This is a genomic window from Tsukamurella strandjordii (assembly GCF_039525985.1).
In the GTDB taxonomy this organism is placed as follows: domain Bacteria; phylum Actinomycetota; class Actinomycetes; order Mycobacteriales; family Mycobacteriaceae; genus Tsukamurella; species Tsukamurella strandjordii.
The window spans coordinates 218,342-327,762 of sequence record NZ_BAAAII010000005.1 but is presented as its reverse complement, the minus strand read 5'-3'; the positions used below and the strand labels follow the sequence as shown (position 1 = coordinate 327,762).

The window sequence follows — 109,421 nt, the reverse complement described above, 5'->3', positions numbered from 1 at the left end:
GACTCGCGGTGGCCCAGGCCTACCCGGCCTTCCCGGTGATCGTGACCGGCGGGAACCCGAAGGCGGGCAAGACCGAGGCCGCCGCGATGAAGGAATGGCTGATCGGCCAGGGGCTCTCCGCCACGCGTATCTACACCGAGAACGGCGCGGGCTCCACGCAGGGGAACGCGATCAACTCGGCAGCGCTCATGCGCCAGAACGGCTTCGGCAACGGAGCGGTGCTGGTGACCTCCGCGGACCACACCCGCCGATCGGTGGCCGACTTCCTCGTCGCCGGAGTCACCCTGCAGGCCGTCGTGGCGTCCGACGCGAAGATCCAGTCCGCGCCGATGTCGCAGTCCGGCGTCCAGGCCGTGTACCGCGACGCCCGGGGTGTCGCGAAGATCTGACGACGCTTCCGTGTCGGTTCGAAAACAGCTCTCACCTCGTACAAGTACGCAAAGGTAAACCTCGCCTATTGTCCGTTTCGTCGGGTATGTTCCTGCCAACGCTCCAGAGCGCGGGCGCGACGAAGGGATTAGAGGCATGGGTGGTTTTCGACGGTGGGCGGCGCTCGGAGGAGCAGCGGTCCTGGCGGTGGGCACGCTCACCGCGTGCGGCAGCGGATCGAGTCCGGACCCCGGGGCGTCCACCGCTTCGGCGGCGGCCGGTCCCGCGATCACCCTCTACTCGGGTCGTTCCAAGGAGCTCGTGGGGCCACTGATCGAGCAGATCAAGGGCACCGTGGCCGTGAACGTCGCCTACGACAAGAAGGCGAACCAGATCCTGGAGGAGGGCGACCGCAGTCCGGCGGACGTCTACTTCGGTCAGGACGCCGGTGAACTCGGGGCACTCGCGAAGGCCGGTCTGCTGGAACCGCTTCCGAGCGACATCACCGACAAGATCCCGGCGCAGTACCGGTCCGGCGACGGCACCTGGGCCGCGACGTCGGCACGCTCGCGGGTGCTCGTCTACAACCCCGCGCAGGTGGCCGACGCCGATCTTCCCTCGGGGATCGACGGCCTGCTCGATCCGAAGTTCAAGGGCAAGGTGGGATACGCGCCCACCAACGCCTCCTTCAAGTCCTTCGTCACCGCACTGCGCGTGCTGCGCGGTGAAGACGGCGCAAAGGCCTGGCTGCAGGGATTCCTCGCCAATGAGCCCAAGAAATTCGAGGGCAACGGCAAGATCCTCGACGCCGTCAACTCCGGCACCGTGGCATCGGGCCTGATCAACCACTACTACTGGGCGCAGGCGGTCAAGGAGAAGGGCCAGGCGGCGGTGCCCTCCAAGCTCAAGTTCTTCGACAACGATCCCGGCGGACTGGTGAATCTCGCGGGTGCCGCGGTACTCAAGAGCTCCACGAACAAGCCGCAGGCGATCGAGTTCGTGCGGCAGCTGCTGACGAACTCCTCACAGGAGTACTTCGCCACCAAGACGGGCGAGTACCCGGTGGTCGCGGGCGTGCCCTTCTCCGTTCCCGGACTGCCGCCGCTGGCCGATCTGAAGCCGCCGAAGATCGACTACGCCCAGCTCTCCGACACCCAGGGCACCGAGAAGCTGCTCACCGAGGTGGGTGCGCTCTAGCCCCGGCCGGGTGGCGCTCGGGCTCGTCGCGGCGGCGGTCGCCGCGACGGTGCTCGTGCCCGTCGGCTACCTGGTGATGCGGGCCTCGGAGCTCGGTCTCGACGGTGCGCGGACCGTCCTGCTGCGCCCGCGCACCGCCGAGCTCGCCGGCAACACCGTGCGGCTCGCGGCGGTCGTCACCGTGGCCGCCGCGGCGCTCGGTGTGGGCCTCGCCCGGCTCGTGACCAGCGCGGTGGGTCGCGGGCGGTCCGTCCTGATCGGGCTGCTGGCGGCGCCCCTGGCGATCCCGTCGTACGTGGCGGGATTCGTGTGGACGCGGCTGTTCCCGGGCTTCGAGGGCTTCTGGGCGGCGGCGTTGATCCTGGTACTCGCGTGCTATCCGCTGGTGCTGTTGCCGGCGGCCGCCGCCTTCACCGGGATGGGTCGCGGGCAGGAGGACGCGGCGCGCACGCTCGGCCTCGGTCCGGTCGCGGTGTTCGCCCGAGTCACCCTTCCGCGCGTCTGGCCCGCCTGCGCCGGCGGCTCACTTCTGGTGGCGCTGTACGCGATCAGTGACTTCGGCGGCCCCGCGGTGGTGCGCTACGAGCCCTTCACGGTGGGCATCTACAACGCCTACAACGGCGCCTACGACCGCAGCACGCCGGCGATCTACGGATGCGTCCTCGCGGTGGTCGCGATCGCCCTGGCAGCCGCCGAGCGCGGGATGCGGCGCGACGCACCGTCGGCGGCGACCGCGGAACGCCCGACGGCCCGTTCCGGTGCCGTCGGGGCGTGGGTCGTCAGCGCGGTGGTGCTGCTGGCCGGGATCGCCGTGCCGGTTGCCGGGCTGCTGCGCGAGATCACCGAATCCACCCGGCTCGGCTTCACCACCGTGGGCGGCGCGCTCGCCTGGGCCTGGCCGGATCTGCGTGCCACCCTAATGCTTTCGGTGACCGCGGCCGCCGTGATCGCTCTCGCCGCGCTGCCGGTGGCGGTGTACACGGCCCGGCCGCCGGGCCCCGGGGCCGGACCGATCGAAGCGGTCTCGTACCTCGGATACGCGCTGCCCGGCGTCACCGTGGCGCTGGCCACCGTCTTCGTCGGGATCCGGCTGCTGCCGGACTGGTACCTCACCACCCCGCTGCTGATCGCCTGTTACGCGGTGCTCTTCCTCCCGGTGTGCCTCGGCCCCGCCCGGCAGGCGCTCGACGCCCTCCCGCCGCGGGTGCCGGATGCCGCCCGCACCCTCGGGGCCTCCGATGCGGCGACCTTCGCGCGGGTGCGCCTACCCCTGGCAGCACCCGGGATCGCCGCGGGCGCGGCGCTGGCGTGCCTGTCGGTGGCGAAGGAACTGCCCGCCACGCTGATGCTGGCGCCGGTGGGGACCTCCACACTCGCCACCCACATGTGGAGCCTGAACAACGACGTGGCCTACGGCCGCGCCGCCGTGCTGGGCCTGCTGCTCGTGCTGGTCGCATCGGTGCCCACCGTGGCGCTGTCGATGTTGCTCACCCGGGAGGGACAACGATGAACGACGCCGTCGTGGTGCGCGGACTGTCGGTGCGGTACGGCCGCACCGAGGTGCTCCGAGAGATCGATCTCACGGTGCGTCGCGGCGCCGTCACCGCGGTGGTCGGCCCATCGGGTTGCGGAAAGACCACCCTCCTGCGGGCGATCGCGGGCCTGGAACGCGCCGCCGCCGGGAGCATCGAGATCGACGGTGCGGTGGTCGCGGCACCGGGGATCGACGTTGCGCCCGAACGCAGGAGCGTGGGCCTCGTACCGCAGGAAGGGGCGCTGTTCGCCCACCTGACGGTGCGCGGCAACGTGGGCTTCGGTCTGGGACCGCGGTGGCGGCGGGTGCCCGGCCGTGACGATCGGGTCGCCGCACTGCTCGCCACGGTGGGCCTGGACGGTCTCGCCGACCGCCGCCCTGCGGAGCTGTCCGGCGGCCAGCAGCAACGAGTCGCGCTCGCCCGTGCGTTGGCGCCGCGGCCCGCGGTGATCGGCCTCGACGAGCCCTTCTCGGCGCTCGACGCCGCGCTGCGCACCCGGCTGCGCGAGCACGTGAGTCAGACCCTGCGCGTCGAGGACGCGACCGCGCTGTTGGTGACCCACGATGCGGAGGAGGCGCTGGCGATGGCCGACTCCGTGGTGGTGCTGGTCGACGGTGCCGTGCGCCAGGCCGGTCCGGCGCAGGAGGTCTACACCGCCCCCGTCGATACCGAGGTGGCGCGCCTGTTCGGCGAGGTCACGGCCCTGCCCGGGACCGCGAGCGGCGATCACGCCGTGTGCGCGCTGGGCCGGATCCCGCTGCGGCACAGTGCGACCGGACCCGTCGAGGTGCTCGCCCGCCCCGGTGAACTCACCCTCATCGCCGGCGGTGCGCATCGGGTCCGCAGCGTCGGATTCCGGGGTGAGCACTGCGCCGTCACCGCCACCGTCGGCGAGACGACGGTGCGGCTCGACGTGCCGGTGACCGAGGCACCCGAGGTCGGCGCCGCGGTCACGATCACGGCGGCGCGGCCTCTGCACGCCGTCGCCCCGCGCTGATCCCGCGGACTCCCGGCGCATGTCGGTGGGCTGTGCCACGGTAGTGGCATGACCGAGTACACAGCGCCCGTCGGGGCACCCGTCTGGATCGATCTGATGAGCCGCGATGTCGATGCGGCGGTGGAGTTCTACCGGGCGGTGTTCGGCTGGGAGGCCGATCCCGCCGATCCGGAGTTCGGGGGCTACCGGAACTTCCGCGTCAACGGCAATCTCGTGGCCGGGCTCATGGGAGCCACCGACGGCGGTGAGGGGCCGGGCGACATGTGGTCGGTGTACCTGCGCACCGATGACGCCGATGCGTCGATCGCCGCCGCCACCGAGGCGGGTGCCGCCGTGATCGTGCCGCCCTCGCCGGTGGGCGAGCTGGGGCGGTTCGGCTTCGTCGTCGATCCGGCCGGCGCCGCGATCGGCGTGTGGGAGCCGGGCACTCACCCGGGCTTCGTGCAGCGTGGCGTCCCGGGCACGCCGTACTGGTTCGACTGCCAGAGCCGCGAGTACGGCGCATCGAAGGAGTTCTACCGCACCGTTTTCGGGTGGGAGTTCGAGGAGATCGGTACCGGGGGAGACGCGGACGCCGTGGGCCCGGACAGTTACGCACAGGTGCTGGTGCCGGCGGCGGACGGCGCCAAGGAGGGCGTCGCGGGCATCATGGATTCGGCGCCGCTGTTCGCGTCCGGCGTGTATCCCGAGGGCACGCCCTCGTTCTGGCAGATCTACCTCGCGGTCGACGATGTGGCGGCCGCCGGAGCCAGGATCACCGCGGCGGGCGGCACCGTGGTGCAGCCGGGCGAGGTCACGCCGTGGGGCACGCTCGCCGCCGCCACCGATGTCAACGGCGCCTTCTTCTGTTACGCCACGCCGCCGGCCGGGATGTAGCGGGAGTTCAGTCCTCGCGGCGGCGCACGCTCTCCTCGACCAGGTCGAGCACCGCCTCCAAGCCGTCCGTCGGGCGGCCGGAGGCGAGGTGGGTGACCAGGCCGTCGAGGACCAGGTCGAGATAGCCGAGGATCACGTTCGTCGGCAGATCATCGCGCAGCCGGCCGCGCTGCTTCTGCTGTTCCAGGCGCCGCAAGGTGGCGGCGGTCAGCTCGGCGCTGCGCTCGGTCCACTGCGCGCGGAAGTCGTTGTCGTTCTTGAGCCGCCGGGCGATCTCCAGGCGAGTGCCCAGCCAGTCGAACCGCTCGGGATGGGCGAGCATATCGCGCATCACCTGCACCAGGCCCTGCGTGGCGGCGATATCGGCCATCCGCTCGGCGTCCTCGCGGGCCAGCGCAAGGAACAGCGCGTCCTTATCGCGGAAGTGATGGAAGATCGCCCCGCGCGAGAGCCCGGTGGCCGCTTCCAGGCGGCGCACCGTCGCCCCGTCGTAGCCGAACTCGGCGAAACAGGTCCGCGCGCCGTCGAGGATCTGACGCCTGCGCGCGGCGAGGTGGTCGTCGCTCACCTTGGGCACGGTTGTCTCCTGTCCTGCCTACGGGGACGGTAACTCTCCAGTACGAGGACGGCGGGCCCGGCCGCTGGGGCCGGACCCGCCGTCACGCGTCTACTTCAGACCTTCGGTCAGCTGTTGACCATGTTCCGCAGCACGTACTGCAGGATGCCGCCGTTGCGGTAGTAGTCCGCCTCACCGGGGGTATCGATGCGCACGTCCGCGTCGAACTCGACCTTGGTGCCGTCGGTCTTGGTCGCCGTGACGTGCACCGTCTTCGGGGTCACACCCTTGTTCAGCTCGGTGATGCCCGCGATGTCGAAGGTCTCGGTGCCGTCGAGGCCGAGGCTCTTCCAGGACTCGCCCTTCGGGAACTGCAGCGGGACCACGCCCATACCGATCAGGTTCGACCGGTGGATGCGCTCGAAGGACTCGACGATCACGGCCTTGACGCCCAGCAGGCTGGTGCCCTTGGCCGCCCAGTCGCGCGAGCTGCCCGAGCCGTACTCCTTGCCGCCCAGGACCACCAGCGGGACGCCCGCGGCCTGGTAGTTCTGGCACGCGTCGTAGATGAACGACTGCGGGCCGCCCTCCTGGGTGAAGTCGCGGGTGTAGCCACCCTGCGTGCCCTCGAGGCCGATGGTGTCCAGCACGCGGTTCTGCAGGCGGATGTTCGCGAACGTGCCGCGGATCATCACCTCGTGGTTACCGCGCCGGCTGCCCAGCGAGTTGTAGTCCTTGCGGGCCACACCGTGCGAGTCCAGGTACTGCGCGGCCGGGGTACCGGGCTTGATCGGGCCGGCGGGGCTGATGTGGTCGGTGGTGACCGAATCGCCCAGCAGCGCCATGACGCGGGCGCCCGAGATGTCGGAGACGGGCTCCGGCTCCATCGTCATGCCGTCGAAGTACGGCGCCTTGCGGACGTACGTCGAGTTCTCGTCCCACGCGAAGGTGTCGCCCTCGGGGGTGTCCAGGTTCTGCCAACGGTGATCGCCGGCGAAGACCGTCTCGTAGGACTTGCGGAACATGTCCTGGCTGATCGCGGCCTTGATGGTGTCGTCGATCTCCTGCGCCGAGGGCCAGATGTCCTTGAGGAAGACGTCGTTGCCGTCGTGATCCTTGCCCAGGGAGTCGGTCTCGAAGTCGAAGTCCATCGTGCCGGCGAGGCCGTACGCGATGACCAGCGGCGGCGAGGCCAGGTAGTTCATCTTGACGTCGGGGGAGATGCGGCCCTCGAAGTTGCGGTTACCCGACAGCACGGCGGTGACCGTGAGGTCGTTGTCGTTGATCGCCTTGCTGATCTCGTCGGGCAGCGGGCCGGTGTTGCCGATGCACGTGGTGCAGCCGTAGCCACCGAGGTAGTAGCCGAGCTTCTCGAGGTACGGCCACAGGCCGGCCTTCTCGTAGTAGTCGGTGACGACCTGCGAGCCGGGGGCCATGTTGGTCTTGACCCAGGGCTTGGTGGTCAGGCCCTTCTCGACCGCGTTCCGGGCGAGCAGCGCCGCGCCGAGCATGACCGACGGGTTCGAGGTGTTGGTGCAGGAGGTGATGCCCGCGACCGCGACCGCGCCGTGGTCGAGCACGAAGGTACCGCGCTCGCCGGTCACCGTGACCGGCTTGGAGGGACGGCCCTCGGCGCCGTTGGCGGCCGACTGCACGTTGACGGCACCGTCGTCCGCGAAGGACAGGGCGGCCGGATCCGACGCCGGGAAGGACTCCTCGACGGCCTCGTCGAGCTTGGTCTCGGGCGCCGGGTTGTTCTGCTCGACGTAGTTGTGGATGTCCTTGCGGAAGGCGACCTTCGACTCGCTGAGCAGGATGCGGTCCTGCGGACGCTTCGGGCCGGCGATCGACGGAACCACGGAACCGAGGTCCAGCTCGAGGTACTCCGAGTAGGCGGGCTCGTGCTCCGGGTCGTGCCACATGCCCTGCTCCTTGGCGTACGCCTCGACCAGCGCGAGCTGCTCGTCGGTGCGGCCGGTGAGGCGCAGGTAGTTGATGGTCTCGCCGTCGATCGGGAAGATCGCTGCGGTGGAACCGAACTCGGGGCTCATGTTGCCCAGGGTGGCGCGGTTGGCCAGCGGCACCTCGGCGACGCCCTTGCCGTAGAACTCGACGAACTTGCCGACGACGCCGTGCTGACGCAGCATGTCGGTCACGGTGAGCACCACGTCGGTGGCGGTGACGCCCGGCTTGATCTCACCGGTCAGCTTGAAGCCCACGACGCGCGGGATGAGCATCGAGACGGGCTGGCCCAGCATGGCCGCCTCGGCCTCGATACCGCCGACGCCCCAGCCCAGGACGCCCAGGCCGTTCTCCATGGTGGTGTGCGAGTCGGTGCCGACGCAGGTGTCGGGGTAGGCCTGACCGTTACGGGTCATCACGACGGGCGCCAGGTACTCGATGTTGACCTGGTGCACGATGCCCATGCCGGGCGGGACGACCTTGAAGTCGTCGAAGGCGCCCTGGCCCCAGCGCAGGAACTGGTAGCGCTCGCCGTTGCGCTCGTACTCGAGGTCGACGTTGCGCTCGAGGGCGTCGGCGCGGCCGAAGACGTCCAGGATCACCGAGTGGTCGATGACCATATCGGCGGGGGACAGCGGGTTGACCTTGTTCGGGTCGCCGCCGAGGGCGGTGACGGCCTCACGCATGGTGGCGAGGTCCACGATGCAGGGCACACCCGTGAAGTCCTGCATGATCACGCGCGCCGGCGTGAACTGGATCTCGACGCTCGGCTCGGCCGACGGGTCCCAGTTCGCCAGGGCGTTGATGTGATCGGTGGTGATGTTGGCGCCGTCTTCGGTCCGCAGCAGGTTCTCTGCAAGGACCTTGAGGGCATAAGGCAGCTTCTCGGTGCCGGGTACGGCGCTGAGGCGGAAGATCTCGTACGACTGATCGCCTACCTCGAGCGTGCCGCGCGACGAGAAGGAATCGATGCTCTTGCTCACGTCAGCTCCACTCAACGTTGTGTGGTGTGCACCGACGGGCTGTGCCGGTGCGTGTAATCGATAATACAGTACGCTTGTCCTGTGAGAGTGCGGGGGGGCCGACACTCGACGGACGGTGCTCATTCTGCCTTGTTCACGGAGCCCACGGGGCCGTGTCGTAGCCTGAGGTCATGGGCCCCCTGCCGATTCTCACCGAAGTGCCGACCGACGTGGATTTCACCGCGCTCAAGGCCGACCTCGCCGACGACGGGGTGGCCATCCTCAATCCCGCATACAAGGGCTCGGAGGCGCAGCTGGCCGCCGTGGTCAAAGACGCACAGGCCAAGGGGATCGAGAACTTCAAGGTGATCGTGCTGGCGCACGACTACAAGCCCGATACTTCACTGCGCGACCTGGGCACCGAGCTGGCACGCCAGGAGGGCGGGACGATGTCGGTCCTGGTGATGTCGCCCAGCCAGGTGGCCGGTTTCTCCACCGGCCAGCTCAGTCGCTATCAGATCGAGAAGGCGCAGGACGGGCACAAGCCCACTGGCCTGGTGCTCAGCAATCCGCCGGCCGCGGCCAAGGACTTCGTGGACATCGCCGACAACGCCACCTTCCCGTGGGCGGGCTTCACCGTGGCGCTCGTGCTCTTCGTGGCCGCGCTGGCCGGGGTCGCTCGGGTGAAGACCCGCAACCGCAGCCGGGCGATCGACGCCGAGCGGAAGGCGGCCGGTCTGCGGCCCGACGCGGCCGCCCCGGTCGATGATCTGTCCCATTCTTCGAACGCTTAATAGCGCATTCTTTCGATAATTCCACCGCTGTAACTCAGTCCGAGCAGCGATATCGATTCGCATTCACGTTTTCTTAGATCATCGCAGGTCACGCGCCACGTACTAGTGGTCACATGAATGTAATTCGCCGTTTCGTGTTTTCTCTTGTTGCCAAAGTGTCGTACGGTACTCATGGAACCAATGTTGTGCGTGTTGTAAACGCGTACTCATCGGGCGTGAACGCAGACTGAGGAGACACCTTGAGGCGTACGGCACACTCAGCCACCACCTTCGCCGTGCGGTCGCTCTTCGCGGCCGTCACCACGGGCTCTCTCGCCGTGGGTACCTTCGCTTCCGTCGCCGCCGAACCCGTCGGTGATTCCGGCGCACCGGGCAACGTGGTCGCCGCGCTGGTCGACAAGATCGCGCAGGCCGACCAGAAGATCGCCAACCTCCGCGACGACGTCGCGAGCAAGCGCCAGTCGGTCAACCAGTCGGTGGTCGACCTGCAGTCGGCGCAGAACGCCGCCTCCGCCGCCTCCGGCGCCGTCAAGGTCTCCGAGGCCGCGGTCGCCCAGTCCGACACCCGGATCAAGTCGGCCCAGGACAGCTTCGACCAGGTGGTCCGTGCCGCGTACCAGCAGGGCAACACCGCCGGCGCGCTCGTGAACACCCTCGGTGGCGAGGATCCCAACGCCACCCTGGAGCGGGCCACCACCCTGCGCATCGTGGCGGACAAGCAGCGCGCCGCTCTCGGTGACCTCAAGGCGGCCAAGGCCCGTGCCGAGGCATCCCGTACCGCCGCCCGCGCCGCCAAGGTGCAGGCCGATGCCGCCACCGCCGCGGCCTCCGATCGGAAGAAGCAGGCCGAGGACTCGATCACCCAGGCCGTGGCCACGCTCACCACGCAGGAGCAGGAGCAGGCCACGCTCACCACGCAGCGCGAGCTCGCGCAGCGGGCGCTCGACTCCGCCAAGCGTGCGGAGGACCGCGAGACGCAGCAGAAGGTCTACGCGCAGTACGTCGTGGACGAGCAGCGCAGCCAGACGGTGACCGCCCCCGGCGCCGCAGCTGTCCCCACCGTTCCCGGCGCTGCCGCCGCACCCGCGGCCGCAGCGCCCGCGGGTGGCACGGATGCCACGGTGAACACCGCCGATCCGCTCGCCGGAGCCCGCACCTTCGCGCAGAACCTGGTGAACCAGGCGGGATCGCTGTTCGGGATCACGCCCGCCGCGACCGCAGTCCAGCCGTCCGCCCCGTCGGCTTCCGCGCCGGCGGCACCGTCGGCTCCCGCGCCCTCCGCGGGTGCCCTCCAGAGCGCCGCGAACCTCTCGGGCGCGCAGGCCATCGACGCGGTCATCGCCCGCGGCATGTCGGTGATCGGCGTCCAGTACGCCTGGGGAGGCGGCAACGCCTGGGGCGCCACCCGCGGTGTCCGCGACGGCGGCGTGGCCGACAGCTTCGGCGATTACAACCGGATCGGCTTCGACTGCTCGGGCTTCACCGCCTACGCCTTCGCGGCGGTCGGCATCGCCCTGCCGAAGTACTCCGGCTACCAGTACACGACGGGCAAGCAGTACCCGGTCAGCCAGATCAAGCGCGGCGACATGGTCTTCCGTGGCCCCGGTGGCACCCAGCACGTCGCGATCTACCTCGGCAACAACCAGATCCTCGAATCGCCGCAGTCGGGTGGCGCGGTGCGCGTCGCCCCGTTCGACGCCTCGACCTTCCTGTCGACGGTGGTCCGCGTCATCAACAGCTGACGCGCGACGCGCCGGTCCCGCCGGATCCGTGCGGGCATTCAGTACCCTCGGGTGACGGGCCCGGCGGCGGGCTGTCGAGAAGGTCCGGAACCGGGCCGGGGGACGAGACGACGAAGGGGACTTGCGTGACTCACTCTCAGGGGCAGGGCACCGCGACGAGCGACGAGGTCAAGCTGCTGGAGCGGGCTGTCTACGAGGTCAAGCGTGTGATCGTGGGCCAGGACCAGCTCGTCGAGCGGATCCTGGTGGGGATGCTCGCCAAGGGACACGTGCTGCTCGAGGGCGTACCCGGTGTGGCCAAGACGCTGGCCGTGGAGACCTTCGCGACCGTCGTGGGCGGCTCCTTCTCCCGCATCCAGTTCACGCCGGACCTCGTGCCCTCCGACCTCGTCGGTACCCGCATCTACCGCCAGGGCAAGGAACAGTTCGACACCGAGATCGGACCGGTGAAGGCGAACTTCCTGCTGGCCGACGAGATCAACCGCGCACCGGCCAAGGTGCAGTCGGCCCTGCTCGAGGTGATGGCCGAGCGCAAGGTGTCCATCGGCGGCGAGACCTTCCCGATGCCCGACCCGTTCCTGGTGCTCGCGACCCAGAACCCGATCGAGAACGAGGGCGTGTACCCGCTGCCCGAGGCGCAGCGCGACCGCTTCCTGTTCAAGGTGGTCGTCGGCTACCCCTCGGTGGAGGAGGAGCGGGAGATCGTCTACCGCATGGGCACCACGCCGCCCACCGCCTCCCAGGTACTCGACCCCGCCACGATCATCCGCCTGCAGCGCGCCGCCAGCGAGGTCTTCGTGCACCACGCGCTGGTCGACTACGTGGTCCGGGTGATCGCCGCGACCCGCACCCCGCGCGAGTACGGCCTGGACGATGTGGCCTCGTGGATCACCTACGGCGCCTCGCCGCGCGCCACCCTCGGCATCGTCGCCGCGGCCCGCGCGCTCGCCCTGCTCCGCGGCCGCGACTACGTCGTCCCGCAGGACGTGGTCGAGATCATCCCCGACGTGCTGCGCCACCGCCTCGTGATGAGCTACGACGCCCTGGCCGACGAAGTGACCGCCGATCAGGCCATCACCCGGGTGCTGCAGACCATCGCGCTGCCGCAGGTCGTGGGCCAGTCGGTGCCCCAGCAGGCGCCGGCCTACCCGCAGCAGCCCCCGGTCCAGCAGACGGCGCACCAGCAGGCCGCGCCGCAGCAGGCGACGCAGTCGCAGGGCTGATCGGTGTCCGCCAGCCCGCTCCCGAGTTTCGCCGGAGGCGAGGTCGACGAGGCCCGCATGCAGGCGTCGCTCAAGACGCTCGAACTGCTGGTCCGTCGCCGTCTCGACGGTGTGCTCAAGGGCGACCACCAGGGCCTGCTGCCGGGTCCCGGTTCCGAGCCCGGTGAATCACGCCCGTACACCCCGGGCGATGACGTGCGGCTCATGGACTGGTCCGTGACCGCACGCACCACGCACCCGCACGTGCGGCAGATGATCGCGGACCGGGAACTGCAGACCTGGATCGTGGTCGACCTGTCGGCGTCGATGGATTTCGGCTCGGTCGGCGGCACGAAGCGCGATCTCGCCGTCGCCGCGTCGGCGGCCGTCACCCACCTCGTGGCCGGTGCCGCGAACCGCGTCGGCTGCATCGTCACCAACGGCACCACCATGCTGCGCGTGCAGCCGCGAGCGGGACGGGCGCACCGCCAGCTCGTGCTGCGCACCATCGCCGGTGCGCCGCGCGCCACCGAGGGCACGCGCGGCGATCTGCGCGGGGCGCTGGACTCGCTGCGGCGGCCCGAACAACCCCGCGGCCTGGTCGTGGTGATCAGCGACTTCCTCGGCGACATCGACTACGTCCGCGAGCTGCGGGGACTGGCCGCCAAGCACGAGGTGCTGGCCGTCGAGGTCCTCGATCCGCGCGACGTCGAGCTGCCCGCGGTCGGCGAGATCGCGCTCCGCGACGCCGAGACCGGCGCGGTCCGCGAACTCACCGTGACCCCCGAGCTGCAGTCCCGCTTCGCCGATGCGGCGCAGAAGCACCGGCAGCAGGTGGCCCGCACGCTCCGCGGCGTCGGGGCCCCCGTGCTCGAACTGCGCACCGACCGGGACTGGCTCGCCGACATCGTGCGGTTCGTCGCCGCGCGCCGACGTGGATTGGCTGGTGCTTCGTAGATGGGCGGTCTCACCTCGCTCGCCGACCCGATCTGGCTGCTCGGCATCGTCGTCGTCGCCGCACTGCTCGCCGGGTACGTCTACAACGAGAAGCGGCGGCAGAAGCGGACCCTGAAGTTCGCCAACACCTCGGTGCTCGATTCGGTGGCGCCGCCCACGAAGAACCGGTGGAAGCACCTGCCGATCGCGCTGCTGGCCATCGGCCTGGTGCTGCTCATGGTCGCGCTGTCCGGCCCGCAGGCGATGCGGAAGGTCCCGCGCAACCGCGCCACCGTGGTGCTCGCCATCGACGTCTCGCTGTCCATGGAGGCCAAGGACGTGGAGCCGGACCGGCTGACCGCGGCCAAGGAGGCGGCGAAGAAGTTCGTCACCGAACTGCCGAACGGTGTGAACCTGGGCATCGTCTCCTTCGCGGGCACGGCCTCGCTGCTGGTCTCGCCGACCCCCGACCGCAGCCTGGCGCTCAATGCCGTCGACAAGCTCGAACTGGCGCAGCGCACGGCCACCGGCGAGGGCATCTACACCTCGATCCAGTCGATCAAGAACATCCGGGACGTGCTGGGCGGCAAGGACAACTCGCCGCCCGCACGGATCATCCTGGAGTCCGACGGCAAGCAGACGGTGCCCACCGATCTCGACGATCCGCGCGGCGGATTCACCGCCGCCCGTAAGGCGAAGGAGGAGGGGATCCCCATCTCCACCATCTCCTTCGGCACCACCAGCGGCAGCGTGAACATCGGCGGACAGAACATCCCGGTGCCCGTGGACGATGCCTCGCTCAAGAAGATCGCGGAGCTCTCGGGTGGCCAGTTCTTCGCGGCGTCGTCGTTGAGCGATCTCAACGAGGCCTACGGGAGCCTGCGCGACGAGATCGGCTGGGAGATGCAGAAGGGCGACAACTCCCGCATCTGGATGCTGTGGGGCACCCTGATCATCCTGGCGGGCGCCGCGGCGGCCGTGGGCATGAACCGTCGCCTGCCCTGACGGCGGCGCGGACACGCGGGTGGATCGACCGAGATTTCCCGGCGGGTGAGCGTGATTGCTAAGTTGGCAGCCATGTCGAACTCTTCTGACTTCACGCCCCGTTCCGTGCTCGTGACGGGCGGCAACCGCGGCATCGGCCTCGCCATCGCGCAGCGCCTCGCCGCCGACGGCCACAAGGTGGCCGTGACCCACCGCGGTTCGGGTGCCCCCGAGGGCCTGTTCGGCGTGCAGTGCGATGTCACCGACAACGATTCGGTGGACGCCGCGTTCAAGACCGTCGCCGAGCACCAGGGCCCCGTCGAGGTGGTCGTCTCCAACGCCGGCATCACCGAGGACACGCTGGTCATGCGCATGAGCGTGGAGAGCTTCGAGAAGGTCATCAACGCCAACCTCACCGGTGCCTTCCGCGTCACCAAGGCCGCCACCCGCGACATGCTCAAGAACCGCTGGGGCCGCTTCATCTACCTCGGCTCGGTCGTCGGTCTCGCCGGTACCGGCGGTCAGGCCAACTACGCCTCGTCGAAGGCCGGCGTCGTCGGTCTCGCCCGCTCCGTCACCCGCGAGATGGCGTCGCGCAACATCACCGCCAACGTGATCGCGCCGGGGCTCATCGACACCGACATGACCCGCGATCTCCCCGCCGACATGACCGAACCGCTGATCAAGCAGGGCATCCCGGCGAAGCGCATCGGCCAGCCGGAGGAGGTCGCCGCCGTGGTCTCGTTCCTCGCCTCGGACGACTCCGCCTATGTCACCGGCAACGTCATCAACGTCGACGGCGGACTCGGGATGGGCCACTAGGCCCCGCTCCGGCCACAAGCCGACACCGCACCGTCGCACCAGCCAAACCCAGAAGGAGGCACGTCCGTGACCGGACTGCTCGCAGGCAAGACCATCCTCATCACCGGCATCATCACCGATGCCTCCATCGCCTTCTCGGCCGCCAAGGTGGCCCAGGAGCAGGGCGCCAAGGTGATCATCACCGGCATCCCGGACCGGCTCCGCCTGATCGACCGGATCGCCAAGCGCCTGCCGCAGGAGGTGCCCCCGGCCATCCCGCTCGACGTGACCGACGAGGAGTACCTCGGCGTCCTGGCCGACAAGATCCGCGAGCTCGCGCCCGAGGGTATCGACGGTGTGCTGCACTCGATCGCCTTCGCGCCCCGCACCCTCATGGGCCCGGACGCGCTGCCCTTCCTCGAGGGCCCCGGTCCCGACGTGGCGAAGTCCTTCGAGATCTCGGCCTGGAGCTACGCCTCGCTGGCCCGCGCCGTGCTCCCCGTGATGAACGAGGGCGGCTCCATCGTGGGCATGGACTTCGATCCGCGCACCGCGCTGCCCGACTACAACTGGATGGGCGTGCAGAAGGCGGCCCTGGAGTCGGTGAACCGCTACGTGGCCCGCGAGGTGGGCTACGCCAAGAAGATCCGCTCGAACCTGGTGGCCGCCGGCCCGATCAAGACCCTCGCGGCGAAGGCGATCTCGGGCACCGCGACCGACGACGCCAAGAAGCTCAACATGCTCAACACCTACTGGGACGGCGCCTCGCCCATCGGCTGGAACGTCGACGACCCGGAGGTCGTGGGCAAGAGCGTGTGTGCGCTGCTGTCCGACTGGCTGCCCGGCACCACCGGTTCGATCGTCTACGTCGACGGCGGCGCCAGCCACAACACCTGGTTCCCCGAGGACTTCATCAACCAGCAGTGAGTTACGACGCCCTGCTCGTGCTCTCCTTCGGGGGGCCCGAGCACCCCGACCACGTGCGACCGTTCCTCGAGAACGTCACGCGGGGTCGGGGCGTACCTCCTGAGCGCCTGGACGCCGTCGAGCAGCACTACCTGCGGTTCGGCGGCGTTTCGCCGATCAACGCCCAGAACCGGGAGCTGATCACCGCCGTCGAGGGGGTACTCGCCGACCGCGGCCTGGAGCTGCCGGTCTACTTCGGGAACCGGAACTGGCACCCGATGGTCGAGGACACCGTCGCGCAGATGAAGGCCGACGGGGTGCGGCGCGCATTGGTCTTCGCGACCTCCGCGTGGGGCGGTTTCTCGGGTTGCCGGCAGTACGACGAGGACATCGCCCGGGCGCGCGCCGCGGTCGAGGACGCTCCGCAGCTGACCAAGCTGCCGCAGTTCTCCGATCACGAACTGTTCCTGGACTGCTTCGCCGATGCCGCGAGCGCCGCGCTCGCGGAGGTGCCTTCCGGTTCGCGGCTGGTGTTCACGGCGCATTCGATCCCGGACGCCGCGGACGAGGCGGCCGGTCCGCCCGGCGTGACGAACCTGTACTCGCGGCAGGTGCGCGATGCCGCCGACAACGTCGCCGCCCGGATCGGCACCGGCGACTACGACGTGGTCTGGCAGTCCCGGTCGGGCCCGCCGCAGGTGCCGTGGCTCGAACCGGACATCTGCGATCACATCCAATCCCTGTGGGACGAGCGGGTTCCCGGTGTGGCCGTGGTGCCGATAGGTTTCGTCTCCGACCACCTCGAGGTGATCTGGGACCTGGACACCGAGGCCAAGGATCTGGCGGGGGAGTTGGGCATGCCCTTCGCCCGCGCCGCCACCTGCGGTCAGGATCCGCGGTTCGCGCAGATGGTGGTGGCGCTCGTCGAGGACGCGATCGCCGGCCGGTCGGCGGGGCTCGGTGTCAGTGTCGACGGTGCGCCGTGCGTGGTCGGCTGCTGTCCGGCGGTCCGGCGGCCCACCCGCGCCTGAAACCGGGCCGCATCCGGACCAGGGTGCGACATGTCGATCATGACCCGACGGGACGCCGGTTTCAGAACGAGGTCCGCAGTTCCTCGCGGCACACCGCATTGACGGCGGCGACGCGGGCGGCGCGGACGGTGCGCCACAGGTCCCGGTAGGCGGCGTCGCCGCCCTGCGCGGAGGCCAGGGTGAGTCCGGCGTAGGGGTTCTCCGCTCCCGCCACCAGCAGGATCGCCTCCACCATCCCCGCACTGTCGAGCACCCGGTGCGCCCGCTCCGAGGCGCCGCGCGGCAGACGATGTGCGCCGAGGTACCGGGTCAGATCCATCACCAGCCGTCGCGGATCGGACGAGGCGTCCGGCGCCGGGGGCAGGCTCGCCAGCGCCGACGGGGCCTCGCGCACCGCGTCACGCAGCGAGTGTTCGGCCGCACCGAGGGCGATCGGATCGGGGTCGACCAGCGGCGGTTCGTGCAGGAAGGCCTGCCAGCGCATCACGTCGCCGGCCTCGGGCGTGGGCACCAGCGCGATGGTCGCGGTGGCGCCGTCGAACAACACCACCTCGCCCCGGGCCATCGCCGCGTCCTCCAGGTCGGTGCCCGCGGGGAGACCGCGGGCGTCGCCGGGGGCCGGGAGCAGCAGCCGGACGGTGTGCGGATCGAGTGCGCGCAGTTCGGCCAGCAGATCCGGCAGGTCACCGTCGACCACGGACTGCACCGGTGCCCACTCGGCGAGCGCCGTGAGCACGTCGTCGGTGCCGGCGGACCCGGCCAGCCATGCCGCGGACCACACCGCGAAGCCCTGCGCGGGCCCCGCGGTGGCGCGTCGGGCGAGGGTTGCCACGGAGGTCATGAGGATCAAGGGTAGGCCCGTTCGCGCGGACGGTCGACACGGGCGACCCCCGGCGATTCGGTGAAACATGTTCTAGCAAAGTGCTCACGGGCCTACCCTGACCGGCATGACCGAGTCCGAGACCTTCGCCGAGCAGGCCCGCCCGGCTTCCTCCCAGCGGCGACCGGAGGAGGTCCAGCAGCAGCTCGCGGCCTGGTTCGACGCCCGGGAACCCGGCGCCCGCATCGTGGACCTGCAGCTCCCCGAGGGCAACGGCATGTCGAGTGAGACGCTGCTCGGCACCGTCCGCCTCGGCGGCGAGGAGCGTCGCCTGGTGATCCGGGTGGCGCCCCGCGCCGAATCCGACCCGGTCTTCCCCAGCTACGACCTGCCGGCGCAGTTCGCCGTGATGCGGCACGCCGCCGACCACGGCGTTCCCGTACCGTCGTGTCTGTGGGTCGAGGAGGACCCGGCTATCCTGGGCGCGCCGTTCCTGGTGATGGAACGGATCGACGGCGAGGTCCCGCCCGACGTGATGCCGTACACCTTCGGCGCCTGGCGGCCCGAGGCGACCACCGCCGACCGTGCGGCCTTGCGCGACGCCTCCGTGGACGTGATCGCCGCGATCCACGCGGTCCCGGTGCCCGCGGCGCCGCTTCCGATGCCCGGACCGCAGCCGGGGGAGAGCGCGCTGGCCGCACACCTGCGGCGCCTCGGCGAGTTCTACGACTGGGCCGCCGACGGCCACCGTCGGGCGCCGATCCTGGACCGGGCACTGCCGTGGGCCGCCGAGCACCTCCCGGCGCACGACGACGCGGTCCTCAACTGGGGCGACGCCCGCATCGGCAACCTGATCTACGCGGAGAACACGCCGATCGCCGTGCTCGATTGGGAGATGGCCACCATCGGCCCGCCGGAACTGGACCTGGGCTGGTTCGTGTACCTGCACCGGTTCTTCCAGGACCTCGCCGAGCTGGCCGGCCTCCCGGGCCTCCCGGACTTCTTGCGCCGCAGCGATGTCGAGCAACAGTACGCGCAGACCACCGGCCACACCCCGCGCGAGATGGACTTCTACACCGCTTACGCGGCCATCGTGCACGGCGTGATCATGTACCGGATCCAGACCCGCGCCATCGATTTCGGTGCGGCGGCGCCCGCCGAGAATCCCGACGACATGATCCTGCACCGCGCGAGCATCGAGAAGATGCTCGACGGCACGTACTGGGAGTCCGTCGGATGACGGCGGATCCGAAGAGCGGCTCGCCGCTGTCGCCCTTCGACGACTACCCGATCCACCAGGTCGCGGAGGTGGTCCGGCATCCCGCCACCTCCGACCGGAACTTCTACGACCGGTACTACTTCAACGCCCACAACGGAACCGCCGACGATCCCTTCCTGGTTCTCGGTCTCGGGGTCTATCCGAACCTGGGCGTGATCGACTGCTTCGCCGTCGCACGGCACGGCGACGATCAGATCGTCTTCCGCGCCTCGAAGGCGCTCGGTGCCGACCGCACCGACACCGTCGTCGGGCCGCTGCGGCTCACCGTGATCGACGGTCTGTCCCGGCTGCGGGTGGAGCTCGACCCCGGCGAGGATTACGACCTGTCCTTCGATCTGACCTTCACCGCGACCGGTCCCGCGCACCTCGAACCCCGGCACTTCCATCGCCAGCTGGAGCGGGTCACCTTCGACACCCAGCGATTCGTCCAGGTCGGCACGTGGGCGGGCGCACTCGCCGTGGACGGGCAGCGGTTCGACGCGAGCACCTGGCGCGGGAACCGCGACCGGTCGTGGGGCGTGCGTCCCGTCGGCGAGGCGGAGCCGCCCGGCAGACGCGTCACCGAGGCCGGCAACTTCTTCTGGATCTACTCGGTGCTCACCACCGCCGAGGCCACCGTCTGCGTCGTCCTGCAGGAGGACGTGCACGGGAGGCCGGTCGTCGAGGACGCCACGTGGATCCCGCACGACGGGAGCGAGCCGCGATGGCTCGGTCACGTGGCGCACGAGATCGACTTCGTCAGCGGCACCCGGCAGGCATCGACCGCCCGGCTCGTCTTCACCACCGCCGACGGTGCGCGCACCGAGGTGGACGTGCGCGTCCGCACCGCCAACCACTTCGGTTTCGGCACCGGCTACGGCCTCGACCAGGACTGGCGGCACGGGATGTGGCAGGGCGAGCAGAAGGTGGAGGGGCGCCGGTTCCGCGTCTCCGAGCTCGATCCGAACCTGACGATGCTGGTCCCGATCGAATACCTCGCGTCCTGCACCGTCCGGCATCCGGACGGGAGTACCGAGGAGGGGGAGGGCCTGTTCGAGTTCGGGGCCATCGGGCCGCACGAACGCTACGGCTTCACCCAGTACGTCGACCCGGCGCCGTAGATCCCCGATTCGGGCCACCTCCTGCACTACCGTTGTTCGGCGTGGCGAACAGCTATGGAGACATCTACGCCGGGCACGCGAGCAAGCGAGCGCGCACCGTCCCCGAGGTCGCGGCCGAGCGCGGTCTCGTCGCGGAGGACGCGGCCACCGGATTCTGCGGGGCCGTGGTCGGATTCGACAAGAGCTACGACGGTGACTTCGTCAAGCTCGAGGACGCGCGCGGTGCAGTGCGGCTGTTCGCGATGCGGAAGGCGGCCTTCCTCATCGACGGCGCGCCGGTGACGCTCGTCAAACCGCGCGTCACCACCGCGTCGGGCCCTCAGCGCAGCGCCTCGGGGTCGACGCGGGTCGAGGGAGTCAAGGCGAAGGTGGCCCTCCCGAGCCGGATCTGGGTGGAGGGCATCCACGACGCGGCGATCGTCGAGCGGGTGTGGGGTCACGATCTGCGGGTCGAGGGCGTCGTCGTGGAGCAGTTGGAGGGACTGGACCACCTGGGTGCCCGCCTGGCGGAGTTCCAGCCCGGACCCGGCCGCCGGGTGGGGGTCCTGGCCGATCACCTCGTGGACGGGTCGAAGGAATCCCGGATGACGCAGTCGCTGGGCAAGTACGTGATGGTGACCGGCCATCCGTTCATCGACATCTGGGCCGCGGTCAAGCCGTCCGCCGTGGGCATCACGGCCTGGCCCGACGTTCCGCGCGGGGAGGATTGGAAGACCGGTACCTGCGCCCGCCTCGGCTGGGGCACGCCCCAGGACGGGTGGCGCCGGGTGCAGGGCGCGGTCTCCTCGTTCCGCGACCTCGACTCCTCACTCATCGGTGCGGTCGAACGGCTCGTGGACTTCGTCACCGAACCGGAGGACTGAACCCCCGGAGGCTGTGCGATCGCTAGTATTCGCTGGTGGCCGCACCGCAGACCCGACCCGATACCCGCGCGCAGATTCTGCGTGCCGCACTCGACTGGGTGGACGAGGCGGGTCTGACCCGGATCTCGATGGGGGCGCTCGCCAAACGCGCCCGTCTCGCCCGGGCCACCCTGTACCAACACTTCACCGGCAAAGAAGCCCTGGTCGATGCCGTCGTATCGAGCGAGCTGGAGAAGTTCTACAGCCGAATCCACGACTACGCCGACGGGATCGAGGACAACCGCGAGCGGCTCGCGGCGGGCTTCGCCTACGCCTATGCGTACCTCCGGGAACACCGCGCACTGCAGCGCGTACTCGCCGTGAGCCCCGGCCTGCTGCTGCCCTACGTGCACGGCGACTCTCCGCAGATGCAGCAGGGGCGGCAGTTCTTCCTGCGGGAGATCCGCCGCGGCGAGTACCGCGACGACGCCGACGTGGAGGCCTTCGCGGATTTCTTCGTGCGGCAACTGCATTCACTATTGCTCACGCCGCTGTCGCCGGTCGACGGTGCCGCGGACGGCCCCGACCACGCGGGCCCGAGCACGGCGAACCTCGAAGCCGGTCGACGGTACGCCCGGATGTTCGTACTCCCGGCCAGGGCGCAGTTCGCCGAATAGACAGGCCTGCGACGTGCAGGGATAGACACAATGCTGGACTCTGTCTGGCACGGGTGTTACGTTCGCCACATGACCGACACGACTCTGCCGGAACGTACCCGTGAGAATGTCGCCGACCGACTGCTCGGCGGCTCCGTCAAGCGCTCCTACGCGCCCGTCGTCGACATCGACTGGGATGCCCCCATCGCCCCCGACCGGTACTTCCTGCCGCCGCACATGTGCACCCTTTACGGGACCGACCTGTGGGAGCAGATGACCGAGGAGCAGCGCATCGAGCTGTCCAAGCAGGAGGTCACCAACCTGCTGTCCATGGGCATCTGGTTCGAGAACCTGCTCAACCGGCTGCTGCTGCGCGAGCTGCTCTCCGCCGACCCCACCTCCCGGGACTCCTTCTACTCGCTCACCGAGATGGGCGACGAGTGCCGCCACATGGTGATGTTCGGCAAGGTGATCGATCGCATCGGCACCCGCCCGTTCCGGCTCCGCGGCTGGCAGCTCGGCGTGGTCAAGTACGTTCTCGCACCGGTGATCCGGGGACAGGCCGTGTGGATCGCCGCACTGGTCGGCGAGGAGATCTTCGACGCCCAGCAGCGCCAGATCAAGGACGATCCCGAGCTGCAGCCGATCGTGGCGCGGCTGATGCAGATCCACGTCACTGAGGAGGCCCGGCACATCGGTTACGCCCGTGACGGCGCCCGCCGCGGGATGTCCACCCGGAGCCGGGCACAGACGCTCCTGGTCGGAAACCTGCACGCGCTGGCGGCTTTCGGGTTCCGGATGCTCTTCGCCAACCCGCGGATGTACGCGCGGGTCGGCCTCGATCCGAAGGCGGCGTACCGCGCCGCTGTGACGAATCCGCACCACCTCAAGGCGAAGCAGGACGGCTTCCGCGACCTGGGACGGTTCCTCGAATCCGTCGGCCTCATGGGGCCCATCGCCCGCTGGTCCTGGAAGCGCGCGGGGTTCCTCGCGTGACGCAGGCGCGGATCGCCGTCATCGCCGACGCCGCGGTGCCCGGACTCGCCGGCACCGTCGTGGCACCGTCGGAGGTGACCGCTGCTCGGTTCCACCCCGACCGGGACGCGTGGTCGCTCACGACCGCGGCGGGGGAGACCGACTACGACCTGCTCGTGGTCTCCGGGGCGAGGCTGCCGATCACCGTTCCTGCGCTCGACCCGCGCGTCAGTCCGCCAGCGGCGGTCGGACCGGACGACGCCGACCGGGCGTACCTGGGCATGCTGATCGACGGTGTGCCGAACCTGGTGCTGATGGGCACCGCGGAGCGCGCGCTGCAACTGACCACGCTGCAGGCGTGGTTGCGGTGGGCCTACGCCGAGGGCGCCACCCGGATGCTGTCCCGGCCGCCGGTCACGGCACGCTGGATCGGTAAGGGGCGTCGCACGCCGTCGCGGCCGGACCGGGACGCGATCGACCTGTCGAACGAGCACGTCCGCGATGAGGGCGTGTACGCGGGCGTCGCGATCCTGCGGTCGGGCGACTACGAGGCGACGTCGCCGGTGCGATTGGCCGGACACCTCGAACCCCTGGACGGCAAGTACCACTGGTACGGCACCGTCGACGATCTGGAGATCGGTGCGGCGCTGAAGAAGATGCCACGCGGCAGCGTGACGGTGTCGCTCGGCGGTGGAACCGACGCGCCGGCGTTGGTGACCGACAAGACGGTGTGGGGCACCTACCGACTGGTCGGTGTGGGCGCCCCGCCGTTTCCGCTCTGATCAGTCTGCGAGGGCGCGGATCTCGTCGATGATGATCTGCGGGTCGGTCAGCGGCACGTAATGGCTCGAATTCGGTGCCAGGACGTGCTTGCCGGCCGGCGATGCCGCAGCCCGCGTGGCGTGCGAGGCATTCGCGGCGGCCCGCATGGATGCGGACATGCCGTCGCCTGGTTTCGCCCCGGAGATCACGGTGACCGGGATGGTGCCGAGCGCGGGCGCGTTCGTACGCCAAGTCTTCAGTTCGCGCAGGAAGGTCTTCGCCTGCCTCGCCTGGGTGTCGATCACCCCGGGCGTGAAGGCCTCGCGCTCCATATCGGCACGGACGTCTGTGGGCGCACCGTGGAGCTGCCCGGCGAAGAGTCTGCCGAGCAGACCCACACGGGCCAATATCCGGCTCGCCGCGATCATCGCGGACTCGACGACCTTGAATCCCGTGCCGAACAAGACGTCTGCGGCCTCGTCGGTGGGATCGACGAGCACCAGGCCGGCCACCCGGTCGGGACGGCGGGAGGCCGCGAGCCGCACGATCGGTCCTCCGGCGCTGTGGCCCACCAGGATGAAGCGCTGATCGGGCCTCCGGTCGGCTCCGATGTCGTCGAGCAGGTCGTTGAGGTCGTCGGCCATCCGGTCAAGGGTGCGGGCACCGGGATCGGGGGCGCTGCGCCCGAGGCCGGACCGATCGTAGGCGATCGCCGTCGTGAACTGCGCGACCGCGGGTTGAACGGCGGCCCAAGAGGATCGGCTCGCCGCGGCGCCCGCCTCGAAGACCGCGATCGGCGCCTCCGGACCGGACAGCACCGCCGCGTGCAACCGCCGTCCGTCGCGCGTGGTGAAGTACCGGCTCTCGCCCTGGGTGTGCATCGTCCCCTCCGATCAGCTACTCAGGTGACCCTAACTCATCCTGGTCGCCGTCACCGATGTCCGACTTCTGGCAGGATCGAGGTATGGCAGCGGCGCTGTGGCTGATCGGAGCGATTCTGCTGGCCGTCGCGGAAACGGCGGCCGGCGAGTTCACGCTGTTGATGCTCGGCGGCGGAGCGCTCGTCACCGCCGGGGCGACAGGCGTTTTCGATCTCCCGCCCTGGGCTCAGGGCATCGTCTTCGTGGTCTCTTCGGTGTTGCTGCTGGTACTCGCCAGGCCTCCGCTGCGGCGCTACGTCGAACGCAAGCGGGGCGACGCGCCGTCGTACCTGGAGTCGCTCCCCGGAATGAAGGCCGTGGTCTCCGCGGACGTCTCCGCCGACGGCGGCCGTGTTCTGGTGAGCGGCGAGGAGTGGTCGGCGCGCACACCGTACGACGGTGCGCCCATCCCGGCCGGAGTCGAGGTGACGATCGTCGAGATCGACGGCGCCGTCGCCATTGTCGTGGACAGCTGAGCCGGATCGCCGGCGAAGAAAGGGAAGAGCAATGGAAATCGGCATCGCCGTACTCGTGCTTCTGGTCATCGCAGCGGCGTTCATCTTGTTCAAATCGTTGGTGTTGGTGCCGCAGGCGCAGGCCGCAGTGATCGAACGGCTCGGTCGCTACACGCGCACGGTCTCGGGACAGCTCGCGCTGCTGATCCCGTTCATCGACACCGTCCGGGCCCGCGTGGACCTGCGCGAGCAGGTGGTCTCGTTCCCGCCCCAGCCGGTGATCACGCAGGACAATCTGACGGTCCAGATCGACACGGTCGTCTACTTCCAGGTGACGCGCCCCGAGGCCGCGGTCTACGAGATCAGCAACTACGTGGTGGGCGTCGAGCAGATCACCACCACCACCCTGCGCAACGTGGTCGGAGGTATGACTCTGGAAGAGACGCTTACCTCCCGCGAGAAGATCAACGGCCAGCTGCGCGGCGTGCTCGACGAGGCCACGTCGCGGTGGGGCCTGCGGGTCGCCCGGGTGGAACTGAAGTCGATCTTCCCGCCGCCCACCATCCAGGAGTCGATGGAGAAGCAGATGAAGGCGGACCGCGAGAAGCGGGCCACCATCCTTTCCGCCGAGGGGCATCGCGAGGCGGCCATCAAATCGGCCGAGGGCGATAAGGCCAGCCGGATCCTGCTTGCCGAGGGTGAGCGGCAAGCCGCGATCCTCGCCGCCGAGGCCGATCGGCAGGCCGAGATCCTGCGTGCCGAGGGCCGCCGCGCCGCCGCGTATCTGGAGGCGCAGGGCGAGGCCAAGGCGATCGAGACCACGTTCTCGGCCATCAAATCGGGCAAGCCGACACCGGAACTGCTGGCCTACCAGTACCTTCAGACGCTGCCCGAGATGGCACAGGGCGATGCGAACAAGGTGTGGGTGGTGCCGAGCGACTTCAACGCCGCGCTGCAGGGATTCATGCGCAACCTGGGAACCCAGGGCGCCGATGGGGTGTTCCGTTTCGAGCCGACGCAGGAGCAGCAGCCCGAGGAGCACCGGGAGATCGACACCGACGGCTGGTTCGACAATCCGGAACCCGTGGCCCCGGTCGTGGTGACCGAGGCACCGGCCGACCGCCTCGTGCCGCCCCACGCTCCGGCGGCACCGGAGCCGATGACGGCGCCACTGCCCGTGTCTCCGCCGCAGCGCTCGCCGTATCAGGTGCAGCAACCGGGGTTCCCCGTCACCGAGCCGCAGGAAGGGGCCTGAGCTACCTGCCGACGGCCACCGCGACCCCGGCACAGCCTGCAGCCCAGAGCACCGAGACGAAGGTGCCGATGATGAACTGCTCGGCGGCGCCGGGGTTGCGCAGTTCCGGATAACGGGCCAGTCCCTTCGCCGCCACGATCACGGCGAGGCCGGCGGCGAAATTGGCGAGGATGCACACGGCGATCGCCGCGCGCTCCAAGACGCCGATCGCGAGCCCGCCGCGCAGCGGCTCCTCGACCACCTCCGCATCGGTCTCTTCGACGGCCTCCTCCGGGGATGCTGCTGCCGGGCCGGCGACACTCGCGGGTGCCTCCGTGGGCTCCTCCTGCTCCCGACCGTTGGCACCGGCGAGCACGAACGTGGCGGTGACCAGGACGCTGCCTCCCGCCATGGCGGCGAGAACCGCCGCCACCCGTACGGTGGCCAGCCCGAATCCGCTCGCCGCGGGGGCGGCCAGCGCCACGACCGCAGCCGCCGCCAGGAAGACCAGTGGCGCCGCCGCGCGGATCAGTCCCGCTCGGCCGTCCGTTCCCGCCCTGCCGGCCAGGATTCCAGCCACGCCGGCGAGCACCAGCAGGACGACCACCGCGACGATCATCCGAGTGCCTCCGCCGCCGCATCGGCCTCCGTGAGCAGTTCGACGGCGAGCGACCGGCCCGCCGGCTCCACCGCCCAACCCGCCGCGGCCGCCCGCTGCGAGGCGGCCTGCCGCGAGACGCCCAGCCGTTCCGCTGCGGCCGTGATCGTGATGCCGGTGTTCAACAACGCCGCCACCTCCTGCCCTTCCCTCGATCTGCGGCCCACGATAAGGCCGAGCACCGACAGGATCGCTTCGGCGCGGGCCGCAGCGTGGGCGTCGTCGCCACGGACCTGCAGAGGAACCGCCGCGCCCTTGGCCGCCTCGACCGCCTCGCGTGCCGCCTCGAAGGCGCGGCCGCGGCCCGCCCGCGTCTGCGGGGGCAGCGGTGTCTCGACCGGTCCGGTCCCGATCCCGACGCTCCAGTGCCCGTCGGACAGGAGCGTCAGGGCCGCATCGACGGCGACGCCCGCATCGTCGGTGACGGCCTGCAGTTCGTCACCCGCAGTACGGTCGGGCGGGCGAAGCCAGCCGAGGGGCGCCAGGGCGGCCTGTGCCGCCTCGACTCGATCGGAGTCCGAGCGGCTGCCCCGTTGGTCCGCGGTGAGAACGATCATCGCGCAAGTCTACGAGCTTGCATCCGGCTAACGCAAGGGAAATGGCTTGCTGAAAGGCTGGGAATTCACTCCGCGAGATCGGGGTGCCGCAGCAGAGCGCCGCTGACGAGCACCCGGCTGACGGTACCGCGAGCGGCGGCGACCCAACCGACGACCAGGCCGATGAAGTAGGCGACGGCGAGGACGGCGTACCCGGCGGCGCCGGTGGCCGCCGACATCGCGCTGAATCCGGTGACACAGGTGCCGACGGGGAAGGTGAAGGACCACCACGTCGGGGCGAACGGGAGTCCCTCCGCGGTGCCCAGGGCGGTGCGTGCGGTCAGCAGGAGCGCCACGCCCGTCCACATCAGCACCGCCACGGTGACGGTCCAGCCGTAGTCCGTGCCGAAGCGCTGGAGGGCGGTGGCGAGATCCGCGCCGACGGCCAGGTGCGCGGTGGAACCGAGGCCGTTCGCGGCGGTGATCGACTGCCCCAGCGGGCCGAGCACGATCCAGGCGGTCGGCACAACGGGCGCGGCCCACGCGGGGCCGCGCACGAGGCGCACCACCACCGAGGGCAGCACCACGAGGGAGGCGAGGAGCGTGAACGCGAAGCAGCCGTAGCTGAACCAGAGCAGCGAGCTGCGCACGACTCCTTCGGCGGTGTACGGCATCAGCGCTGCGCCGCCGGCCGCGGTCACCATGGGGGAGACGACGGGCATCAGCCATCCGGCGAACGCCGCATCCGCACGGTAGTGGCCACCGCGGAGCATCAGCACCGGTATCAGGAGGGCGAAGAACAGGCCCAAGGCGCTGCCGATCACCCACAGTCCCACGCCCAGAACGAGCGCGGCGCTCACCCCGATCCAATCCCGGCCCACCAGAATTGCGCCGATGCCGACGGTGAGGAAGGCCATCGCCATCGCGCCGTAGAAGTTTCCGATCACCGGGTCACGGTGGTGCCTGCGGGCGAATCCTGGATACCGGACCCAGTGCGCGACGGTGCCTATCGTGAGCACCGCGAGCAGGACCGCCGCCAGCGCCCACACGGCGGCCGCGACCGCGCGCAGGCCCGGCACGTGCACGGGCAGTCCCACGGCCGCGTTGGCGATGATGCCGGTACCCATCACCGAGGCGAACCAGTTCGGCGTCAGGTTGGATACGGCGTGCCACGGACTCCGCAGATCGCGCAGCAGTCCGGACCGGGTGGGCTCGACGGCGCTGGGGGCGGTGGTCATCACGTGCATACCGACCACACTGGCCTCGGAACTTCCCTTCCGGTAGCCACAGCCCGTCTATTTACCCATAGAATGACACTATGGACATGCCAGCGGTGGAATCACTGCGCCTGCTGGTCGCGGTCGCCGATCTGGGGTCGATCTCGGCCGCTGCGCGCGAATGCGGGATATCCCAGCCCAGCGCCAGCTCGCGGTTGCGGCACCTGGAGCGGCAGCTCCGCCTCGATCTGCTCGACCGGCGCACCCGCGGCGCCGAGCTGACCCCGGAGGGAGCCGCAGTCACCGAGTGGGCCCGGTCGGTGGTGGCGGCGATGTCGGCGTTGCAGACCGGTGCGGAAGCGCTGCGCTCCGATCACACCGTGCGTATCGCATGCAGCCAGACCATCGCCGAGTACCTCATGCCGGCCTGGCTCGCGCGGCTCCGCGAGCACACCGACGAGCCGGTGCACCTGACGGTGGGCAACACGGCTGCGGTCCTCGCCGACGTGCGCGGGCACATCGCCGACCTCGGTTTCGTGGAGGGTCCGACGGTGCCCCGCGACCTGGCCTCTCGCACCGTCCGCACTGATCGATTGGTCCTCGTCGCGGCACCCGGACACCGTCTGACCCGGCGGCCCGCAGACCGCCCGGTGACGGCGGAGGAACTCACCGGGCTGTCCCTCGTGACCCGCGAACCCGGGGCCGGCACCCGCGACGCACTGGTGGCGGCACTCGCCCGGAAGAACCTCTCGCCCAATCCCGACGCGGTCGCGCTGGGCACCAACGCCGCGGTGAAGATCATGGTGGGCGTCGGCGACCACGCCGCGGTCCTCAGTGAGCTCGCGGTGGCGGCGGAGCTCAGCGACGGTCGGCTGGTCGAGATTCCCACCACCGGCATCGATCTGCGGCGTGAGCTGCGCGCGGTGCGGCGCAAGGACGCCCCACCGCGTGATGTGGTCTCGACCCTGCTGGCCGTCAGCTCCGGTCGCGCCGCCGGAGCGCCGAGAGCCCGCCCAGGATCACCACGGTGACCAGCACGAGCAGCGTGGTGTTGGCCGCGGCACCGAAGATGTCGCCCCGATCGGACTGGGTGAACACCGTGACCGGCAGGGTGCGCCAGGATGCGGGGTACACCATGATCGTCGCGCCGAGTTCACCCATGCACAGCGCCACGGACAGCCCCGACGCCGCCGCGATGGCGGGGAACAGCAGCGGGAGTCGTACCTGCACCAGGAGCCGCAGCGGCCCGGCGCCGAGCGATCCGCCCACCTTGTCCAGCATCGGATCCAGCCGGACCGCAGCGGCGGAGACCATCGAATAGGCGAAGGCGAACACCAGGATCGCCTGCACCAGGATCACGATCGCGGGTGTACCCCCGAGGATCACGGGCGGCGCCGAGAAGGCCACCAGCACACCGAGACCCACCACCACCGACGGCACCGCCACCGGAAGATGGAAGAAGGCGTCCGCCGCGCCGCGCAGGCGCGGTGGCAGGCCGGGCACCGCGAGCGCAGCCCAGGTGCCGGCGACGACGGCCAGGGCGGAGGCGATGATGGCCGACTGCACCGAGACCCCGATGCTGGCCGCGTTCTCCGGGGTGAAGGCGTCGCGCACGTGGTCTGTGGTCAGCGCCGACGGCAACACCGAGGTCCAGGAGGCGCTGAACGCGGTGACCAGCGTGACCACGACGGGCGTGATCACCAGGGCCAGCAGCACCACGCCGAAGACGAGCCACACCGCGACCCGGGCCGCTCCGTTCCGTACCAGCATCAGTGGACCTTCCGGGTGAGCGAGCGGTACAGCAGGTAGACCGCCACCGAGATCGCGAGCTGGACCGTGGCGAGCACGGCCGCGGTCGCGAAGTCCTGCCCCACGATCGAGCGGGTGTACACCAGCATCGGCAGCGTGATCACATCCTTGGCGCCGGTGAACAGCACGATCCCGAACTCGTTGAGTGTGAGCAGGAAGGTCAGCGAGGCGGCGGCCGCGAGGGCGGGGAACGCGGCGGGAAGGATCACCCGGGCGACGATCCGCAGCGGGCCCGCACCCAGCGACGAGGCCACATCGATCTGCGCCGTCGGCACTTGCCCGAAGGCGGCGAGCATCGGTCGCACCACGAACGGTGTGTAGAAGGCGATCTCCGCCAGCACGACGCCCCACAGCGAGGTGGTGAACGATCCCGTCGAGAGTCCGAGCGGTGCGACGGCCGCGTTCACCACGCCCACCGGGCCGAGCAGCACTCCCAGGGCGAGCGGGATCAGGAAGCTCGGGAAGGAGACCACCACCTCGATGAGCCGCACCACCGCCGGGGAACCCGGGAACGGGACGAAGGCGAGGACCAGCGCCAGGAAGGTCCCCGCGACCAGGCAGCCGATCGTGGACAGGGCCGCGACCTGCACGGTGGTGCCCAGCGCCCGGAGTACTGCGCCGTCGCTGAGGGTTTCGCGCCACGTGGCCAGGCCGGCCGGGCGCTCGGCCTTATCGGTGAAGGTCCGCGCGACGATCCCGGTCAGCGGGTACACCACGGCCACGAGGATGAGGGCGACCGGCGGAAGGGCCCACACCCAGCGCGGCACACCGACGCCCGCCGGGATGAGCGGCCGGACGACAGCGGTGCTCATGCGGATGCCCCCGCCGCGTCGAGCGGGATCACCATGACCTCGGCGGGGTCGACTGCGGCCCAGAGCGTCTCGGCCTTCATCGGCGCCTCGGTGAGCACCGGGACGTCCACGCCGATGCACTGGCCGGTGTCCGCGACCCGTGCGGTGAGATGTCGGACGGCGCCGCGCCACTGCTCCTGTTCGACGGTCACGCGCACGCCGTTGGCCGATGCGGTGCGGGTGAATCGCCACGCCCACGGGCGCACCGCGAAGCCGATCCGGTCCGCTCCGGCCGGCGCCGAGCGCGTGGTGGTGAGGACGGCGGATCCGTAAGCGGCGCGCAATCCGAGCCCGTCGTCGCGGACGTCGCTGACCGCGAGCACATCGGCGCCGCCGAGGAAGGTGGCGGTGAAGGCGGTCGGCGGAGTGTGGAAGAGCTCCACGGTGCTCCCGATGGCCTCCAGCCGCGCATCCCGCATCACGGCGATCCGGTCCGCGAGCGCCAGCGCCTCGCTCTGATCGTGGGTCACGTAGACCATGGCGACCTCGGGGAGTTCGGCACGCAGCCGCTGCAACTCGCCGAGCATGTCCTTGCGCATGCCCGCATCGAGTGCCGAGAGCGGCTCGTCGAGCAGGATCACGCCGGGACGGGTCGCGAGCGCGCGGGCGATCGCGACGCGCTGCTGCTGTCCGCCGGACAGTTGCGCGGGCAGCCGGTCGGCGTAGTCGCTCATCCCCACCATCGCGAGCACCTCGTTGACGCGAGGCGCGACGGAGGCGCGGTCGGCGCCGCGGGCCGTGAGGCCGAAGGCGACGTTCTTGCGGACCGTCATGTGCGGGAAGAGGGCGTAGCTCTGCACCACGATGCCGATTCCGCGCTTGGCGGGCGAGAGGCGCGTCACATCGCGCCCGTCGATCGTCACGGAGCCTGAGGCCACCTGCTCGAAGCCGGCGATCGCCTTGAGCGCCGTCGACTTTCCCGATCCGGACGGACCGAGCAGTGCCACGGTCTCACCGCGGGCAACCTCGAAGCTGCACTCGCGCAGCGCCGTCGTGTCGCCGTAGCGCACGCTCACCCGGTCCAGCCGCACCGCCGCTCGACGGCGGACGGTGCGGTCCACCTCGTCGTCGGCGAGTCCCCGCGGCGCGCGGATCACGCGTTCCGGGCGGGTCACTGGCCGGTGGCCTTCTCGTAGGCCTTGATATCGGCGTCGAGGCCGGTGAGTACCTGATCCCAGTTCGGGTACCAGATCTCGACGCCGTCGATCGCTGCGCGGAAAGCGTCCCACTGCGGGCCCGATGGGGTGACATCGGTGCGTACCGGGGCGCCCCAGGCGCGGGCGGGGACGTTCTGCTGGACGTCCTTGGACAGCAGGTGCTCCATGAGCTTGGTGCCGTTCGCGGCGTGCGGCGCCTTGTCCGCGAGCCCCATGTAGTAGGGCAGCGGGAGCGTGCTGCGCTTCCCGGCGAAGGACGGGTAGAAGACCTCGTAGGCCACCTTGTCAGCGGCGATCGCGGCGAGCGCCATCTGCACATCCGAATTTGCGACGCTCAGTTCGCCTTTCGAGACCTTCGGGCCGAGCTTGCCGGTGGACGTCGACGGACCGACGTTGTTGGGCTGCACATCGGTGAGGTAGGCGAGCGCGGCCTCTTCGCCCATGATCTGCTGGAGCAGTAGCAGGAGGGCGGTGCCGTCACCGGCCTTGCCGGGCGTGGAGTACTGGATCTTCTGCTTGTACGCGGGGCCGGTGAACTCGGCCCAGTCGGTGGGCTTGGGCTGCGCGGCGGTGTTGCGGATCATCGCGAAGTAGTTGTTGACCACGGCCACGTAGGTGCCGTCCTTCGCCTTGAGCTCGGCGGGCACCGAGCCGGTGTCGATTCCGGCGGGCGCGAGCGAACCCTGCTGTTGCGCCTGCTGGATGAACGGCGGCAGGGTGACGAGCACGTCGACCTGGGGGTTGGCCTTCTCCTTCTGGGCGCGCGAGACCACCTCGCCGGAGCCCGCCTCCACGAGCGAGACGCTGATCCCGGTCTGCTTGGTGAAATCGGCGAATTCGGCCTTGTACCAGTCGGCCAGGCCGTCGGCGCTGTAAACGGTCACGGTGTCGGCGGAGCCGGACCCGCCGCCGGTGCCGCCGCACGCGGAGACGGCGAGGACGGCGGCGACAGTGACCGCCGCGGTGAGGGATCGGGTGATGCGCATGGGATATCGCCCTTCGAGGGAGGTCGGAAGCGGTGGAAGAGGGAGTTGTGGTCGGGGAGGGATCAGGCGGGGAAGTGGCGGCGGGCGAGCCCGTGCGCGATGGTCATGCCGACACCCGAGGTCACCACGCGCACATGGAGTCCCGGCTGCGGCTCGGCGACGACGTAGGGGCAGAGCGGACTGGAGGCGTACACGCCCTGCCACCGTTCGACGATCCGCAGATCCGCGATCCCGAGCACCCGTGCCACCTCGGCGCGCAGGGTGTCCGCGATCGTCTCGTCGAGGAAGGGAGCGACGGTGGCCTCGGTGTGGTGCGAGTCGCCGATGAGCAGCGTGCCGTCGGGCCGCTGGGTGAACATGACGTTGGCGTCGATGTCGAGCAGGTCGGGTCGCTCGGCGCGCATCCGGTCGCGGAGCGCGCCTGCGGCGGCGGTACCGGCGAAGGCCGGATAGCGCAGCAGCGAGGTCGCGGTGAGTACCGCGGGGGTGATCGGCGCACCCGGGTCGGCGGCACGCGCCATCTGCAGGGCGCAGCGGTCGATCCGGTGTTCCTCCGCCGTCTCCGGGTAGAGGTGGTCGAGATCGTGGCCGACGCAGACGATGACACGGTCGGTAGCGATCCGGCCGCGGCTGGTGACGGCGTGGGTGCCGTCGAAGCCGAGGTAGGCAGTGCGGAAGAGGACCGCGGCGCGATCCTGGGCGTCGATCCATGCGGCGAGGCGCCCGACGGTGGTCCGCGGGTCGACGCGCAGGTCCGCAAGGAGCGCTGCGCCTCCCACGATGTCGTCGGCGCCGCCGGGGAGCTCGGAGCGGGTGGACGCGGCGGTGCGCAGCTCGACGTCGCCGGGCCGGGCGGCGGCGAGTTCTTCGAGGACGGCGAGCTCGGTGGCGTGACGTGCGACGGCGAGTCCGCCGGTCGCGCGGACACCGAGCCGGGCGCGGTCGTCGAGGTCGAGCCACCGCTCCCGCGCGAGGTGGGCGAGCTCGGCGAGGTCGCCGGACTGCCCGGTGACACAGGCGTGACCGAAGTTGCGTACGGAGGCGCCCACGGCGCGGGCATCGCGCTCCAGCACCGTCACGCGCAGGCCGCGGGCGAGGGCTTCGGCCGCGTGGGCGAGTCCCACGACGCCGGCTCCCACGATCACGATGTCCGCTGCGCTGTCCATGTCGTCGAGCTTGGCGTGCGCACCCCGTTTCGAACAAGCCCCTGCGGTAGATGTCTATACAAGTTGTCTCGGTGTACATCCGTGTAGATATTCGTTCATCGACCGTTCATGCATCGACCTCGTTGATGCCAGGCGCACTTGTATACTCAAGCTCATGACAGCAGGTCAGCCGCTCCACCAACGTCTCGCGGCCGAGTTCCGCACGCGGATCGGTTCGGGGGACTGGCCGGAGGGTGAGCAGGCGCCCAGCGAGGCGTCCCTGTGTGAGGAGTTCGGCACCTCGCGTGGTCCGGTGCGGCAAGCCCTGGCGACCCTGCGCGCCGAGGGTCTGATCGTCGGCGGACAGGGGCGCTCGCCGGTGGTGCGCCGGAACGTGCCGAGCCATTCCGCCAGTGCGCTGGGATCGTTCACCGCGTGGGCCACCGAGCAGGGCCGTGAGCCGGGACAGCGCACCACCCTCCAGGCCCGGATTCCCGCCACCGAGGAGATCGCGGAATGGCTGCAGGTGGCGGCGGGAGACCCGGTCCTGGAACTGCGCCGGGTCCGCACGCTCGACGGTGCGCCCGCCTTGCGCGAGGAGATGTACTTCACCTGGGAACTGGGCCGCCGCCTGATGGAGTTCGACCCGGATTCCGGATCCGTGAACCGATTCCTGCTCGACGCGGGCGCTGATCTCTTCGCCTCGACCCATCAGCTCGACGCAGTGGCCGCCACCGTCGAGGACGCCACGGATCTCGCAGTGCCGGAAGGATCTCCGCTGCTGCGGGTCCGCCGGATCACCACTGATTCCGCAGGCGACGTCGTCGAGTACTCCGAGGACCGGTATGTGCCCGGCGTGACCACCGTGACCGTCGAGAACCGCCTCTTCGCCGCACCCGCGGCGACGCTCCGATCCCTTCCCGTCAGGAGAAACGCATGACCGTTCCCGTCGACCTCGTCGCACTCGACATGGCCGGAACCACGATCGACGACGGCGGTGCGGTCTACGAGGCGCTGCGCGGCGCGGTCGAGGACGGCGGCGCCCCGGTGGCGCAGCCGGATCTGCAGGCCTGGATGGGGACCGACAAGGTCGAGGCCATCACCAACCTGCTGCGGATCGGAGGTGTCGAGCCCACCGCCGAGCGCGTCGCCGCCGGGTTCGAGCGCTTCCGGGAGCGCCTCGGGCAGGCCTACGCCGGCACCCCACCCACCGCGATCGACGGTGTGCCGCAAGCGCTCGCCGAGCTCCGCGGGCGCGGTATCGCGGTGTCCCTGACCACCGGATTCGACGACGCCGTGGCCTACCCACTGCTCGCCGCCCTGGGGTGGCGGATCGGCGACGATCCCGAAGCGACCGTCGACGCGGTGGTCACCACCTCCGATGTCGCGGCGGGCCGCCCTGCGCCCTACCTGATCCACCGCGCGATGGAGAAGACGGGCGCCCGCGACGTCCGCCGCGTGTTGGCGGCGGGGGACACTGCCGTCGACGTGCAGGCGGCGAACAACGCCGGTGCCATCTCAGTAGGCGTGCTCACCGGGAAGGCCGATCCCGAGGCACTCGCGACGGCCGGTGCCGACCACGTGCTCGGCGGCGTCGTCGACCTCCCGGCGCTCCTCGGACTCCGCTAGCAAGCTCAGACGCTTGCGCTGCCCCTGATCAAGGCTGACGACTTGCGGGCATCCGGGCGTCGGCGACCAGGCCGAGCAGTCCGATCGACATCAGGCCGATGCTGATCGCCACCAGCCAGGGTTCGGACCGGCCGGTGAGCGCATCGCCCAGCAGCACCACGGCGATGGTTCCGGGGGCGAGGCCGGCCACCGTCGCCACCGTGTACGGCCAGAACCGGACCGGCGAGAGCGCAGACGCGTAGTTGACCAGCGAGAACGGCGCCGGTGCGATGAGCCGCAGCGACCCCACCGCGAGCCATCCCCGGGTGCGCAGACGGGCGGCGATCGGCGCGTAGGCCGGGTGTTCGCGGACCCGCGCGATCACCTCCGACGGATAGCGCCGGTCGATCGCGCGCACCCCGAGGAAGGCGATCACCGCGGCGAGCGTCGACGCCGTCATGCACACGGTGATGCCCACGACGGGGCCGAACAGGAACCCGGCCGACACCGTGAACATCGTGCGCGGGATCGGGAACACCGTGACCACGACGTGCGTGAGGAAGAACAGCGCCAGGAACCACGGTCCCGTCGAATCGGCCCAGGCCCGGATCGTCGACGGGGCGGGATGGGGCAGCAACAGGCCCGCCGCCACCACGGCGAGCACGACCGCGCAGCCGATCACCGCCCGGATCACCAACGACCGGTCGCCGGGACGGAACCGAGTTTCGTTGGCACCCACGTCGAGCCAAGATACGCGCCTGACCGGCGCAGCGGCGCGACCCTACTGGGGCGTAGATAGTCGAATCAGTTAACGTGAGTTCTCGGACGCCGCTGTGATGGCACGGCGCCACAGGCCCGCAGGTGTGCTGGGCCATAGGTGAGGAGGGCGCGTGGCAGACAATCCCTACGATGCATGGCGCGAATCGGTCGGCGCGGTGCTCGCGAAGTCGCGCGGCGGAACGCCGCCGGAGGATCCGATCGCGGCCCTGACCACCCCCACCGAGGACGACGGCGTCCTCATCGCGCCGCTGTACTCGCAGCGCGACGAACTGCCCGAGGCCCCCTTGCCGGGGGCGTACCCGTACACCCGCGGCGGTTCGCCGACGCCCGATGTCCGCCTGGGATGGCGCGTGGCCGAGGTCTTCGGACCCGAGACCGACGCGGCCGACGTCCTGGGCGCCCTGGAATCCGGCGCGAGCGCGCTGTGGATCACCCGCAGGGACCCCGGCGTCCTGCTCGACGGCGTGTACCCGGACATGGCTCCGATCCTGCTCACCGCCGGTTCGCACGCCGTCGAGGCGGCCGACCAGGTGCTCGCCGCGCTCGACACTGCCGCCCGGAGCGATCAGTACCGTGCCGACCTGGTGCGCGTCAGCCTCGGCGCCGCGCCGCTCACCTCGGCCGTGGTCGGTCGCTCCGATGTCTCCGACGAGGAGGCCGTCGCGCTGGCCCGCATGGCCGACGCCCGGGCCGAGGACGTGCGCGCCCTCGTGGTCGACGGTGCCGACCTGCACAACGCCGGCGCCACCTGCGCCCAGGAACTCGGCCTCGCGGCCGCCGCCGGCCTCGACCACATCCGCGCTCTCACCGCCGCCGGACTGTCCGTGGCCGCCGCGCTGGGCCAGGTGACGGTCCGGCTGGCCGCCACCGACGACCAGTTCCTCACGCTGGCCAAGATCCGCGCCTGGCGCACCGTCTGGGCCCGCGTGGCGGAACAGCTCGGGCACCCCGAGGCGGGGAACGCCCCGGTGCACGCGGTGACCTCGCTCGCCGCGACCAGCCAGCGCGATCCGTGGGTAAACATGCTCCGCGGCACCGTTGCCGCGTTCGGCGCGGGCGTGGGTGGCGCCGATTACGTGACCACCCTCGGATACGACGCGGCCCTGCCCGGCGGCGTCGAGGGGTACTCGCCGGCGTTCTCCCGGCGCATCGCCCGCAACACCCAGCTCCTGCTCCTGGAGGAGTCGAACCTCGGCCGCGTCGCCGATCCCGGCGCCGGTTCCTGGCACGTCGAATCCCTCACCGACGATCTCGCCCGCGCGGCATGGGCCGAGCTGCAGGCCGTCGAGCGGGACGGCGGCTTCGCCCGCGGCGTCGAGGACGAGACCATCGCGAACCGGCTCGGCGAGGCCGCCGAGCGCCGCGACGCCGCGGTCTCGCGCCGCGCCCGCAAGCTCACCGGCGTCAACGAATTCCCGAACCTCGCCGAGGCGCCGATCGCACCGTCGGCCGCCACCAACGGGCCCGTGCTCCGCGCCTACGCCGCCCCGTTCGAGGCGCTCCGCACGCGCTCGGATTCGTTCCTGCGCGAGCACGGCGTGCGGCCGCGGATCCGGATGGTGACCATCGGTTCCGTCGCGGCGCACAACGGCCGCTCGACCTTCCTGACCAACCTGCTGGCCTCCGGCGGCATCGAGACCGTGCTGGACGCCGATGAGCAGGTGGCCGGGACCGCCACCGTGGACGGTTCGCCGGGCGCCAAGATCGTGGTCCTCGCGGGTTCCGACGGCGGCTACGCCGACGAGGGCGAGACGCTGGCCCGCTCGCTCCGCGACGAGGGCTACCTCGTGCTGCTGGCGGGCGCCCCGGGCACCGTGGGCGACGGGCTGATCGACTTCTACCTGCACGCGAAGATCGACGCGGCTGCCGTGCTCGACGACCTGCTCACCCGATTGGGGGCGTGATGACTGACACCACGATCGGCAGCTTCGCCGACGTCCCGTTCGAGTCCACGACGCCGGCTCCCGCCGCGCCGTCGGCCGCGGACGTCGACGCCTTCGTCGACGGCGCCGCGCAGGCGCACGCGTACACGCCGGACCAGCTGGTGTGGTCGACGCCCGAGGGCATCGACGTCAAGCCCGTGTACACCCGCGCGGACCGCGACGCCGTGGCCGAGGCCGGGTTCCCCGTCGATTCGTACCCGGGCGCGGTGCCCTTCATCCGCGGCCCGTACCCCACGATGTACGTCAACCAGCCGTGGACCATCCGGCAGTACGCGGGCTTCTCGACCGCCGCCGAATCGAACGCCTTCTACCGCCGCAACCTGGCTGCGGGCCAGAAGGGGCTCTCGGTGGCCTTCGACCTCGCGACCCACCGCGGATACGACTCCGATCACCCGCGCGTGACCGGCGACGTGGGCATGGCAGGTGTGGCGATCGACTCGATCCTGGACATGCGCCAGCTCTTCGACGGCATCGATCTGGGCGGCGTCTCCGTCTCGATGACGATGAACGGCGCCGTGCTGCCGATCCTGGCGCTGTACGTGGTGGCCGCCGAGGAGCAGGGGGTGGGGCCGGACAAGCTCGCCGGCACCATCCAGAACGACATCCTCAAAGAGTTCATGGTGCGCAACACCTACATCTATCCGCCGGCGCCGTCGATGCGGATCATCTCCGACATCTTCGCCTACACCTCCCAGCAGATGCCCAAGTTCAACTCGATCTCGATCTCGGGCTATCACATCCAGGAGGCCGGGGCCACAGCCGATCTCGAGCTGGCGTACACCCTCGCGGACGGTGTCGAATACATCAAGGCCGGCATCGAGGCGGGCCTCGACGTGGACAAGTTCGCACCCCGGCTGTCCTTCTTCTGGGGCATCGGCATGAACTTCTTCATGGAGGTGGCCAAGCTCCGCGCCGCCCGCCTGCTGTGGAGCGAGCTGGTCGCCGGTTTCGACGCGAAGAACAGCAAATCGCTGTCGCTGCGCACGCATTCGCAGACTTCCGGCTGGAGCCTCACCGCGCAGGACGTCTTCAACAATGTCGCCCGGACCTGTGTTGAGGCGATGGCCGCCACGCAGGGCCACACCCAGTCGCTGCACACCAATGCGCTCGATGAGGCCATCGCGCTGCCGACCGACTTCTCGGCGCGCATCGCCCGTAACACCCAGCTGGTGCTGCAGCAGGAATCGGGCACCACGCGTCCGATCGACCCGTGGGGCGGCTCCTACTATGTGGAGACGCTGACCCACGAGCTGGCCGAGCGCGCCCGCGCCCACATCCGGGAGGTGCAGGAGGCCGGCGGCATGACCAAGGCGATCGCCGAGGGCATCCCGAAGCTGCGCATCGAGGAGGCGGCCGCCCGCACTCAGGCCCGCATCGATTCCGGCCGCCAGCCCGTGATCGGGGTGAACAAGTACCAGGTGCCCGAGGACGCGGAGATCGAGATCCTCAAGGTCGAGAACTCGCGCGTGCGCGCCGAACAGCTGGCCAAGCTGGAGCAGTTGCGCGCGGAGCGGGACGACGCACAGGTGCAGGCCGCGTTGGATAACCTGTCCCGCGCCGCCGCCTCGTCCGAGGGCGGCATGGAGAACAACCTGCTCGCGCTGGCGATCGACGCGGCCCGCGCCAAGGCCACCGTCGGTGAGATCTCGGACGCGCTGGAGAAGGTCTACGGGCGGCACCAGGCCGAGATCCGTACCCTCAGTGGCGTGTACCGCGACGAGGCCGGAGCCGCCAGCAACATCGCCGCCGCGTCGGCGCTGGTGGAGAAGTTCGAGGAGGCCGACGGCCGCCGTCCGCGCGTCTTGATCGCCAAGATGGGGCAGGACGGCCACGATCGCGGCCAGAAGGTGATCGCCACCGCCTTCGCCGACCTCGGCTTCGATGTGGATGTGGGTCCGCTGTTCTCCACCCCGGAGGAAGTGGCCCAGCAGGCCGCCGATAACGACGTGCACGTGGTCGGGGTGTCGAGCCTCGCGGCCGGTCACCTCACCCTGGTGCCGGCGCTGCGCGATGCACTGGCGGCGGTGGGTCGGCCCGACATCATGATCGTGGTGGGCGGTGTGATCCCGCCCGGCGATTTCGACGACCTGTACGCCGCGGGCGCCTCGGCCATCTTCCCGCCCGGCACCGTGATCGCCGATGCCGCCGTCGATCTCCTGCAGAACCTCGGTAGCAACCTCGGGTACCAGCTGGCGTGATCACCGTCTCCGAGCTCGCCGAGGGCGTGCGGGCCGACACCCGGGCGGTGCTGGCGCGGGCGATCACGCTCGTGGAGTCGCGGCGGGCCGATCACCAGGCGCTGGCGCAGGAACTGCTGCTGGAGCTGACGCCGGCACCGGACGCTCCGATCTCCACCCGGGTGGGGATCACGGGCGTTCCCGGGGTGGGCAAGTCGACCACGATCGAGGCCCTGGGCAATCACCTGATCTCGTTGGGGCACAAAGTCGCCGTGCTCGCGGTGGACCCGTCGTCCACGCGCAGCGGCGGCTCGATCCTCGGCGATAAGACGCGGATGGGGACGCTCGCGGTGAACCCGCGTGCCTACATCCGGCCGTCTCCGACCTCCGGAACCCTCGGCGGCGTCGCCAAGGCCACGCGCGAGACGATCGTGCTGCTCGAGGCGGCGGGCTTCGACGTGATCCTGGTGGAGACCGTGGGCGTGGGCCAGTCCGAGGTGACGGTGGCGAACATGGTGGACACCTTCGCCTTCCTCACCCTGGCGCGGACCGGTGATCAACTGCAGGGGATCAAGAAGGGCGTGCTGGAGCTCGCCGATGTGGTCTCGGTGAACAAGGCCGACGGTGACCACATCGTGGAGGCCCGGGTGGCCGCGCGCGAACTGTCCGGCGCGCTGCGGTTGATCCATCCGAAGGGCTCGCTGTGGCGCCCACCCGTGCTCACCATGAGCGCCTTGGAGGGCACCGGCGTCCCCGAGTTCTGGGACGAGATCCTGCGGCACCAGCGGACGCTGCAAGACGCGGGGGAGTTCGACCGGCGCCGCCGCGACCAGCAGGTGGAGTGGACCTGGACCATGGTGCGCGACGCCGTGCTGGGCCGGGTCGAGCGGTCCGACGGTGTGCGTTCCGTGCGCGGCGAGGTGGAGGCCGGAGTTCAGGACGGGAGCCTGACCCCGGCGCTGGCCGCACAACGCCTCCTCGCCGCTTTCGACGGGGGTTCCGCGCCCGAATAGTCCGGAACGCGGATACATTCCGGTGCAATGCATCTGACATTCAATCCTTCGCCCTGCGGATCTTCCTTGTGGTGCGAGTCACACGGGCCTACTGTGGCTGATGTGACGCCGAACTGCGCAAGTGCACTAGCAGATGCGTTGTATGGGTATGGGATTCGTAACGCGTACGGTATCCACGGCGCCAACTCGGAGGATCTGTTCGCGGCACTGCTCCGCGCGCCCCGCGACCGGCGGGTCCGGCTGACCATCGCCAAACACGAGTTCGGCGCGGGCGCCATGGCCGACGGTGCGACCCGCATCACCGGTCGGCCCAGCTGCCTGATCGCGACATCGGGCGGGGCCGCGATGAATTGCGTTCCCGCACTCGCGGAGGCGTACCAGTCCCGGGTGCCGGTGCTCGCCCTCATCGGCTGCCCGCCCACCGGTTCGGAGGGGCACGGCGCGTTCCAGGACATGTGCAACGCGCCGCGCAGTGTCGACGCTCCGGCCCTGTTCCGCGCCGTCACCGGATACTCGGCGCGGGTGGGCGCACCGTCGGACCTCGGGCCCGCGCTCGCGGGCGCCTTCGACGCCCTCGACAGCGGGCTCCCCGCGGCCCTTCTCCTCCCCAAGGACGTCCAGGTCGCGGACGCGCAGGAGATGCCGGCCGAGCGTCATTGCGCGTCACCGCCCACCATCGCGCCGTCCGCCGAGGTGATCGACGCGCTCCGGGCGGCGCGGCGACCCCTGATCCTGCTCGGCGGTGCGGCGTCGCGGGCCCGCGTCGGCGGCGCGGTGGGTGACCTGGCCCGGGCGACGGGCGCGGTGATCGCGGTGGGACCCAACGGCAGAGACCTGGCGCTCGGGGACGGGCACACCGTGGGCGTGTCCGGCGTGATGGGCCACCCGTCGGTCGTCCGTGCGGCAGGGGAAGCCGATCTGATCCTCGCCCTCGGCACCGATCTCGATGTCATGGATCGCGGTGGGCTGGAGCCCGCCCTCCGAGCGACCTTCACCGTGCACGCCGATGCGCAGCCGCCGCTGTTCGAGGTGTCCGTACACGAACCGGCTCCCGACGTGCCGGGGTACATCCGCGGCCTCGTCACCGGGCTCGGTCCGGGGCCGGATCGGCCCCCGTGGACCACGGCCGGGCCCGAGCCGATCGTCGTGCCTCGCCCGGAGAGCGGCCGGATCACCTGCGCGGACGCCGTCGACACCCTGGCGGAGGCCATCCCGCCGGACGCCCTCGTCTTCGCCGATGCCGGCAACGCCGGCGCCGCCGCCGTGCATCGCCTCCCGCTGGGCACCGGCTCCCGGTTCGTGGTGGCCCTCGGCATGGGCGGGATGGGCTTCGGCATCGCCGCCGGCGTGGGCGCCGCGATCGCCACCGGGCGCCGCACGGTGATCCTCGCCGGTGACGGCGCCTTCTACATGCACGGTATGGAGATCCACACCGCGATCGAGGCGAACGCGCCGGTGCTGCTGGTGGTGTTCAACAACGACGCCCACGGCATGTGCGTGGCCCGGGAGGAGCGCTTCTTCTCCGATCTCCCCAGCCTGAACCTGTTCCGGCACACCCGCATCGGCGACGGGCTGGCCGCGATGTTCCCGACCATGCGGGTACGCACCGCCGGCACCGTCGACGAGATACGCACGGCCGCCCTCGATCTCGCCGAGACGCGCGGCGGACCGGAGTGCCTGGTGATCGACACCGATCCGCTCGAGATCCCACCGTTCGCCGCCATCCTGCCCGCCACCGCGAAGGAGCCCCGATGATCCCGCCCCTGGACGACATCGAAGGAACCATCCGGATCGAGAGCCATCCGCGCCCGGTCGCCACTCCACTGGTGCTGGACCGGCTCCGGTCGGTGTACCCGCACCAGCAGGTCTTCGGCGACTTCTGCACCGTTCAGGGCTATGTGAACGCGCCGCCGGACGAGTTGTACGCATGGCTCGCCGACACCCGTTCGCTGGAGGAGTGGACGTACAGCCTGCGCGGTTTCGAGCGCACCGACGAACCCGGACTGTGGGTGGCCCGCGACATGCTCGGCGACCAGACCGAGATCTACACCCGCACCGTCGCCGAGCCCACCGCTCGCACCGTGGACTACCACTGCGCCTGGGATCAGGGGAAACACCTGTGGATGATCTACCTGATGCGGGTGGTGGACGCGCAGGCCGTCTTCAACAAGCCGGGCTCCGTGGTGCTCTGGACCAATTGCCACCATCCGTTCTACGACGAGAACCCGTACCCCGAGACAGCGCCACCCGAACGCCCCGTCTGGGTCGGCGACTTCTGGGACATGTTCTCGGCCGGCCACCAGCTCGAACTCGACAACCTCACCGCCATCGCCGAGCATCGGCACGCGCGAGGACTGCCCATCCGTCCGGAGTGGATGGCGTGATGGACACCCGCATCATGGGCCTCGCGTCCTATCTACCCGCGAACCGCGTACCCGCCTCGTACTTCCGGGAATTCGCCGACGCCGACAGCCGGACGCTGTCCGAGAACCCGATGTTCGCGCCTCCCGCGTTCCGGCATCATGCGGGGCCCGAGGAGTCCAATGTCGACCTCATGTGCGCGGCGATCGAACGGCTGCCCGAGCCCGCTGCCGCCGCCGTGGCCGGGGTCGATGTGATCCTCACCCACTCCCAACTGCCCGACCTCCCGGTGGTGGGGTGCGGCGGCGACGTGGCAAGGCGGCTGAAGCTGTCGCCCTCGCTCGTGCTCGATCTGCACAACGGCGGCTGCGCCGCGTTCATCCTGATGCTGCACCTGGCCCGCACCCTGTTCGCCGCGGGCACCGCCCGCACGGCACTGCTGCTCACGGCGACGAACGCGGCCGGGAACGTCTTCACCCAGGACCGCGTGCGCACACTTCCGCAGGCCGCCATCCCGGGCGACGGTGCCGCCGCCGCGGTGGTCTCCGCCGCAGCGGACGGCGAAGGCATCACGGTGCGCGAGGTGGTGCTCGCGCAGCACAGCGAGTACGCCGGCGATATGACGGCCGCGATCGATCCGCCGCGCAAGTACTGGGAGGCGGGCAGCGGGCAGCTCCACGTGGGCTTCACCGAGTCGAAGATCGCCAAGGTCCTCGCGCGGGGCAACCGGCTCGTCCCCGAGGTGGCACTCGCCGCCGCCGCGGCGGGCGGACTGCGCGGACCCGAGGTGGGCCACCTCGTGACGAATCAGCCGAACCGGACCTTCCTACGGAATTGGCGTGAGGCGCTGGAACTCCCGCCGGAGCGCCATCCCGACACCTTCGACGAGTGCGGCAACCTGTTCGCGGTCGGGGTGCCCCACACGCTCGCCACATCGCTGGCTCAGGGCCGGATCGATCGAGGCGAACCGGTGGTGCTGGCGGCTTTCGCGCACGCCGGCGATTTCGCTGCGGCCGCGCTGTTGCAGACCTGATCAGTCGCCGAGGCCCATGCGCTGGCCCAGCCAGTCGAGCTCCGCCGCCAGGCCGGGCGTCCACACCGCGAAGCTGTGGCCGCCGGGGAGGCGACGCTCCCGCACACTCATGCCCGCGCGTGCCGCCGCGGCACGGATCTTCACCGAGGACGCCTGGACCGAGGGATCGTCGGTGCCCACCACCACCACACCGGCGGTGTCCGGATAGGTCCGTGCGGCCATCCGGACCAACGGACTGTTCCGCTCGAAGGCCGATCGATCACCGCCGAAGCCCTCGGAGATCGTGCGGGCCGGGCCACCGAGATCGGGCTCCGCATCGGCGGAGAGGGCGAGGAAGGTGCGGTACACGTCCGGGAATCCGGTGGCCAGTTGCAGGGCGCAGGTGCCGCCGTAGGAGAACCCGCCCACCGCCCACGCCGACGGATCCGGGTTCACCGGCAGGTTCTGCCGGATCCACGCGGGAACATCGACGCCGAGATAGCTGGCGGCCTTCGCCCGCTTGGTGTCGGCGCACAGGGGATTGGCCAGCGGGCCGCCGGTCGCATCCGGGACCACGACCACCGGGGCCACGCCGCCGTGGCGCTGCGCGTAGGCGTCCATGGTGCGCGCCAGCTTGCCGCCCACGAACCAGTCCCGTGGACCACCCGGCTGCCCGGCCAGCAGCACCAGCACCGGAAGCCGCTCCCTCGACGCGGAGAGGTACGCCGGCGGGAAGTACACCAGGCCCGGGCGCGCGGTGAACTTCGATGAGGTGGCCGGGATCGTGGCATTGACGACCTTGCCGCGGGCGGGGCTGGTTCCCGCAGCGGGCGTCGGCACCGTGTTCGGGTACTCGACGGGCATCAGGTCCTCGACCACGGGGTAGGCCGAGTAGACGATGTTGACCTCCGCCGCGGCCATCGCGAACACGGCCACCACCGCGGTGCCGCTGGCCGCGGCGGTGCGCCAGCTGCGGCGTTCGACGATGCGGACCGCCGCCAGCAGCAGCCCGGTGAGCGCCACCGCCACCCACAGCAGGACCGCCGGATCGAGCCGGTCGGGGAAGGGCCGCCACACGTACTCCACCAGGTAGTCGAGGACCGCGGTCAAGGTGATCGCGCCGACGATGCAGGCGGCGATGGTGCGCGCGGGCCTACCGCGCCGGACGCCGAGGAGCAGCACTGCCAGACCGGCGGCGCCCGCGACGGCGAGCGCGACCGGCAGCATGCCCGCGGTGAGCGGTACGTCCAGCAGTGGCGTCACTGGTATCAATCACCTTCGTGAAGGAGGCCTCGTGCTTCCATTCTGCCTTGCCTCCCGGCGAGTCCGATTTGGCCGACTTCGGACCTCCCGGCCGAGAGCGGCGAGGACGCGTTCTAGGGTGTGATCCATGACTCACTCGCAGGACCTCGATCAGCGCGACATCACCGTGGTGGAGGTACCCACTCACTGGTACAACCTGGCCGCTGAGCTTTCGACCCCGATCCCGCCGCACCTGCATCCGGGGACCAAGCAGCCGGTGCAGCCGGAGGATCTGGCGCCGCTGTTCGCGAGCGGCCTGATCGCGCAGGAGGGGTCCACCGAGGCGTACCACGAGATCCCCGAGCCGGTCCGCGAGATCCTGGCCCTGTGGCGACCGTCGCCGCTCATCCGTGCGCGGAAGTTCGAGAACGCACTCGGCACCAGCTGCCGGATCTACGTCAAGTATGAAGGTGTGAGCCCGGTGGGTTCGCACAAGACCAACTCCGCGGTGGCGCAGGCCTACTACAACTCGCTCGACGGTGTGAAGAAGCTGACCACCGAGACCGGTGCCGGACAGTGGGGGAGCGCGCTCTCCTTCGCCGGCGCCCAGTTCGGCATCGACGTGGAGATCTGGCAGGTGCGGGCCTCGTTCGATTCCAAGCCCTACCGCGGTCACCTCATGCGCACCTACGGCGGCACCGTGCATCCCAGTCCCTCGGATCTCACCGCGTCGGGCCGCGCGATGCTCGAGAAGGACCCGAACACCAGCGGCAGCCTGGGCATGGCCGTCTCGGAGGCCGTCGAGGTGGCCGCGCAGGACCCGGACGCCCGGTACGCGCTGGGCAGCGTGCTCAATCACGTGGTGCTGCACCAGTCCGTGATCGGCCTGGAGGCGGTGGACCAGCTGAATCTGCACGAGAAGGGCGCCGACGTGGTCTTCGGTTGCGCGGGCGGCGGTTCCAACCTCGCGGGTCTCGCATTCCCGTTCCTGCGGGAGAAGATCCACGGCCGGCAGAACCCGCGGATCGTGGCCGCCGAACCCGCGGCCTGCCCGTCGATCACGAAGGGGGAGTACCGCTACGACCACGGCGACGTGGCGGGCCTGACCCCGTTGCTGAAGATGCACACCCTGGGCATGGACTTCGTTCCCGACCCGATCCACGCGGGTGGGCTGCGCTACCACGGCATGTCGCCCGCGCTGAGCCACACCGTGGAGCTCGGACTGGTCGAGGGCGTGGCGATCGAGCAGAACGAGGCCTTCGCCGCCGGCGTGCAGTTCGCCCGCAGCCAGGGCATCGTGCCGGCCCCCGAATCGACCCACGCCATCGCGGCCGCCGCGAGCTACGCGCGGGAGCACTCCGACGAGGTCCTCGTGATCGGACTGTCCGGCCATGGTCAGCTCGACCTCCCGGCCTACGCGGAATACCTGGCCGGCAACCTGGCCTGAGCCCGGGTCAGTCCTTCTCGGGCGACGAGGCCCGCAGCGATGCGCGGATCTCGTCGAGCTTCGCCTTGGCCGCCTTCTCCCGCTCGGCGAAGGCCCGCTCGGCGTCCTGCCCGGCCGCCGTGCCGTGCGCGAGCTCCTCGCCGCCGATCGCGGTGGCGGTGCGTCGCTCGATCACCTCACGGACGTGGTCGAAGGTGGGAACCCCGCCCTCGGTGTACCCGGTCACATCGGCGCGGGTGGGGGCGACGGGCGCCGCCGGCAGGTCGACGATCTCGGCGTCGATGGGTGCGTCACCGCGTGCGTCGACAGGTGCATCGTTCGGCGCGGAGTCGCGGGCATCACCGGGGTTCGTCATGTCCTCAGCGTAGCGACGGACGCGGCGGCGCGTCGGCGGCCGCGAACGCCCGGATGGCGCCGGATCAGCCGAGCAGGCCCTCGTGGTCGCGCGAGGCGCGCCACCGGCGCAGCTCGTCGAAGTCGATGGCGCGGCTGAAGAGGTATCCCTGGCCGAACTGCGCCCCGGCGGCGACGAGCGCCGATGATTCCGCCTGCCGCTCGATGCCCTCGGCGATCACCTCCAGGTCGAGCGCCCGGGCCATCGCGATCGCGGCCGCCAGCATGGCCTCCAACTGCGGATTGTCGTGCACCGTCGACGCGGTGACCACCGACCGGTCGATCTTCACCAGAGCGAGCTCGAGGTCCTTGAGCTGCGCGAGGCTCGACCAACCGGTCCCGAAGTCGTCCAGTGCGATCCGCGGCCCGAGCTCGGCCAGTCGCCGGGTCGCGGCCAGGATGTGCGGCTCCGGAACCACCCGCTCGTTGATCTCCAGGATCAACCGCTCCGCGGCCAGACCGGTCGCCTCGATGGTCCGCGCGACGGTGGCGGGAAGGTGCGGCGCCGAGAGGTCCTCCGAGGCGAGGTTGACCGAAACCCACCCCAGGTCGGGCGCGGAGGCGAATTCGACGCAGGCCCGGCGCAGCACGAGGGAGGCGAGCGAGGGCATCAGGCCCAGTGCCTCCAGGTGCGGGAGGAACTGCGGCGGCGTGAGCTCGTCACCGCCCGGACCGATCAGTCGGGTGAGCGCCTCGGCACCCACCATCGCCCCGGTGGCGAGGTCGATCACCGGCTGATACCGCACGATGATGTCGCCGGTCTCGATGGTGGAACGCAGGTGTGCGGCGAGATCGGCGCGCTGGTGCTGGGTCGCACGCAGCCCGGTGGTGTGCCGGACGATGCGGTTACGGCCCGCCCGCTTCGCTTGCAACAGAGCGGTATCACCGTCGATCAGCAACTGCGTGACGTCGTCGTCCGAGCCGTTCGACTCGACGAGACCGATCGAGCACGTGACCGTGAGCAAGATCCCGTCCACATCCATGGGTTCCGCGAGGGCGAGCCGGACGTCTTCGGTCCACGCCGGCAGATCGTCGCCCTCGTCGACCCGCGGGCGCAGGACGACGAACTCGTCGCCACCCAGCCGGGCGACCAGATCGTCGGGCCGGCCGGACGCCGCCAGCCGCCGGGCCACCTCCGCGAGCACGTGGTCGCCGAGATCGTGCCCGAGGGAATCATTGATCCGGGTGAACGTGTCGAGGTCGATCCACAGCAGGGCGAGCGTGGCGCCGTCCGTCCGGCGCTCTTCGACGATCCGGGTCGCCCGCTCGATGAAGGCGGTGCGCCCCAACAGCTCGGTGAGATCGTCGTGATCCGCCCGCCACTGCAGCCGCTCGGTGAGTTCGCGGATCTCGTCCTCGTTCTCGTGCCGCTCGGTGATGTCGGTATGCGTCCCGATCAGGCGGCTCGGCAAGCCCTCGGCGTCGCGCTCCATCACCCGGCCCCGGCTCAGGATCCAACGCCACGCACCATCCTTGGTCCGCATGCGGTGCTCGAACTCGTACTCCGTCGCACGGCCCTGGACCACACCTCGCACGATGGCCCAGCAGCGATCGAAATCGTCCGTGTGCACCCGCTCGACCCACTCGGACACCGTGGCGCCGACCTCGTCGTCGGAGTAGCCGAGCATGGCCTTCCACTGATGGGAGAAGAAGACCGCTCCCGAGGGGACATCCCAGTCCCAGATGCCGTCGCCCGCCCCGTCGATGGCGAACTGCCACCGGGCCTCGCTGTGCCGCAACAGTTCCTGATCGATCCGGCTCGCGGTCATGTCACGCGAGATGCCGATCAGGCCGATCACGCGGCCCTCGGCGTCGCGGTGCGGGGACTTGTTCGACAGGTACGTGCGCTTGACCCCGTCGACGAACGGATACTCCTCGACCTCGCGGCCGATGCCGGTGTCCATGATGTCGCGATCGGTGGCCATCAGCTCCTTCGCGAGCGCACCGGGGAAGAGCACCGTGTCGTCGTATCCGATCGCGTCCTCGCGGGCGACGCCGGCCAGCTCCGCGACGGCGGCGTTGATGTACAGGTACCGACCCTGCCGGTCCTTGATGTACACCAGGTCCGGTGCGGCGTCGATCACGGCCTGCAGCAGATTCGCCACCTGCTGCGAGGAGGTCCGCGTCGCCTCCATGCGCGCCTCGAGCCGTCGCGTGGCCTCCAGCTTGGCGGCATCGGCCTCGACGCGGTCGGTGATGTCACGCGTGAGGCCCACGATGTACCGGCGACCGTCGATCACCTGGCTCGAGATGTGCGCCTCGATGGGGAACAGGGACCCGTCCTTGCGGCGGTGCATCGCGGGGATCAGGATCGTCTCGCCGGCGAAGGCGAGAGCCCAGCCGCTCCGGGCGAGGTCCGTGGTCACCTGCACGATGTCGAGGGCGTTCATCTGCAGGAGCTCGTCGCGGGTGTACCCGGTGCTGGTGCACGCCTGGTCGTTCACGGCGACGAGGCGTCCCTCCTCGTCGTGCACGAAGAAGCCGTCGACCGATCGGTCCACCACGGCTCGGTAGAAGCCGTCGTCGAACGGGGTCTCGGCCGGCGGCGGGCTCACCCGCCCGACGGACACTGCGCCTCCTGGATCTGCGTGATCACCCGTTGCAGCGCGAGCCCGCGGAGCACACCCAGCGGGTGGTCGACGCCGGTGGCGATCGAGTCCAGGAACTCGTCGAGCAGCACCCGGAAGCACTCCGCCGACGAGGTCTCACGGCTGTCCAGTACGGCGACTCCGGTGGTGGAGTGCGCGGACACGCGCATCACGGTGGGGATCGCGGGCGTCCGCAGCGACAGGGAGATCGACGATGCGGCACCGTCGGCGTGGTCGAGCTGCACCGTCCAGGTGTCGCTGGGCGCGTCGTATCGAGCGGCGGACACCGACGAGACCGGTCCGGCGGCGGCGTCGACGAGGTCGAGGATGTGCGGGCCCACATCGAACAGGGCGCCCTGTTCCTGGCGCCAAGCCGAGGCGGCGAACTTGCCGCTCAGTGCCGCACCGGACAGCCACTGCGCCTCCACGGCGACGGGCGTGATCGCGCAGGCCCGGTCGACGAACTCGCGCGTCTCCGGGGCGAAGCGCCGGGTGAAGGCGACGATCGACCGGACTCCCGCAGCGGAGACCGCGGCGGCCAGCTGCGTGGCCGCGTCCAGGTCCAGGGCGATCGGCTTGTCGAGGATCAGGTGCTTGCCCGCCTGCGCGGCGGCGATCGCGAGCGGGGCCTGCACGTTCGGCGGGACGGCGAAGGCCACGGCGTCCACGGCGCTGAACAGGGCTTCGGGTGAGTCGAAGGTGCGCGGGAACAGCGCATCCGCCGCGGCGGGGTTGCGGGCCCAGCCCCCGACGAAGTCGATCCCGGGATGCGCGGCGAGCGCGGGGGCATGTGTTTCCTGCGCCCACGGTCCGGCGCCGATCAGTCCCACACGCAGTGGTTCGGTCAACGTCTCACTCCCTCTCGGCGGCGGCCTCACGGCCCAGAACCGAATGTCGGCGCCCATAGAGAAGATAGATGGCGAGGCCGAGGGCGAACCACACCAGGAATCGCAACCAGGTCGCGATCGCGAGATTCGTCATCAACGCCACGCACGCCAGACCCGACAGGATCGGGACCAGCGGGGAGAGGGGCACCCTGAACGGGCGCTCCAGATCGGGCTTCGTGCGCCGCAGCACCGGCACGGCGAGGGAGACCAGGAGGAAGGCGAACAGGGCGCCGATACTGACCATCTCGGACAGCTCCTCGATCGGCACGAAGCCGCCGAGCAGCGCGCACACGACCACCACGATCACGGTGAACCGGACCGGAGTGCCGTACTTGGGTGAGACCTTCGCCACCGACTGCGGGAGCAGGCCGTCGCGGCCCATGGCGTAGCCGATGCGCCCCATCGTCACCAGCTCCACCAGGATCACGGAGGTCAGGCCCGCGACGGCCGCGACGGCGACCAGGTCACCCGCCCACCGGGCGCCCACGAACTCGAAGGCCTTGGACAGCGGCGCGCTCTCGTCGATGTCGGTGTACTTCACCATCCCGGTGAGCACGAGTGAGACGAGCACGTACAGCAGCGTGCACGCGAGCAACGTGCCGATCAGCGCCCGCGGCATATCGCGTTCGGGCCGCTTGGCCTCCTCGCCGAGGTTCGCCACCGCCTCGAACCCGGTGTACGCGAAGAAGACGATCGCCGCGGCGGTGAGGATGCCCGCCATCCCGTAGTGCGAGGGCGCGCCGCCGAGGAGGGTCTCGATCAGCGGGCGGTCGATGGCCCTGCCCTCGGAGGACGCGGGGACCGCGTCCGGGATGAACGGGACCAGGTTCGACCGGGTGACGAAGAAGGCGCCCACGGCCACCACGAACACCGAGATCGCCACCTTGATCAGGACCAGCCCGTTGGTGACGCGTGCCGACTCGCGGATCCCGAACGCCGCGACCAGGCCGAGCACCAGGATGATCAGGATGGCGCCCACGTTGACCGGGGCCTCTTCGGTGAACAGGCTCGGCGGGAGCCCGAGCAGATCCGCCAGGTAGCCGGACCAGCTGCGCGAGACCACAGCCGCGCCGAGCCCGAACTCCAGCAGCAGGTCCCAGCCGATGATCCACGCGAAGACCTCACCGATCGTGGCGTACGCGTAGGTGTAGGCGCTGCCCGCGGTAGGTACCGCGGCGGCGAGCTCGGCGTAACAGAGGGCCGCGAACAGGCTCACGACGCCGGCCACCACGAAGGACAGCGCGATGCCGGGACCGGCGTTCACCTTGGCCTGAATGCCGGTGAGGGTGAAGATGCCGGTCCCGATCACGATGCCGACGCCGAACCCCCCCAGGTCGACGAGCCCGAGGTTGCGCCGGAGGCCCCCCTCGGCGGCACCGTCGGCCTTGATCCGGGCGATGGGTTTGGTCCGCAACAGGTCCATTCCGCCGGACCCTACTCGCGGCCCGAGCGCCATGGAGAAATATCGGATTTCCGGTGTCGGATCGTGCGCTTTTCGGTCAGCTGCGGACCAGGGCGGCGGCCTTCGCCTCCTCGATGAACCGCTGCACATCCTCCTCGGTCTTGAGCTCCAGGATGGGGTCCGGCACCGAGAGCAGACCGAACAGGGCGGCGCCCACGGCGTCGTCGGCGGTGGCACCCGCGAACAGGGGCCCGGCGGCGAAGGCGTAGTCCGGATCGCCCAGGAACAGCCGGGTCACCTCGGCCGCGGCGTGGCCGCGCTCCTCCCAGTGCCGGTCGAACTGATCGCGGATCCAATCGGCGGTGAACGCGGTGAAGTTCGGGCCGCGATCCTCGATGGCCTTGACGAGCGCCGCGACCTGGATCAGGCCGGTCTGCGCGCCCTGTCCGGCGATCGGATCGAAGGCGATCGAGGTGTCGCCGAGCGAGGCGACGGGGTGGCCGCTGCGGGTGAACCCGACGCCCTGGCGCACCGTGGGTGTCACCGCGCCGCGCAGCCAGGGGTGGCGGTCCTGCTCGATCACGCGGAGCTTCTCGATGTCCGGCAGATCGTCCGGGAAGTAGTCGCGGTAGATCCCGACCACCACCTCGAGCGCGCTCTGCGGGTCGGTCACCTCGTTGAACCGCTCCACCCAGCCACCGTCCGGCTTGGCGAAGCCGAGAACGCTCCAGGTGGCGCCCGCGTCCTTGTGCCAGTACGGGCCGATCCAGATCTCGCCGTGGTCGGTGTGCAGGTTGAAGACGTTGTGGGCGCCCGCGCCGTGACCGCGTGCGGTGAAGACGTCGTCGCCGTGACCGAGCCCGGTGAAGGCGGCGGCGAGCAGGTGCCGCTGCGGGGAGCGGTAGACGGTGCGCGATTCGTCGACCGGGAACAGTCCGGACAGGCCGCCCTTGCCGGTGGAGACCAACGTCAGATCGTGCTGCCCGGCGATGGCGTCGAGACCGTCCGGGGTCACGGTGTCGACGATGAAGTTCCCACCCGCCTCCTCGAACAGCCGGATCCGGTCGTACGCCCGCAGGCGCACGTCGATACCCGCGGCGGTGTACCGGAAGTCGGGATCGAAGGCGAGGACCTGCTCCAGGCCGCCGGGCTCGCCCGTCTGCAGCCGGGTGTTCATGCCGGTGGACACGGGAGCGTCGGGATACAGCTCGGGGACCAGGGTGTGGTCGACGTCGCGGGAGTGCCCGAACAGCACGGCCGTTCCGGTGGCGGGGACGTCGTCGCGGAGCTGCTGCGCGGTGCGCTCGCTGTACAGGTCCACCTGGTGGCCGCGCTGGGCGAGGACGAGCGCGGCGGTGGCACCCACCACTCCTGCGCCGATGATGGCGATGCGGGTCTGCGTCATGGTCGTGCCTTTCGTTGCGGGGTCAGTTGGTGTGAGCGGTCTGCGTGCGGGCGCCGGCGTTCCAGGCGTACGGGAGCTCGGCGCCGTTGAGCAGGAGATCGCCGATCGCGCGGGCCTTCTGGATCGCGGGGTTGTGCACGGCGAGGGTGCGGGCGTTGCGCCAGTGCCGATCGAGCGCGAGATCGGCGTCCACGAGGGACGCTCCGCCCACCTCAAACAGGTCGGTGGTGGCCTTGAGCACGAGGTCGATCACGGCGATCTGTGCGTGCGCCGCGGCGAGTTCGGCCTCCGGCAGCAGGTCCTCATGCAGTTCTCGGCCCGCCAGCGCCTGGTCGAGCACGTCGGCCACGGCCAGAACGGCTTGTTTCGCGGTGAACGCGGCGCTGGAGAGGCGGCCGATCACCTGCTGCACCAGCGGATCGTCGCGCTGCAGGTCGGCGGCGGCGTGCGAGAAGGTGCGGGTGCGCGCCTGCACCCAGGCCACGGTGTCGTCGGTGGCGCGCTGGGCGATACCGGCGAGCCCGGCCAACTGCACGAGCTGCAGGTACGAGGTGGCGTAGGTGGCGCCGGGGGCGCCGTAGCCCTCGCCGAGGAACCGGTCCGCGGGGACGAAGACGTCGGTGAAGACGGTGGTTCCGCTCGCGGTGAGCTTCTGTCCGAAACCGTTCCAGTCGTCGACCTTCTCGACTCCGGGGGAGTCGGCGTCCACGAGTACCGCGACCCGCTCGCCGTCGAGATCCGCGGCCACCAGGATGTGGTCGGCGTACAGGGTGCCGGTGGAGTAGAACTTGGTGCCGTTGAGGCGATATCCGTCGCCGTCGCGGGTCAGCGCGGTCTGGTAGCCGCCGACCGATCCCGCGCCGGGTTCGGTGATGGCGTTGCCGACCACTGTGCCCTCGGCGGAGGCGCGCAACCAGGCATCGCCGGCGGCGGTCTTCGCCAGGCGCTGGTCCTCGACGAACAGCAGGTGCACCCGCAGGGCCTGCGGCAGGTTGGAGTCCGCGGCGGCGAGGTTGATCAGCTGGCGGAAGAACTGCCGGACCGTGACCTCGGAGCCGCCGAACTCTGCGGGGACCCGCAGTGCGGTGAAGCCGGCCTCCTTGAGCAGGGCGATGGGCGCGTGCGCCAGGACCCGGCCGCGCTCGCGCTCGACGGCACCCTCGGCGATCCGGGCGTAGACGGGGCCGAACGTCGCGTCGAGTTCGGCATCGGACGGGGTACGGGTGAGCGAGGTGGTCATGCCCGGGAACTGTCGTCGCACTCGATCGCTTTGACGAGGGTTCGCCGCGCCGTGAACGAATCTCCTTCGTCGCGCGTACCACCTGCCGTTCGCCGGGTGGCGCGGCGCGCGGGGCACTAGATTCGGGCGATGCGCCGCTCCCTGATTCCCGCCGTGATCCTCGCCCTGACCGCCGCTCTGATCAGCCCCGCAGTCGCCGCCGCCGACGGCCCCGCCACCGTGGTGACCGCCGAGGAGCGCCTGTACGACGCCGGCGATGTCCCCGCACGACTGGTGGCGGACGCGAGCTTCGACCGGTACGTGCGCGACCTCGACGATGCGCTCGGGCGTGCGTCCACGGCCGCCGAGGCCGAGCGCGCCGCCGCACGGGTCTCGTCCGAACTGTTCCGCGCCGCGGTCCGGCGGGCGCAGGGCGCAGGCGCGGGGTTCACCGCGGACGACCGTCCGCTGTACTGGGCGCGGCTCGCGCTCATCCGGGCGGTGCGCGCCTGGCGTCCCGCCGTGACGGATGCGGAGCGCACGCGCATCGTGACCACCATCGACGAGGTCTCCCGCGGGCAGCGCCGCGCACCGTCGGGCCGCACGGTCCTGGTCACGGGTTTCGACCCGTTCCGGCTCAACCGCGATATCCGGCAGGGCAATCCGTCGGGGGCGATCGCGCTCGCCCTGGACGGCACGGTGATCGACACGCCTGCGGGCAGGGTCACGGTGGTGGCGATGCTGTTCCCGGTGCGGTGGCGCGATTTCGGAGCCGGGATGGTGGAACGCGCCGTGACGCCGTTCCTGGCGCCCGGGCCGTCGCGGGCGGTGGGCTTCACCACGATCAGCCAGGGCAGGCCCGGCAAGTTCGATCTGGAGGCGATCAACGGGGTGTGGCGCGGCGGCGCCTCCGACAACGAGGCGGCCTGCTACCGCGGTCCGGCGCCCGTCGCCGCGCAGGCCCCGCAGTGGACCCGGAGCACCCTGCCGATGGCGGCGATCAGCGCGGCGGCGCAGGGCCGGTACCCGGTGGCCCGCAACTCCGAGATCAGTTACGCCGCGGGCCCGAATCCCGCGACCAGCACGGTGTGCGATCTGCCGAAGCTCCCGTCGACCACCACCACGGAGGCGCCGCCCGCGTCCGCGATGGCGCGGCAGGGTGCGGGTGGCGACTACCTCTCCAACGAGATCGGCTACCGCGTGACGCTGGTGCGCGATCGGCTCGGCGCGTCCGTTCCCGGCGGGCACGTGCACACCCCGGTGCTCGACGGCCTGCCTGCGGACCGGGCCGTGACCGCATCGCCGGAGTACCGGGCCAACCTGGCCGCGATCGTCGATCAGGCACGGTCGGTGGTGGCCGTCGTCGCACGCGGCGAAGGCGACTAGTACGTGTTCTAAAACGGCTGTCCGATTCCCTGCGGAACCGCAGACAGGGCGGGGGTGCACCTGATAGAACTAGAACACGTTCTGCCGGTGTGCCGACGCGGCAGGTCAGGGACAGGAGTGCTCATGAAGTTCAACCTCGCCGACATCTTCGAGGCGGTCGTCGACGCGGTGCCCGAACGGATCGTGCTCAGTTACAACGGCGAGCAGACCAGCTACGCCGATATGGACGCCCAGACCAATCGCGTGGCGCACCTGTTCGCGGCGCACGGCGTGGGCGCGTTCGATCACGTGGCCCTGTTCCTCAAGAACAGCGTCGAGCACGTGCAATCCCTGTTGGGTCTCATCAAGATCCGCGCGGTACCGGTGAACGTCAACTACCGGTACACCGCCCCCGAGCTGGAGTACATCTTCACCAACTCCGACGCGGTCGCGATCATCGTCGAACTGCCCGAGCATCAGCGGACCCTCGCCTCGCTGCTGCCCGCCCTCCCGGATCTGCGCACGGTCTTCGTGGTGGGGGAGACCACGCCCGAACTGGCAACCGCGGCCGCCGCCCTCGGCGACCGCACCGTCGAGGTGGTGCCCTTCTCCGAGTCCGAAAACCTCTCCGAGGAACGGAACTTCGAGCCCCGCACCGGCGAGGAGCACTACATCATCTACACCGGCGGGACCACCGGCTACCCGAAGGGCGTGGTGTGGCAGCACGACGACTTCTTCCGCAAGCCGCTCTCCGCGGGTGTCCCGTACGGTGGCGAACCGCGCACCTCGCTGGACGAGGTCGGCGAGGGCGCGAAATCCTTCCCGCCGCTGGCCTTCCTGATCGCGGCGCCGCTCATGCACGGCGCCGGGGCCTACTCCCTGTTCACCTTCTTCGTGCTCGGATCGCGGATCATCCTGGAACGCGATTTCAACGCCGAGCAGATCGTGCGGAACATCGCCCGTGATCAGACGCAGACCATTCTCATCGTGGGCGACGCCATGGGCATCCCGCTGGTGGAGGAGATGGAGAAGCAGAAGGACACCGCCGATTTCTCCTCGCTGTTCTCGATCACCTCGGGAGGCGCGATCTGGTCCAAGCACGTGCGCGACCGGATGGCCGCGATCAAGCCCGAGCTGATCCTGCGTGACAACTTCGGCGCCTCGGAGACGGGCAACGACGGCGTCATGCAGCTCGACGACGAGGGCAACCTGCACGCCCCGCCCACCGACAAGATGATGGTGGTTGACGAGCAGTTCGAGGAGATCACCACGCCCGGCGAGGTGGGCTACATCGCCCGCGTCGGCAACGTGCCGCTGGGCTACTACAACGATCCCGAGAAGTCGGCGCGCACCTTCCCCACGCTGAAGGACGGCCGCCGCATCTCGGTGCTCGGCGATATGGGGTACCCGGCGGAGGACGGCGGCATCGTCTTCCTCGGTCGCGGCAGCCAGTGCATCAACACCGGCGGCGAGAAGGTGTACGCCGAGGAGGTGGAGGCCACCCTGCACGGCCACCCCGCCATCGCGGACGCGCTCGTGGTCCCGGTCCCCGACGCCCGGTACGGGCAGCGGGTGGCCGCCGTCGTCGCCGTCGCCGAGGGCCAGGAGCGGCCCAGCATCGAGGACATCCAGACCTTCGCGCGCGGCGAGCTGGCCGGGTACAAGGTCCCGCGCACCGTGGTCTTCGTGGACCAGGTCAAGCGCACGCCGGCCGGTAAGGCCGACTACCGCTGGGCCAAGTCGACCGCCGAGGACGCGGCGGAACAGGCGGAGGAGGGCCAGCCCGCCTAACCGGCGTCCGGGCCGAGCCACGCCAGGTATGCGGCGCCGCGCGGGGAGAGCTCGTAGCCGACCTCGTGGCTGATCGTCAGGCCCATGCCCTTGAGCTTGCGGATGTCGGCCTTCATCGGCAGCAGTTCGACCCCGCGCTCGGCGGCGAGTTCCTTCGAGACGATGTGCGGGTGATCGCGGATCCACTCCAGGATGTCGCGGGTCCAGGGCCCGGTGGGGCGGGCGTCCAGCCGGGCGAGGCGGGCGGCGATCGCGGCCAGTTCGGCGTCGTCGGGCAGGGCCTCCCGCAGCGCGAGCCGCGGGTCCTCTCCGGCCCATTCGAGGTGGACGCGGTAGACGTGCTCGCCGCCCCGCGCCGAGCGCTCCCGGCGCGGGGCATCGGGATCGCGGGGCCGCAGGGCCCGTCGCAGCGCGGCGGCGTCCTTCATCCCGGCCGCCCGCGCGGCGCGATCGGTGATCTTCTCGACGTCGGGCACCTTGGTGACGCGCGTGAACCGCAGCAGGCCCGCCGGAGTGAGCTGGGTTCCGCCCACCTTCACGCGGGGCGCGTCCCAGCGGCGGTACTGAGTGGTCACGGTGCCGTCGCGGACGCCCTCCGCGATCGCCTTCGGTATGAGCACGGCTTCAGTGTGCGCCGTGCACGACCACGTCGCGACAGATCTCCATGTGCCCGGTGTGCTGGGTGAGCTCCCGCAGCATGTGGGTGAGCACCCTTTCGGGAGGGGCCGCGGCCGCATCGCGGCGGGTGGTGCCGCGCGCCTGCGGATTGCGGATCCCGATGGCGGCCACGGGCGCCCAGCGCGCGAGGTCGGTGCGGAGCCCGGCGACGATGCCGCGCGCCTGCTCGACGGTGCCGGTCGCGTGGAACTCCGCGGAGCGGTCGCGCGGGATGTCCTCGCCGGCCAGCAGCGAACCGCCCCAGTAACCGAGCGCGCCCCGCACGTGGGTCACGAGCGCGAAGACGGAGTTGCCGCCGGGGGTGGCCAGGTTCACCGTGGTGTCGTCGAGATCGCCGAGCACCGCGTCCACGGTGTCCAGCGTCTCCGCGGCCACCTGCAGGAAGGCCGCGATCTGTGCGTCAGACGCGGTCACGGGCGAGCCTCGCGATCGAATCGAGCAGATCGTCGAAGAAGGCCACCGGATCGGTGGCGACGGCGATCTGGGCGGTGTCCGGGCGATTCCAGGCGCCGTGCACGTCCGCGACGGTGGTGCCGCGGGTCAATGCCCCGCTCAGCTCCACGTCGACCGGGTACGCCCTGGTGCGCACGATCGACGGATCGAGCGCGACGGCGGCGGCGAACGGGTCGTGCATGTGCGCGATGTAGCCGAGGTCGTGGTCGCGGTGGAACTCGAAGTAGAACCGCACCGCATCCGAGGTGGCCCGCACCACGGGGTCACTCGCGGTGGAGCGGGTGCCATCGGGGTCCTGGGGATCGAGCACCTCGGCCGGGCTGCTCCCCGCGGCATCGGCGAGCCGCACGATGTGGTCGGGGGTGAGCTCGATCGTCTCGGTCAGGTCGAGCGGGCACAGGATCGGGAGCGGTACCCCGGTGCCGTCGAGCTCGCCGTAGGCGCGCAAGACCTCCCACAGCGACTCGGGATCGACGGCCACGTTCCACTCCGAGGTGGGAGTCGTGTTGCCGGGGTGCCAGAAGACGCCGCCCATGATCACGAGCCGACGCAGGCGGGCGAGGATGCCCGGATCGTCGCGCAGTGCCAGCGCGAGGTTCGTGCACGGGCCGGTGACGAGACCGACCACCTCGCCCGGATGCTCCCGGGTCAGATCGGACCAGGCCTGGGCCCCCGACCGGTCCGCCGGAGTGCGGGTGGGCGTGGGCAGTTCGGCGTAGCCGACGCCGAACGGACCGTGCGTCTCCTCAGTGGTGATGAGCGGCGCCGAGACGGGGGAGTCGGAACCGACGAAGACATCGATATCGGTGCGCCCCAGCAGCTCCAGCCAGGCGAGATTGTTCTCGACCACCTGGGGCCCGGGCACGTTGCCGGCCGTGGACACGATTCCCAGGATGTTCACCTCGGGCTTGGCCAGCAGGTAGAGCAGGGCCAGGGAGTCGTCGACACCGGTATCGCAGTCGAACAGGACCTTCGTTTCCGCCACGGAATCACCCTAGCGATCGGCCGCCCATCACCACGGTGAGGGCTTGTAGTCCTTGAGGAAGCAGCCGTAGAGGTCCACGCCGGCCTCGCCCTGCACGATCGGGTCGTAGACGCGGGCGGCACCGTCGACCAGGTCGAGCGGGGCGCGGAAGCCCTCCTCGGCGAGGCGCATCTTGGTGTGGTGCGGACGCTCGTCGGTGATCCAGCCGGTGTCGACGGCCGTCATCAGGATGCCGTCCTGCTCCAGCATCTCCGCGCTGGAGGTGCGGGTGAGCATGTTCAGCGCGGCCTTGGCCATGTTGGTGTGCGGGTGGCCGGGCCCCTTGTAGCCGCGGCCGAACTGGCCCTCCATCGCGGAGACGTTCACCACGTACTTGCGCCGCGCGGGCGACGCCGCGAGGGCGGGCCGAAGCTTCGAGATCAGGATGAACGGCGCCACCGAGTTGCACAGCTGCACCTCGAGCAGTTCGAGCGGCTGCACCTCCTCCACGGTCTGCACCCACGAGTTGGTGTGCACGAGGTCGGGCAGCAGGCCGCCGGCGTCGATGGCGCTGCCGTCCTCGATGCGCGCCGCCGACGACGATCCGCCGCGCAGCGCGAGCGCGGTCAGGGCCGCGGGGTCCACGGCGCTGACATCGCCCGACCGGTCGAGGGTGTGCCCGTCGAGGGCCTCGGTGAGAGCCGCCGGGTGGGCCGAGCTGGCGCGGCCGAAGCGGATGATCCGCTCGGCGAGCTGCGGCGGCACATCGCCAGCCTCGGCGTCGACCAGGGCGGAGTACGCGCCGGGCGAGCGGCGCACCGTCTGCGCGGCGTTGTTGATGATGATGTCCAGCGGCCCGCGGGCGGCGACCGCATCGGCGAGCGCGCTCACCTGCGACGGGTCGCGCAGGTCGATGCCCACGATGTGCAGCCGGTCGAGCCACTCGTCGCTGTCGGCCAGGGCAGCGAACCGGCGCGCGGCGTCGGTGGGGAAGCGGGTGGTGATAGTGAGATCGGCACCGTCGCGCAGCAGGCGCAGGGCGATGTACATGCCGATCTTGGCGCGGCCACCGGTGAGCAGGGCGCGGCGGCCCGTGAGATCGGTGGTGGCATCGCGCTTGGAGTGACTGAACGCGGCGCACTCCGGGCAGAGCTGGTGGTAGAAGGCATCGATCCGGGTGTACGGCTGCTTGCAGATGTAGCAGCTCTGCGGACGTAGCAGTTCTCCCGCGCTGTCGCCGGCGGTGGGCGTGGTCAGCAGGATGCCGGCGGTCTCGTCGTCGATGCGCTCGGCGTTGCCGGTAGCGGTGCGCTCGAGGACGTCGCGATCGGCCTCGCGGACCTTGGCCCGGGACTCCTTGCGGCGCATCCGCTTGAGCATCTTGAACATGTGCCCCACCGACCGCTGTACCTCGATCGATTGCGGATCGTCGGCGTCGAGGGTGGCCGCCGCCTCGAGGACGCGATGGAACGCGGCGAGGTCTTCGGCGGAGATCGGGTCGGACATGGGGCCTTTCCTGCCGGGTACTGCGGCGGGTCGTGATGTACTCGACAAGTGTCCACTATCCAGATCTGCGTGATGGGAGTGTCCGGCTCCGGGAAGTCGACCGTGGGGGCCGAGCTGGCCTCCCGCCTGGGCCGGAGCTTCGCCGACGGTGACGATTTCCACAGTGACGCCAACCGCGCCAAGATGGCCTCGGGCCGGCCCCTGACCGATGAGGACCGGTGGCCGTGGCTCGCCACGATCGGCGCCCATCTGCGCGACGAGATGGTGGCGGGGCGGCCCACGGTGGTGGCCTGCTCCGCACTCAAACGGGTCTACCGGGACCGGATCCGCGCCGCGGGCGCCAGCGTCTACTTCGTCTTCCTCACCGGCAACGAGGAGCTGTTGCTGGAGCGGATGCAGGGGCGTGCGGGGCACTTCATGAAGGCCGACATGTTGGCCTCGCAGCTGGCCATTCTCGAGCCGCTGGAGCCGGACGAGTTCGGTGTCACCGTCAACGTCTCGGGCGATATCCCGCAGATCGTGACCGAGGCACTGGCCGATTTCGCCGCCACCGAGGTGCCGGGAATCGCCTGATCACTCGGGGCGGGCCGCGAGGGCGACCGGACGCTACTGCACCCGCAAGGGGCCCTTGAACATCATCGATTTGTACGGATGGTTGTTCTGGGTGTTCCACTGCGAGACCACCAGTCGCGCCGAGCGCAGGGTGGAGCCCGGAACCAGGTAGCCGCCGTAGAGCTGCGCGACGCGGCCATCGGCGTGATCCTCGTCCTGCCACGACGACCCCTGCAGGAGGGTCACCGGCTCGGACCAGATGCCGTCGATCCGCTCGGCGAACCGCGCCGCGATCCGGTAGTGCGCCGCGTCGAAGTAGGTCATCACCCAGACTCCGTCGATCAGCGCCAGGCAGAGCTCGCCGTAGCCACTGCCGAGCGCCAGATCGGTGGGCGGGTTGCCCCACCGCCAGCCCGTGTCCGGGCGCCATCCCCACGGCTCCCAGGGCACGTCGACGCCGGGCGCAAGTGTGGCGAGCAGCTCGGTGCGGAGGCGGTGCAGCCGCAGGCCCTTGTCCCGGCTGAGGCCGCCGGTGGACAGGTTGTAGGTGTAGCCGTCCGGCGCGGGGCACAGGGCCCACATGTTCCGGCACCCGTCGGCCTGGCGGGCGTCGAACCGGGCCACCTCCCGCCAGGTGGCCGCGCGGTCGTCCGAGCGCCACAGGGCCGTCCGCACCACGGTGTCGAGGCTCTGCATCGTCATGGTGTGCAGGTAGAGCGCCCCGTCGACCTCGATGCAGGTGGTGGGAAGGATCGTGGAGAACTCGCCGGTGTCGTGGCTGTAGTCCAGCAGCTGCCGCGCGCGCTTGGAGTCCGGCCCCGCGGGCCGGGTGATGAGACCCGTAGCGGTCCCGAACAATCCGACGGGGGAGCGCCAGTCGCCCGCCCCGATGGTCAGCCCCTCGAAGGTGTCGCCGAAGACGTACAGGATCTCGCGACCCACCCGGCACGCGATTCCGAGGTCGGTACCGCCGACACCGAACCGGGTGACCGGCGTGATGTCGCGGACTTTGTGCATGCGGGGCAGCTCGAGCGAGATGGGCACACGGTCAGACTGCCAGATACCGGTCAGCCGGAGGCGACGGTCTCACGGTTCGGATCGGGCCTCACCGCGGATCGCGCCGTGCGCAGCAGCGCGAGCGATGCGCCCAGCAGCACGAGGTCCTTGAGCAGGAAGCCGCTCGGCGGCAGGAGGCCCCAGTCGTAGTCGATGGAGGTGAACAGGAAGGAGAAGGTCCCGAGGAAGGTGAGGGACGCGGCGGCCACGGCGATGTCATTGGCCGGTCGCGACCAGATACCCACGATCAGGGCGATCGTCGTCAGCAGCTCGATGACGCCGATACCCGACGACACCGCGCGCAGGTCGAACAGTCGCAGCGTCCACGACATGAGGGGGCTTCCGCTGATCAGTGGCTCGATCGCAGTGGCCTCGGCGGCGGTGAACTTGCCGAGGCCCTGCCAGCCGAGATTGAGGACGAGGCCCGCACGGATCACGTGAAGCCCCATGGTCTGCATGAAGTTCCGGTCGATGGTCACTGGTTCGACGGTAGCGACCGGATCCGGTGGAAACGGACATCGCACCGGGCTGTCAGGCATCCGTAAGAATTCGCGTGCGCCGCGTCCGGCGCGCACGCGATCGTCGGAACCGGCCCTACCGACGGCTCGTCGGGAGCACCATGGAGCCATGGACACGTTCAGCGGGACCGAGTTGTACGAGGCCTTCCACGCGGACTACGACGCGGTCGCCGACCGGGACGCGCGGATCTACGACGCCGACGGCCGGCTCCTGGCCGCGGGCAGGTTGTCGGGCCTGAAGCTGGACGAGTCCGGCGGTCGAGACAGCGTGGAGTACAGCTTCTCCTCGCTGCATCCCGACATCCCCTGGGCCGCGACGCACCGGGTGGAGCTGGCTCCGCAGCACGCGATCTGAGGATCACGGGGATTCGAGCCGGGAAAAGCGAAAGACCCCGGTGCGATACCGGGGTCTTTCGTCTGTGCGCGGAGGGGGACTTGAACCCCCACGTCCATTAGTAGGACACTAGCACCTCAAGCTAGCGCGTCTGCCATTCCGCCACCCGCGCGGGAAGCTTGTTCACAGTAATCCACGCCCGCCCGCTGCACCAAATCGGCACGTCGGGGTGCCTGCGGGCGCCGATCGGTGGCGGCGGCCGCGTGGTAGGTATAGAGCGTGGCTACCAGTGCAGTGAACGCGCTCGACGAGGTCGTCGACACCGTCAGCAATCTGATCCGCTTCGACACGTCCAACACCGGCGAGCTCGCCACCACCAAGGGCGAGGCCGAGTGCGCGCGCTGGGTCCAGGCCCAGCTCGACGAGGTGGGGTACGAGACCGAGTACCTGGAGTCCGGACAACCCGGCCGCGGCAACGTCTTCGCCACCCTCAAGGGCGCCGAATCGGGTCGCGGCGCACTCCTGGTGCACGGACACCTCGACGTGGTTCCCGCCGAACCCGCGGACTGGTCGGTGCACCCCTTCTCCGGGGCGGTCGAGGACGGCTACGTCTGGGGCCGCGGCGCGGTGGACATGAAGGACATGTGCGGCATCATGCTGGCGCTGGCCCGCCAGCTGAAGTCCACCGGGACGGTGCCGCCGCGGGACATCGTCTTCGCCTTCCTCGCCGACGAGGAGGCCGGTGGCACCTGGGGTTCGCACTGGCTGGTCGAGCACCGTCCGGACCTGTTCGAGGGCGTCTCCGAGGCCGTGGGCGAGGTGGGCGGGTTCTCGCTCACCGTGGACACACCCGCGGGCGGCAAGAAGCGGCTCTATCTCGTCGAGTCGGCGGAGAAGAGCCTGGGCTGGATGCGGATCACCGCCAAGGCCCGCGCCGGACACGGCTCGTTCGTGCACGAGGACAACGCCGTGACGGTGCTGTCGGAGGCGGTCGCCAGGCTCGGCCGGCATCGGTTCCCGCTGGTGCTCACCGACACCGTCCGCGAGTTCCTGCAGGCGCTGGACCTCGAGTCGACCATCGACATCGACGTCGAATCCCCTGATCTGGAAGGCCAACTCGCGAAGATCGGCGGCATCTCCCGGATCGTGGGCGCGACGCTGCGCGATACCGCCAACCCGACCATGCTGCGCGCCGGCTACAAGGCCAACGTGATCCCGCAGACCGCCGAGGCCGTGATCGACTGCCGCGTGCTGCCGGGCCGCCAGGAGGCCTTCGAGAAAGAACTGGACGAGCTGCTCGGACCAGACATCGAGCGGGAGTGGATCACCAAGCTCGAACCCTACGAGACCTCCTTCGACGGTGCGCTCGTGGACGCGATGAACACCGCGATCCACACCTTCGATCCGGACGGCCAGACGGTGCCCTACATGCTCTCCGGCGGCACCGACGCCAAGGCCTTCGCCAAGCTCGGCATCCGCTGCTTCGGTTTCGCACCGCTCAAGCTGCCGGAGGAACTGGACTTCGCGGCCCTGTTCCACGGCGTGGACGAGCGCGTCCCCGTGGACTCGCTGCTGTTCGGCACCCGCGTCTTCGAGCACTTCCTGCTCAACTCCTGACCCCCATCAGTACCGATGATCGAGAGGACACCATGACCGAGAAGTTCGATCCGTACGCGCCGCTGCCGCAGCTGCCCACGTTCACCCTGACCTCCACCACGTTCACCGACGGGGCGACGCTCGCCACCCCGCAACTGAGCGGGATCTTCGGCGCGGGTGGACAGGACGTCTCGCCGCAGCTGTCCTGGTCGGGCTTCCCCGAGCAGACGAAGTCCTTCGCCGTGACCGCCTACGACCCGGACGCGCCCACCGCCTCGGGTTTCTGGCACTGGGCAGTGGCCAACATTCCCGCCTCGGTCACCGAGCTCGCCGAGGACGCCGGCAACGGCGCGCCCGGTTCGCTGCCCGACGGTGCGGTCACCCTCACCAACGACGGTGGGATCAAGCGCTTCCTCGGTGCGGCGCCGCCCGCCGGCCACGGACCGCACCGGTACATCTTCGTGGTGCACGCCCTCGGCGTGGCGAAGCTGGATCTGCCGGACAACGCGACCCCGGCGTTCCTGGGCTTCAACCTGTTCGGCGCGGCGATCGCGCGCGCCAGGCTGACCGCGACCTACGCGCAGATCTAGCTAGCGGTCGACGCCGACGGCCTCGGAGATCGATGCGAAGCCGTCGGCGCGCAGCCGCGCCGCGAGCTGCTTCTGCACGGTGCGCACCCACAGCGGGCCGCCGTAGATGAACTGGGTGTACACCTGCACCAGGGAGGCGCCGGCGCGGATGCGCTGGTAGACGTCGTCGACGTCCTCGATCCCGCCCACCGAGATCAGGACCAGCCGGTCGCCGACCCGGGCCGACAGGCGCCGCAGCACCTCCAGCGAGCGCTGCTTGACCGGGTGGCCGGACAGTCCGCCGGGACCGATCGCCTCGATCTCCGCAGCGGAGGTGTTCAGGCCCTCCCGGCTGATCGTGGTGTTGGTGGCCACGATGCCCGCGAGCCCCAGTTCCAGTGCCAGATCGGCGACGGCGTCCACATCCTCGTCGGCGAGATCGGGGGCGATCTTCACCAGCACCGGCACCGTGACGGTGTCGAGCACGGCCTGGAGGACGGGCCGCAACGATTCGGTGGCCTGCAGGTCGCGCAGGCCGGGGGTATTGGGCGAGGAGACGTTGACCACGATGAAGTCGGCGAGCGGTCCGAGCAGCATCGCGCTCACCCGGTAGTCGTCGGCGGCGCCGTCGAGCGGGGTCGTCTTGGTCTTGCCGATGTTGGCGCCGATCGGCACGGCGGTCGGTCCGGCGTCGCGCTTGCGGAGCTCGTTCGCGGCGGCGCCGGAGCCGTAGTTGTTGAAGCCCATCCGGTTGATCAGGGCCTTATCCTGGGGGAGCCGGAACAGCCGCGGCTCGGGGTTGCCGGGCTGGGCGTGGGCGGTCACGGTGCCGATCTCGGCGAAGCCGAAGCCGAGCGGACCCCAGCCGTTGACGGCGCGGGCGTTCTTATCGAACCCGGCGGCCAGACCCAGGGGAGATGGGAAGTCGACGCCGAACACCGTCTGCGCCAGGATCGGATCGCGGAAGGCGAGCGTGCGGCGGATCCCGGTGCGCACCGGCGGCACGGCCGTGGTGCCGCGGATCAACCCGAAGACGAGGTGGTGGATCCGCTCGGGTGCCACCAGGAACATGGTGCGCAGCAACAGCCGGTACGCGGACGACGTCAGTGACGACATGGTGTTACAGCCCCTTCGTGGCGTCCGGCGGCAGCATGCCGGAGGTCTTCGTGCGGCGGCGGCGCAGCAGCACCCGGCGCGACCCGTCGGTGTAGAGCCGCACCCGGGACAACTCCCAGCCGCCGAATTCGGCCTCGATCGTGAGGCGCATCGCCGCGGTCACCCGCGAGACGTCCCGCGGCAATCGCAACGGCAGGAAATCGTACTCCTCACCGGAGTACGGATCGCCCGCGTCCCCCCGCGCCGTGCCCGCTGCCATCGGGCCTCCTACCTGGTCGGGATCGCCTGGATGCCGCCGCCGGTGGCCGACTGCACGTACACCGTGCCGGTCTTGGCGTCGGCGGCCACCGCGTTCGGCTGGCGGATCGTGGGGAAACGCAGCTTCGGGTCCGGCATGCCCGAACCGAGAGCGTAGCCCGCGATCTCGTTGGTCGCCGTCTGCGTGACCCACATCAGCTTGGCGGTCTCGTCGTAGGCCACGGCCCAGGGCGCGCTCGCCACGGGGTACTGGAACCGCAGCATGAAGGGGGCTATCGAGTACGCCAGGACTTGATCCTCGCTGGTGTCCACCGAGAGCATGCGGCCGAACGGGTCGATGACCGCGTTGGTGATGCCGCGCCCCACGCGCAGCGACTTGCCGGCCTTACCGCCGTCGAGGTCCAGCTCGGTGATCGACGCCTGGCGGCGGTCGACGACGGCCGCCTTGCCGTCACGGACCATGACGACGCTCGCCTCGACCGGGCCGGTGATGGTGCGCACCGGCGTGCTCACGTTGCGGTCCAGGACCACGATCCTCCCGTCGGCGGTGCCCGCCAACGCCAGGTGGCCGCCATCGGGGTACGCCGCGACGGTGAGCACGTCGCCGTCGAAGCGCGGTGAGCCCGCCTCGATGGCGTCGCCGTCCCTCGCGATGACACCGACGAGCCCCTTCGCCGCGACGAGGAATCCGCCACCGGCATTGGGGACCACCTGGTTCGCACGGCCCTCGATCGCCACCCGCCCGGTCTCCTTGAGGCCCTCGTCGACCGAGTACAGCACCACCGCACCGTCGGTGATGGCGGCCAGCCGCCGGCTCACCGGGTCGAAGGCGAGACCTTCGCCGGGCGCCGCGGGGGTCACCCGACCGGCGGGCGCCGCGGCGGGCTCCGGGGCGACCGCCGGGGTCGCGGGGGTGATCGTCGGGCGGTCCTCCCGGGCCGGGGTCGACGAGCAGCCCGCCGACACGAGGGACACGCAGACGAGGACGGCGACGACCGGGGCGAGGAATGTGCGGCTCATGATGCTTCGAAGTTACCGTCTGCGGCCGCCACGGCCCCGGGCCGGTAGCCTGCCCGGGTGGACATGACATGGATTCAGGCGATCGTGCTCGGCCTGGTGCAGGGCCTGACGGAGTTCCTGCCCGTCTCGTCCTCGGGCCACCTGCGGATCGTCTCGGAGATCTGGTTCGGCGACGACGCGGGCGCCTCGTTCACCGCGGTCACGCAGCTCGGCACCGAGCTCGCGGTGCTCATCTACTTCGCCCGGGACATCTACCGGATCGTGGTGGCCTGGTTCCGCGGCCTGGCGGACAAGACGCAGCGCGGGGTGGACTACCGGATCGGCTGGTACGTGATCATCGGCACCATTCCGATCGGCGTGCTGGGGTATCTGTTCAAGGATCAGATCCGCACGGCCGCCCGGGATCTGTACCTGGTGGCCACCATGCTCATCGTCTTCTCGTTCGTCATCCTGGCCGCCGAGTACGTGAGCAGTAAGTACTACGCCAACCGGCAGCGCCCGCTGGAGCAGGTGACCGCTCGCGACGGCATCATGATGGGACTGGCGCAGTGTCTCGCCCTGATCCCCGGCGTTTCCCGCTCGGGCGCCACGTCGAGCGCCGGCCTGTTCCTGGGGCTGACCCGCGAGGCCGCGGTGCGGCTGTCCTTCCTGCTCGCGATCCCCGCGGTCACGGCATCCGGCTTGTTCAGCCTCCCGGACGCCTTCGAGAAGGGCGGCCCGGGCCTGCACGCCTCCGGCCCGCAGCTGCTCGTGGCCACCGTGATCGCCTTCATCGTGGGCTACGCCGCGATCGCCTGGCTGCTGGACTTCGTCTCCAAGCACTCGCTGAACTGGTTCGTGGGCTATCGCATCATCGTGGGCGTCACCGTGCTCGGGCTGCTGCAGGCGGGCGTGATCAGCGCGCAGTGAGTGCGCTGCGCGCCGCACCGACGAGCGGGTCGCCGGCGGCGCCGCGGCGGTAGGCCAGCGCCGTGCGGCGCCGGATGTCGAGCGGTGCGAGGCGCACCGTGGGCGGCGCATCGGCGGCGGCCACGTCCGGGACGATCGCCACGCCCTGTCCGGCGTCGACCAGCGCGAGGACCGCGGCGAAATCGTCCGTGCGGTGGCGCACCCGCGGTGTGAATCCCGCGGCCTCGCAGGTACGCACCGTGGCGTCGTCGCACATCGTGCCCACGGTTCCCGAGATCCACTGCGCGGCGGCGAAGTCCGCCAGTGCGCCGGTGCTGTCGGCGGGTGTGGCCAGGTGTACGGCCTCCTCGAACAGGGGCTCGGTGTCGAGCGAGGGATCGTCGCGCCCGGGCAGGCAGTCGTACCGGTGCAGCAGCGCCACGTCGAGCTTCCCGGAGCGGAGCGCCTCCGGCGCCGTGGCGGGGTCGATCTCGGTGACCCGGACCCGCAGCTGCGGATGGTCGGCGGAGAGCCGGATCAGCGCGGGGGTGATCACCGTGCGCATCGCGGAGGGGTAGGCACCGATCCGCAGCTCGCCGGTCACGCTGCCGCCGAGCGCGTCGAGGTCGGCGCGCGCCTGTTCCAGGCGGGCCAGCACCGCATCGGCGTGCCCCACGAGGAGCCGGCCCGCCTCGGTGAGCCGGACGCTGCGGCCGGTGCGTTCGAGCAGGGGCGTCCCGGCTTCCCGTTCCAGCGTGGTGAGCTGCTGCGAGACGGCCGACGGGGTGTAGTCGAGGGCCTGGGCGACCGCGGCGATCGTGCCGCGCAGCGAGAGTTCCCGGAGCAGGCGAAGACGGTGCACATCGAGCATCAGATCAGCTTACGCTCGAAGTCGGATTTCCGCGCTGGTGCTGAAGCTCGAATCGAGCGACCGTAGAGCCATGCAGCTCACCGGCCTCCACGTCCCGCTCATCACCCCGTTCAACGGCGACGGCACCGTCGACCTCCCGGCGCTGGAGCGCCTCGCCCACGACCATCTCGACGACGGCGCCGACGGCCTCGTCGCGCTCGGCACCACCGGCGAACCCGCCACCCTCACCGATGCCGAGCGCGCCGTGATCATCGACCGGATCGCCGGCGTGTGCACCGACCGCGGCGCGGTCCTCACCGTGGGCGCCGGCTCGAACGCCACCGCTGCCTGCGCCGAGGCCCTGCGCGGCATCCACCCGCGTGCCGACTACGCGCTCGTCGCCGTCCCGCACTACACCCGCCCGTCCGAGGCCGGCGTGGTGGAGCACTACCGCCACATCACCGCGGCCAGCCCGGTGCCCGTGATCGTCTACGACATCCCGCAGCGGACCGGCCGCACGCTCGGTCTGCCCGCCCTCCTCGATCTCGCCGCGATCGACGGCGTCGCGGGCTTCAAGCACGCCGTGGGCGGCGTCACGGAGACCACGGTGCGCCTGCTGGCCGAGGTGCCGGACGGGGTCGCGGTCCTCGCCGGCGACGATGCTTTCGTGAGCGCGATCCTGGCCCTCGGCGGCCACGGCGCGATCTCCGCGAGCGCGAACGTGGCCGCGGGGGAGTTCGCCGCACTCATCGCCGCCTGGCGCGAGCGCCGCATCGAGGAGGCGCGCCTGATCGGTGGCTCGCTCGCTGCGCTGGCATCGGCCCTGTTCAGTGAGCCCAATCCCACCGTCATCAAGGGCGTGCTCGCCGCGCAGGGCCGGATCGCCACGCCCGACGTGCGCCTGCCACTGCTTCCGGCGTCCGATACCGCGGTCGCGGACGCCCTCCGCGCCACCGGCCGGGTGCTGGTCAGCGTCGACTGATCCGCAGCGTCCGCACCTCGAACGGGCGCAGCACCAGATCGCCGCCCACCCGCGGATCGTCGAGTTCGTCCTCGATGAGGCTGACCTCGTGGATACCGCCGTGCGGGAAGCCCACGGTGAGCGATCCGCTCGCGCGTCGGCCCAGGGCCTCGTACAGGCGCACGATCACATCACCCGAGCGGTCGTCGGCGAGCTTGACCGACGAGATGACGATGCCCTCGCCGGCGAGCGTCACCAGCGGCGCCACCGGTTCCGCGCCGCGCACCACCGTGTGCGGGGCGTTGAGCCGCTGGCCCTCGGTGGTCGCGATCGCCGGATCGGCGCCGACCACCAGGCCGACGGTGATCTCGTGCACGCCGTGATCGGTGTCGGGATCGGGGAACCGGGGCGCGCGCAGCAACGAGACCCGGACGGTGGTCGTGATCGCGCCGTCCGTCTCGTCGCGAGCGGTGTCGTAGCCGTACACCGAATCGTTGATCACGGCCACGCCGAATCCGTCCTCCTCGGCGAGCACGAAACGGTGCATGGAGGTCTCGAACTTCGCGGCCTCCCAGCTGGTGTTCACGTGGGTCGTGCGGCGCTGGAATCCGAATTGGGTCTCGGCGGCCGTCTCCCGGGCGAAGACGTCGAGGGGGAAGGCGAGCTTGAGCAGCTTCTCCGTCTCGTGCCAGTCGATCCGGTTGCGCAGCAGCAGCGTCCGCGAGCCGGGTGCCAGGGAGATCGTCTGCCGCAGCGACGATGCCGAGAACGACCGCTCCACGACGATCTCGGCGCTGCCCTCGACCACGGCGCCGCTGATCGACGTCGCCGCGCTGAGGTCCTCGACCCGATTGCGGTAGTAGCGGTCGATGTCCCAGGCATCCCAGGCGTTGGGGAAATCCTGGTGGAGCTGGAAGAGGTTGGCGGCGCGCCCCTCCGGGATCGCCTCCCTACCGGTGGCCAGATCGATCGCCGAGGTCACCAGACCGTCACGGGAGACGGTGACCGACACCAGATCGTTGGCGATGCGGAAGCCGCCGTCCTTCGGCGTGAGCACCACCGCCTCGCCCGCCGGTGCGGCCGGGGCCGCGCCGAGCGCACCGTCACCGTCGACGGGGGTGTGCACCGGCCGGAACACCAGGTCCACCTCGCCGGTCCCGGCGAGCACCGCCCGCGCCTCGGCGGCGAGTTCCTTTGCCTGCGTGAGCACCTCGGTGAGCACGGCGACGGCCTCGCGGTGCACCCAGGCGATCGAGGTGCCGGGCAGGATGTCGTGGAATTCGTGCAGCAGCACCTGCTCCCACAGCGCGTCGAGCTCCTGGTACGGGTACGTCGCACCGCGCTGCACCGCCGCGGTCGCGGACCACAGCTCGGCCTCCAGCAGCGCCTGCTCGCACCGGCGGTGCGTCGCCTTGGTGGCGTGTTGACTGGTGAGCGTGCCGCGATGCAGCTCCAGGTACAGCTCTCCCACCCACACCGCGGGGTCGGGGAGCTCGGCCTTCGCGGCGTCGAAGAAGTCGTCCGGATGCACCCAGTCGACGCGGGCGCTGCCCTCCAGGTTCGCCAGACGCTCCGCCTTGCCCGTCATCTCGCGGGTGGTGCCGCCGCCACCGTCGCCCCAGCCGACCGGCGCGATCGACCGCGTGGCCACCCGGTTCTCCTTGAACTGGCGGGCCGCCTTCGCGACCTCCATGCCCGACAGCGACGAGCAGTAGGTGTCCATCGGCGGGAAGTGGGTGAAGATCCGCGAGCCGTCGATGCCCTCCCACGAGAAGGTGTGATGCGGGAAGACGTTGCGCTGATTCCACGAGATCTTCTGGGTGAAGAACCATTCGAAGCCGGCCCGGCGCATCAGCTGCGGCAGCGCGGGGGAGTAGCCGAAGCTGTCGGGCAGCCACACACCCCTGCTCCGGATCCCGAACTCGCGCTCGAAGAACCGCTGACCGTAGGAGAACTGCCGCACCAGCGACTCGCCGGTGGGCATCACGGTGTCGGACTCGACCCACATGCCGCCGATCGGCAGGAACCGGCCGTCGGCGACGGCGGCGCGGATCCGCTCCCACACCTCGGGGCGGTGCTCCTTCACCCAGGCGTACTGCTGCGCGCTGGACATGCCGTAGAGGTACTGCGGCTGCTCGTCGAGCAGGGTGGTCATCGACGCGGTGGTCCGCGCGACCTTGCGGATGGTCTCGCGCAGCGGCCACAGCCACGCGGAATCGATGTGCGAGTGCCCGATCGCGGCGATCCGGTGCGCGCTGGCATCGGCCGGGGCGGCGAGCACATCCACGAGCGCGGCCCGGGCATCGGCGGCGGTCTCGGTGATCCGCTGCAGGTCGAGCGCATCGAGGCAGTCGTCGAGCGCCTGCAGGATCCGCATCCGCCGCGGCTGCGTCTCGGGCAGTTCGGCCTGCAGTTCCAGCAGTACCTCGATGTCCAGGGCCAGCCCGAAGACCTCCGGCTCGAAGACCGCCAGGTCCAGCGCGCGCACCCGGTACAGCGGCTCGGGCGACGAGGTGAGCACGTCGCCCTGCCGGGTGGGCAGGAACGGGTGGTAGTCCAGGATCACGGGGTTCGCGGCGCCCTCGATGAACAGCTCCACCTGCTCACCGCCGGCGGCGCTTTCGCTCACCGCGACCGCCTGATTACGCGGGTTGATGCCCTTGACCGGAACCGGCGCACCGTCGGGACCGCGGCGGTAGACCAGGCCCTCGCACTGGAAGCCGGTCTGGTTCACATCGAATCCGAGGTCGATGAGTGCCTCGACGCGTTTGCCCGCCCACTCGGCCGGGACCTCGCCGCGCAGCCGGAACCAGGTAGTGCCCCACGCCGGACCCCAGCGGCGGTCGTCGGCGAAGGGCCCGTACTCGAGCGCCAACGCCTCGGCCGGCGGAATCGGTTCGCCCGGCAGCTGGTTGGCCGCCACCTCCAGCGGTATCCGCGCCGAGTGGATGGCCGGCCGGATGCGCTCACCGAGTACCCGGTTGACGCGGCCGATGGTCAGGGAGGTCTCATCGTGCACGGGCGCAGCTCCTTCACGGACGCGGACATCGCGTGCCGCCGAGTCTAGGTGAGCGCACGGCCCCGATCCGGGGATCACGCGTCCGCCGAACGGGGGACGACAGATCCCCGGCCGCCCGTGAGAATCGGTGCATGTCCACCTCACCGCCCGATAAGCCGCAGTCCACCTCCTCGCTCACGCCCCGCAAGCTCATCGGTCCCGCGCTCATCGTGGTCGGCGCGGTGCTCGCGCTCGCCTTCCCCGACCTCCGGTTCTTCTGGTTCCAGGGTCGCCCGTTCGGGATCGTCCTGGTGCTGCTCGGCGTGTGGGAGACCTACAGCGCCTTCCGCGGCGGCGACGGGCGCTGATCGGTGCGCACCTAGACTCGTCGATATGACGGTCATCCTGATCCGCCACGGCCGCTCCACCGCGAACACCTCCGGGGTGCTCGCGGGACGCACCGAAGGCGTCGCCCTCGACGACACCGGGCGCGCGCAGGCCGCGGACCTCGTCGGACGCCTCGCCGGGGTCGACCTGGTCGAGGCCGTGCGCTCGCCCCTGCTCCGGTGCGAGCAGACGCTGGCACCACTGCTCGCCGCGCAGGACCTGCGCACATCCACCGACGACCGGCTCGTCGAAGTGGACTACGGCACATGGACCGGGCGGCCGATCTCCGAGCTGCTGCACGAACCGCTGTGGAAGGTGGTGCAACAGCAGCCCTCGGCCGCCGTCTTCCCCGACGGCGAGGGACTCGCGCACGTGCAGGCCCGTGCGGTGGCCGCGATCCGCGAACACGATCGGCGGATCACCGAGCAGTACGGTCCGGGTGCCGTCTGGGTCGCGTGCAGCCACGGCGACGTGATCAAATCCGTGGTGGCCGATGCCATCGGCACCCATCTCGACCAGTTCCAGCGCATCTTCGTGGCCCCGGCGTCGGTGTCGATCATCGGCTACGGGCCGGACCGGCCCGCCGTGCACTGCGTGAACTCGACGGGCACCGTCCGGCTGCCGAAACAGCCACCCAAGGAGGCCACCGTGGGAGGCGAGAGCGGCGCATGAGCGCGTCCGAGAGATACTGGAAGCCGATGATGCAGCACTCGCGACGAACCGGGGAGGTGGCATGAGCCGTTCCGTGCACATCTTCCGCACGCCCGATCGCTTCGTGGCGGGCACCGTGGGACAACCGGGCGACCGCACCTTCTACCTGCAGGTCGTCCACGATTCCCGGGTGATCTCGGTGCTGCTGGAGAAGCAGCAGGTGCAGGTTCTCGCCGAGCGGATCGGCGCGCTCCTCGACGAGGTGGCCCGCCGGTTCGGCACCGAGATGCCGCCCGCCGATGCCCCCGTGAGCGATCTGCAGCCGCTGGTGATGCCGGTCGACGCCGAGTTCCGGGTGGGCACGATGGGCCTGGGCTGGGACGCCGATGCCGCAGCCGTGGTGATCGAGCTGCTGGCGATCACCGAGCAGGAGCTCGACGAGTCCGTGGTGCTGGCCGACGATGCCGAAGAGGGCCCCGATGCGGTGCGGGTGTTCCTCTCGCCCGCCGCCGCCCGCGAGTTCGCCGCCCGCTCGGACCGGGTGATCGGCGCGGGTCGTCCCGCCTGCCCGCTGTGCGGGTCGCCGCTCGACCCGGACGGCCACATGTGCGTGCGGCTCAACGGATACCGCCGTGGTGGCGCCTTCGGTTCCGAGGCCTCCTAGGTGGACCTCGCCACCGCCGACCTGACCATCCTCGGTCGGATCACCACCGCCTCGAACGCGACACTGCTGTGCGAGCTGGGTGACGGCTCGACCCGGGACACCGGCGATCGTGCGGTGTACAAGCCCGTGCGCGGCGAGGCGCCGCTGTGGGACTTCCCGGACGGCACCCTGGCCGGCCGCGAGGTCTCCTCGTACCTGATCTCGGAGGCGCTCGGCTGGGGCCTGATCCCCGAGACGGTGCTGCGCGACGGTCCGCTCGGCCCCGGGATGGTGCAGCGGTGGATCGACGAGCCCGACACCGGCGACGATGCGACCGACCTCGTCGACATCTTCGACGATGATGCGGTTCCGGCGGACTACCTGCCGGTGTTCACCGGCTACGTGGAGGACTCCGCCGCGCAGGACGGGATCCGCGAGGTGGTGCTCGCGCACGCCGACGATCCGCGGCTGCGGCGCATGGCCGTGCTCGACGTGCTGCTCAACAACGCCGATCGCAAGGGCGGCCACATCCTCACCGGCACCGACGGCCGCCTGTTCGGCGTGGACCACGGCATCTGCCTGCACGCACAGCCGAAGCTGCGGACCGTGCTGTGGGGGTGGGCGGGCCGCCTCGTGGCCGAGGACATGCTCGCCGATATCGCGCGATTCGCGGACGCCCCGCCCGACCTCACCGGACTGATCACCGACGAGGAGCAGGAGGCGCTCGTCGATCGGGCGCGCCTGCTGGGAGAGCTCGGCACCATGCCGCTCCCGGATTCGCAGCGCCCGATTCCCTGGCCGCCCTTCTGATTCAGCTCCGTCCGTGCTGGTCGCGGCACGCGGCGTCGGTCTTCCGCTCATCTCGCCGCGGTTCCACCCGGGTCCGCCACCCGGCCCGGAAGACCGGCTCCTCCCGCGACGCATAGGGTGGGGGACATGCGTTCCTGGCCGTCTCCCGCCGTTCCCACCCTCTCCGGCCCGTCGGTGCCGCTGCGCCTGTTCGACACCTCCGATCAGACGGTGCGCCCGGTGAACCCGGGCGCCGTGTCGGGGATGTACGTGTGCGGCATCACCCCCTACGACGCCACTCACCTGGGACACGCCGCGACCTACCTCACCTTCGACCTGATCAACCGCGTGCTGCGGGCCAACGGCCACGAGGTGCACTACGTGCAGAACGTGACCGATGTGGACGATCCGCTGTTCGAGCGCGCCGACCGCGACGGCATCGACTGGCGTGATCTCGGCGCCCGCGAGACCGACCTGTTCCGCGAGGACATGGAGGCGCTGCGGGTGCTCGCGCCGCAGGACTACATCGGCGCGGTCGAGTCGATCGACGAGGTGGTCGAGCTGGTCGGCCGGCTGCTGGAGAGCGGCGCGGCCTACGTGGTCGACGACCCCGAGTTCCCCGATGTCTACTTCCGGGCCGACGCCACCGAGCAGTTCGGCTACGAATCCGGCTACGACCGCGCCACCATGGAGCGCCTGTTCGCCGAGCGGGGCGGCGACCCGGACCGCCCGGGCAAGCGCGACCCGATCGACGCGCTGCTGTGGCGCGCGGCCCGGCCGGGTGAGCCCTCGTGGTCGTCCCCGCAGGGACCGGGACGCCCCGGCTGGCACGTCGAGTGCGCCGCCATCGCCGAAAACCGGCTCGGGGTCGGCTTCGACATCCAGGGCGGCGGCAGCGACCTGATCTTCCCGCACCACGAGTTCTCGGCCGCGCACGTCGAGGCCGATACCGGTGCCCGCCGCTTCGCTCGGCACTACGTGCACGCGGCGATGATCGGTCTGGACGGCGAGAAGATGTCCAAGAGCCGCGGCAACCTCGTCTTCGTCTCGAAACTGCGCCGCTCGGGCGTCGACCCGGCGGCCATCCGCCTCGGCCTGTTCGAGGGCCACTACCGCACCGATCGCACCTGGTCGGACGACGTGCTGGCGCGCGCGCAGGCCCGACTCGACCTGTGGCGCAGGGCTTTCGCCGCCGAGTCGAGCCCCGACGGCGCGGAACTCGTGGGGCGGCTGCGGCGCTACCTCGCCGACGATCTCGACACCCCGAAGGCGCTCGCGGCGCTCGACGCGTGGGCCGAGCGGGCGGTCACCGTCGGCGGCCCGGATGCGGACGGTCCGGCCACCGTTGCGGCCGCAGTCGACGCCCTCCTCGGCGTTGCGGTATCGGCGTAGCGGCTCGTCGCGCTATATTTCGCCTGTGAGGACCGTCAGCGAGCTGGCCCCGGATCTGACCGAGGGCGTGTGGACCGTGCAGACCCGCACGTCGACCTATGTGCTGGACCTGGGGGAGATGACGCTGATGCGCGCACCCGGGATCGGCGGCACCGCCGAGGACGAGCAGTGGAGCATCAGCTCCCTGCGTCGTGACTCGGAGGACATCCCCCTGCTGGGGATCAAGAGCTGCCGGGTGGGTGAATCGGCGCAGTTCTGGGTTCGCGCCGCCGACGATCCCGATGTGCGCACCTGGCGGATCACCACGCCGGTCGTGTCGATCGAGCGCATCGGATAGCTCCGATGGGGCAGGTGGTCCCGCGGTACGGCTCGGGCTCGCTGGCCGACGTCGTGCCCTCGGCGGCCGCCGCACTCGGGGTTGCCGGGTACACCAACCTGCTGGGGTTCCGTCCCACGCGGCGCGTGTGCCTGCTGCTGGTGGACGGGCTGGGCCACCGGCTGCTGGACCGCTACGCGGCGCAGGCGCCGTTCCTGTCCGAGCTCACCGCCACGCACATCACCGCGGGTTTCCCCTCCACCACGGCGACGAGCATCTCGTCGATCGGCACCGGTCTGCCGCCGGGTGAGCACGGCATCGTCGGGCTCTCGTTCGCGGTGTGCGGCGACGGGGTCCCGAAGGGCACGGTGCTCAACGCGCTCGGGTGGAACAGCTCGGGACCCGGGCGGCCGCACGACCTGCGCGCGACGGTGGTTCCCGAGGAACAGCAGCCCGCGCCGACCCTGTTCGATGCGATGGCCGCCGACGGGGTCGCGGTGACCACGGTGACGCCGAAGGATCACGTGGGCAGCGGCCTCAGTCGCGCGGTGCTGCGCGGCGCCGATCCGGTGGCGGCGGCCGCGCTCGGCGATGTGGTGGGCCGCGCCGTGGCCGCCACCTCGACGGGCCCGGGCGAGCGCGCCTTCTGCTACGCCTACCACGGCGATCTCGACATGCTCGGGCACGTCTACGGCCCCGGCTCGCTGCCGTGGATGATGCAGCTGCGCCAGGTGGACACGTTGGCCGAATCCCTGGCCGCAGCGCTGCCCTCGGATTGTCTGCTGGTGATCACCGCGGATCACGGCATGATCGAGGCCCCGGAGGCGTCCCGGATCGACTTCGACGCCGAGAGCGATCTCCGGGCCGGGGTGCGGCTGCTGGCGGGCGAACCGCGCGTGCGGCACGTGCACACCACCGACGGTGCCCTCGACGACGTCCGGGCCGCCTGGTCCGAGACGCTGGGGCAGCGGGCCTGGATCCTGACCCGCGATGAGGCGGCCGCCGCCGGCTGGTTCGGCCCGCGCGTACTCGACCGCACCAGGGAACGGATCGGCGACCTGGTGGTGGCGATGCGGGGCGCGCACACCGTGGTGCGCCCCTCCACCGAGCCCGTGGTCTCGCACCTGATCGGACAGCACGGCTCGCTCACCGAGGATGAGCAGCTCGTCCCGGTGCTGGTGCGCTAGGGACCGGTGCCGGGGTCGCGGCGGCGCAGGTACTTCTCGAACTCCGCCGCGAGCGCGTCACCGTCGATCTGGCGCTCCGCGTTCTCCCGCTTGGCCTCCTCGTCGCCGCGCTCTTCGAGTCCGCGCACGTAGGCGGCCACATCGTCGTCGTCGGAGGTCATCTCGGTGACGGAGGATTCCCACTCCTCGGCGCGCTCGGGCAGGTCGGCGAGCGGAACTGCGAGGTCGAGCACGTGCTCGACCCGCTGCAGCAGGGCCACCGTGGCCTTCGGGTTCGGCGGCTGCGAGACGTAGTGCGGTACCGCGGCCCAGAAGGAGACTGCGGGGAACCCGGAGCGCACGCACGCGTCCTGGAGCACGCCGGTGATCCCGGTGGGGCCCTCGTAGCGGTTCTCCTCGAGCCCGTACCGGCGCGCCGACTCGGCGTCGTAGCCGGTTCCGGTAACGGGGACGGGGCGGGTGTGCGGCGTATCGGCGAGCAGTGCCCCGAGGATCACCACGGTGTCGATCCGCAGCTCGGTGAACACCGCGAGCAGTTGGTCGCAGAAGGCACGCCACCGGAAGTTCGGCTCGATGCCGCGCAGCAGCACCACATCGCGGTCGGCCTTCGGCGGGCGGCACACCGACAGGGTGGTCATCGGCCATTCGACGGCGCGGGTCACGCCGTCGATCTGCTTGATGGTGGGCCGGTTCACCTGGAAGTCGTAGAAATCGTCCGAGTCCAGCTCGGTGAGGGGCTGGGCGTCCCAGATCAGTTCGAGGTGCTCCACGGCGCCCGACGCCGAATCCCCGGCGTCGTTCCATCCTTCGAACGCCGCGATCAGCACCGGACGTTCGAGCTTGCGCATGTCCGTCATCTGAAGAAGCGTAGCGCCGGGGCCGACCGAGTCATGCTTCGACGCGGGGCTTCGTCATGCGATCGCCTCGCTCCTGCACGAACGTCGGGGCTCAGTCCTCCGGGTTGTAGCCGAGGTTGGGGCTGAGCCAGCGCTCGGCTTCCTGCAAGGTCCAGCCCTTGCGCTTCGCGTAGTCGGCGACCTGGTCCTGCGCCAACCGGCCCACCACGAAGTACTGCGACTGCGGGTGCGAGAAGTACCAGCCGCTGACGGCGGCACCGGGCCACATCGCCATCGACTCGGTCAGCTCGATACCGGTCCGCTCGTGGACGTCCATCAACTCCCAGAGCGTCGCCTTCTCGGTGTGCTCCGGGCAGGCCGGGTAGCCGGGAGCAGGGCGGATTCCCACGTACTTCTCACCGATCAGCGCCTCGTTGTCCAGTTGCTCGTCGGGCTGGAATCCCCAGAACTCCGTGCGGACCCGTTGGTGCATCCGTTCCGCGAAGGCCTCGGCCAACCGGTCGGCGAGCGACTCCAGCAGGATCGCGTTGTAGTCGTCGTTAGCCGCCTTGAACTCGGCGATCTTGGCGGCGCTGCCGAGGCCCGTGGTGACAGCGAAGGCGCCGACGTAGTCGGCCAGACCGGTGTCCTTCGGCGCAACGAAGTCGCCGAGGCTCCGGTTCGGGATGCCGTCCCGGTGCTCGCCCTGCTGGCGCAGATTGTGCAGCCTGGTCTGCACCTCGCTACGGGTCTCGTCGGTGTAGACCTCGATATCGTCGCCGACGGCGTTCGCTGGGAAGAACCCGATCACGCCATTGGCGGTCAGCCACTTCTCCTCGATCAGGGTGTCGAGCATCTCCTGGGCGTCGTCGTACAGCTTGCGGGCGGTCTCGCCCGAGACCGGGTTGTTGAGGATGTCGGGGAAACGGCCCTTCATCTCCCAGGCGTTGAAGAACGGCTGCCAGTCGATGTACTCGCGAAGTTCGGCGAGGTCGTAGTCCAAGAACTCCCGGACGCCGAGACCCTGGGCGGGTACCGGCGGCTCATAGGCGGACCACTCGATCGGCGTCCGGTTGGCGCGGGCCTTCTCCAGCGTCAGCATGGGCCGTTCGCTCTTCTGGGCGTGCCGTTCGCGCAGCGCGGCGTAATCGGCCTCGGTGGCCTCCAGCAGGGCTGGACGCTGCCTGTCGTCGAGCAGCGCGGCAGCCACCGGCACCGAACGCGAGGCGTCCTTGACCCACACCACCGGACCGCTGCGGCGGGGCGCTACCTTCACGGCCGTGTGCGCGCGGGACGTGGTCGCGCCACCGATCAGGAGCGGGATGTCCAACCCCTCGCGTTCCATCGCCACGGCGAAGTTGACCATCTCGTCCAGAGACGGGGTGATCAAGCCGGACAGACCGATGATGTCAGCGTTGTACTCCCTGGCGGCGGCCAGGATCTTCTCGGCGGGCACCATCACGCCGAGGTCGATCACCTCGTAGTTGTTGCACTGAAGGACGACCCCGACGATGTTCTTGCCGATGTCGTGAACATCGCCCTTCACAGTCGCCATGATAATGGTGCCGTTGGTGTCTTTACTCGCGGTGCCCGAATCTTGCTTCTCCGCCTCGATGTACGGCAGCAGGTAGGCCACGGCCTTCTTCATCACCCGCGCCGACTTCACGACCTGGGGTAGGAACATCTTGCCCGCACCGAAGAGGTCACCGACGACGTTCATGCCGTCCATCAGCGGGCCCTCGATCACCTCGATCGGCCGCCCTCCCGCGGCGGCGATCTCGGCGCGCAACTCCTCGGTGTCGGTCTCGACGTCGGCGTCGATGCCCTTGACCAGCGCGTGCGTGATCCGCTCGCGGACCGGGAGGCTGCGCCACTCGGCGGCCTTGGGATCCTCGGCCTTCTCGGACTTGTTGAACCGTTCGGCGATCTCCAGGAGCCGTTCGGCCGCGTCCTCGCGACGGTTGAGCACAACGTCCTCGATGCGGTCCCGCAGCTCGGGGTCGATCGCGTCGTACGGCACGAGGGCTCCGGCATTGACGATGCCCATGTCCAATCCGGCCTTGATGGCGTGGAACAGGAACACCGCGTGGATGGCCTCGCGCACGGGGTTGTTGCCCCGGAAGGAGAACGACACGTTCGAGATGCCACCGGAGATGTGCACCCCGGGCAGGTTCTCCTTGATCCAGGCGCAGGCCTCGATGAAGTCGATGCCGTAGGTCGCGTGCTCCTCGATACCGGTCGCCAACGCGAAGCAGTTCGGGTCGAAGATGATGTCCTCGGCCGGGAAGCCGACCTCTTCGGTCAGGATCCGGTAGGCGCGCCCGCAGATCTCCTTGCGGCGCTCCAGGTTATCGGCCTGCCCCTCTTCGTCGAACGCCATCACGACGACGGCGGCTCCGTATTTGCGGCACAGCTGCGCCTCGCGGATGAACTTTTCCTCGCCCTCCTTCATCGAGATCGAGTTGACGATCGGCTTGCCCTGCACGTTCTTCAGGCCGGCTTCGATCACCTCCCACTTGGAGGAGTCGATCATCACCGGGACGCGACTGATGTCCGGTTCGGCCGCGATCAGCTTGGTGAACCGGTCCATCGCGGCGACGCCGTCGATCATGCCCTCGTCCATGTTGATGTCGATGACCTGCGCACCGACCTCGACCTGTTGCAGGGCGACCGACAGGGCTGTGTCGTAGTCCTCCGCCTTGATCAGGTTGCGGAACCGTGCCGAGCCGGTGATGTTGGTGCGCTCGCCGATGTTCACGAACAGGGAGTCGGCGGTGATGTTGAGCGGCTCCAGTCCCGACAGCCTGGTGGCCACCGGGAGCTGCGGAATCTCCCGCGGCGGCGTGCCCTCGACGACCCTGGCGATCTCGGCGATGTGCGCCGGCGCCGTACCGCAGCAGCCGCCCACCAGGTTCACCAGACCAGCCTCGGCGAATTCGGCCAGGTACGCGGCCTGGTGCTCCGGAGACTCGTCGTACTCACCGAAGGCGTTCGGCAGGCCGGCGTTCGGGTAGCAGGAGACGAAGGTGTCCGAGATCCGTGCCATCTCGGCGATGTAGGGCCTCATCTCCGGCGCGCCCAGGGCGCAGTTGAGGCCCACCGCGATCGGCTTCGCATGCCTGATCGCGTTCCAGAACGCTTCCGTGACCTGGCCGGACAAGGTCCGCCCAGAGCCATCGGTGATGGTGCCCGAGATGATCACCGGCCAGCGGCGCCCGCGTTCCTCGAAGAGGGTCTCGACGGCGAACACCGCCGCCTTGGCGTTCAACGAATCGAAGATCGTCTCGATGATGATCAGGTCGGAACCACCGTCGACGAGGCCGTTGACCGCTTCCAGGTAGGCGGCGACCAGCTGGTCGTAGGAAACGTTGCGGGCCCCGGGGTCGTTGACCTCCGGCGAGATCGACGCGGTCCGCGTCGTGGGCCCGAGGGCGCCGGCGACGTAGCGGGGCTTATCCGGGGTGCTGAACTCGTCACACACCTTGCGCGCCAGAGCGGCACCGGCGTAGTTCAGCTCGTAGCTCAGCTCGCCCATGTCGTAGTCGGAGAGCGAGACCGCGTTCGCGTTGAACGTGTTCGTCTCCAGGATGTCTGCGCCCGCCTCGAGATACTCGCGGTGGATCCCCTCGATGATGTGCGGCTGCGTCAGGTTGAGCAGGTCGTTGTTGCCCTGAAGAGCCGTCGGCCACTCCGTGAACCGCTCACCGCGGTAGCCGTCCTCATCCGGCCGGTCCCGCTGGATCGCCGTGCCCATCGCGCCGTCGATCACCATGATCCGCCGACGGAGCGTTGCCGTCAGCTCATCGGTGCAGTCAGGGCGGATGTTCGGCTCAAAGGAGCTCACGTACGTTCCTTCCATCGCGGAAGGCGTCCTTAACTCCGCCGAGCGTGGCGGATACCGGGGGACCGGTCCCGTTGCAACGCCTCTCGACCAGAAAAGTCTACGTCGTCACCGAGGGCGTACGCGAACTACCGTGACGAAACTCCAACCGGTGTCGTCCCGGGCGGTCCCTAATGCCGTGGACGTGGGGAGCGCACGCGGCGCTCGGGAGGCGCGCCCCGTCTGAGGCGAGCCGCGGCCCGCCCGCGACTACTGCTTGGTGACCCGGCTGGTGGGCGTCTGCAGGTTCGGGGTGGCCTGCAGGTACTTCTCCAGGGCGTCCAGGTCGATACCGCCCACCGTGAGGTCGGTGCTGCGGGTGAACACGCTGAACCCGTCACCGCCCGCGGCGAGGAAGTTGTTGGTGGTCACCCGGTACACGGCGACGGGGTTCAGCGGCTGATCGCCCACCTTCACGCTGTCCCGGATCACCTTGCGGTTCGGGGCGCCGCCGGCGTCGTAGGCGTAGCTGATGCCCGACGGGCCAGGATCGTGGTCTTGTCGGGGTTCTGCCACTGCTGCTCCAGCAGGTCGATGATCTGCTGACCGGTGAGCGAGACGGTGACCACCTGATTGCCGAAGGGCTGCACCGTGTACGCGGCGCCGTAGGTCACGTCACCGCCCTTGAGGTCGGCCCGGACACCGCCGGGATTCATGAAGGCCACCACGCCCGCCGCCTCGTTCGGCGCGCGCGTGGTGAACAGCATGGCGTCGGCGATCACGTCGCCGAGTGGCGAATCGCCGCCGGGGAAGGCCTGGCGCTTGAGATCGGAGGGGATCGTGCCGATCACGCGGTCGGCGCGCGGCTTCGCCTCCTTCTCGTAGAAGTCCACCAGCTGTGCGGTGGCCGGATCCGCCGGCAGGTCGCGGCCCACGACGCGGTTGACGGCCTTCGAGGTCACGCGGTCGGCGCCGAAGTCGAGGGTGATATCGGTGATGAGTCGCCCGTACGACGCGGCCTGGGTCACGGTGCGGCCACCGATCGTGCACACGTAGGCCTGGTGCGAGTGTCCGGTGACCAGTGCCGTGACCGCCGGGTCGATCTTCGCGGCGAGGTCGGGTGTGGGCGCTGAGACGTTGGTGCACGCGTTCGGGTCTGCCTCACCCGAACCCTTCTGGGCGCCGCCGTCGTGCATCGTCGCGACGATGGCCTGGGCGCCGGCGGCCTTCATCTCCGGCACGTACCGGTTGATCGCCTCGGCCTCGTCGCCGAAGGAGTAGCCGCGCACTCCCTCCGGCGCCACGATGGTGGCGGTCTCGGGGGTCACGGTGCCGATCACGGCGATCTTCCGGCCGGCGACCTCGAACATCTTCCACGCGGCCGTGCCGGGCGGGAGCTGGCCGGCCCCGTTCGTGACGTTGGCGGCCAGGTATTGATAGGTGGTGCCGGTGAACGGATCGCCCGGTTCGCAGCCGTCCGGCGCGCAGCCGCCCTTCTGCAGTCGTTCCAGTTCCACGGTGCCGTGGTCGAATTCGTGGTTGCCCACCGACGAGGCCTGCAGGCCCACCGAGTTCAGGAACTTCACCGTGGGCTCATCGCGGAACAGCGCCGAGACCAGGGGACTGGCGCTCACCAGGTCACCCGCCGCCACCGTGAGGTTGTTCGGGTAGGCCTGCTTGAGCCGCTGCAAGGCGGTGGCGAAGTACGCGGCACCGCCGGCATCCTTGCCGCCGATCTTCCCGGTGGAGCCGGTGGGCGGCTGCAGGTTGCCGTGGAAGTCGTTGAAGGCGAACAGGTGCACCTGGTTCGCCGCGGCGGGCGGAAGATCGCCCACACCGGGCACGGTGAATGCCGCGGCCGCCGCGGACGAGGACGACGACGGCGCGGACGTGTCTCCGGCGGTCCCGCAGCTCACGAGGAGCGAGGCGGCAGCGGTCAGTGCGACGGCGGAGGACAGGGCACGGTTGCGCATGATCGAACCCAAACACAGCCGGCGGTCGTGCGGGTGACGAATGACTGAACAGCTCGGTGTCCACGGCCGCCGCAGGAGCACGCGGGCACGCATCTTAAGGTTGACCGCATGAGCCTTCCCTCCGCAGTGCTGTTCGACATGGACGGAACCCTCCTGGATTCCGAGAAGCTGTGGGACATCGCGGTGGCCGAGTTCACCCGGTCCCTCGGCGCGGAGATCACCGCGCAGGCCCGGGAGGAAACGCTCGGCAATGCGGTCGACGACTCGCTCCGCAAGATCTTCGACTTCGCCGGCGTGCCGGAGGCCGAGCGGGACTACGAGGAAGCCGAGAAGTGGTTGTCCGGCCGCGTGATCGAGCTGTTCGACGCGGGTATCCCGTGGCAGCCCGGTGCGCGCGAGACCCTCGACCTGCTCGCGGAGGCCGGCGTTCCGCTGGTATTGGTGACCAACACGGTCCGGGAGATCACCGAGCACGCGCTGGGCACGCTGGGCCGGGAGCGGTTCGTCGCCACCGTCTGCGGTGACGAGATCCCGAACCCCAAGCCCGCGGCCGATCCGTATCTGCGCGGTGCCGAGCTCGCGGGATTCCCCGCCTCCGAGTGCATCGCCGTCGAGGATTCGCCGACCGGCGCGCGGTCGGCGCTCGCCGCCGGATGCACCGTGCTCACCGTGGGCGAGCATCCCGTCGCCGACGGGGCGCAACACCTCGGCGGACTGACGGGCGTCGGGCTGGAGACCTTCAGCCGTTAGCCGACGGTGAAAGCGTTGTCGCCGTTCGAGCAGGTGGCCACCGCGTCGGTCACCCGCGCGCCGCAGCGCCATCCGGCGCTTTCGACGGTGACGGCCTGACCCTGCGCGTTGGATGCGGCCGCCGCATACGCCTTACCGACCCGGAGGGCGTCCACGCAGTTCGCGTGCCCCGTCTTCACCACCACGCTGGCCGGCCCGTTTCCGGTGGGCACCGACCCGCAGACCGTTCCTGCCGCGGCGACCGGGAGGTCTCCGGTGCCCGCCCGCGCGGACGGGGCGGCGGATGCCGGTCCCGCCTGCACGACCGCACTGAAACTGACGGCGCTGTCGGAGGAATCGGTATCCGAGGAGGCGCACCCCGTGATCGCGGTGAGTCCCAGAGCGCCCACCGCCAGAGCACCTCCGGCGCGACCCGTCACCCAACGAAGGTTCATGTTCGGGACGCTAGCGGCCCCGTGCGGGACACGCACGGCGGCAACGCCGGAAGGTGTCCAGCATCACGCGCCGGAGGCGGTACGCCTCACTTCTCGGCACCGTCGACCGCGGCGCTGGCCATGACGGCCATCCGCACCCGCTCGGTATCGGCCGGCGTCCACCCCGGCGGTGGGAGCACAGCCGCGAAGGCGTCCACGACGGCGGTGCCGTAGTTGTGCCCGTGGCCGTCGGGGACCCCGGCGGCGTTGGCGAGATCGGCGGAGACCTGCCAGAAGGTGACGAAGGGGTACCAGGCCATCGCCGAACTGCGGTCCCGCCCGGCCGGTTCGCGCAGCCAATCCGGCTGCCGGAACAGCAGATCCGTCGACCACCACACCACGGGGTCGGACGGGTGCTGCACGTACACGATGTGCGGGGCCAGCCACTCGCTGCCCCCGTTGTCCGACAGCGGCACCACGCCGTCGGTGAACCGCACGATCAGCCCGTCGGTGTACGCGGGCAAGACCTCGGGGGTGCCGAGGTCTCGCCGCTGCGTGACCGCCGAATGGATCGGATTGGCGCGGGGCGGTCCGAGCCACACCACACCGTCCACCTTGTCCCGGATGTCGACGAGCGAGTCGAAGGCGCCCTCACCGGCACGGGTCCCCAGGCTCTCGCCCAGCACCAGCACCTTGGGGCGTGCCGGTTCGGGCCGGGCGCGCACATCCCCGAGAACCGCGTCCACCAAACGCTTTCCGGATTGCAACGAAGCCTCGCCGTCGGTGAGGAAGGAGATCCAACTGGGGAGGTACGAGTACTGCATCGCCACGAGCGCCACGTCGCCGCCGTACATCAGCTCCACGGCGCGCGCGGCGGTCGGATTCACCCATCCCGATCCCGTGGTGGGGATGACCACCACGTACTTGCGGTCCAGCGCGCGGGTGCGAGCCAGTTCCCGGTGCAGCAGGGCGATCCGCTCGTCGGGGCTCTTCGCGTTCTCCAGGCCCACGTACACCCGGATCGGCTCGACCACGGGCGCGGTGGTGAACCGCGCCAGGTCGGCTGCACCCAGCCCGCCCGCGACGAACTTGCGCCCCTCCTTGCCCAGGCCGTCCCACTCGGCGAAGGACTCCGGCGATCCGGAACGCTCCGGGGCCGTGGGCCGGGGGAAGCCCGCGGCCTCTTCGTCGTTCGACGCCGACGCGAGCCGGTTCGCTCCCGCCGTGAAGCCGCGCACACCCACGTCGTTGACGGCGATCACCACCAGGATCACCACCACCGCGAAGCCGAGCACCTGCGCTGCCGGCTGCGGAATGCGCAGATACCGGTTCGCCCGTCGGGCCAGGTACAGCCCCAGGTCCCGGAGCACACGGAACAGCGAGATCAGCAGTGCCGCCACGAGGAAGGCGACGATGGGTGTCAACAGGTACCAGAGGTTCGAGCCGGGTGGCATGCCCATGAGCGCGCGCACATCGTCCTGCCAGCGTTTCGACACCACCAGCATCCACAGCCCGCCCACCAGGACTCCGAGCACGATGAGCGCCCGCCACAGCGGCACGAACCGGGCGCGCCTCGGATCGTCGCGGATGGGGTGGGTGCGCACCAGCAGATCCACGATCACCCACTTGAGGAAGACGCCGATGCCGTAGCCGATCACCGCGTTGATCCCGGCCACGATGCCCTGGAAGAACCAGGACCGGGGAACGAGTGAGACGGTGAAACTGCTCATGAGGAACAGGCCACCCACGAACAGGCCGGCGAAGTCGAGGTGCAGCAGGCCCCACGCCCAGGCCAGCAGCGGATGCCGCTGCGCGAATTCGTCGAAGTTCTCGCGGAGGAAGCGGTCGGGATCACGGGTCGCGCGGACCACGCGCAGTCGCGCCCGGATCAGCGCCCGTGCGTAGCGGTACTGGGCGGCGCCCTTCGGCGGCTTCTGCGGGGAGTCCGGAGCGTCCTGCGCGGTCGACGGTGCCCCGTCGTCCGTCGTCGCACCGTTCACGGTGACCACTCTAGGGCCCCGCCCACCTGCGGTCCTGTGGGCGTGGGAGAATCGATCACCGTGAAGACCATGGAGACGCTGTTCGCGGAGTTGGCCGAGAAGGCCCGGACGCGGCCCGCCGGGAGCGGGACCGTCGAAGCGCTGGACAACGGCATCCATTTCCTGGGCAAGAAGGTGCTCGAGGAGGCCGGCGAGGTGTGGATCGCGGCCGAGCATCAGGGCGATGCGGAACTCGCCGAGGAGGCCTCGCAGCTCCTGTACTGGCTGCAGGTGCTGCTGATCAAGCGCGGCCTCACGCTCGACGACGTCTACTCCTACCTCTGACTCTCCCGAAGGAACCTCGAACCATGTTGCGGGTCGCCGTACCGAACAAGGGCGCGCTCTCCGAGGCCGCCGCCGCCATCCTCAGCGAAGCGGGTTACCGCCGCCGCTCGGATGCCAAGGACCTCACGGTCATCGACAACGCCAACGAGGTGGAGTTCTTCTTCCTCCGCCCGAAGGACATCGCGCTCTACGTGGGCTCCGGTGAGCTCGACATGGGCATCACCGGCCGCGATCTCGCGCTGGACTCGGGCGCGGAGTTCACCGAGCGGCTGGCGCTCGGATTCGGCCGCTCCACCTTCCGCTACGCCGGCCCCGCGGGAACACCGTGGTCGGTCGACGACCTCGACGGTAAGCGGGTCGCCACCTCGTACCCGAACCTGGTGCGGCGCGATCTCGCGCAGCGCGGGATCAACGCCGACGTGATCCGGCTCGACGGTGCGGTGGAGATCTCGATCCAGTTGGGCGTGGCCGATCTGATCGCCGACGTCGTCGAGTCGGGTCGCTCGCTGCGGCAGAACAATCTGGTGGCCTTCGGCGAGTCCCTGTGCGACTCCGAGGGCGTGCTCATCGAGCGGGTCGGCGCCGATACGGACCGCGCCCGGACCGATGTGACCGCCCGCGGCCGTGATCAGCTCACCGCCCGGCTCAAGGGCGTCGTCTTCGGCCGGCAGTACGTGATGCTGGACTACGACTGCCCGCGCACCCTGCTCGACGGTGCGATCGCCGTGACGCCCGGCCTGGAGTCCCCGACGGTGGCGCCGATGGCCGACGACAACTGGGTCGCGGTGCGTGCCATGGTGCTCCGCACGAACGCCAACGACGTGATGGACGATCTCGCGGAGCTCGGCGCGAAGGCGATCCTGATGACCGACATCCGGAGCTGCCGCTTCTGAGAAGCTCACGGGAACTCTCACGCTCAACTATCTTAGGACACCGGAAGAGGGAGAGGGGGAGCCGGTGGAGGGCGGAGTGACCGACAAAAGGCTGCACCATGTTGCGCCGTGGCACTACGATCTGGCGCGAACGGATCAGACGGAAGCCCAGTTCATTGACATTGCACAGTCGGAGCGGTGGGGCGCACAATGCGGCTAATCTCAGCTCGTATTCAAGGATATGGGCGCCTCGTTGATGCGCGAGTCAATCTAGACGCAAAGGTGATCGCGATTGTTGGCCCGAACGAAGCAGGCAAGACAACGCTACTAAAGGCGCTGTCGCATGTAGACCACAACAATGAAGTCCCGGTTGCGGAGCGATCGAGGGGCGCGAAAGTGACGGACCAAACTCATGTTACCGAGTGCGACTACGTACTCGATGACTCAGACCGTGAGGCCTTGGCGGACCTCGACCTTCATGAACCGCCGACGCGGGTCGCGATCTCCAGAACCGCTGACGGAAGTACGCTCCACGTTGACATCAGCCCTCATCCAGCAAAATCGGTAGCAGGATTGAAGGATGTCGTGGAGATTCTGAAGCGCACACACGCATCTCGCGACCTAGCTGATATGATCGACCCCGAGTCGCAGTATTCAGATTCACATTCGGCCGCGGCGCAAGATTTCCGAGCCGAATTGCAACACGTGATTGAAGCCGTTGAAGCCGCTATATCGGAGGCTGGCACCCCGATCGGTGACAACACCATAATGGTTGCCGAATCTCTCCTCAATGCCACACTTGACGATGAGGCGGTGCTGCGCGAATCATTCAATTCAGTGATTTCCTGGGCTCGTATTCCAGAACCCGGTGCGGCTGCTCGAAATCGACTATGGAAACGATCTCCTGACTTTATCTTGTTCGACGAGGAAGATCGATCGATACGATCTTCGTACACATTCGACGAGGCGCTCTCTTCGAATCCGCCCGCAGCTCTCGCCAATCTCGCAGGCACAGCTTCACTCAACCTGCCCGAACTGTATGACTTCATGACCACAGGCGATGTCGCGAGACGACGAACTGTAGTCGTTCAAGCAAATAAGCGCATGGACGCGATATTCGCGGACGCTTGGAAGCAGGCGCGGCTTTCTGTTCATTTCGAGCTAGACGGCGATCAGTTAAGAATCGAGTTGATGGAAGGCGACGACAACGTTACCATCTTCGACGAACGTAGCGCTGGCCTTCGAATGTTCATATCGCTGATCGCCTTCCTGAAGGTGCATGGCTCAGATCGCCCTACAATTCTGCTAATCGATGAGGCCGAGAACCATCTCCACATCGATGCGCAGGCCGATCTGGTTAACATGTTCGTCACGCAGGAGCACGCGGTGAAGGTCATCTATACGACTCACAGCCCCGCATGTTTGCCTCCAGATCTCGGCACGGGAATTCGGACAGTTGTGCCCCGTCGCGACAATATTCAGGTAAGCGACATCAAGAATAGTTTCTGGCAAGGTGCAGCTGGCTACTCCCCTTTGATGCTTGCGATGGGAGCCGCTGCAGCGGCATTTACACCTGCTCGCAGTGTCGTGCTTGCTGAAGGTGCGACCGAAATGATACTTCTTCCCACACTGTTGCGTGCAGCGACGGATTTACAAAATCTCCCTTATCAGGTCGCGCCGGGACTTTCGGAGGTGCCGAACGACTTCTTGCCATCACTTGACCTAGAAGGCGCACGTGTTGCCTACCTGGTCGACAGCGATTCTGGCGGAACCGCGATCAAGAGTAAGCTGGGCAAGGCAGGGGTCCCGGCGAACCTGATTATCGATCTAGGGTTTGCCGGAGTCGAGAGCGTACTGGCCGCGGACGCATATCGCGAGGCGGTCGTTGCTCTTCTGCCAGAGTGCAACCCACAGGCCACCATCGACGCATTGCCGTCGTCGCTCGTTTCAAACGCAGACAATTCAGCGTTGGATCCAGCCGCCATTCGGGCCTGGATCGATGATCAAGGCCTTAGGGCACCATCTAAGGTGGCGGTGGCGAACCGCCTTATCTCAAATGGCAGCGCGACGCCCAGTGACGCCGGAGCTGAACGCTTGCGAGAGCTTCACACGGAGTTGATCGCGGCGCTCGGAATCGAACTTTGAGGGCGCAGGTGAATTGCGGGCTCGCGCCTACTTGGCTCCCTTCTCGTAACACGAAGAATGACGGTTACTACGCCATTGGTAAGAACTTCTGACTCTGATTCAGGCGACCTATCGCCGGGATTCAAGAGAGGCGCCAAGCGCCAGCAATCGCTGCGCACTTAGCGCGCGGCCACGAGGAGCGTCTGCGCGCCGACAGCGAAGGCCCCGGCACCGTCGTACAGGCGCGAGACCGTGGTGCCGATGCCCTCACCTCCGACCAGCTGGTCACCGAGGATGCCGACCCAGCCGTCCACCGGCTGCGGCGAACGGTGCAGGTGCACCGTCATGTCCATGTTCATCCAGGTGACGGCGGTGGGATCGAGGTAGGCGGAGACCCCGTTCGCGGCGTCGACCACGGAGAAGACCTGCACCAGGGGCGACGGGGCTTCACCGGCGACCAGGGGCATCCGCGCCCGGATCCAGCACTGCTTCGGCCCGTCCGGACCGTCGGGATGATCGACGAACCGCCAGTCGCACGCGGCCAGAAAGCCCTGGTCCTGCAGGTGCGAGAAGAATCCCGGCATCACCCCCTGCTCGGCACCCGCGGGCGGCAGCGCGGGGGAGCGGTCTCGGGCGATCGCGGCGGTGTCCGATGCGGCGAGCACCCACGCCTGGGCGCGGGCGACGGTGCGGTACTCGCCGTTCGCGTCCACGCAGTCCATCTCGGCGGCGAGCAGCGAGATCGTCCGCCCCGGACGGACGGTCCACGCCCGCACCCGGGACCGCGTGATGGGGACGACGCCCAGCAGATCGATGGTCACCCGGGACACCCGCGCACCGGCGCCGACGAGCTTTTCCATCGAGCGCACCATCAGGGCCGCCGGCGGCGCGCCGTGCTGCATCGTGTCGGCCCACACGCTGGCCGTCGCCGGCGTGGGGTCGAAGACCTCGTACTCGTGCCCCTGCGCCTCGGCCGTGCCGGCGGGATGGAAGAAAGCGTCGTCAGCCATGTATCAGTCCTACCGACAGTCCGGATTCGCCCGACGGCCGGGGGTACTGGGAGAATCGTCGACCATGGCAAACAGTGGCCCCTTCCAGGTGGGCGATCGCGTACAGCTGACGGACGCCAAGGGGCGGAAGTTCACGGTGCACCTCGAAGCGGGCAAGGAGTTCCACACCCACAAGGGCGGCATCCGGCACGACGAGCTGATCGGCGCCCCCGAGGGCAGCGTGGTCAAGGCCGTGAACGGCACGCCGTACCTGGCGCTGCGGCCCCTGCTCACCGACTACGTGCTGTCGATGCCGCGCGGCGCGCAGGTCATCTACCCCAAGGACGCGGCGCAGATCGTGGCCGAGGGCGATATCTTCCCCGGCGCACGGGTGCTCGAGGCCGGCGCCGGATCGGGTGCGCTGACCTGCTCGCTGCTGCGCGCCGTGGGCCCCGAGGGCTCCGTGACCTCCTGGGAGGTCCGCGAGGATCACGCGGAGTACGCCGCGAAGAACGTCGAGGAGTTCTTCGGCGGCCGCCCCGACAACTGGAATCTGCAGTTGGGGGATCTCGCGGAGTACGACGGCCCGCAGGTCGACCGCGTGGTGCTCGACATGCTGGCGCCGTGGGACGTGCTGGACGCGGTGGGTAAGGCGCTCGTGCCCGGCGGCGTCCTCACCGTGTACGTGGCCACCGTCACACAGCTGTCGAAGGTCGTGGAGGCGCTTCGCGAGCAGGCCCTGTGGACCGAGCCGCGGTCCTGGGAGGCCCTGGTCAGGGAGTGGCACGTGGTGGGACTCGCGGTGCGTCCGTCGCACCGGATGCAGGGCCACACCGCGTTCCTCATCACCTGCCGGCGGTTGGCCGACGGCACGGTCGCGCCGCGTCCGCAGCGGCGATCCAACAAGGGGTAGCGTAGATATACCCCGCTCGAAGGGAGCATTCGTGACCGAATCCGATTCGACTCGTCCGACGACCCCGGCGTCGTCCTCCCCGTCCGCCGGCTCCGAGGCCGCGCTCCGCGAACGCGTGGACGCGCTGACCACCCGGAACGCGAAGCTGCTCGACACGCTGCGCGATGCGCGGACCCAGTTGCTCACGCTCCGTGAGGAGGTGGAACGCCTCGGCCAGCCCCCGTCGGGCTACGGAGTGCTCCTGGGCACCTTCGAGGACGACACCGTCGATGTCTTCACCTCGGGCCGCAAGATGCGGCTCACCTGTTCACCGAACCTCGACGTGGCCTCGTTCGAGATCGGCCAGACGGTGCGCCTCAACGAGGCGCTCACCGTGGTCGAGGCGTGCGATTTCGAAGCCGTGGGCGAGATCTGCACGCTCCGCGAGATCCTCGACGACGGTACGCGCGCCCTGGTCGTCGGCCACGCCGACGAGGAGCGCGTGGTCCGCCTGTCCGCGCCACTGGCGCTGCAGACCGGCGATCAGCAGGGCGACGACGAGTTCGGTGTCCCGAAGCGCAAGCTGCGCGTGGGCGATTCGCTGCTCGTGGACACGAAGGCGGGCTACGCCTTCGAGCGCATTCCGAAGGCCGAGGTCGAAGACCTGGTGCTGGAGGAGGTGCCTGATGTGGACTACTCCGACATCGGTGGCCTGGGCCGGCAGATCGAACTGATCCGCGATGCGGTGGAGCTGCCCTTCCTGCACAAGGATCTGTTCAAGGAGTACTCACTGCGTCCGCCCAAGGGCGTGCTGCTGTACGGACCTCCCGGCAACGGCAAGACGCTGATCGCGAAGGCCGTCGCGAACTCGCTGGCCAAGAAGATCGCCGAGATCCGCGGCGAGGACTCGCGCGAGGTGAAGTCCTACTTCCTCAACATCAAGGGCCCCGAGCTGCTCAACAAGTTCGTCGGCGAGACCGAGCGGCACATCCGCCTGATCTTCCAGCGGGCCCGCGAGAAGGCCTCCGAGGGCACGCCCGTCATCGTCTTCTTCGACGAGATGGACTCGATCTTCCGCACCCGCGGCTCGGGCGTCAGCTCCGATGTCGAGACCACCGTGGTCCCGCAGCTGCTCAGCGAGATCGACGGCGTCGAGGGCCTGGAGAACGTGATCGTGATCGGCGCGTCCAACCGCGAGGACATGATCGATCCCGCGATCCTGCGGCCCGGCCGCCTGGACGTGAAGATCAAGATCGAGCGTCCCGACGCCGAGGGCGCGATCGACATCTTCTCCAAGTACCTCACGCCGGAACTGCCGATCCACGAGGAGGATCTCGCCGAGTTCGGCGGCGATCGCGAGGCGTGCGTGCGGGCGATGATCGAGCGGGTCGTGGAGCGGATGTACGCCGAGACCGACGACAACCGGTTCCTGGAGGTGACCTACGCCAATGGCGACAAGGAGGTCATGTACTTCAAGGACTTCAACTCCGGCGCGATGATCCAGAACGTGGTGGACCGGGCCAAGAAGCACGCGATCAAGGGCTTCCTGGAGACCGGACAGCCCGGCCTGCGGATCTCCCACCTGCTGGAATCGATCGTCGACGAGTTCGCCGAGAACGAGGATCTGCCCAACACCACCAACCCGGACGATTGGGCGCGGATCTCCGGCAAGAAGGGCGAGCGGATCGTGTACATCCGCACGCTGGTCACCGGGAAGAACGCCAGCGCCTCGCGCGCGATCGACACGGAGAGCAGCACGGGTCAGTACTTGTAAGCGCAACAAGCGTCACGTAAGCGCCGGACAAGACGGACGTCTTTATAGTGATGCGTGATGAGTACTGATACGGGCGTTCTGACCGTCACCGTCGATGGCCGGACGTTGACCTTCGCGCCGGGCAAGACGGTGACCTTCGGCCGCACCCTGGAATCGGATGTGACGATCAACCACCCGCTGGTGTCGCGCACCCACGCGGTGGCCACGATGACGCCCACGGGCTGGGTGCTGACGGATCGCAGCACCAACGGTGTGTTCGTCGCGGGTGTCCGCCGCCCGACGGTGGCTTTGAACGGGGCGCAGTCGCTGATGTTCGGCGATCCGCGCACCGGTGCGGCGGTGGCCGTCGCGGCGAACGGACGTCCGCCGGTGGCGTCCGGTCCGTCCTCGCAGCCGGTGTCGGGCTCGTCGAATCCGCCGGTGCCGCAGCCGCCGCGCAGCAACCCCGTGCGGTCCACGCCGCCGGTGTCGAACCCGTCGCAGCCCGCGACCGGGGCGCCGCAGGGGATGCCCTCGGCGCAGCGCCCGCCGTCGGCTCCGAAGCCGCTGCCGCCCCGGCCGCAGCAGCCCGCGCCGCCGAGCCGCCCCGCCCCGTCGCAGCCGGCCCCGGCGCCGCAGTCACGGCCGGTCTCGGCGGCCTCCGAGCTCGCGCCGCATCTGCGGGCGATGGCCGGGAACACCGGACTGTTCCAAGCGGCCCCGATCCCCGCGCCGCGCGCCGGCGGCGGTGAGCTGTCGATTGGCCGCACCCCGGACAACGACCTCGTGATCCCCGACATGCTGGTCTCGCGGAGGCACGCGCGACTGCTCACCGGAGCCCAGGGCCTGGTCATCGAGGATCTGCATTCGGCGAACGGTACCCAGGTCAACGGCAGGCGGATCACCGGCCCCACCTCGCTGCGCGACGGCGACGTGGTCACGGTGGGCAACTCCGACCTCGTGGTCGACAACGGCCGGCTCACCCGGCCGCGCCCCCAGGAGTTCGCCGGTGCCGGCCTCGCGGTGCAGGGCATCACGCTCACCGTCGAGGGCAACAAGACGCTGCTCAACGGCGTCGATTTCCGTGCCGCCCCGGGCACGCTCACCGCGGTGATCGGCCCCTCGGGCGCCGGCAAGTCGACGGTGTCCCGGGTGGTCTCGGGTGCGGTGACGCCGACCGCCGGGCGGGTCGAGTTCGAGGGCCGCGATGTGCACCGCGATTACGACGCGATGCGCTCCCGCATCGGCATGGTGCCGCAGGACGATGTGCTGCACCGCCAGCTCACGCTGCAGCAGGCCCTCGGCTACGCCGCGGAACTGCGGCTGCCGCCCGATATGTCGAAGGCCGACCGCGAGCAGGTGATCGACGGTGTGCTGGCCGAGCTGCAGCTCACCGAGCACAAGAAGACGCGCGTCGATCGCCTGTCCGGTGGCCAGCGCAAGCGCGCCTCGGTGGCGATGGAGCTGCTCACGGGCCCGTCGCTGCTGATCCTCGACGAGCCGACCTCGGGCCTCGACCCCGCACTCGACCGGCAGGTGATGCAGACCCTGCGGCGCCTCGCCGACGCCGGCCGCGTGGTGATCGTGGTGACGCACTCGCTCACGCACATCGACATGTGCGATCAGGTGTTGCTGCTGGCTCCCGGCGGCAAGACCGCGTACTGCGGTTCGCCGAAGGGCGTCCAGGCGGCGATGGGTACCAGCGACTGGGCCGAGATCTTCGATTTCGTCGCCAAGCAGCCCGATGTCGCGTGGCAGCGGTACCGGTCGGCGCATCCGGCGCCGCCCCCGCCCGCGCCGACGGGTGCGCCACCCACTCCGACGAAGGCGCCGAAGACCTCCACCCGCAAACAGCTGTCGGTGGTGGCGCGGAGACAGATCCGGCTGATCCTGGCCGACCGCGGCTACCTGGTGTTCCTCCTGCTGATGCCGATCGCGCTCGGCGGCATCACCCTGCTCGTGCCCGCCGAACGCGGACTCGCGGGCTTGGCGCCGGGGGAGACCACGGGCGGTCCGGCGATGATCCTGGTGCTGTTGGTGGTGGGCGCCTGCTTCATGGGCGCGGCGCTCACCTCCCGCGATCTGGTGAGTGAGCGACCGATCTACCAGCGCGAACGCGCCGTCGGGCTCAGCCCGGGGGCGTACCTCTCGGCGAAGACGCTGGTGTACTTCGTCGCCGCCGCGATCCAGGCGGCCATCATGATGGGCATCGTGCTGGCGGGCGTCGAGCATCCGAGCACGCAGGGTGCGGTGTTCAAGAACGCCTCGGTCGAGCTGGTGCTCGACATCGTGGTGCTGGCCTGTGTGTCCACCCTGGTGGGCCTGTTGATCTCGGCGTTCGCGAAGTCGAGCGAGCAGGTGATGCCGCTGCTGGTGGTGGTGATCATGGTGCAGCTGGTGATGAGTGGAGGCCTGTTCGGCCTGCACGGTCGCACCGGGCTGGAGCAGGTGTCCTGGCTGTTCCCCTCGCGGTGGGGTTTCGCGGCGAGCGCCTCGTCGATCGATCTGCAGAAGGTCACCTCGATCCCGGATCCGGCGAATCCCGCTGTGCAGAAGGTGACCACGGCCGATCCGCTGTGGGATCCGTACCCCGAGAACTGGGCGCTGGCGATCGGCGCGCTCGTGGTGATGGGGGCCGTGTTCTGGGCGGTCACGTGGTTCCGGATCTCGCGGAAGTCGAACTGACCGCACACCGATAGGCTGGGCCGTATGCAACGCATCATCGGTACCGAGGTCGAGTACGGCATCTCCGCTCCGAAGGATCCCGGAGCGAACCCGATCCTCACCTCCACCCAGGCGGTGCTCGCGTACGCGGCGGCCGCGGCCGTGCCCCGGGCCAAGCGCACCCGCTGGGATTACGACCTGGAGTCGCCGCTGCGGGATGCGCGCGGTTTCGATCTGGGGCGCAACGCCGGTCCGGCGCCGATCATCGACGCCGATGAGATCGGCGCCGCGAACATGATCCTCACCAACGGCGCCCGGCTCTACGTGGACCATGCGCATCCCGAGTACTCGGCGCCCGAGGTGACCGATCCGCTCGATGCGGTGATCTGGGACAAGGCCGGGGAGCGGGTGATGGAGGCGGCCGCGCGGTACGCCTCGACGGTGCCGGGTGCGCCCGCATTGCAGTTGTACAAGAACAACATCGACGGCAAGGGCGCCTCGTACGGCACGCACGAGAACTACCTCATGCGCCGCGACACGCCGTTCACGGCGATCGTCACCGGTCTGACGCCCTTCTTCGTGACCCGGCAGATCTTCACCGGCAGCGGCCGCGTCGGCATCGGGGCCAACGGCGACGAGCCCGGCTTCCAGTTGTCGCAGCGCGCCGACTACATCGAGGTCGAGGTGGGCCTGGAGACCACGCTCAAGCGGGGCATCATCAACACCCGCGATGAGCCGCACGCCGATCCGGACAAGTACCGCCGCCTGCACGTGATCATCGGCGATGCGAACCTCGCCGAGACCTCCACCTACCTCAAGGTGGGGACGTCGTCGCTGGTACTGGACCTGATCGAGGCCGGTGTGGACCTCTCCGATCTGCAGCTGGCCGCCCCGGTCACCGCGGTGCACCAGGTATCGCGGGATCTGTCCCTCAAGGCCCCGCTCGAACTGGCGGACGGCCGGCAGCTCACGGCGCTGCAGATCCAGCGGATCTACGCCGAGCGGGTCGGGAAGTTCCTGGAGGGCTCCGAGGACGCGCGTGCGCTCGACGTGCACGCGACGTGGGTCCGGGTGCTCGACACATTGGAAGACGATCCGATGCTGCTCGCCGACACCCTGGATTGGCCCGCGAAACTGCGGCTGCTGGAAGGCATCCGGCAGCGCGAGGGGCTCGGCTGGGCTGCGTCGAAGCTCGCGCTGGTGGATCTGCAGTACTCGGACGTACGGCTCGACAAGGGCCTGTACAACCGGCTCGTGGCGCGCGGCTCGATGAAACGCCTGGTGAACGAGGAGCAGGTCATGGCCGCCGTCACCACGCCGCCGGAGAGCACGCGCGCCTACTTCCGCGGTGAGTGCATGCGCCGCTTCGGCACCGAGGTCGCGGCCGCCAGCTGGGATTCGGTGATCTTCGACGTGGGTGCCGACTCGTTGGTCCGCATCCCCACTCTGGAACCGTTGCGCGGCACCAAGGACCACGTGGGCGCCTTGCTCGACGGCGCCGCCACGGCCCGCGAACTCGTCGACTCCCTGAAGGGCTGATCATGGACATCACGCGCGAACTGTCGAAGGCGTACGCCAAGGCTTTCCCGAAGGTTCTGGAGGCGCACGGTGAGCTGTACGTGCGCTCGGGCGGCCGGATCGGCCACAAGCTGCTCTTCGGGGTACCCAGCCTGATCATCCGGACCGTCGGCGCGAAGACGGGGGAGCCGCGGACCACCGTGCTCACCTACGTCAAGGACGGTGAGGACTACATTGTGGTCGCCTCAATGGGCGGCGCCCCGCGCAATCCCGCCTGGTACCACAACATCGTCAAGGCCGGCACCGTGAACGTTCAGGTGGGCACCGATTCCTTCCCGGCCACCGTGACGGCGCTCCTGCCGGGCGACGACGACTACCAGCGGCTGTGGGATCTCGCCGATTCCAACAACGGCGGCCGCTACGCGGCGTACCAGCGCAAGACCAGTCGCCCGATCCCGGTGGTCCGGCTGCGCCCTGTGGCCTGACCATTCCTAGGTCGCCGACTTCACTACGATATTATCAATAGTGAATATCGGGGGCCTGAGTGCTGCCGATCACGCAGATCGGCGGGGAGATGCGAACGGTAACAGTCCGAGGCGGAATCGGGTGGTTCGGCGCGCTCGCCGTGCTCACGATCGGAGGATGCGTCACGCTCGCGGCGATTCTGATCGGCCAGATCGCAGCCTACGGCGCCACTTTCCCGGCGTTCCTATCCCTGTTCATCGTGGTCCTGGCTCCGGCAGCGCGCCCCCTACCTTTCCTGTGGCGCATCGGGCGCCGGGGTATCGGACGCCGCCTCCGGCTCACCCCTGAGACTGTCGAGTTGCGTACGGTCGGCGGTGAAACGCGCACAGTGCCGTGGTCCTCGGTGAGCCGTATCGACTACGGCTACGACGACGGTGGCGGCTTGCCGGTGTGGCACCTGTGGACCTTTCACCTCCGTGGCGAGCCCGCCGTGCAGGTGACCTATCCGATCGGCGTTCCGCAGCGTCCCACGCACGTACGCCGGGCGATCGCCACGTTCGCGCCGGCAGTGACAGTCCATGGCTCGTGGCGGGAACCGGAACCCCAGCCGGGGCATGCCATAGCTCCTGAGAGTGCCGGCACCACACCGGCCCCGCCCACGTCGGCACTCGTCGTCCGCAGCCGCTTCGGTGCGCTCTTCCTTCTCGGTGTGGTCGGAAGTGCTGCGAGCTTGCTCCTGTTCATCACCGGGCTTTCGTTGGCGCTGAATCCACCCGCCGACACATGGGACCTGTGGGCCGCGGTGGTGGTAATCGCTTTTGCGGGCGTCTTCGCGTGCGCGGCCCTGTCGCTCCGCATCGTCCGCGCCGGTCGACGGCCGCACATGTGGCTGACCGCTCACGAGATCGGTTTCCGCACCGCCGACACCGAGCGGGAGGGCCGCGCACCACTCGAGACACTCAGCCGGGTTCAGTACGAGAACGACGATGCTCGTGGGTTCGTCTACACGCATCGATGGATCCTCACCTTCACCGACCGCCCACCGGTCACGATCGTCTATCCCGCGGGGGCGAGCCCGCAGCCGTGGCGAATCCGTCGAGCGCTTCGGCGCCTCGCGACCGGCGTCGAGGTTTCCGGCGGGTGGTGGTGAAGGGGCGGCACCAGGCTCGGCGCCCGGAAGAGGCGTTCGGGTACGTGCCACTGGCCCCCGAGGATCCGGCAGCGGCTCCCACTCGGACGCTGCGGTTCTGGCTCACCCGGATCGGCGGTGTAATCACGGTGATCGGTGGCGGGATCATGGTGACCGGCCTGCTGCGCGGCGAGGACACCGACATCGGAGCTTTGGTGTACGCGGGATGTCTCACCCTCTTCGGATTGGCGGCGTTCTGGGGCGCTGCGGCTTTCGGCGGGCGGATCGATGCACCGACCCCCGCACCGCCGGCACCTCCCGGCGCTGTCCGGGTGCGCGGCCGGCTCGGAGTCCAGTTCTTCGCGGTCGTCGTCTTCCTTGCGGCGTTCCTCGCCAGGTCGGCGAGCATGGTCACAACAGCGATCGACGAACAGGCCTCCGCCACAGAATTCGGGTTCGCACTGGGCGCCTGCGGCTTTTCCATGGTCCTGTGTGGCTTCTTGGGCATGTTCCTGTTGTCCATGCTGCGTTTCCGCGGCGTGTGGATCTGGTGGGTCGGGGAGGCGGGCGTCGGCGTCGGAGGCCCGGAGAAGTGCGAGAAGTCCTGGACCGAGATCCGACGGATCCGTCATCACGCCGAACGCAACCGTCTCCTCGTGACCTACGTGCACCGGTGGTCGCTCGACCTCGACGACGGCACCGTGATCACGATCGAGTACCCCGCTGAGGCGTCACCGGGATCGTGGCGCGTGAAGCGTGCGATCAGGCGACTCGCGCCGGATATCGACCTTCAGTAGCCGGCGCTGAGCCCGCGGGCGTAGTCGACGCGGTGGAAGGTGTCCTGGACCGCCGCGAAGGACTGCACGGGGATCGCGGTGGTGTACGAACGCCCCTCGGGCCCGAACGCGGTGACCTGCACGAAGCCCTGCGTCTGATCCTCCTTGACCAGCAGGAAGAACAACCCGAGCAGGCAGGTACCCAGCGCGACGACGATGGCGACGATCACGGCCCATGTCGGGGTGACGCGCGTGGTCATGGTCTGATCGGCCACCACCCACTGCGTGCCCTCGATCGGGAACGTGCCGGCGGGCGTGATCACCTCGGTGCGGGTGCAATGGATGTCCCCGATGGTCACGAGCACCGGTTCCGGCAACCCCGGAGGCATGTACGGATCCACGGTTTTCAGCGTACCGATCGGCGGCGTGTACCGGCGCGGTCGAGACCGGGGCCGGTAGGGTTGGACCATCGGGCCGAGCAGCCCGGATGGTCGCTAAGGAGGCAGCGAGATGGCTCAGGAACAGGTCAAGCGTGGTGGCGGCGGCGATGAGGACGACGCCACGGGTGCACCGTCGGGTGCCGGCCAGGAGCGGATCGAGAAGCTGACCGACGAGACCGACGATCTGCTCGACGAGATCGACGACGTGCTCGAGGAGAACGCCGAGGACTTCGTGCGCGCCTACGTGCAGAAGGGCGGCCAGTGACGGCCCTGTCGGGCGGATCGTCGTTCGTCGAGCACCTGGCGGCCGTGGCCCCGGAGGCGCTTCCGGGTCGCCTCGCCGGGCCCGACGGTGCGCGCGACGTTCCGCACGGCACCACGATCGTCGCGCTCAAGTTCGACGGTGGCGTCCTGCTCGCGGGTGACCGCCGCGCCACGATGGGCAATCTCATCGCCCAGCGCGACATCGTCAAGACCTTCGTCACCGATGATCTGACGGCCGTCGGCATCGCCGGAACGGCCGGCATCGCCAAGCAGATCGTCAAGCTGTTCACGGTGGAGTTGGAGCACTACGAGAAGATCGAGGGCGTGCCACTCACGTTCGAGGGCAAGGCCAATCGCCTCGGCGGCATGGTGCGCAGCAACTTCGGTGCCGCGCTGCAGGGTCTCGTCGCGGTGCCCCTGCTGGTCGGCTACGACGAGACCCGCGGCCGGATCGTGTCCTACGACGTGACGGGTGACTGGCACGACGAGATCGAGTATCACGCCATCGGTTCGGGCTCCGCGTGGGCGAAGTCGTCCATCAAGAAGCGGTTCCGGCCCGGCCTCGACGCCGACGGTGCGCTCGACGTCGCGGCCGAGGCCCTGTTCGACGCCGCGGACGACGACACGGCGACGGGCGGCCCGGACGTGCTGCGCAATCTGTACCCCACGGCCATCACCATCACGGCCGACGGTGCGGTCGAGGTGTCCGAGGAGGCCGTGTCGGCGGCGACCGAGCGCGTGATCGCCCGCCGCTCCGCGACGAACCCCGAGGGAGGAGCCCAGTGACGTTCCCGTACTACGCCTCCGCCGAGCAGATCATGCGTGATCGCTCGGAGCTGGCGCGCAAGGGCATCGCCCGGGGCCGCAGCGTGGTGGTCATCAAGTACGCCGACGGTGTGCTGTTCGTGGCCGACAATCCGAGCTCCCTCAACAAGATCAGTGAGATCTACGACCGCATCGGTTTCGCCGCGGTGGGCAAGTACAACGAGTTCGAGTCGCTGCGCCGCGCCGGCATCCAGTTCGCCGATACCCGTGGCTACCAGTACTCGCGCCGCGATGTGACCGGGTGGTCGCTGGCGAACGCCTACGCGTCCACGCTGGGAACCGGGTTCACCGAGCAGGCCAAGCCTTTCGAGGTCGAGCTGTGCGTGGCCGAGGTCGCGGGTCCCGATTCGTCGGGCCCGTCGTCCGCGAGGCTGTACCGCGTGGGCTACGACGGCTCGATCGGCGACGAGAAGGCCTTCATCGTGATGGGCGGACAGACCGAGGCGATCAGCCCGGTGCTCACCGAGGGCTACGAGAACGATCTGGAACTCGGCGCGGCACTGGCGCTCGCTGCGAAGGCGCTCGGAGCCGCGGCACCGTCGAACGGAAACTCCTCCACGTCGGCCTCCACCGAACCGAAGACCTTCGCGGCGGGCGAGCTGGAGGTAGCGGTGCTCGACCGGAACCGTCCTCGTCGCGCCTTCAAGCGCCTGACGGACGATCGGGTCGCCGAGCTGCTGAGTTCCTCTGCGGAGGCGAGCGACTAACGCGCCACGCCCTACTAACGGCCCCTCCCTCGGAACGGGACGCAGTACTGCGAGCGATCCGCGAATCCGACACGAGGTTCGCGACCGCCTCGACGGGATTCGGAGTTGGGCGGATTCGCACGGCTGACGTGCGCGCATCGCGATCGCCGATGGGTCGTCGAGCCCCGTAGCGACGAGCCGACGACGGCGCCCCTCTCGGGCGGGGTATGTTCGAGAAGTGCAGCGGCGAATCATGGGAATCGAGACCGAGTTCGGTGTCACGTGCACCTTCCACGGGCACCGTCGGCTGAGCCCCGACGAGATCGCCCGGTACCTGTTCCGGCGGGTGGTCTCCTGGGGCCGCAGCTCGAACGTCTTCCTGCAGAACGGCTCGCGCCTCTACCTCGACGTGGGCAGCCACCCCGAGTACGCCACCGCGGAGTGCGACTCCGTGCTCCAGCTGGTCACGCACGACAAGGCGGGCGAGCGCGTCCTGGAGGACCTGCTGCTCGACGCCGAGCAGCGGCTGCAGGACGAGGGCATCGGCGGCGACATCTACCTGTTCAAGAACAACACCGATTCGGCGGGCAACTCCTACGGCTGCCACGAGAACTTCCTCGTCGGCCGCGTGGGCGAGTTCTCCCGCATCGCCGACGTGCTGCTGCCCTTCCTGGTGACCCGGCAGTTGATCTGCGGCGCCGGCAAGGTGCTGCTCACCCCGAAGACGGCCACGTACTGCCTCAGCCAGCGCGCCGAACACATCTGGGAGGGCGTCTCCAGCGCCACCACCCGCAGCCGACCGATCATCAACACCCGCGACGAGCCGCACGCCGACGCCGAGAAGTACCGCCGCCTGCACGTGATCGTGGGCGATTCCAACATGTCCGAGACCACCACCATGCTCAAGGTGGGCACCGCCACCCTCGTGCTGGAGATGATCGAGGCGGGCGTGCAGTTCCGCGACTTCTCGCTGGACAATCCGATCCGGGCGATCCGCGAGGTCAGCCACGACACCACCGGCCGGCACGAGGTGCGCCTGGCGGGGGGGCGCCAGGCGGGCGCGCTGGACATCCAGCGCGAGTACTACTCCAAGGCCGTCGAGTACCTGACCACCCGTGAGCCCGACGAGCAGCTGAACCGCGTCGTCGACCTGTGGGGGCGCACCCTCGACGCCGTCGAGTCGCAGGACTTCAGCGGCGTCGACACCGAGATCGACTGGGTGATCAAGCGCAAGCTCTTCCAGCGGTACCAGGACAAGTACTCGATGGACCTGTCGGATCCGAAGATCGCGCAGCTCGATCTGGCGTACCACGACATCAAGCGCGGCCGCGGCGTCTTCGACCTGCTGCAGCGGCGCGGGCTGGCCGCCCGGATCACCACCGATGCGGAGGTGGACGCCGCGGTCAACACGCCTCCGCAGACCACCCGGGCCAAGCTGCGCGGCGATTTCATCACCGCCGCCCAGGCCGCGAACCGCGACTTCACTGTCGACTGGGTACACCTCAAGCTCAACGACCAGGCGCAGCGCACCGTGCTGTGCAAGGACCCCTTCCGCAACGTCGACGAGCGGGTGGAAAGGCTGATCGCGTCGATGTGAGCGATTCGGACTCCTAGAACGTAAGATCGACACGTGGCGACTTCGCGTATCGAGCGCTTGACGAACCTGGTGATCTGCCTGCTGTCCACGCGGTTCCCGGTGGATCGGGACTACATCCGTGCCAACGTGGCGGGCTACGACCGCGACTCCGACGACGATGCCTTCGAGCGGATGTTCGAGCGCGATAAGGCGGATCTGCGTGAGTTGGGCGTGCCGATCGAGGTGGCGCCGATCTCGCGGATCAACTCCACGCAGGGCTACCGCATCGCCTTCGACGACTACGCGCTCGGCGATGTCGACCTCGACCCCGAGGAAGCCACCGCCGTGGCCGTGGCCGCGGCCATGTGGCAGTCGCCCGAGATGTCGTCGGCGGCGCAGTCCGCGGTGCAGAAGCTCCGGGCCGGTGGCCTTGATGTGGACGGCCCCGGCGCGGGCGTCGGCCCGGCCCTGGCTCCGGACCGCGGGGCCGAGGCAGCGCTCATCGCGATGCTCGAGGGCATCGATCGCCGCCGCCTCGTCTCCTTCGCCCACCGCGCCAACCCGACGCAGCCCTTCCTCGATCGCACCCTGCATCCGTGGGGCGTGGTCACCTTCCGCGGCAACGCCTACGCGGTGGGCCACGATGTGGACCGCGGCGCCGTCCGCACGTTCAAGTTGTCCCGGGTGCGCGGGGGAGCGGTGCTCGACCGTCCCGCCACCGTCCGGCCGCCCGAGGATTTCGACCTGCACGCCCACGTGGTGGCCACCGTCGCCGAGCGCGATCCGGTGGGCACCGCGCGACTGTGGGTGGCCCGCGGCCGCGGCGACGGCCTGCGCCGTCTCGCATCTGCCCAGGCCGATGCCGACTTCCGGGGCCGCCCGGGCACCGAGCTCACCGTGGAGGTGCGGTCGGTGGACGCGCTGGCCCGCGAGGTCACCGGACTCGGGCCCGATGCGGTGGTGTTCGAGCCCGACGGCCTCCGCGATGCGGTGACCGGCCGCCTCACGGCCCTCGCGGGAGCCGCCCGATGAATCAGCCGAAGCAACCGAGCCGACAGATGCAGCGACTGGCGCGATGGCTCAACGTGATCCCGTACTTCCGCACGCACCCCGACGCCGATCTCGACCGCGCCGCGGCCGATCTCGGGGTCACGGTGGCGCAGCTCCGCAAGGACCTCACCGGCCTGACGATGTGCGGGCTACCCGGCATGTACCCGGGCGACCTCATCGAGATCGACTACGACGAATCCGGTGTCGACATCGGGTTCAGCGCCCGGATCGACCGCCCGCTCAAGCTGACCGGCGCCGAGGCCGCGTCGCTGCTGTTGGCCCTGCGCGGGCTGGCGGATTCGCCCGGCGTGGCCGATCCGGCGGCGGTGCTGCGCGCGATCGCCAAGCTCGAGGCCGCGGTGGCGGGTGCGGGGCGCGACACGGTGGCCTCGATCAACGGCGCCCGCACCGAGAACGACCGCGACACCGAGATCGCCGCCGCGGTGCACTCCGCGCTGCGAGACGGCCGTGCGCTGCACCTGCGGTACTACTCGGCCACCCGGGACACCACCACCGAACGCGATGTGGACCCGATCGCCGTGGACACCTTCGACGGGCACACCTACCTGCAGGCCTGGTGCCGCCGCAGCGAGGGGCTGCGCATGTTCCGGCTGGACCGGATCGACGAGGCGCGCGTGCTCGACGAGCCCTCCCGAGTCCCCGAGCACGTCGAGCCCGCGTCCGGATTGTTCGACGGAGCCGCGGCCGACGACCT

100 protein-coding genes, 1 tRNA gene and 1 pseudogene (1 of these 102 cut by a window edge) are annotated in these 109,421 nt (G+C 69.8%); 63 read left to right on the top strand and 39 right to left on the bottom strand.

All coding sequences use genetic code 11. The features are described 5' to 3' along the window. The 5 genes from ABD108_RS10635 to ABD108_RS10615 all read left to right on the top strand — a co-directional run. A partial coding sequence (locus ABD108_RS10635) for a YdcF family protein (RefSeq protein WP_343930251.1) occupies nt 1–389 on the top strand: 389 nt, incomplete at its 5' end. Between the two features lie 136 nt (nt 390–525). Beyond that, nucleotides 526–1,566 (top strand): iron ABC transporter substrate-binding protein, encoded by a 1,041-nt coding sequence (locus ABD108_RS10630; RefSeq protein ID WP_343930250.1) that lies wholly within the window; start codon nt 526–528, stop codon nt 1,564–1,566. 10 nt (nt 1,567–1,576) lie between these two features. Next, nucleotides 1,577–3,076, top strand: a complete 1,500-nt coding sequence (locus ABD108_RS10625) for an ABC transporter permease (RefSeq protein WP_343930249.1) — start codon at nt 1,577–1,579, stop codon at nt 3,074–3,076. Then, nucleotides 3,073–4,098, top strand: a complete 1,026-nt coding sequence (locus ABD108_RS10620) for an ABC transporter ATP-binding protein (RefSeq protein ID WP_343930248.1) — start codon at nt 3,073–3,075, stop codon at nt 4,096–4,098. Before ABD108_RS10625 ends, ABD108_RS10620 begins: the two co-directional genes overlap by 4 nt. A 48-nt stretch (nt 4,099–4,146) precedes the next feature. Then, the gene (locus ABD108_RS10615) at nt 4,147–4,974 is read left to right on the top strand and encodes a VOC family protein (RefSeq protein WP_305110658.1); all 828 of its coding nucleotides are present in this window, start codon (nt 4,147–4,149) and stop codon (nt 4,972–4,974) included. 7 nt (nt 4,975–4,981) lie between these two features. On the opposite strand, the gene ABD108_RS10610 is transcribed toward ABD108_RS10615, so the two are convergent. Continuing rightward, nucleotides 4,982–5,551 (bottom strand): TetR/AcrR family transcriptional regulator, encoded by a 570-nt coding sequence (locus ABD108_RS10610; protein ID WP_220658906.1) that lies wholly within the window; start codon nt 5,549–5,551, stop codon nt 4,982–4,984. A 107-nt stretch (nt 5,552–5,658) separates the two neighbouring features. Further along, nucleotides 5,659–8,475: an aconitate hydratase AcnA gene (acnA, locus tag ABD108_RS10605; protein WP_343930247.1), complete on the bottom strand. Its 2,817-nt coding sequence runs from the start codon at nt 8,473–8,475 to the stop codon at nt 5,659–5,661. A 170-nt stretch (nt 8,476–8,645) separates the two neighbouring features. Between acnA and ABD108_RS10600 the strand changes: the two genes are divergently transcribed. The 8 genes from ABD108_RS10600 to ABD108_RS10565 all read left to right on the top strand — a co-directional run bounded on the left by ABD108_RS10600 (nt 8,646) and on the right by ABD108_RS10565 (nt 16,850). After that, on the top strand, nt 8,646–9,248 hold the full coding sequence (locus ABD108_RS10600; protein ID WP_343930246.1) for an Rv1476 family membrane protein: 603 nt from the start codon (nt 8,646–8,648) through the stop codon (nt 9,246–9,248). Between the two features lie 239 nt (nt 9,249–9,487). Then, the gene (locus ABD108_RS10595) at nt 9,488–10,990 is read left to right on the top strand and encodes an NlpC/P60 family protein (protein WP_220658903.1); all 1,503 of its coding nucleotides are present in this window, start codon (nt 9,488–9,490) and stop codon (nt 10,988–10,990) included. After that, complete coding sequence (locus tag ABD108_RS10590; protein WP_425579779.1) at nt 10,987–12,213, top strand: AAA family ATPase; 1,227 nt, start codon at nt 10,987–10,989, stop codon at nt 12,211–12,213. The genes ABD108_RS10595 and ABD108_RS10590 overlap by 4 nt, the downstream gene beginning before the upstream one ends. A 57-nt stretch (nt 12,214–12,270) precedes the next feature. Beyond that, nucleotides 12,271–13,149, top strand: coding sequence for a DUF58 domain-containing protein (locus tag ABD108_RS10585; RefSeq protein WP_255585881.1), 879 nt, complete (start codon nt 12,271–12,273; stop codon nt 13,147–13,149). Then, complete coding sequence (locus ABD108_RS10580) at nt 13,150–14,133, top strand: VWA domain-containing protein (protein WP_305110655.1); 984 nt, start codon at nt 13,150–13,152, stop codon at nt 14,131–14,133. A 72-nt stretch (nt 14,134–14,205) separates the two neighbouring features. Further along, nucleotides 14,206–14,934, top strand: a complete 729-nt coding sequence (gene fabG1 / locus ABD108_RS10575; protein ID WP_220658899.1) for a 3-oxoacyl-ACP reductase FabG1 — start codon at nt 14,206–14,208, stop codon at nt 14,932–14,934. A gap of 66 nt (nt 14,935–15,000) precedes the next feature. Next, entirely contained in the window at nt 15,001–15,840 is an 840-nt protein-coding gene (inhA, locus tag ABD108_RS10570; protein WP_220658898.1) for an NADH-dependent enoyl-ACP reductase InhA, read from the top strand. Then, entirely contained in the window at nt 15,837–16,850 is a 1,014-nt protein-coding gene (locus ABD108_RS10565) for a ferrochelatase (RefSeq protein ID WP_305110654.1), read from the top strand. Before inhA ends, ABD108_RS10565 begins: the two co-directional genes overlap by 4 nt. Before the next feature lie 61 nt (nt 16,851–16,911). Here the strand turns inward: ABD108_RS10565 and ABD108_RS10560 are convergent, their stop codons facing one another. Further along, the gene (locus tag ABD108_RS10560; RefSeq protein WP_305110653.1) at nt 16,912–17,691 is read right to left on the bottom strand and encodes a hypothetical protein; all 780 of its coding nucleotides are present in this window, start codon (nt 17,689–17,691) and stop codon (nt 16,912–16,914) included. Nucleotides 17,692–17,797: 106 nt separating this feature from the next. Between ABD108_RS10560 and ABD108_RS10555 the strand changes: the two genes are divergently transcribed. The 6 genes from ABD108_RS10555 (at nt 17,798) to ABD108_RS10530 (ending at nt 23,304) form a co-directional block, all read left to right on the top strand. After that, on the top strand, nt 17,798–18,910 hold the full coding sequence (locus ABD108_RS10555) for a phosphotransferase family protein (protein WP_343930245.1): 1,113 nt from the start codon (nt 17,798–17,800) through the stop codon (nt 18,908–18,910). Further along, nucleotides 18,907–20,049, top strand: coding sequence for an Rv3169 family protein (locus ABD108_RS10550; protein WP_343930244.1), 1,143 nt, complete (start codon nt 18,907–18,909; stop codon nt 20,047–20,049). The genes ABD108_RS10555 and ABD108_RS10550 overlap by 4 nt, the downstream gene beginning before the upstream one ends. 41 nt (nt 20,050–20,090) lie before the next feature. Beyond that, on the top strand, nt 20,091–20,912 hold the full coding sequence (locus ABD108_RS10545; protein WP_305110650.1) for a DUF3097 domain-containing protein: 822 nt from the start codon (nt 20,091–20,093) through the stop codon (nt 20,910–20,912). 35 nt (nt 20,913–20,947) lie between these two features. Beyond that, the gene (locus ABD108_RS10540; protein WP_343930243.1) at nt 20,948–21,568 is read left to right on the top strand and encodes a TetR/AcrR family transcriptional regulator; all 621 of its coding nucleotides are present in this window, start codon (nt 20,948–20,950) and stop codon (nt 21,566–21,568) included. A 69-nt stretch (nt 21,569–21,637) separates the two neighbouring features. Further along, on the top strand, nt 21,638–22,543 hold the full coding sequence (locus ABD108_RS10535; RefSeq protein WP_343930242.1) for an AurF N-oxygenase family protein: 906 nt from the start codon (nt 21,638–21,640) through the stop codon (nt 22,541–22,543). Then, nucleotides 22,540–23,304: a DUF4873 domain-containing protein gene (locus ABD108_RS10530; RefSeq protein WP_343930241.1), complete on the top strand. Its 765-nt coding sequence runs from the start codon at nt 22,540–22,542 to the stop codon at nt 23,302–23,304. Before ABD108_RS10535 ends, ABD108_RS10530 begins: the two co-directional genes overlap by 4 nt. Here ABD108_RS10530 and ABD108_RS10525 read toward each other — a convergent pair whose 3' ends face one another. After that, nucleotides 23,305–24,165 (bottom strand): alpha/beta fold hydrolase, encoded by an 861-nt coding sequence (locus ABD108_RS10525; protein WP_343930240.1) that lies wholly within the window; start codon nt 24,163–24,165, stop codon nt 23,305–23,307. Between the two features lie 83 nt (nt 24,166–24,248). Between ABD108_RS10525 and ABD108_RS10520 the strand changes: the two genes are divergently transcribed. Together ABD108_RS10520 and ABD108_RS10515 are read left to right on the top strand one after the other, a co-directional pair. Further along, the gene (locus tag ABD108_RS10520; protein WP_220658887.1) at nt 24,249–24,680 is read left to right on the top strand and encodes an NfeD family protein; all 432 of its coding nucleotides are present in this window, start codon (nt 24,249–24,251) and stop codon (nt 24,678–24,680) included. A 31-nt stretch (nt 24,681–24,711) separates the two neighbouring features. Beyond that, entirely contained in the window at nt 24,712–25,914 is a 1,203-nt protein-coding gene (locus tag ABD108_RS10515; RefSeq protein ID WP_343930239.1) for an SPFH domain-containing protein, read from the top strand. 1 nt (nt 25,915) lies between these two features. Here ABD108_RS10515 and ABD108_RS10510 read toward each other — a convergent pair whose 3' ends face one another. From ABD108_RS10510 to ABD108_RS10500, 3 genes are all read right to left on the bottom strand, one after another. Then, nucleotides 25,916–26,512 carry a hypothetical protein gene (locus ABD108_RS10510; protein WP_343930238.1) on the bottom strand — a complete coding sequence of 199 codons (597 nt, stop codon included), beginning with the start codon at nt 26,510–26,512 and terminating at the stop codon, nt 25,916–25,918. After that, nucleotides 26,509–27,108 carry a hypothetical protein gene (locus ABD108_RS10505; RefSeq protein WP_343930237.1) on the bottom strand — a complete coding sequence of 200 codons (600 nt, stop codon included), beginning with the start codon at nt 27,106–27,108 and terminating at the stop codon, nt 26,509–26,511. The genes ABD108_RS10510 and ABD108_RS10505 overlap by 4 nt, the downstream gene beginning before the upstream one ends. 65 nt (nt 27,109–27,173) lie before the next feature. Continuing rightward, on the bottom strand, nt 27,174–28,334 hold the full coding sequence (locus ABD108_RS10500; RefSeq protein ID WP_343930236.1) for a TDT family transporter: 1,161 nt from the start codon (nt 28,332–28,334) through the stop codon (nt 27,174–27,176). Nucleotides 28,335–28,405: 71 nt separating this feature from the next. Here ABD108_RS10500 and ABD108_RS10495 point away from each other — a divergent pair, with 71 nt between their 5' ends. Next, nucleotides 28,406–29,335: a LysR family transcriptional regulator gene (locus ABD108_RS10495; protein ID WP_220658882.1), complete on the top strand. Its 930-nt coding sequence runs from the start codon at nt 28,406–28,408 to the stop codon at nt 29,333–29,335. Here ABD108_RS10495 and ABD108_RS10490 read toward each other — a convergent pair. From ABD108_RS10490 to ABD108_RS10470, 5 genes are all read right to left on the bottom strand, one after another. Beyond that, on the bottom strand, nt 29,280–30,074 hold the full coding sequence (locus ABD108_RS10490; RefSeq protein WP_343930235.1) for an ABC transporter permease: 795 nt from the start codon (nt 30,072–30,074) through the stop codon (nt 29,280–29,282). The genes ABD108_RS10495 and ABD108_RS10490 overlap by 56 nt on opposite strands. Further along, entirely contained in the window at nt 30,074–30,925 is an 852-nt protein-coding gene (locus ABD108_RS10485) for a 2-aminoethylphosphonate ABC transporter permease subunit (protein WP_425579775.1), read from the bottom strand. Before ABD108_RS10485 ends, ABD108_RS10490 begins: the two co-directional genes overlap by 1 nt. Continuing rightward, on the bottom strand, nt 30,922–32,079 hold the full coding sequence (locus ABD108_RS10480) for an ABC transporter ATP-binding protein (RefSeq protein ID WP_343930234.1): 1,158 nt from the start codon (nt 32,077–32,079) through the stop codon (nt 30,922–30,924). Before ABD108_RS10480 ends, ABD108_RS10485 begins: the two co-directional genes overlap by 4 nt. Then, nucleotides 32,076–33,107 (bottom strand): 2-aminoethylphosphonate ABC transporter substrate-binding protein, encoded by a 1,032-nt coding sequence (locus ABD108_RS10475; RefSeq protein ID WP_305110640.1) that lies wholly within the window; start codon nt 33,105–33,107, stop codon nt 32,076–32,078. Before ABD108_RS10475 ends, ABD108_RS10480 begins: the two co-directional genes overlap by 4 nt. Nucleotides 33,108–33,169: 62 nt before the next feature. Next, entirely contained in the window at nt 33,170–34,273 is a 1,104-nt protein-coding gene (locus tag ABD108_RS10470; protein WP_343930233.1) for a TIGR03364 family FAD-dependent oxidoreductase, read from the bottom strand. A gap of 154 nt (nt 34,274–34,427) precedes the next feature. Here ABD108_RS10470 and ABD108_RS10465 point away from each other — a divergent pair, with 154 nt between their 5' ends. Both ABD108_RS10465 and ABD108_RS10460 read left to right on the top strand, forming a co-directional pair. Then, a complete protein-coding gene (locus tag ABD108_RS10465; RefSeq protein WP_343930232.1) occupies nt 34,428–35,192 on the top strand; it encodes a GntR family transcriptional regulator in 765 nt (254 codons plus the stop codon). After that, complete coding sequence (locus ABD108_RS10460) at nt 35,189–35,881, top strand: phosphonatase-like hydrolase (RefSeq protein WP_305110637.1); 693 nt, start codon at nt 35,189–35,191, stop codon at nt 35,879–35,881. The genes ABD108_RS10465 and ABD108_RS10460 overlap by 4 nt, the downstream gene beginning before the upstream one ends. A 28-nt stretch (nt 35,882–35,909) precedes the next feature. Here the strand turns inward: ABD108_RS10460 and ABD108_RS10455 are convergent, their stop codons facing one another. After that, entirely contained in the window at nt 35,910–36,599 is a 690-nt protein-coding gene (locus tag ABD108_RS10455) for a TVP38/TMEM64 family protein (protein ID WP_343930231.1), read from the bottom strand. Nucleotides 36,600–36,750: 151 nt separating this feature from the next. Between ABD108_RS10455 and ABD108_RS10450 the strand changes: the two genes are divergently transcribed. The 6 genes from ABD108_RS10450 to ABD108_RS10425 are packed head-to-tail and all read left to right on the top strand — an operon-like array spanning nt 36,751 to nt 45,167. Next, nucleotides 36,751–38,544 carry a methylmalonyl-CoA mutase family protein gene (locus tag ABD108_RS10450; protein ID WP_343930230.1) on the top strand — a complete coding sequence of 598 codons (1,794 nt, stop codon included), beginning with the start codon at nt 36,751–36,753 and terminating at the stop codon, nt 38,542–38,544. Beyond that, on the top strand, nt 38,544–40,781 hold the full coding sequence (gene scpA, locus ABD108_RS10445; RefSeq protein WP_343930229.1) for a methylmalonyl-CoA mutase: 2,238 nt from the start codon (nt 38,544–38,546) through the stop codon (nt 40,779–40,781). Before ABD108_RS10450 ends, scpA begins: the two co-directional genes overlap by 1 nt. Next, entirely contained in the window at nt 40,781–41,773 is a 993-nt protein-coding gene (gene meaB / locus ABD108_RS10440) for a methylmalonyl Co-A mutase-associated GTPase MeaB (protein WP_343930335.1), read from the top strand. The genes scpA and meaB overlap by 1 nt, the downstream gene beginning before the upstream one ends. Nucleotides 41,774–41,800: 27 nt before the next feature. Beyond that, nucleotides 41,801–43,528 carry a thiamine pyrophosphate-binding protein gene (locus ABD108_RS10435; protein WP_343930228.1) on the top strand — a complete coding sequence of 576 codons (1,728 nt, stop codon included), beginning with the start codon at nt 41,801–41,803 and terminating at the stop codon, nt 43,526–43,528. Then, nucleotides 43,525–44,157 carry an SRPBCC family protein gene (locus ABD108_RS10430; protein ID WP_220658872.1) on the top strand — a complete coding sequence of 211 codons (633 nt, stop codon included), beginning with the start codon at nt 43,525–43,527 and terminating at the stop codon, nt 44,155–44,157. The genes ABD108_RS10435 and ABD108_RS10430 overlap by 4 nt, the downstream gene beginning before the upstream one ends. Then, on the top strand, nt 44,157–45,167 hold the full coding sequence (locus ABD108_RS10425) for a 3-oxoacyl-[acyl-carrier-protein] synthase III C-terminal domain-containing protein (protein WP_343930227.1): 1,011 nt from the start codon (nt 44,157–44,159) through the stop codon (nt 45,165–45,167). Before ABD108_RS10430 ends, ABD108_RS10425 begins: the two co-directional genes overlap by 1 nt. Here ABD108_RS10425 and ABD108_RS10420 read toward each other — a convergent pair whose 3' ends face one another. Beyond that, nucleotides 45,168–46,409: an alpha/beta hydrolase gene (locus tag ABD108_RS10420; RefSeq protein ID WP_220658870.1), complete on the bottom strand. Its 1,242-nt coding sequence runs from the start codon at nt 46,407–46,409 to the stop codon at nt 45,168–45,170. It lies immediately after the preceding gene. 127 nt (nt 46,410–46,536) lie between these two features. Between ABD108_RS10420 and ABD108_RS10415 the strand changes: the two genes are divergently transcribed. Further along, nucleotides 46,537–47,835 carry a TrpB-like pyridoxal phosphate-dependent enzyme gene (locus tag ABD108_RS10415; protein ID WP_220658869.1) on the top strand — a complete coding sequence of 433 codons (1,299 nt, stop codon included), beginning with the start codon at nt 46,537–46,539 and terminating at the stop codon, nt 47,833–47,835. Nucleotides 47,836–47,842: 7 nt separating this feature from the next. On the opposite strand, the gene ABD108_RS10410 is transcribed toward ABD108_RS10415, so the two are convergent. From ABD108_RS10410 to ABD108_RS10385, 6 genes are all read right to left on the bottom strand, one after another. Beyond that, nucleotides 47,843–48,190: a hypothetical protein gene (locus ABD108_RS10410; protein WP_343930226.1), complete on the bottom strand. Its 348-nt coding sequence runs from the start codon at nt 48,188–48,190 to the stop codon at nt 47,843–47,845. Nucleotides 48,191–48,254: 64 nt separating this feature from the next. Next, nucleotides 48,255–50,798, bottom strand: a complete 2,544-nt coding sequence (locus ABD108_RS10405; RefSeq protein WP_343930225.1) for a sensor domain-containing protein — start codon at nt 50,796–50,798, stop codon at nt 48,255–48,257. Then, nucleotides 50,780–51,664, bottom strand: a complete 885-nt coding sequence (locus ABD108_RS10400) for a Gfo/Idh/MocA family protein (RefSeq protein ID WP_343930224.1) — start codon at nt 51,662–51,664, stop codon at nt 50,780–50,782. The genes ABD108_RS10405 and ABD108_RS10400 overlap by 19 nt, the downstream gene beginning before the upstream one ends. A gap of 4 nt (nt 51,665–51,668) precedes the next feature. After that, on the bottom strand, nt 51,669–53,126 hold the full coding sequence (locus ABD108_RS10395; RefSeq protein WP_343930223.1) for an amino acid permease: 1,458 nt from the start codon (nt 53,124–53,126) through the stop codon (nt 51,669–51,671). 76 nt (nt 53,127–53,202) lie between these two features. Beyond that, entirely contained in the window at nt 53,203–54,510 is a 1,308-nt protein-coding gene (locus ABD108_RS10390; protein WP_305110626.1) for a styrene monooxygenase/indole monooxygenase family protein, read from the bottom strand. A gap of 22 nt (nt 54,511–54,532) precedes the next feature. Further along, nucleotides 54,533–55,750, bottom strand: coding sequence for an acyl-CoA dehydrogenase family protein (locus ABD108_RS10385; RefSeq protein ID WP_343930222.1), 1,218 nt, complete (start codon nt 55,748–55,750; stop codon nt 54,533–54,535). Nucleotides 55,751–55,879: 129 nt separating this feature from the next. On the opposite strand from ABD108_RS10385, the gene ABD108_RS10380 reads away from it, so the two are divergent. Next, the gene (locus ABD108_RS10380; RefSeq protein ID WP_343930221.1) at nt 55,880–57,115 is read left to right on the top strand and encodes a hypothetical protein; all 1,236 of its coding nucleotides are present in this window, start codon (nt 55,880–55,882) and stop codon (nt 57,113–57,115) included. Between the two features lie 123 nt (nt 57,116–57,238). After that, entirely contained in the window at nt 57,239–58,885 is a 1,647-nt protein-coding gene (locus ABD108_RS10375) for an AMP-binding protein (RefSeq protein ID WP_343930220.1), read from the top strand. On the opposite strand, the gene ABD108_RS10370 is transcribed toward ABD108_RS10375, so the two are convergent. From ABD108_RS10370 to ABD108_RS10355, 4 genes are read right to left on the bottom strand one after another with little or no spacing between them, the layout of a single operon-like run. Further along, nucleotides 58,882–59,505 (bottom strand): ASCH domain-containing protein, encoded by a 624-nt coding sequence (locus tag ABD108_RS10370; protein ID WP_343930219.1) that lies wholly within the window; start codon nt 59,503–59,505, stop codon nt 58,882–58,884. The two genes, ABD108_RS10375 and ABD108_RS10370, sit on opposite strands and share 4 nt — an antisense overlap. A gap of 4 nt (nt 59,506–59,509) precedes the next feature. Next, a complete protein-coding gene (locus tag ABD108_RS10365; protein WP_343930218.1) occupies nt 59,510–59,977 on the bottom strand; it encodes a mycothiol transferase in 468 nt (155 codons plus the stop codon). Continuing rightward, on the bottom strand, nt 59,964–61,001 hold the full coding sequence (locus tag ABD108_RS10360; protein ID WP_220658856.1) for a nucleoside hydrolase: 1,038 nt from the start codon (nt 60,999–61,001) through the stop codon (nt 59,964–59,966). The genes ABD108_RS10365 and ABD108_RS10360 overlap by 14 nt, the downstream gene beginning before the upstream one ends. A gap of 27 nt (nt 61,002–61,028) precedes the next feature. After that, a complete protein-coding gene (locus tag ABD108_RS10355; protein WP_343930217.1) occupies nt 61,029–62,486 on the bottom strand; it encodes an SDR family NAD(P)-dependent oxidoreductase in 1,458 nt (485 codons plus the stop codon). A gap of 72 nt (nt 62,487–62,558) precedes the next feature. On the opposite strand from ABD108_RS10355, the gene ABD108_RS10350 reads away from it, so the two are divergent. After that, entirely contained in the window at nt 62,559–63,059 is a 501-nt protein-coding gene (locus tag ABD108_RS10350; RefSeq protein WP_220659604.1) for a gluconokinase, read from the top strand. 33 nt (nt 63,060–63,092) lie between these two features. Here the strand turns inward: ABD108_RS10350 and ABD108_RS10345 are convergent, their stop codons facing one another. Next, nucleotides 63,093–64,082 carry a DUF4185 domain-containing protein gene (locus ABD108_RS10345; RefSeq protein ID WP_343930216.1) on the bottom strand — a complete coding sequence of 330 codons (990 nt, stop codon included), beginning with the start codon at nt 64,080–64,082 and terminating at the stop codon, nt 63,093–63,095. A gap of 23 nt (nt 64,083–64,105) precedes the next feature. Then, on the bottom strand, nt 64,106–64,573 hold the full coding sequence (locus ABD108_RS10340; protein ID WP_343930215.1) for a DUF417 family protein: 468 nt from the start codon (nt 64,571–64,573) through the stop codon (nt 64,106–64,108). Between the two features lie 148 nt (nt 64,574–64,721). Here ABD108_RS10340 and ABD108_RS10335 point away from each other — a divergent pair, with 148 nt between their 5' ends. After that, on the top strand, nt 64,722–64,967 hold the full coding sequence (locus tag ABD108_RS10335) for a hypothetical protein (protein ID WP_220658849.1): 246 nt from the start codon (nt 64,722–64,724) through the stop codon (nt 64,965–64,967). A 65-nt stretch (nt 64,968–65,032) separates the two neighbouring features. Here the strand turns inward: ABD108_RS10335 and ABD108_RS10330 are convergent. Continuing rightward, a tRNA-Leu gene (locus ABD108_RS10330) sits at nt 65,033–65,118 on the bottom strand. A 107-nt stretch (nt 65,119–65,225) separates the two neighbouring features. On the opposite strand from ABD108_RS10330, the gene ABD108_RS10325 reads away from it, so the two are divergent. Together ABD108_RS10325 and ABD108_RS10320 are read left to right on the top strand one after the other, a co-directional pair. After that, nucleotides 65,226–66,563 (top strand): M20/M25/M40 family metallo-hydrolase, encoded by a 1,338-nt coding sequence (locus ABD108_RS10325; protein ID WP_220658848.1) that lies wholly within the window; start codon nt 65,226–65,228, stop codon nt 66,561–66,563. Between the two features lie 32 nt (nt 66,564–66,595). Next, nucleotides 66,596–67,132 carry a YbhB/YbcL family Raf kinase inhibitor-like protein gene (locus tag ABD108_RS10320; RefSeq protein WP_305110617.1) on the top strand — a complete coding sequence of 179 codons (537 nt, stop codon included), beginning with the start codon at nt 66,596–66,598 and terminating at the stop codon, nt 67,130–67,132. Here ABD108_RS10320 and ABD108_RS10315 read toward each other — a convergent pair whose 3' ends face one another. The 3 genes from ABD108_RS10315 to ABD108_RS10305 are packed head-to-tail and all read right to left on the bottom strand — an operon-like array spanning nt 67,133 to nt 69,505. Continuing rightward, the gene (locus ABD108_RS10315; protein ID WP_343930214.1) at nt 67,133–68,227 is read right to left on the bottom strand and encodes a quinone-dependent dihydroorotate dehydrogenase; all 1,095 of its coding nucleotides are present in this window, start codon (nt 68,225–68,227) and stop codon (nt 67,133–67,135) included. A 4-nt stretch (nt 68,228–68,231) separates the two neighbouring features. After that, nucleotides 68,232–68,486: a DUF5703 family protein gene (locus ABD108_RS10310; RefSeq protein WP_220658845.1), complete on the bottom strand. Its 255-nt coding sequence runs from the start codon at nt 68,484–68,486 to the stop codon at nt 68,232–68,234. Between the two features lie 8 nt (nt 68,487–68,494). Beyond that, nucleotides 68,495–69,505, bottom strand: a complete 1,011-nt coding sequence (locus tag ABD108_RS10305; protein ID WP_343930213.1) for a YncE family protein — start codon at nt 69,503–69,505, stop codon at nt 68,495–68,497. A 63-nt stretch (nt 69,506–69,568) separates the two neighbouring features. Here ABD108_RS10305 and ABD108_RS10300 point away from each other — a divergent pair, with 63 nt between their 5' ends. After that, complete coding sequence (locus tag ABD108_RS10300) at nt 69,569–70,414, top strand: undecaprenyl-diphosphate phosphatase (RefSeq protein ID WP_305110928.1); 846 nt, start codon at nt 69,569–69,571, stop codon at nt 70,412–70,414. On the opposite strand, the gene ABD108_RS10295 is transcribed toward ABD108_RS10300, so the two are convergent. Beyond that, the gene (locus ABD108_RS10295; RefSeq protein ID WP_305110613.1) at nt 70,401–71,264 is read right to left on the bottom strand and encodes a LysR family transcriptional regulator; all 864 of its coding nucleotides are present in this window, start codon (nt 71,262–71,264) and stop codon (nt 70,401–70,403) included. The two genes, ABD108_RS10300 and ABD108_RS10295, sit on opposite strands and share 14 nt — an antisense overlap. Before the next feature lie 70 nt (nt 71,265–71,334). On the opposite strand from ABD108_RS10295, the gene dapA reads away from it, so the two are divergent. Further along, a complete protein-coding gene (gene dapA / locus ABD108_RS10290; protein ID WP_343930212.1) occupies nt 71,335–72,225 on the top strand; it encodes a 4-hydroxy-tetrahydrodipicolinate synthase in 891 nt (296 codons plus the stop codon). On the opposite strand, the gene ABD108_RS10285 is transcribed toward dapA, so the two are convergent. After that, on the bottom strand, nt 72,212–75,223 hold the full coding sequence (locus tag ABD108_RS10285; protein ID WP_343930211.1) for an alpha-mannosidase: 3,012 nt from the start codon (nt 75,221–75,223) through the stop codon (nt 72,212–72,214). The two genes, dapA and ABD108_RS10285, sit on opposite strands and share 14 nt — an antisense overlap. A gap of 131 nt (nt 75,224–75,354) precedes the next feature. On the opposite strand from ABD108_RS10285, the gene ABD108_RS10280 reads away from it, so the two are divergent. The 7 genes from ABD108_RS10280 to ABD108_RS10250 all read left to right on the top strand — a co-directional run bounded on the left by ABD108_RS10280 (nt 75,355) and on the right by ABD108_RS10250 (nt 80,567). Continuing rightward, nucleotides 75,355–75,570 carry a hypothetical protein gene (locus ABD108_RS10280; RefSeq protein WP_305110610.1) on the top strand — a complete coding sequence of 72 codons (216 nt, stop codon included), beginning with the start codon at nt 75,355–75,357 and terminating at the stop codon, nt 75,568–75,570. 25 nt (nt 75,571–75,595) lie between these two features. Continuing rightward, a complete protein-coding gene (locus ABD108_RS10275; protein WP_343930210.1) occupies nt 75,596–76,261 on the top strand; it encodes a histidine phosphatase family protein in 666 nt (221 codons plus the stop codon). 61 nt (nt 76,262–76,322) lie between these two features. After that, nucleotides 76,323–76,904, top strand: coding sequence for a DUF3090 domain-containing protein (locus ABD108_RS10270; RefSeq protein WP_220658839.1), 582 nt, complete (start codon nt 76,323–76,325; stop codon nt 76,902–76,904). Next, nucleotides 76,905–77,693, top strand: coding sequence for an SCO1664 family protein (locus tag ABD108_RS10265; RefSeq protein WP_343930209.1), 789 nt, complete (start codon nt 76,905–76,907; stop codon nt 77,691–77,693). It begins immediately after the preceding gene. A 126-nt stretch (nt 77,694–77,819) separates the two neighbouring features. Beyond that, nucleotides 77,820–79,064 (top strand): cysteine--1-D-myo-inosityl 2-amino-2-deoxy-alpha-D-glucopyranoside ligase, encoded by a 1,245-nt coding sequence (gene mshC, locus ABD108_RS10260; RefSeq protein ID WP_343930208.1) that lies wholly within the window; start codon nt 77,820–77,822, stop codon nt 79,062–79,064. A gap of 25 nt (nt 79,065–79,089) precedes the next feature. Continuing rightward, nucleotides 79,090–79,401: a hypothetical protein gene (locus ABD108_RS10255; RefSeq protein WP_220658836.1), complete on the top strand. Its 312-nt coding sequence runs from the start codon at nt 79,090–79,092 to the stop codon at nt 79,399–79,401. A 5-nt stretch (nt 79,402–79,406) separates the two neighbouring features. Next, nucleotides 79,407–80,567 carry an alkaline phosphatase family protein gene (locus ABD108_RS10250; RefSeq protein ID WP_220658835.1) on the top strand — a complete coding sequence of 387 codons (1,161 nt, stop codon included), beginning with the start codon at nt 79,407–79,409 and terminating at the stop codon, nt 80,565–80,567. On the opposite strand, the gene ABD108_RS10245 is transcribed toward ABD108_RS10250, so the two are convergent. The 3 genes and pseudogenes from ABD108_RS10245 to ABD108_RS10235 form a co-directional block, all read right to left on the bottom strand. After that, nucleotides 80,564–81,424, bottom strand: coding sequence for a PAC2 family protein (locus ABD108_RS10245; RefSeq protein WP_220658834.1), 861 nt, complete (start codon nt 81,422–81,424; stop codon nt 80,564–80,566). The two genes, ABD108_RS10250 and ABD108_RS10245, sit on opposite strands and share 4 nt — an antisense overlap. A 91-nt stretch (nt 81,425–81,515) precedes the next feature. Beyond that, nucleotides 81,516–85,262 (bottom strand): methionine synthase, encoded by a 3,747-nt coding sequence (gene metH, locus ABD108_RS10240; RefSeq protein ID WP_343930207.1) that lies wholly within the window; start codon nt 85,260–85,262, stop codon nt 81,516–81,518. Between the two features lie 231 nt (nt 85,263–85,493). Continuing rightward, nucleotides 85,494–87,196, bottom strand: a pseudogene (locus ABD108_RS10235) (bifunctional metallophosphatase/5'-nucleotidase). Nucleotides 87,197–87,304: 108 nt separating this feature from the next. On the opposite strand from ABD108_RS10235, the gene ABD108_RS10230 reads away from it, so the two are divergent. Continuing rightward, on the top strand, nt 87,305–87,946 hold the full coding sequence (locus ABD108_RS10230; RefSeq protein ID WP_220658831.1) for an HAD family hydrolase: 642 nt from the start codon (nt 87,305–87,307) through the stop codon (nt 87,944–87,946). Here the strand turns inward: ABD108_RS10230 and ABD108_RS10225 are convergent. Together ABD108_RS10225 and ABD108_RS10220 are read right to left on the bottom strand one after the other, a co-directional pair. Next, nucleotides 87,943–88,380: a hypothetical protein gene (locus ABD108_RS10225; protein WP_343930206.1), complete on the bottom strand. Its 438-nt coding sequence runs from the start codon at nt 88,378–88,380 to the stop codon at nt 87,943–87,945. The genes ABD108_RS10230 and ABD108_RS10225 overlap by 4 nt on opposite strands. 86 nt (nt 88,381–88,466) lie before the next feature. Further along, a complete protein-coding gene (locus ABD108_RS10220; RefSeq protein ID WP_425579778.1) occupies nt 88,467–90,251 on the bottom strand; it encodes an alpha/beta hydrolase in 1,785 nt (594 codons plus the stop codon). 150 nt (nt 90,252–90,401) lie between these two features. On the opposite strand from ABD108_RS10220, the gene ABD108_RS10215 reads away from it, so the two are divergent. The 3 genes from ABD108_RS10215 to ABD108_RS10205 all read left to right on the top strand — a co-directional run bounded on the left by ABD108_RS10215 (nt 90,402) and on the right by ABD108_RS10205 (nt 93,700). Beyond that, nucleotides 90,402–90,683 (top strand): phosphoribosyl-ATP diphosphatase, encoded by a 282-nt coding sequence (locus ABD108_RS10215; protein ID WP_220658828.1) that lies wholly within the window; start codon nt 90,402–90,404, stop codon nt 90,681–90,683. Nucleotides 90,684–90,706: 23 nt separating this feature from the next. After that, nucleotides 90,707–91,576: an ATP phosphoribosyltransferase gene (hisG, locus tag ABD108_RS10210; RefSeq protein ID WP_343930204.1), complete on the top strand. Its 870-nt coding sequence runs from the start codon at nt 90,707–90,709 to the stop codon at nt 91,574–91,576. Between the two features lie 177 nt (nt 91,577–91,753). Continuing rightward, nucleotides 91,754–93,700, top strand: a complete 1,947-nt coding sequence (locus tag ABD108_RS10205; RefSeq protein WP_343930203.1) for an AAA family ATPase — start codon at nt 91,754–91,756, stop codon at nt 93,698–93,700. A gap of 158 nt (nt 93,701–93,858) precedes the next feature. Here ABD108_RS10205 and ABD108_RS10200 read toward each other — a convergent pair whose 3' ends face one another. Beyond that, on the bottom strand, nt 93,859–94,689 hold the full coding sequence (locus tag ABD108_RS10200; RefSeq protein WP_220658826.1) for a thioesterase family protein: 831 nt from the start codon (nt 94,687–94,689) through the stop codon (nt 93,859–93,861). 64 nt (nt 94,690–94,753) lie between these two features. On the opposite strand from ABD108_RS10200, the gene ABD108_RS10195 reads away from it, so the two are divergent. Genes ABD108_RS10195 through ABD108_RS10165 form a run of 7 tightly spaced genes read left to right on the top strand, consistent with a single transcriptional unit; the run spans nt 94,754 to nt 103,886 of the window. Then, nucleotides 94,754–95,581 carry a tRNA (adenine-N1)-methyltransferase gene (locus ABD108_RS10195; protein WP_220658824.1) on the top strand — a complete coding sequence of 276 codons (828 nt, stop codon included), beginning with the start codon at nt 94,754–94,756 and terminating at the stop codon, nt 95,579–95,581. Between the two features lie 31 nt (nt 95,582–95,612). After that, entirely contained in the window at nt 95,613–97,334 is a 1,722-nt protein-coding gene (arc, locus tag ABD108_RS10190; protein WP_220658823.1) for a proteasome ATPase, read from the top strand. 57 nt (nt 97,335–97,391) lie between these two features. Continuing rightward, nucleotides 97,392–99,998 (top strand): ATP-binding cassette domain-containing protein, encoded by a 2,607-nt coding sequence (locus tag ABD108_RS10185; RefSeq protein WP_343930202.1) that lies wholly within the window; start codon nt 97,392–97,394, stop codon nt 99,996–99,998. Nucleotides 99,999–100,022: 24 nt separating this feature from the next. Beyond that, nucleotides 100,023–101,516, top strand: a complete 1,494-nt coding sequence (dop, locus tag ABD108_RS10180) for a depupylase/deamidase Dop (protein WP_343930201.1) — start codon at nt 100,023–100,025, stop codon at nt 101,514–101,516. A 2-nt stretch (nt 101,517–101,518) separates the two neighbouring features. Further along, a complete protein-coding gene (locus tag ABD108_RS10175; RefSeq protein WP_343930200.1) occupies nt 101,519–101,980 on the top strand; it encodes a nitroreductase family deazaflavin-dependent oxidoreductase in 462 nt (153 codons plus the stop codon). A gap of 59 nt (nt 101,981–102,039) precedes the next feature. Beyond that, nucleotides 102,040–103,110, top strand: coding sequence for a hypothetical protein (locus ABD108_RS10170; protein ID WP_343930199.1), 1,071 nt, complete (start codon nt 102,040–102,042; stop codon nt 103,108–103,110). Beyond that, nucleotides 103,101–103,886, top strand: a complete 786-nt coding sequence (locus ABD108_RS10165; RefSeq protein ID WP_343930198.1) for a hypothetical protein — start codon at nt 103,101–103,103, stop codon at nt 103,884–103,886. The genes ABD108_RS10170 and ABD108_RS10165 overlap by 10 nt, the downstream gene beginning before the upstream one ends. Here ABD108_RS10165 and ABD108_RS10160 read toward each other — a convergent pair. Further along, entirely contained in the window at nt 103,880–104,266 is a 387-nt protein-coding gene (locus ABD108_RS10160; protein WP_305110594.1) for a hypothetical protein, read from the bottom strand. The genes ABD108_RS10165 and ABD108_RS10160 overlap by 7 nt on opposite strands. Before the next feature lie 109 nt (nt 104,267–104,375). On the opposite strand from ABD108_RS10160, the gene ABD108_RS10155 reads away from it, so the two are divergent. The 6 genes from ABD108_RS10155 to ABD108_RS10130 form a co-directional block, all read left to right on the top strand. Further along, on the top strand, nt 104,376–104,570 hold the full coding sequence (locus ABD108_RS10155; protein ID WP_220658818.1) for a ubiquitin-like protein Pup: 195 nt from the start codon (nt 104,376–104,378) through the stop codon (nt 104,568–104,570). After that, the gene (gene prcB, locus ABD108_RS10150; RefSeq protein WP_343930197.1) at nt 104,567–105,355 is read left to right on the top strand and encodes a proteasome subunit beta; all 789 of its coding nucleotides are present in this window, start codon (nt 104,567–104,569) and stop codon (nt 105,353–105,355) included. The genes ABD108_RS10155 and prcB overlap by 4 nt, the downstream gene beginning before the upstream one ends. Then, nucleotides 105,352–106,101 (top strand): proteasome subunit alpha, encoded by a 750-nt coding sequence (gene prcA, locus ABD108_RS10145; protein ID WP_343930196.1) that lies wholly within the window; start codon nt 105,352–105,354, stop codon nt 106,099–106,101. The genes prcB and prcA overlap by 4 nt, the downstream gene beginning before the upstream one ends. A 217-nt stretch (nt 106,102–106,318) precedes the next feature. Further along, nucleotides 106,319–107,677 (top strand): Pup--protein ligase, encoded by a 1,359-nt coding sequence (gene pafA / locus ABD108_RS10140; RefSeq protein ID WP_220658815.1) that lies wholly within the window; start codon nt 106,319–106,321, stop codon nt 107,675–107,677. 33 nt (nt 107,678–107,710) lie between these two features. Next, nucleotides 107,711–108,688, top strand: a complete 978-nt coding sequence (locus tag ABD108_RS10135; protein ID WP_343930195.1) for a helix-turn-helix transcriptional regulator — start codon at nt 107,711–107,713, stop codon at nt 108,686–108,688. Between the two features lie 26 nt (nt 108,689–108,714). Continuing rightward, a protein-coding gene (locus ABD108_RS10130; RefSeq protein WP_343930194.1) for a helix-turn-helix transcriptional regulator crosses the window boundary here: on the top strand, nt 108,715–109,421 show its 5' portion. Its footprint extends 238 nt past the window's final position; the window shows 707 of its 945 coding nt (coding positions 1–707); it begins with the start codon at nt 108,715–108,717; its stop codon lies beyond the right edge, outside the window.

Bases quoted from the DNA above. Each gene is read 5' to 3' on its own strand.
- ABD108_RS10195 (WP_220658824.1), top strand. From the start codon at position 94,754: ATGGCAAACAGTGGCCCCTTCCAGGTGGGCGATCGCGTACAGCTGACG.
- ABD108_RS10305 (WP_343930213.1), bottom strand. From the start codon at position 69,505: ATGAGCCGCACATTCCTCGCCCCGGTCGTCGCCGTCCTCGTCTGCGTG.
- ABD108_RS10465 (WP_343930232.1), top strand. From the start codon at position 34,428: ATGACAGCAGGTCAGCCGCTCCACCAACGTCTCGCGGCCGAGTTCCGC.
- ABD108_RS10585 (WP_255585881.1), top strand. From the start codon at position 12,271: ATGCAGGCGTCGCTCAAGACGCTCGAACTGCTGGTCCGTCGCCGTCTC.
- ABD108_RS10490 (WP_343930235.1), bottom strand. From the start codon at position 30,074: ATGCTGGTACGGAACGGAGCGGCCCGGGTCGCGGTGTGGCTCGTCTTC.
- ABD108_RS10320 (WP_305110617.1), top strand. From the start codon at position 66,596: ATGACCGAGAAGTTCGATCCGTACGCGCCGCTGCCGCAGCTGCCCACG.
- dapA (WP_343930212.1), top strand. From the start codon at position 71,335: ATGCAGCTCACCGGCCTCCACGTCCCGCTCATCACCCCGTTCAACGGC.
- ABD108_RS10155 (WP_220658818.1), top strand. From the start codon at position 104,376: ATGGCTCAGGAACAGGTCAAGCGTGGTGGCGGCGGCGATGAGGACGAC.
- ABD108_RS10380 (WP_343930221.1), top strand. From the start codon at position 55,880: ATGCGCCGCTCCCTGATTCCCGCCGTGATCCTCGCCCTGACCGCCGCT.
- ABD108_RS10550 (WP_343930244.1), top strand. From the start codon at position 18,907: ATGACGGCGGATCCGAAGAGCGGCTCGCCGCTGTCGCCCTTCGACGAC.
- ABD108_RS10495 (WP_220658882.1), top strand. From the start codon at position 28,406: ATGGACATGCCAGCGGTGGAATCACTGCGCCTGCTGGTCGCGGTCGCC.
- ABD108_RS10520 (WP_220658887.1), top strand. From the start codon at position 24,249: ATGGCAGCGGCGCTGTGGCTGATCGGAGCGATTCTGCTGGCCGTCGCG.
- ABD108_RS10620 (WP_343930248.1), top strand. From the start codon at position 3,073: ATGAACGACGCCGTCGTGGTGCGCGGACTGTCGGTGCGGTACGGCCGC.
- ABD108_RS10175 (WP_343930200.1), top strand. From the start codon at position 101,519: ATGGACATCACGCGCGAACTGTCGAAGGCGTACGCCAAGGCTTTCCCG.
- ABD108_RS10315 (WP_343930214.1), bottom strand. From the start codon at position 68,227: ATGTCGTCACTGACGTCGTCCGCGTACCGGCTGTTGCTGCGCACCATG.
- ABD108_RS10435 (WP_343930228.1), top strand. From the start codon at position 41,801: ATGCATCTGACATTCAATCCTTCGCCCTGCGGATCTTCCTTGTGGTGC.
- ABD108_RS10615 (WP_305110658.1), top strand. From the start codon at position 4,147: ATGACCGAGTACACAGCGCCCGTCGGGGCACCCGTCTGGATCGATCTG.
- ABD108_RS10375 (WP_343930220.1), top strand. From the start codon at position 57,239: ATGAAGTTCAACCTCGCCGACATCTTCGAGGCGGTCGTCGACGCGGTG.
- ABD108_RS10295 (WP_305110613.1), bottom strand. From the start codon at position 71,264: ATGCTCGATGTGCACCGTCTTCGCCTGCTCCGGGAACTCTCGCTGCGC.
- ABD108_RS10525 (WP_343930240.1), bottom strand. From the start codon at position 24,165: ATGCACACCCAGGGCGAGAGCCGGTACTTCACCACGCGCGACGGACGG.
- scpA (WP_343930229.1), top strand. From the start codon at position 38,544: ATGACTGACACCACGATCGGCAGCTTCGCCGACGTCCCGTTCGAGTCC.
- ABD108_RS10390 (WP_305110626.1), bottom strand. From the start codon at position 54,510: ATGACGCAGACCCGCATCGCCATCATCGGCGCAGGAGTGGTGGGTGCC.
- ABD108_RS10275 (WP_343930210.1), top strand. From the start codon at position 75,596: ATGACGGTCATCCTGATCCGCCACGGCCGCTCCACCGCGAACACCTCC.
- ABD108_RS10600 (WP_343930246.1), top strand. From the start codon at position 8,646: ATGGGCCCCCTGCCGATTCTCACCGAAGTGCCGACCGACGTGGATTTC.
- mshC (WP_343930208.1), top strand. From the start codon at position 77,820: ATGCGTTCCTGGCCGTCTCCCGCCGTTCCCACCCTCTCCGGCCCGTCG.
- ABD108_RS10250 (WP_220658835.1), top strand. From the start codon at position 79,407: ATGGGGCAGGTGGTCCCGCGGTACGGCTCGGGCTCGCTGGCCGACGTC.
- ABD108_RS10555 (WP_343930245.1), top strand. From the start codon at position 17,798: ATGACCGAGTCCGAGACCTTCGCCGAGCAGGCCCGCCCGGCTTCCTCC.
- ABD108_RS10245 (WP_220658834.1), bottom strand. From the start codon at position 81,424: ATGACGGACATGCGCAAGCTCGAACGTCCGGTGCTGATCGCGGCGTTC.
- ABD108_RS10535 (WP_343930242.1), top strand. From the start codon at position 21,638: ATGACCGACACGACTCTGCCGGAACGTACCCGTGAGAATGTCGCCGAC.
- ABD108_RS10355 (WP_343930217.1), bottom strand. From the start codon at position 62,486: ATGTCCGACCCGATCTCCGCCGAAGACCTCGCCGCGTTCCATCGCGTC.
- fabG1 (WP_220658899.1), top strand. From the start codon at position 14,206: ATGTCGAACTCTTCTGACTTCACGCCCCGTTCCGTGCTCGTGACGGGC.
- metH (WP_343930207.1), bottom strand. From the start codon at position 85,262: ATGGAAGGAACGTACGTGAGCTCCTTTGAGCCGAACATCCGCCCTGAC.
- ABD108_RS10475 (WP_305110640.1), bottom strand. From the start codon at position 33,107: ATGCGCATCACCCGATCCCTCACCGCGGCGGTCACTGTCGCCGCCGTC.
- ABD108_RS10630 (WP_343930250.1), top strand. From the start codon at position 526: ATGGGTGGTTTTCGACGGTGGGCGGCGCTCGGAGGAGCAGCGGTCCTG.
- ABD108_RS10350 (WP_220659604.1), top strand. From the start codon at position 62,559: ATGGGAGTGTCCGGCTCCGGGAAGTCGACCGTGGGGGCCGAGCTGGCC.
- ABD108_RS10200 (WP_220658826.1), bottom strand. From the start codon at position 94,689: ATGGCTGACGACGCTTTCTTCCATCCCGCCGGCACGGCCGAGGCGCAG.
- ABD108_RS10460 (WP_305110637.1), top strand. From the start codon at position 35,189: ATGACCGTTCCCGTCGACCTCGTCGCACTCGACATGGCCGGAACCACG.
- ABD108_RS10485 (WP_425579775.1), bottom strand. From the start codon at position 30,925: ATGAGCACCGCTGTCGTCCGGCCGCTCATCCCGGCGGGCGTCGGTGTG.
- ABD108_RS10425 (WP_343930227.1), top strand. From the start codon at position 44,157: ATGGACACCCGCATCATGGGCCTCGCGTCCTATCTACCCGCGAACCGC.
- ABD108_RS10505 (WP_343930237.1), bottom strand. From the start codon at position 27,108: ATGATCGTTCTCACCGCGGACCAACGGGGCAGCCGCTCGGACTCCGAT.
- ABD108_RS10515 (WP_343930239.1), top strand. From the start codon at position 24,712: ATGGAAATCGGCATCGCCGTACTCGTGCTTCTGGTCATCGCAGCGGCG.
- ABD108_RS10395 (WP_343930223.1), bottom strand. From the start codon at position 53,126: ATGGACCTGTTGCGGACCAAACCCATCGCCCGGATCAAGGCCGACGGT.
- ABD108_RS10310 (WP_220658845.1), bottom strand. From the start codon at position 68,486: ATGGCAGCGGGCACGGCGCGGGGGGACGCGGGCGATCCGTACTCCGGT.
- ABD108_RS10335 (WP_220658849.1), top strand. From the start codon at position 64,722: ATGGACACGTTCAGCGGGACCGAGTTGTACGAGGCCTTCCACGCGGAC.
- dop (WP_343930201.1), top strand. From the start codon at position 100,023: ATGCAACGCATCATCGGTACCGAGGTCGAGTACGGCATCTCCGCTCCG.
- ABD108_RS10185 (WP_343930202.1), top strand. From the start codon at position 97,392: ATGAGTACTGATACGGGCGTTCTGACCGTCACCGTCGATGGCCGGACG.
- ABD108_RS10580 (WP_305110655.1), top strand. From the start codon at position 13,150: ATGGGCGGTCTCACCTCGCTCGCCGACCCGATCTGGCTGCTCGGCATC.
- hisG (WP_343930204.1), top strand. From the start codon at position 90,707: ATGTTGCGGGTCGCCGTACCGAACAAGGGCGCGCTCTCCGAGGCCGCC.
- ABD108_RS10415 (WP_220658869.1), top strand. From the start codon at position 46,537: ATGACTCACTCGCAGGACCTCGATCAGCGCGACATCACCGTGGTGGAG.
- ABD108_RS10430 (WP_220658872.1), top strand. From the start codon at position 43,525: ATGATCCCGCCCCTGGACGACATCGAAGGAACCATCCGGATCGAGAGC.
- ABD108_RS10510 (WP_343930238.1), bottom strand. From the start codon at position 26,512: ATGATCGTCGCGGTGGTCGTCCTGCTGGTGCTCGCCGGCGTGGCTGGA.
- ABD108_RS10280 (WP_305110610.1), top strand. From the start codon at position 75,355: ATGTCCACCTCACCGCCCGATAAGCCGCAGTCCACCTCCTCGCTCACG.
- ABD108_RS10385 (WP_343930222.1), bottom strand. From the start codon at position 55,750: ATGACCACCTCGCTCACCCGTACCCCGTCCGATGCCGAACTCGACGCG.
- ABD108_RS10300 (WP_305110928.1), top strand. From the start codon at position 69,569: ATGACATGGATTCAGGCGATCGTGCTCGGCCTGGTGCAGGGCCTGACG.
- ABD108_RS10225 (WP_343930206.1), bottom strand. From the start codon at position 88,380: ATGAACCTTCGTTGGGTGACGGGTCGCGCCGGAGGTGCTCTGGCGGTG.
- ABD108_RS10560 (WP_305110653.1), bottom strand. From the start codon at position 17,691: ATGACCTCCGTGGCAACCCTCGCCCGACGCGCCACCGCGGGGCCCGCG.
- ABD108_RS10470 (WP_343930233.1), bottom strand. From the start codon at position 34,273: ATGGACAGCGCAGCGGACATCGTGATCGTGGGAGCCGGCGTCGTGGGA.
- ABD108_RS10230 (WP_220658831.1), top strand. From the start codon at position 87,305: ATGAGCCTTCCCTCCGCAGTGCTGTTCGACATGGACGGAACCCTCCTG.
- ABD108_RS10500 (WP_343930236.1), bottom strand. From the start codon at position 28,334: ATGCACGTGATGACCACCGCCCCCAGCGCCGTCGAGCCCACCCGGTCC.
- ABD108_RS10410 (WP_343930226.1), bottom strand. From the start codon at position 48,190: ATGACGAACCCCGGTGATGCCCGCGACTCCGCGCCGAACGATGCACCT.
- ABD108_RS10270 (WP_220658839.1), top strand. From the start codon at position 76,323: ATGAGCCGTTCCGTGCACATCTTCCGCACGCCCGATCGCTTCGTGGCG.